The organism is Microbacterium sp. CCNWLW134, assembly GCF_037083565.1.
Classification (GTDB): Bacteria; Actinomycetota; Actinomycetes; order Actinomycetales; family Microbacteriaceae; genus Microbacterium.
This window is the reverse complement of the sequence record NZ_JBAOJU010000001.1, coordinates 594,246-708,533: the sequence shown is the minus strand read 5'-3', so window position 1 is coordinate 708,533 and position 114,288 is coordinate 594,246. Positions and strand designations below refer to the sequence as shown.

General features: G+C 69.1%; 99 protein-coding genes (2 of these 99 running past the window's edge). 46 read left to right on the top strand and 53 right to left on the bottom strand.

What is annotated here, in order from left to right; all coding sequences use genetic code 11:
• The 3 genes in view from aroA to bcp are tightly spaced (at most 7 nt apart) and all read left to right on the top strand, a layout consistent with a single transcriptional unit that may run on beyond the window.
• On the top strand, positions 1-1,083 hold the 3' portion of the coding sequence (gene aroA / locus V6S02_RS03255) for a 3-phosphoshikimate 1-carboxyvinyltransferase (protein WP_336399856.1). The gene continues 261 nt to the left of window position 1, outside the view; the window shows 1,083 of its 1,344 coding nt (coding positions 262-1,344); its start codon lies off the left edge, out of view; its stop codon occupies positions 1,081-1,083.
• Between the two features lie 7 nt (positions 1,084-1,090).
• Positions 1,091-2,182 (top strand): ribosome small subunit-dependent GTPase A, encoded by a 1,092-nt coding sequence (rsgA, locus tag V6S02_RS03250; RefSeq protein ID WP_336399855.1) that lies wholly within the window; start codon positions 1,091-1,093, stop codon positions 2,180-2,182.
• Entirely contained in the window at positions 2,179-2,649 is a 471-nt protein-coding gene (bcp, locus tag V6S02_RS03245) for a thioredoxin-dependent thiol peroxidase (protein ID WP_124292766.1), read from the top strand. Before rsgA ends, bcp begins: the two co-directional genes overlap by 4 nt.
• Positions 2,650-2,661: 12 nt before the next feature.
• On the opposite strand, the gene V6S02_RS03240 is transcribed toward bcp, so the two are convergent.
• Complete coding sequence (locus tag V6S02_RS03240; RefSeq protein WP_336399854.1) at positions 2,662-3,069, bottom strand: histidine kinase; 408 nt, start codon at positions 3,067-3,069, stop codon at positions 2,662-2,664.
• A gap of 210 nt (positions 3,070-3,279) precedes the next feature.
• Here V6S02_RS03240 and V6S02_RS03235 point away from each other — a divergent pair, with 210 nt between their 5' ends.
• Positions 3,280-3,528 carry a WhiB family transcriptional regulator gene (locus V6S02_RS03235; RefSeq protein ID WP_124292764.1) on the top strand — a complete coding sequence of 83 codons (249 nt, stop codon included), beginning with the start codon at positions 3,280-3,282 and terminating at the stop codon, positions 3,526-3,528.
• A 164-nt stretch (positions 3,529-3,692) separates the two neighbouring features.
• Here the strand turns inward: V6S02_RS03235 and V6S02_RS03230 are convergent, their stop codons facing one another.
• Genes V6S02_RS03230 through V6S02_RS03220 form a run of 3 tightly spaced genes read right to left on the bottom strand, consistent with a single transcriptional unit; the run spans position 3,693 to position 7,267 of the window.
• Positions 3,693-5,180, bottom strand: coding sequence for a sensor histidine kinase (locus V6S02_RS03230; RefSeq protein ID WP_124292763.1), 1,488 nt, complete (start codon positions 5,178-5,180; stop codon positions 3,693-3,695).
• A gap of 57 nt (positions 5,181-5,237) precedes the next feature.
• The gene (locus tag V6S02_RS03225; protein ID WP_336399853.1) at positions 5,238-6,632 is read right to left on the bottom strand and encodes an AAA family ATPase; all 1,395 of its coding nucleotides are present in this window, start codon (positions 6,630-6,632) and stop codon (positions 5,238-5,240) included.
• The gene (locus V6S02_RS03220; RefSeq protein ID WP_336399852.1) at positions 6,629-7,267 is read right to left on the bottom strand and encodes a flagella basal body P-ring formation protein FlgA; all 639 of its coding nucleotides are present in this window, start codon (positions 7,265-7,267) and stop codon (positions 6,629-6,631) included. Before V6S02_RS03220 ends, V6S02_RS03225 begins: the two co-directional genes overlap by 4 nt.
• Before the next feature lie 116 nt (positions 7,268-7,383).
• On the opposite strand from V6S02_RS03220, the gene V6S02_RS03215 reads away from it, so the two are divergent.
• Complete coding sequence (locus V6S02_RS03215) at positions 7,384-7,665, top strand: helix-turn-helix domain-containing protein (protein ID WP_200829948.1); 282 nt, start codon at positions 7,384-7,386, stop codon at positions 7,663-7,665.
• Positions 7,666-7,680: 15 nt separating this feature from the next.
• Here the strand turns inward: V6S02_RS03215 and V6S02_RS03210 are convergent, their stop codons facing one another.
• A complete protein-coding gene (locus tag V6S02_RS03210; RefSeq protein WP_336399851.1) occupies positions 7,681-8,286 on the bottom strand; it encodes a hypothetical protein in 606 nt (201 codons plus the stop codon).
• A gap of 129 nt (positions 8,287-8,415) precedes the next feature.
• Here V6S02_RS03210 and V6S02_RS03205 point away from each other — a divergent pair, with 129 nt between their 5' ends.
• Positions 8,416-8,856, top strand: a complete 441-nt coding sequence (locus V6S02_RS03205) for an Rv3235 family protein (RefSeq protein WP_124292759.1) — start codon at positions 8,416-8,418, stop codon at positions 8,854-8,856.
• Between the two features lie 28 nt (positions 8,857-8,884).
• On the opposite strand, the gene V6S02_RS03200 is transcribed toward V6S02_RS03205, so the two are convergent.
• Entirely contained in the window at positions 8,885-10,111 is a 1,227-nt protein-coding gene (locus V6S02_RS03200; RefSeq protein WP_124292758.1) for a pyridoxal phosphate-dependent aminotransferase, read from the bottom strand.
• Positions 10,112-10,192: 81 nt separating this feature from the next.
• Positions 10,193-13,012 (bottom strand): preprotein translocase subunit SecA, encoded by a 2,820-nt coding sequence (gene secA / locus V6S02_RS03195; protein ID WP_336399850.1) that lies wholly within the window; start codon positions 13,010-13,012, stop codon positions 10,193-10,195.
• Between the two features lie 141 nt (positions 13,013-13,153).
• On the opposite strand from secA, the gene V6S02_RS03190 reads away from it, so the two are divergent.
• Complete coding sequence (locus V6S02_RS03190) at positions 13,154-13,732, top strand: PadR family transcriptional regulator (RefSeq protein ID WP_336399849.1); 579 nt, start codon at positions 13,154-13,156, stop codon at positions 13,730-13,732.
• Between the two features lie 101 nt (positions 13,733-13,833).
• Positions 13,834-15,183 carry a hypothetical protein gene (locus tag V6S02_RS03185; RefSeq protein ID WP_336399848.1) on the top strand — a complete coding sequence of 450 codons (1,350 nt, stop codon included), beginning with the start codon at positions 13,834-13,836 and terminating at the stop codon, positions 15,181-15,183.
• 79 nt (positions 15,184-15,262) lie between these two features.
• Here V6S02_RS03185 and hpf read toward each other — a convergent pair whose 3' ends face one another.
• From hpf to mtrA, 5 genes are all read right to left on the bottom strand, one after another.
• Positions 15,263-15,922 carry a ribosome hibernation-promoting factor, HPF/YfiA family gene (hpf, locus tag V6S02_RS03180; RefSeq protein WP_124292754.1) on the bottom strand — a complete coding sequence of 220 codons (660 nt, stop codon included), beginning with the start codon at positions 15,920-15,922 and terminating at the stop codon, positions 15,263-15,265.
• A gap of 130 nt (positions 15,923-16,052) precedes the next feature.
• A complete protein-coding gene (locus tag V6S02_RS03175) occupies positions 16,053-16,721 on the bottom strand; it encodes a ComF family protein (RefSeq protein ID WP_124292753.1) in 669 nt (222 codons plus the stop codon).
• Positions 16,722-16,809: 88 nt separating this feature from the next.
• Positions 16,810-18,510: an LpqB family beta-propeller domain-containing protein gene (locus V6S02_RS03170; protein ID WP_336399847.1), complete on the bottom strand. Its 1,701-nt coding sequence runs from the start codon at positions 18,508-18,510 to the stop codon at positions 16,810-16,812.
• Entirely contained in the window at positions 18,507-20,279 is a 1,773-nt protein-coding gene (gene mtrB / locus V6S02_RS03165) for an MtrAB system histidine kinase MtrB (RefSeq protein WP_442927890.1), read from the bottom strand. Before mtrB ends, V6S02_RS03170 begins: the two co-directional genes overlap by 4 nt.
• Before the next feature lie 20 nt (positions 20,280-20,299).
• Complete coding sequence (gene mtrA, locus V6S02_RS03160; protein ID WP_124292751.1) at positions 20,300-20,980, bottom strand: MtrAB system response regulator MtrA; 681 nt, start codon at positions 20,978-20,980, stop codon at positions 20,300-20,302.
• Between the two features lie 203 nt (positions 20,981-21,183).
• Here mtrA and V6S02_RS03155 point away from each other — a divergent pair, with 203 nt between their 5' ends.
• The 6 genes from V6S02_RS03155 (at position 21,184) to aqpZ (ending at position 27,622) form a co-directional block, all read left to right on the top strand.
• On the top strand, positions 21,184-22,497 hold the full coding sequence (locus V6S02_RS03155) for a glycerophosphoryl diester phosphodiesterase membrane domain-containing protein (protein ID WP_124292750.1): 1,314 nt from the start codon (positions 21,184-21,186) through the stop codon (positions 22,495-22,497).
• Positions 22,494-23,165, top strand: a complete 672-nt coding sequence (locus V6S02_RS03150; RefSeq protein WP_124292749.1) for a DUF4129 domain-containing protein — start codon at positions 22,494-22,496, stop codon at positions 23,163-23,165. The genes V6S02_RS03155 and V6S02_RS03150 overlap by 4 nt, the downstream gene beginning before the upstream one ends.
• Positions 23,162-24,367, top strand: coding sequence for a DUF4350 domain-containing protein (locus tag V6S02_RS03145; RefSeq protein ID WP_240638801.1), 1,206 nt, complete (start codon positions 23,162-23,164; stop codon positions 24,365-24,367). Before V6S02_RS03150 ends, V6S02_RS03145 begins: the two co-directional genes overlap by 4 nt.
• Positions 24,364-25,383, top strand: coding sequence for an AAA family ATPase (locus V6S02_RS03140; RefSeq protein ID WP_124292748.1), 1,020 nt, complete (start codon positions 24,364-24,366; stop codon positions 25,381-25,383). The genes V6S02_RS03145 and V6S02_RS03140 overlap by 4 nt, the downstream gene beginning before the upstream one ends.
• A 2-nt stretch (positions 25,384-25,385) precedes the next feature.
• Entirely contained in the window at positions 25,386-26,687 is a 1,302-nt protein-coding gene (locus V6S02_RS03135) for a DUF58 domain-containing protein (RefSeq protein WP_336399846.1), read from the top strand.
• Positions 26,688-26,803: 116 nt separating this feature from the next.
• Entirely contained in the window at positions 26,804-27,622 is an 819-nt protein-coding gene (aqpZ, locus tag V6S02_RS03130) for an aquaporin Z (protein ID WP_124292746.1), read from the top strand.
• Positions 27,623-27,730: 108 nt separating this feature from the next.
• Here the strand turns inward: aqpZ and katG are convergent, their stop codons facing one another.
• The 3 genes from katG to V6S02_RS03115 form a co-directional block, all read right to left on the bottom strand.
• Complete coding sequence (gene katG, locus V6S02_RS03125; protein WP_336399845.1) at positions 27,731-30,037, bottom strand: catalase/peroxidase HPI; 2,307 nt, start codon at positions 30,035-30,037, stop codon at positions 27,731-27,733.
• 83 nt (positions 30,038-30,120) lie between these two features.
• The gene (locus V6S02_RS03120; RefSeq protein WP_336399844.1) at positions 30,121-30,603 is read right to left on the bottom strand and encodes a Fur family transcriptional regulator; all 483 of its coding nucleotides are present in this window, start codon (positions 30,601-30,603) and stop codon (positions 30,121-30,123) included.
• Positions 30,604-30,735: 132 nt separating this feature from the next.
• A complete protein-coding gene (locus tag V6S02_RS03115; RefSeq protein WP_336399843.1) occupies positions 30,736-31,731 on the bottom strand; it encodes a stage II sporulation protein M in 996 nt (331 codons plus the stop codon).
• Positions 31,732-31,747: 16 nt separating this feature from the next.
• On the opposite strand from V6S02_RS03115, the gene V6S02_RS03110 reads away from it, so the two are divergent.
• Positions 31,748-32,653, top strand: coding sequence for an RDD family protein (locus tag V6S02_RS03110; protein ID WP_124292742.1), 906 nt, complete (start codon positions 31,748-31,750; stop codon positions 32,651-32,653).
• A gap of 24 nt (positions 32,654-32,677) precedes the next feature.
• Here the strand turns inward: V6S02_RS03110 and ahcY are convergent, their stop codons facing one another.
• Both ahcY and V6S02_RS03100 read right to left on the bottom strand, forming a co-directional pair.
• Entirely contained in the window at positions 32,678-34,189 is a 1,512-nt protein-coding gene (gene ahcY / locus V6S02_RS03105) for an adenosylhomocysteinase (RefSeq protein WP_336399842.1), read from the bottom strand.
• A gap of 67 nt (positions 34,190-34,256) precedes the next feature.
• Positions 34,257-34,463, bottom strand: a complete 207-nt coding sequence (locus V6S02_RS03100; protein ID WP_124292740.1) for a DUF3499 family protein — start codon at positions 34,461-34,463, stop codon at positions 34,257-34,259.
• Between the two features lie 61 nt (positions 34,464-34,524).
• On the opposite strand from V6S02_RS03100, the gene V6S02_RS03095 reads away from it, so the two are divergent.
• Positions 34,525-34,962 carry a metallopeptidase family protein gene (locus V6S02_RS03095; protein WP_200829947.1) on the top strand — a complete coding sequence of 146 codons (438 nt, stop codon included), beginning with the start codon at positions 34,525-34,527 and terminating at the stop codon, positions 34,960-34,962.
• 19 nt (positions 34,963-34,981) lie between these two features.
• Here the strand turns inward: V6S02_RS03095 and V6S02_RS03090 are convergent, their stop codons facing one another.
• The 4 genes from V6S02_RS03090 to manA form a co-directional block, all read right to left on the bottom strand.
• Positions 34,982-36,424 (bottom strand): DUF5719 family protein, encoded by a 1,443-nt coding sequence (locus V6S02_RS03090; protein WP_336399841.1) that lies wholly within the window; start codon positions 36,422-36,424, stop codon positions 34,982-34,984.
• Positions 36,421-39,297, bottom strand: coding sequence for a glycosyltransferase (locus tag V6S02_RS03085; protein ID WP_336399840.1), 2,877 nt, complete (start codon positions 39,295-39,297; stop codon positions 36,421-36,423). Before V6S02_RS03085 ends, V6S02_RS03090 begins: the two co-directional genes overlap by 4 nt.
• A gap of 95 nt (positions 39,298-39,392) precedes the next feature.
• Positions 39,393-39,716, bottom strand: a complete 324-nt coding sequence (locus tag V6S02_RS03080) for a WhiB family transcriptional regulator (RefSeq protein ID WP_124294400.1) — start codon at positions 39,714-39,716, stop codon at positions 39,393-39,395.
• Positions 39,717-39,897: 181 nt separating this feature from the next.
• Positions 39,898-41,052, bottom strand: coding sequence for a mannose-6-phosphate isomerase, class I (gene manA / locus V6S02_RS03075; RefSeq protein WP_336399839.1), 1,155 nt, complete (start codon positions 41,050-41,052; stop codon positions 39,898-39,900).
• A 43-nt stretch (positions 41,053-41,095) separates the two neighbouring features.
• On the opposite strand from manA, the gene V6S02_RS03070 reads away from it, so the two are divergent.
• The 3 genes from V6S02_RS03070 to V6S02_RS03060 are packed head-to-tail and all read left to right on the top strand — an operon-like array spanning position 41,096 to position 45,017.
• Complete coding sequence (locus tag V6S02_RS03070; protein ID WP_124292736.1) at positions 41,096-42,640, top strand: O-antigen ligase family protein; 1,545 nt, start codon at positions 41,096-41,098, stop codon at positions 42,638-42,640.
• A complete protein-coding gene (locus V6S02_RS03065; RefSeq protein ID WP_336399838.1) occupies positions 42,637-43,962 on the top strand; it encodes an O-antigen ligase family protein in 1,326 nt (441 codons plus the stop codon). The genes V6S02_RS03070 and V6S02_RS03065 overlap by 4 nt, the downstream gene beginning before the upstream one ends.
• A gap of 50 nt (positions 43,963-44,012) precedes the next feature.
• Entirely contained in the window at positions 44,013-45,017 is a 1,005-nt protein-coding gene (locus V6S02_RS03060) for a glycosyltransferase (protein ID WP_336399837.1), read from the top strand.
• Positions 45,018-45,066: 49 nt separating this feature from the next.
• On the opposite strand, the gene V6S02_RS03055 is transcribed toward V6S02_RS03060, so the two are convergent.
• The 7 genes from V6S02_RS03055 to V6S02_RS03025 all read right to left on the bottom strand — a co-directional run bounded on the left by V6S02_RS03055 (position 45,067) and on the right by V6S02_RS03025 (position 52,406).
• A complete protein-coding gene (locus tag V6S02_RS03055; protein ID WP_336399836.1) occupies positions 45,067-45,804 on the bottom strand; it encodes an ABC transporter ATP-binding protein in 738 nt (245 codons plus the stop codon).
• A complete protein-coding gene (locus V6S02_RS03050) occupies positions 45,804-46,613 on the bottom strand; it encodes an ABC transporter permease (RefSeq protein ID WP_336399835.1) in 810 nt (269 codons plus the stop codon). The genes V6S02_RS03055 and V6S02_RS03050 overlap by 1 nt, the downstream gene beginning before the upstream one ends.
• Positions 46,614-46,660: 47 nt before the next feature.
• On the bottom strand, positions 46,661-47,530 hold the full coding sequence (locus V6S02_RS03045) for a hypothetical protein (protein WP_336399834.1): 870 nt from the start codon (positions 47,528-47,530) through the stop codon (positions 46,661-46,663).
• Between the two features lie 80 nt (positions 47,531-47,610).
• Positions 47,611-48,483, bottom strand: a complete 873-nt coding sequence (locus V6S02_RS03040) for a M23 family metallopeptidase (RefSeq protein ID WP_336399833.1) — start codon at positions 48,481-48,483, stop codon at positions 47,611-47,613.
• A gap of 108 nt (positions 48,484-48,591) precedes the next feature.
• Positions 48,592-50,571 carry an acyltransferase family protein gene (locus V6S02_RS03035; RefSeq protein ID WP_336399832.1) on the bottom strand — a complete coding sequence of 660 codons (1,980 nt, stop codon included), beginning with the start codon at positions 50,569-50,571 and terminating at the stop codon, positions 48,592-48,594.
• A 95-nt stretch (positions 50,572-50,666) separates the two neighbouring features.
• Positions 50,667-51,818: a UDP-galactopyranose mutase gene (glf, locus tag V6S02_RS03030; protein WP_336399831.1), complete on the bottom strand. Its 1,152-nt coding sequence runs from the start codon at positions 51,816-51,818 to the stop codon at positions 50,667-50,669.
• A gap of 66 nt (positions 51,819-51,884) precedes the next feature.
• On the bottom strand, positions 51,885-52,406 hold the full coding sequence (locus tag V6S02_RS03025; protein WP_336399830.1) for a GtrA family protein: 522 nt from the start codon (positions 52,404-52,406) through the stop codon (positions 51,885-51,887).
• A gap of 168 nt (positions 52,407-52,574) precedes the next feature.
• On the opposite strand from V6S02_RS03025, the gene V6S02_RS03020 reads away from it, so the two are divergent.
• The 3 genes from V6S02_RS03020 to V6S02_RS03010 all read left to right on the top strand — a co-directional run bounded on the left by V6S02_RS03020 (position 52,575) and on the right by V6S02_RS03010 (position 55,568).
• A complete protein-coding gene (locus V6S02_RS03020; protein WP_336399829.1) occupies positions 52,575-53,405 on the top strand; it encodes a glycosyltransferase family 2 protein in 831 nt (276 codons plus the stop codon).
• Positions 53,406-53,641: 236 nt separating this feature from the next.
• A complete protein-coding gene (locus V6S02_RS03015; RefSeq protein WP_336399828.1) occupies positions 53,642-54,655 on the top strand; it encodes a glycosyltransferase in 1,014 nt (337 codons plus the stop codon).
• On the top strand, positions 54,612-55,568 hold the full coding sequence (locus V6S02_RS03010; RefSeq protein WP_336399827.1) for an NAD-dependent epimerase/dehydratase family protein: 957 nt from the start codon (positions 54,612-54,614) through the stop codon (positions 55,566-55,568). The genes V6S02_RS03015 and V6S02_RS03010 overlap by 44 nt, the downstream gene beginning before the upstream one ends.
• A gap of 6 nt (positions 55,569-55,574) precedes the next feature.
• On the opposite strand, the gene V6S02_RS03005 is transcribed toward V6S02_RS03010, so the two are convergent.
• Positions 55,575-57,782 (bottom strand): hypothetical protein, encoded by a 2,208-nt coding sequence (locus V6S02_RS03005; RefSeq protein ID WP_336399825.1) that lies wholly within the window; start codon positions 57,780-57,782, stop codon positions 55,575-55,577.
• Positions 57,783-57,905: 123 nt separating this feature from the next.
• On the opposite strand from V6S02_RS03005, the gene V6S02_RS03000 reads away from it, so the two are divergent.
• Positions 57,906-60,131 (top strand): hypothetical protein, encoded by a 2,226-nt coding sequence (locus tag V6S02_RS03000; RefSeq protein ID WP_336399824.1) that lies wholly within the window; start codon positions 57,906-57,908, stop codon positions 60,129-60,131.
• Here V6S02_RS03000 and V6S02_RS02995 read toward each other — a convergent pair.
• The gene (locus V6S02_RS02995) at positions 60,123-62,366 is read right to left on the bottom strand and encodes a hypothetical protein (RefSeq protein ID WP_336399823.1); all 2,244 of its coding nucleotides are present in this window, start codon (positions 62,364-62,366) and stop codon (positions 60,123-60,125) included. The genes V6S02_RS03000 and V6S02_RS02995 overlap by 9 nt on opposite strands.
• 222 nt (positions 62,367-62,588) lie before the next feature.
• Here V6S02_RS02995 and rfbA point away from each other — a divergent pair, with 222 nt between their 5' ends.
• The 3 genes from rfbA to V6S02_RS02980 are packed head-to-tail and all read left to right on the top strand — an operon-like array spanning position 62,589 to position 65,877.
• Positions 62,589-63,458, top strand: a complete 870-nt coding sequence (rfbA, locus tag V6S02_RS02990; RefSeq protein ID WP_336400769.1) for a glucose-1-phosphate thymidylyltransferase RfbA — start codon at positions 62,589-62,591, stop codon at positions 63,456-63,458.
• Complete coding sequence (gene rfbB / locus V6S02_RS02985; protein WP_336399822.1) at positions 63,458-64,462, top strand: dTDP-glucose 4,6-dehydratase; 1,005 nt, start codon at positions 63,458-63,460, stop codon at positions 64,460-64,462. Before rfbA ends, rfbB begins: the two co-directional genes overlap by 1 nt.
• A complete protein-coding gene (locus V6S02_RS02980; protein ID WP_336399821.1) occupies positions 64,459-65,877 on the top strand; it encodes a bifunctional dTDP-4-dehydrorhamnose 3,5-epimerase family protein/NAD(P)-dependent oxidoreductase in 1,419 nt (472 codons plus the stop codon). Before rfbB ends, V6S02_RS02980 begins: the two co-directional genes overlap by 4 nt.
• On the opposite strand, the gene V6S02_RS02975 is transcribed toward V6S02_RS02980, so the two are convergent.
• Positions 65,874-66,806, bottom strand: a complete 933-nt coding sequence (locus V6S02_RS02975; RefSeq protein ID WP_336399820.1) for a glycosyltransferase family 2 protein — start codon at positions 66,804-66,806, stop codon at positions 65,874-65,876. The genes V6S02_RS02980 and V6S02_RS02975 overlap by 4 nt on opposite strands.
• Positions 66,800-68,479 (bottom strand): glycosyltransferase, encoded by a 1,680-nt coding sequence (locus V6S02_RS02970; RefSeq protein ID WP_336400768.1) that lies wholly within the window; start codon positions 68,477-68,479, stop codon positions 66,800-66,802. The genes V6S02_RS02975 and V6S02_RS02970 overlap by 7 nt, the downstream gene beginning before the upstream one ends.
• A gap of 153 nt (positions 68,480-68,632) precedes the next feature.
• Here V6S02_RS02970 and V6S02_RS02965 point away from each other — a divergent pair, with 153 nt between their 5' ends.
• The 3 genes from V6S02_RS02965 to V6S02_RS02955 all read left to right on the top strand — a co-directional run bounded on the left by V6S02_RS02965 (position 68,633) and on the right by V6S02_RS02955 (position 71,537).
• Positions 68,633-69,499, top strand: coding sequence for an ABC transporter permease (locus V6S02_RS02965; RefSeq protein WP_336399819.1), 867 nt, complete (start codon positions 68,633-68,635; stop codon positions 69,497-69,499).
• A gap of 13 nt (positions 69,500-69,512) precedes the next feature.
• Positions 69,513-70,229, top strand: coding sequence for an ABC transporter ATP-binding protein (locus tag V6S02_RS02960; RefSeq protein WP_336399818.1), 717 nt, complete (start codon positions 69,513-69,515; stop codon positions 70,227-70,229).
• Between the two features lie 138 nt (positions 70,230-70,367).
• A complete protein-coding gene (locus V6S02_RS02955; protein WP_336399817.1) occupies positions 70,368-71,537 on the top strand; it encodes an excalibur calcium-binding domain-containing protein in 1,170 nt (389 codons plus the stop codon).
• Positions 71,538-71,601: 64 nt separating this feature from the next.
• Here the strand turns inward: V6S02_RS02955 and V6S02_RS02950 are convergent, their stop codons facing one another.
• The 6 genes from V6S02_RS02950 to V6S02_RS02925 form a co-directional block, all read right to left on the bottom strand.
• A complete protein-coding gene (locus tag V6S02_RS02950) occupies positions 71,602-72,735 on the bottom strand; it encodes a glycosyltransferase (RefSeq protein WP_336399816.1) in 1,134 nt (377 codons plus the stop codon).
• Positions 72,735-74,186 carry an LCP family protein gene (locus V6S02_RS02945; protein WP_336399815.1) on the bottom strand — a complete coding sequence of 484 codons (1,452 nt, stop codon included), beginning with the start codon at positions 74,184-74,186 and terminating at the stop codon, positions 72,735-72,737. Before V6S02_RS02945 ends, V6S02_RS02950 begins: the two co-directional genes overlap by 1 nt.
• Positions 74,183-74,650, bottom strand: coding sequence for a 5-(carboxyamino)imidazole ribonucleotide mutase (gene purE, locus V6S02_RS02940; protein ID WP_336400767.1), 468 nt, complete (start codon positions 74,648-74,650; stop codon positions 74,183-74,185). The genes V6S02_RS02945 and purE overlap by 4 nt, the downstream gene beginning before the upstream one ends.
• Before the next feature lie 160 nt (positions 74,651-74,810).
• Positions 74,811-75,944: a 5-(carboxyamino)imidazole ribonucleotide synthase gene (locus V6S02_RS02935; protein ID WP_336399814.1), complete on the bottom strand. Its 1,134-nt coding sequence runs from the start codon at positions 75,942-75,944 to the stop codon at positions 74,811-74,813.
• A 150-nt stretch (positions 75,945-76,094) separates the two neighbouring features.
• On the bottom strand, positions 76,095-76,679 hold the full coding sequence (locus V6S02_RS02930; RefSeq protein ID WP_336399813.1) for a PH domain-containing protein: 585 nt from the start codon (positions 76,677-76,679) through the stop codon (positions 76,095-76,097).
• A gap of 75 nt (positions 76,680-76,754) precedes the next feature.
• The gene (locus tag V6S02_RS02925) at positions 76,755-77,552 is read right to left on the bottom strand and encodes a biotin--[acetyl-CoA-carboxylase] ligase (protein ID WP_336399812.1); all 798 of its coding nucleotides are present in this window, start codon (positions 77,550-77,552) and stop codon (positions 76,755-76,757) included.
• 271 nt (positions 77,553-77,823) lie between these two features.
• Between V6S02_RS02925 and V6S02_RS02920 the strand changes: the two genes are divergently transcribed.
• Both V6S02_RS02920 and V6S02_RS02915 read left to right on the top strand, forming a co-directional pair.
• Positions 77,824-79,422 (top strand): acyl-CoA carboxylase subunit beta, encoded by a 1,599-nt coding sequence (locus V6S02_RS02920; RefSeq protein ID WP_336399811.1) that lies wholly within the window; start codon positions 77,824-77,826, stop codon positions 79,420-79,422.
• A gap of 50 nt (positions 79,423-79,472) precedes the next feature.
• Positions 79,473-79,682, top strand: coding sequence for an acyl-CoA carboxylase subunit epsilon (locus V6S02_RS02915; RefSeq protein ID WP_124294395.1), 210 nt, complete (start codon positions 79,473-79,475; stop codon positions 79,680-79,682).
• Positions 79,683-79,944: 262 nt separating this feature from the next.
• Here the strand turns inward: V6S02_RS02915 and V6S02_RS02910 are convergent, their stop codons facing one another.
• From V6S02_RS02910 to V6S02_RS02895, 4 genes are read right to left on the bottom strand one after another with little or no spacing between them, the layout of a single operon-like run.
• On the bottom strand, positions 79,945-80,997 hold the full coding sequence (locus tag V6S02_RS02910) for a hypothetical protein (RefSeq protein ID WP_336399809.1): 1,053 nt from the start codon (positions 80,995-80,997) through the stop codon (positions 79,945-79,947).
• Positions 80,994-82,247: a sensor histidine kinase gene (locus tag V6S02_RS02905; protein WP_336399808.1), complete on the bottom strand. Its 1,254-nt coding sequence runs from the start codon at positions 82,245-82,247 to the stop codon at positions 80,994-80,996. Before V6S02_RS02905 ends, V6S02_RS02910 begins: the two co-directional genes overlap by 4 nt.
• Positions 82,231-82,911 carry a response regulator transcription factor gene (locus V6S02_RS02900; RefSeq protein WP_124292706.1) on the bottom strand — a complete coding sequence of 227 codons (681 nt, stop codon included), beginning with the start codon at positions 82,909-82,911 and terminating at the stop codon, positions 82,231-82,233. The genes V6S02_RS02905 and V6S02_RS02900 overlap by 17 nt, the downstream gene beginning before the upstream one ends.
• 9 nt (positions 82,912-82,920) lie before the next feature.
• On the bottom strand, positions 82,921-84,228 hold the full coding sequence (locus V6S02_RS02895) for a class I SAM-dependent RNA methyltransferase (protein ID WP_336399807.1): 1,308 nt from the start codon (positions 84,226-84,228) through the stop codon (positions 82,921-82,923).
• A gap of 51 nt (positions 84,229-84,279) precedes the next feature.
• On the opposite strand from V6S02_RS02895, the gene V6S02_RS02890 reads away from it, so the two are divergent.
• Both V6S02_RS02890 and V6S02_RS02885 read left to right on the top strand, forming a co-directional pair.
• On the top strand, positions 84,280-84,930 hold the full coding sequence (locus tag V6S02_RS02890; protein WP_336399806.1) for a Maf family protein: 651 nt from the start codon (positions 84,280-84,282) through the stop codon (positions 84,928-84,930).
• A gap of 93 nt (positions 84,931-85,023) precedes the next feature.
• Positions 85,024-86,793: an ATP-binding protein gene (locus tag V6S02_RS02885; protein WP_336399805.1), complete on the top strand. Its 1,770-nt coding sequence runs from the start codon at positions 85,024-85,026 to the stop codon at positions 86,791-86,793.
• A gap of 259 nt (positions 86,794-87,052) precedes the next feature.
• Here the strand turns inward: V6S02_RS02885 and V6S02_RS02880 are convergent, their stop codons facing one another.
• Entirely contained in the window at positions 87,053-88,174 is a 1,122-nt protein-coding gene (locus V6S02_RS02880; RefSeq protein ID WP_336399804.1) for an alpha/beta hydrolase, read from the bottom strand.
• A 79-nt stretch (positions 88,175-88,253) separates the two neighbouring features.
• Positions 88,254-89,708 carry an NAD(P)H-quinone dehydrogenase gene (locus V6S02_RS02875; RefSeq protein ID WP_336399803.1) on the bottom strand — a complete coding sequence of 485 codons (1,455 nt, stop codon included), beginning with the start codon at positions 89,706-89,708 and terminating at the stop codon, positions 88,254-88,256.
• An 81-nt stretch (positions 89,709-89,789) separates the two neighbouring features.
• Here V6S02_RS02875 and V6S02_RS02870 point away from each other — a divergent pair, with 81 nt between their 5' ends.
• Genes V6S02_RS02870 through V6S02_RS02855 form a run of 4 tightly spaced genes read left to right on the top strand, consistent with a single transcriptional unit; the run spans position 89,790 to position 94,333 of the window.
• Positions 89,790-90,623, top strand: coding sequence for a purine-nucleoside phosphorylase (locus V6S02_RS02870; protein WP_336399802.1), 834 nt, complete (start codon positions 89,790-89,792; stop codon positions 90,621-90,623).
• Positions 90,624-90,631: 8 nt separating this feature from the next.
• The gene (locus tag V6S02_RS02865) at positions 90,632-92,341 is read left to right on the top strand and encodes a phospho-sugar mutase (protein WP_442927915.1); all 1,710 of its coding nucleotides are present in this window, start codon (positions 90,632-90,634) and stop codon (positions 92,339-92,341) included.
• Complete coding sequence (locus tag V6S02_RS02860; protein ID WP_336399800.1) at positions 92,338-93,738, top strand: MFS transporter; 1,401 nt, start codon at positions 92,338-92,340, stop codon at positions 93,736-93,738. Before V6S02_RS02865 ends, V6S02_RS02860 begins: the two co-directional genes overlap by 4 nt.
• Before the next feature lie 10 nt (positions 93,739-93,748).
• A complete protein-coding gene (locus V6S02_RS02855) occupies positions 93,749-94,333 on the top strand; it encodes a GNAT family N-acetyltransferase (RefSeq protein WP_336399799.1) in 585 nt (194 codons plus the stop codon).
• Positions 94,334-94,466: 133 nt separating this feature from the next.
• Here the strand turns inward: V6S02_RS02855 and V6S02_RS02850 are convergent, their stop codons facing one another.
• A complete protein-coding gene (locus V6S02_RS02850; RefSeq protein ID WP_336399798.1) occupies positions 94,467-96,398 on the bottom strand; it encodes a BglG family transcription antiterminator in 1,932 nt (643 codons plus the stop codon).
• A gap of 169 nt (positions 96,399-96,567) precedes the next feature.
• Here V6S02_RS02850 and V6S02_RS02845 point away from each other — a divergent pair, with 169 nt between their 5' ends.
• From V6S02_RS02845 to V6S02_RS02810, 8 genes are all read left to right on the top strand, one after another.
• A complete protein-coding gene (locus V6S02_RS02845) occupies positions 96,568-96,924 on the top strand; it encodes a PTS sugar transporter subunit IIB (protein ID WP_336399797.1) in 357 nt (118 codons plus the stop codon).
• Positions 96,925-96,970: 46 nt separating this feature from the next.
• Positions 96,971-97,246: an HPr family phosphocarrier protein gene (locus tag V6S02_RS02840; RefSeq protein ID WP_124292697.1), complete on the top strand. Its 276-nt coding sequence runs from the start codon at positions 96,971-96,973 to the stop codon at positions 97,244-97,246.
• 71 nt (positions 97,247-97,317) lie between these two features.
• A complete protein-coding gene (gene ptsP, locus V6S02_RS02835; RefSeq protein WP_442927914.1) occupies positions 97,318-98,964 on the top strand; it encodes a phosphoenolpyruvate--protein phosphotransferase in 1,647 nt (548 codons plus the stop codon).
• Complete coding sequence (locus V6S02_RS02830; RefSeq protein ID WP_240638797.1) at positions 98,961-100,517, top strand: PTS mannitol transporter subunit IICB; 1,557 nt, start codon at positions 98,961-98,963, stop codon at positions 100,515-100,517. The genes ptsP and V6S02_RS02830 overlap by 4 nt, the downstream gene beginning before the upstream one ends.
• Positions 100,518-100,627: 110 nt before the next feature.
• Positions 100,628-101,065, top strand: a complete 438-nt coding sequence (locus tag V6S02_RS02825) for a PTS sugar transporter subunit IIA (protein ID WP_240638796.1) — start codon at positions 100,628-100,630, stop codon at positions 101,063-101,065.
• On the top strand, positions 101,062-102,216 hold the full coding sequence (locus tag V6S02_RS02820) for a mannitol-1-phosphate 5-dehydrogenase (protein WP_336399795.1): 1,155 nt from the start codon (positions 101,062-101,064) through the stop codon (positions 102,214-102,216). Before V6S02_RS02825 ends, V6S02_RS02820 begins: the two co-directional genes overlap by 4 nt.
• Positions 102,217-102,285: 69 nt before the next feature.
• Entirely contained in the window at positions 102,286-103,098 is an 813-nt protein-coding gene (locus V6S02_RS02815; RefSeq protein WP_336399794.1) for an alpha/beta hydrolase, read from the top strand.
• A gap of 220 nt (positions 103,099-103,318) precedes the next feature.
• On the top strand, positions 103,319-104,161 hold the full coding sequence (locus V6S02_RS02810; protein WP_336399793.1) for a type IV toxin-antitoxin system AbiEi family antitoxin domain-containing protein: 843 nt from the start codon (positions 103,319-103,321) through the stop codon (positions 104,159-104,161).
• 114 nt (positions 104,162-104,275) lie between these two features.
• Here V6S02_RS02810 and V6S02_RS02805 read toward each other — a convergent pair whose 3' ends face one another.
• From V6S02_RS02805 to V6S02_RS02770, 8 genes are all read right to left on the bottom strand, one after another.
• Positions 104,276-105,391: an adenosine deaminase gene (locus V6S02_RS02805; protein WP_336399792.1), complete on the bottom strand. Its 1,116-nt coding sequence runs from the start codon at positions 105,389-105,391 to the stop codon at positions 104,276-104,278.
• A gap of 32 nt (positions 105,392-105,423) precedes the next feature.
• Positions 105,424-106,734: a thymidine phosphorylase gene (locus tag V6S02_RS02800; RefSeq protein ID WP_336399791.1), complete on the bottom strand. Its 1,311-nt coding sequence runs from the start codon at positions 106,732-106,734 to the stop codon at positions 105,424-105,426.
• Positions 106,731-107,144 carry a cytidine deaminase gene (locus V6S02_RS02795; RefSeq protein ID WP_240638833.1) on the bottom strand — a complete coding sequence of 138 codons (414 nt, stop codon included), beginning with the start codon at positions 107,142-107,144 and terminating at the stop codon, positions 106,731-106,733. The genes V6S02_RS02800 and V6S02_RS02795 overlap by 4 nt, the downstream gene beginning before the upstream one ends.
• A 71-nt stretch (positions 107,145-107,215) precedes the next feature.
• On the bottom strand, positions 107,216-108,511 hold the full coding sequence (locus V6S02_RS02790; RefSeq protein WP_124292691.1) for an ABC transporter permease: 1,296 nt from the start codon (positions 108,509-108,511) through the stop codon (positions 107,216-107,218).
• Complete coding sequence (locus tag V6S02_RS02785; protein ID WP_336399790.1) at positions 108,508-109,872, bottom strand: ABC transporter permease; 1,365 nt, start codon at positions 109,870-109,872, stop codon at positions 108,508-108,510. Before V6S02_RS02785 ends, V6S02_RS02790 begins: the two co-directional genes overlap by 4 nt.
• Entirely contained in the window at positions 109,869-111,401 is a 1,533-nt protein-coding gene (locus tag V6S02_RS02780) for an ABC transporter ATP-binding protein (protein ID WP_336399789.1), read from the bottom strand. The genes V6S02_RS02785 and V6S02_RS02780 overlap by 4 nt, the downstream gene beginning before the upstream one ends.
• Positions 111,402-111,481: 80 nt before the next feature.
• Positions 111,482-112,594, bottom strand: coding sequence for a BMP family lipoprotein (locus V6S02_RS02775; protein WP_336399788.1), 1,113 nt, complete (start codon positions 112,592-112,594; stop codon positions 111,482-111,484).
• A gap of 180 nt (positions 112,595-112,774) precedes the next feature.
• Entirely contained in the window at positions 112,775-113,890 is a 1,116-nt protein-coding gene (locus tag V6S02_RS02770; RefSeq protein WP_124292687.1) for a mannose-1-phosphate guanylyltransferase, read from the bottom strand.
• 239 nt (positions 113,891-114,129) lie between these two features.
• Between V6S02_RS02770 and sdhC the strand changes: the two genes are divergently transcribed.
• Positions 114,130-114,288, top strand: the start of a protein-coding gene (gene sdhC, locus V6S02_RS02765) for a succinate dehydrogenase, cytochrome b556 subunit (protein ID WP_141937552.1). Its footprint extends 273 nt past the window's final position; the window shows 159 of its 432 coding nt (coding positions 1-159); it begins with the start codon at positions 114,130-114,132; the stop codon falls past the right edge of the window.

Below are 114,288 nucleotides of genomic sequence, written 5' to 3'. Positions count from 1 at the left end.
GACCTGCTCATCACCCCCACCTGGCCCCTGCACGGGGGCGGCGCCGTGGACTGCGGCCAGGCCGGCACCGTGATGCGGTTCATCAGCCCCGTCGCGGGCTTCGCCGACAACGATGTCGAGGTCACCGCCCACGAGACGGCGCTCCACCGCCCCATGGGGGCGATGATCCGGGCCCTCCGCGACGTCGGTGTGGACATCGATGACGGGGGCCACTGGTCGCTCCCCTTCCTCGTGCGGGGTCGCGGGCACGTGCGCGGCGGCGAGGTGACGATGGACGCCAGCGCGTCCAGCCAGTTCGTCTCGGGACTGCTCCTGGCCGCTCCGCGCTTCGACGTGGGCCTGCACCTCATCCACTCCGGGGGTCGGCTCCCGAGCATCCCGCACATCGACATGACGGTCGAGGCCCTCGCCCGCAGAGGCGTCCACGTCGAGCGACCCGCGCCCGGCGAGTGGGTCGTGCCCGCGGGGCCCATCCGGGCGAAGGATGTCGCCATCGAACCCGACCTCTCCAATGCCGCCCCGTTCCTGGCCGCGGCCATGATCGCGGGCGGATCGGTGTCGGTGACCGGCTGGCCGCTGCACTCCACCCAGCCCGGGGCCATGCTCAGCGACATCCTGTCCCTCATGGGTGCGCGCGTGGTGCGCCGAGGCGGCGCGCTGACCGTCACCGCCGGCGACGCCATCGCGGGCGTCGACCTCGACCTCTCCGCCGCGGGCGAGCTGACCCCGACCCTGTTCGCCCTCGCGGCCTTCGCGGATGCGCCGACGACCCTGTACGGCATCGGACACATCCGCGGGCACGAGACCGATCGCATCGCGGCGCTCGTGGACAACCTCCGTGCTCTGGGCGGCGAGGCGCACGAACTCGACGACGGCATCCGCATCGTTCCCCGGCCGCTGCAGGGCGGCCTCTGGCGCGCGCACCACGATCATCGCCTCGCCACGACCGGTGCCCTCATCGGCCTGCGTGTGAAGGGGGTGGCGGTGGACGACATCGGCACGACCGCGAAGACCATGCCCCAGTTCCCGCAGCTGTGGCGGGGGATGCTGTCCGGCGCCCCGGGCGCAGCCGCGGAGGGGTGACCCCGCCGTGAGCTGGCTGGACGACACCGACGATGACGACGACCTCGACTTCGACGAGGCCGATGTGCGCGTCCGGCCGAATCCGAAAGCCAACCGTCCGCGGACCAAGCGCCGCCCGGCGCACGCCGACGCTCAGATCGGTCGCGTTCTCGGTGTCGACCGGGGTCGGTACGCCGTCCTCGTCGATGAGGACGGCGACGACGAGCACGAGATCATCGCGATGCGGGCACGTGAGCTGCGGAAGGTCGCCATCGTCACGGGCGACCGCGCGCGGCTCGTGGGCGACACCTCCGGCGACGAGGGCACCCTCGCCCGGATCGTCGGCATCGAAGAGCGCTCCTCGCTCCTTCGCCGCAGTGCCGACGACACCGATCAGGTCGAGCGGGTCATCGTGGCCAACGCCGACCAGATGCTCGTCGTCGTCGCGGCGGCGGATCCCGAGCCGCGGGAACGGCTGGTCGACCGGTACCTGGTCGCGGCGTTGGACGCCGGGATCCGCCCGCTCCTCGTCGTGACCAAGACCGACCTCGCCGACCCCGCTGACTTCCTCAGCCACTTCGAGGGACTCGACCTCGACGTGTTCACCAGCGCGCGCGGTGAGATGCCGGTCGAGCGCATCGGCGCGTCACTCGCGGGGCACGCCACGGTGTTCGTGGGGCACTCCGGCGTCGGCAAGTCGACCCTGGTGAACGCCCTCGTCCCCGACGCGCGCCGGGCCACCGGACATGTCAACGAGGTCACCGGCCGTGGGCGTCACACCTCCAGCTCGACGGTGTCGCTGCGCTACCGCGGGGCGTCGGGATCGGGGTGGGTGATCGACACCCCCGGCGTCCGCTCCTTCGGTCTCGGTCACGTCGATCCCGCGAACATCCTGCGCGCCTTCACCGAGCTCGCCGAGGTCGCCGAGGACTGCCCGCGGGGATGCACGCACCTGCCCGACGCGCCGGACTGCGCCCTCGTCGAGGCAGCCGCGGAGGGGCGGTTGGGTCCGACCGGACCTGCGCGGCTCGACTCGCTGCAGCGGCTTCTCTCGACCTTCGCCGACCGTGGCGATCGGGCCGCGACGCGGCATCCCGCTCGCCCTAGGCTGGAGTCATGACGCGTCTGGAACCCGGAGACCCCGCCCCCGATTTCACCCTCGACGACCAGGACTCCACGCGGGTCTCGCTCGCCGACTTCCGCGGCACCGGTGTGGTGCTCTTCTTCTACCCCGCCGCGATGACACCCGGCTGCACCACCGAGGCATGCGACTTCCGCGACTCGCTCGCCCCGCTCCAGGCCGCCGGCTACGCCGTGCTCGGCATCTCCCGCGATGACCCGGCGACGCTGCAGAAGTTCCGCGAGCGCGATGGTCTGACCTACCCGCTCCTCAGCGATCCCGATCACGCGGTGCACGACGCCTATGGCGCGTGGGGCGAGAAGACCAACTACGGCAAGACGGTCCAGGGCGTCATCCGCTCGACCTTCGTGATCGACGCCGACGGACGCATCGCGCACGCCCTCTACAACGTCAAGGCCACCGGCCACGTCGCCCGGGTGCGGAGCATCCTGGGCCTCGCCGCCTGAGGTCGCGCCGGGTCAGGCCTCGGTGCCCGCGTCCTCGTCGGAGGCTTCTCGAGGCGCCGAGGTGCGCGTCGCCCAGATGAGGGTGGCGAGGACCACCAGGGCCGGCGCCGCGAGCAGCAGCGCCGAGAACGGCTGCGCGTAGGCGCCCGTCGCCGCCCCCAGCGCGACGGCGAGGATGAGCAGCTGAGTGACGATCCCTCCCGATCGCCCCCACGACACCCGTCGCCAGGTGGCCACGGCGAAGGCGAGGACGATCGCTGCACCGGCGACGGTGAGCACGAGGAGAGCGAGCGCGGTCGTCAGGATGCCGGTGTCGCCGCCCACCAGCGCGACCACCTGCCACCCGACGAGGATCAGCAGCCCGATGCCCTCGAGAGCCAACAGGAATCCGGCGATCCGGTGGGCGATGATGTCGCGCATGAACCTCTCTCGTTCCGGGGGGCGGAAGGAAACCTGGCCGAAACCGAGACGTCGACTCTTGATTCCCTTCATGTGCTATGCGAGCATTGAACAAGCCGTGTGCTCCCACAGCGACGTGGGGCGAGCAACCGCTCGCACTCCCACAGGGTATCGGCCCCGGTTTCGGGACATACCATTTCCCCCCACCATTCTGCATCAAGGAGCACCACCATGGATTGGCGCGACAAGGCCGCCTGCCTCACCGTCGACCCCGAGCTGTTCTTCCCCGTCGGGAACACCGGGCCTGCCGTCGACCAGATCGAGAAGGCGAAGTCGGTCTGCGCCCGGTGCACCGTCACCGAGACGTGCCTGCAGTACGCCCTCGAGAGCGGCCAGGACTCCGGCGTCTGGGGCGGACTGTCCGAAGATGAGCGTCGCGCCCTGAAGCGCCGCGCCGCGCGCGCCCGTCGCGCGAGCTGACGCGCGCCCCTCCGCGGCCGGGTTCGCCCGGGGGCCATGCCGTCCGAGGTGTGCGTTCCCCGCGACCCCTCCGAGGAGTCCATTCCCCGCGACTCGTCAAGAAATGCGCCCGCACGCGCCGGGAAAGGACGTTCCGTGACGGGTCACGGAATGGCCGCGACGACTCAGCCCTGCATCCGCTCGATGTAGCGCAGGGGGATCTCGATCGTGACCTCGGTGCCGCTGCCGACCAGCGTGTGCCAGTCGATCGTGCCCCCGAGTTCGCCCTGGATGAGCGTGCGCACGATCTGCGTCCCGAGCCCGCGCCCGACCAGACCCTCGGGCAGCCCCACGCCGTTGTCGCGGACCCGCACTTCGAGCCGCTCATCGGTGCGGTCGGCGAGGATCTCCACGTCGCCCTCCCGTCCCGCCAGTCCGTGCTCGACCGCGTTGGTGACGAGCTCGGTCAGCGCGAGGGCGAGCGGGGTCGCGTACGCGCTCGGCAGAGTGCCGAACCGACCGGTCGAGCGCGTGCGCGCGCGGGTGTTGGGCGCGGCGGCGGCGACCTCGGCGACGAGCTTCAGCACGCGTGCGAACACGTCGTCGAAGTCCACGCTCTGGGTGAGTCCCTCCGACAGGGTGTCGTGGACGACCGCGATCGCCGACACCCGGCGCATGGCCTGCGTGAGCGCCTCGCGCGCCTCGTCGGAATGCGAGCGCCGCGCCTGGATCCGCAGCAGCGAAGCCACCGTCTGCAGGTTGTTCTTCACCCGGTGGTGGATCTCGCGGATCGTGGCGTCCTTGGTGATGAGCTCCTGCTCCTGATGGCGGAGCTCGGTGACGTCGCGGCACAGCACGATCGCGCCGATGCGCGTGCCGCGATCGCGGAGCGGGATGGTCCGCAGCGACACCGTGACCCCCTGCGCCTCGATGTCGGCGCGCCACGGTGCCCGCCCGGTGACCACCAGGGGCAGCGACTCGTCGAACTCGCGTCGCGTCGTGAGGATGCGGGTGGTGACCTCCACCAGCGACTCGCCCTCGAGCTCGTCGTCGAAGCCCATCCGGTTGAAGGCCGACAGCGCGTTGGGGCTGGCGAAGGTGACGACGCCCGCGGGGTCGATGCGGATGAGCCCGTCCGACGCGCGGGGCGCGCCGCGCCGCGGCGCGGTGGGCGTCGACAGGTCGGGGAACTCGCCCGAGGCGATCATGCCGAACAGATCGTCGGCGCAGTCGTTGAAGGTGATCTGCTGCCTGGACGGTGTGCGTGTCTCGCCGAGGTTGGTGTGGCGGGTGAGCACGCCGACCGTCTCGACCGTCTCTCCGCTTCGACGCACGATCGGTACGGCCCGCACGCGGGTGGGTGTCTCTTCGAACCAGTCCGGTGAGGCGGAGTCGACGATGCGGCCCGAGACGAAGGCATCGCGCACCTGGGTCGCCCACTGGGGGCGGACCCGGTCGCTGACGATGTCGCGGTAGAACAGCGTCGCGGCGCCGCTGGGCCTCGTGTGCGCAACCGCGACGAACGAATCGTCGGCGGTGGGCACCCAGATCACGATGTCGGCGAAGGCCAGGTCGGCCAAGAGCTGCCCGTCGCCCGCGAGGCGGTGGAGCCACTCGACCTCCTCCGACCGGGAGCGGCCCTGCGCGTACACGAGATCACTGAGCGTCGACACGGCTCCCAGCCTATGCGCGGTGGCGGTGCCATCCGGTGCGGGGACGGATGCGCGAGCTCAGCGCGCTTTCGGGACGGCGACGGCTCCGCGGCGCTGCGCCCGGTGGTCAAGCGGCCGCTCGGAAGCCCGGTCGTCTCCGCGCACGGCGCGTTCACGTCTGCCGGGAGCCCGGCGGATGCTCCTCTCGCGCTGCTCGCGCCGCGAAACGCCGGGTGCCGGCGGCGCGAGGGTCTCGCCCACGAACCGTCGCATCGCCGCCGCGAACGGCGAGCGCGGCGCGACCTCGGCGATGGGTCGCCCGGCGAGGAGGGCCGCATCGGCGGAGCGGGCGTCGTAGGGGACGAACCACACGTCGCGGATGCCGGCGAACCGGTCGAGGGTGCGGCGCACCTGGCCCCGCGCGTCGATGCCGAGGGCTCCCGGCCGAAGGCGGTTCGCGAGCACGGCGACGGGAGTCGACCCGACGGTCGCGCGCAGTTCGGTGTAGCCGCGGAGGAAACGGGCGATGCCGACGGGGTCTGCCGCCGCGACCGCGACGACCTGGTCGGCCACGTCGAGCGCCGCAAGCGTCGCGGCATTGCGGCGCGGCCCGTCGAGGTCGCTGACGATCTCTTCGTCGCGTTCGAGCGACGACGAGACGTCGACGACGGTGAACTCCACCCAGCTGCGGCAGGCCTCCAACGCGGCCGCCACGCGGGCGTGCGAGAGCTCGGGCCACCGCGACGGGCGGTTGATGCCGGTGAGAACGCGCACGCCGGTCTGACCCAGCGGGGTGCTGATGCGTTCGAGTTCGGCGGTGGTCAGCTCGCCGCGCCCCGCGTGACGACAGGCCGCGGCGAAGCCGGGTCCTTCGTCGGCGAGACCAAGGGCGAGAGCGAGAGCGGGGGCGTGCGCGTCGGCATCCACGAGGGCGACGCGTCGTCCGCCGCGGGCCAGTTCGAGCGCGAGCTCGACGGCGACCGTGGATCGACCCGGCGACCCGGCGGGACCCCACACGGCGATGACACGGGGCGACGGACGCCCGGGCTCGGCGCCCGGTTCGTCGGCGGCGGCCGGGGCAGAGGCGCTGCCGCGTGTCAGGCCGGCCATGGTGAGCGCCTCGGCGATCCGCCAGCCGGGGTCGGTCAGCGTCAGGGTCGACGACACTCCGTACGCGTCGACGAGGGGCCGGTCGGCGTCCCGCGCACACAACGCCACGATGCGGACGCCCTGACGATCGCAGAGCGCCACCGCGGCAGCGGTCATGGTCCGCCGATCGGCCTGCAGGATGACCGCCTCCACCTCGCGGAGCGCCACCGCGGTGATGCGGGCATCGCTGCCGTAGGCGGCATCCTCCCCGGCGAGGGCCAACGCATCGGCGGCGACGACCGCCACGACCTCGATGTCCTCCGCCGCGAGCTGGTCGGCGAGATCCGCCCCGCGCGGTTCATCGACGGCGACGAGCACCTTCATCGTGCGCCTCCGACGGCCGGCACGACCGAGAGGGCGGACTCGTCGGACATGGCCTCGAGCACGACGGCGACGTCTGCCCGGGGGATGACGATCTCCAGGGCCGCGGCGCCCCCGCCGATCATCGAATCGTCGCGTGCGACGGAGGCCACCGTGGCATCGGCCACGAGGATCCGCGGCACATCGTAGGTGCCCGGTTCCACGAGCGGAGCGGCCCACACCTCCACCACCGATCCCGCCTCGACCGCCGCCGGGACGTCGACGGAGCTGCGGAGGACGACGGTGGTGGTGCGCACCGCGTCGGCGGACTCGACGGCGCTGCGCGGCACCAGTTCGTCGGAGGCGATGGTGCGGGTGGCCACCATCCCCTCCTCCAGCGAGCCTTCCCAGGACGTGGGATCGAGGTACGACCCCTCGATCGCGCCGAGAGCCACCTCTTCGACCCGCACATCATCGGTCGAGACGACCTCGCCCGACACGATCGTGCGGGCGGCGACGACGACGGGTACGGTCTGCCGCGCCGCCGAAACGACGAACCAGACGCCGGCCACGGAGGCCACGATGAGCAGGATGCCGAGGAGGAAGCGTGCGTCGGCCCAGAAGGCGCGGTGGCGGCGGCCGGTATCCACAGCGGTCATGAGGCCATGTTCGCTCAGGCCGAGGAACGGGCCGGCGCGTTATCCACAGCCGGGCGTTATCCACAGCGCCGCGCGGGCTCCTCGGCCCGCGCAGGCCCGCGACGATAATGGGGGTCATGCCCGAATCCCCGTCCGCCGACGTGCGCATGCTGGCGCCCGCCCAGGTCGCCGAAGTGCTGGGCGTCTCGGTGGACGAGGTGATCGCGCTCGTCCATGAGCGCCGACTCCGCGGAGCGCGGGTCGGATCCCCCGCCCGCTGGCGCGTGGAGGAGAAGAGCGTGACCGACTACCTCGACGATCAGGCCGAGGAGGCCCGGCGGATCGCCCTTTGGCATCAGTCCCAGGAAGCCAGCTTCCCGGAGCTGTGGGGTACCGGTTTCGTCCGCAACCCCGACTGACGGCGTCCGAAGGCGTCAGAGGACGCTGACCCCCTCCTCGGCTCGGAGCCATGCCAGCGCAGAGAAGGGCACCATCCGGTACCCCGTCACCTCCCCCGCCCGCCGCGGCGAACCGGGCTCGTGGAGGGCGATGTCGAGGTGGTCGGCTCCGGCCCGGTCGATCGTCCCCGTCAAGCCTCGGCCGGATGACAGCTGGAGCGCCACCGCTGCGCGGCGTCGCACGAGATCACGCACGACGAAGCCGAACGTCATCCGACCGGCGAGGCTCGAGGAGGCGACGGAGTCGGCGCGAGCGGTGCGGAGGAGGTCGGGCTGGCTCATCCGGATCCCCACGATCGCGAAGAGGGGAACGAGGATGACGCCGGCCCGCCGACCTGTCTCGCTCAACGCCACCCAGTCGGCACCGACGCCGGCGAGGTCCGCACGCAAGGTCGAACCGTCGCTCAGCTCCCACGAAGCCGCGACGTCGGACGTCGACGCCTGAAGCGCAGTCAGACGCTGACGCATCTCGAGGCGGGACAGCCGCAGGCGCTCGGCCTCGGTGTCGAGGGCGGCCCGCTCAGCCTCCCATTCGGAGGCGAGCTGGTCTTCGAGGTCGTCGAAGAAGCGGTCCCATCGCACCCCGAGAGAGTAGAGCAGAACGTGAGGAGTCGATGAGAACTTATCCCCAGGGGCTTTCCGGGCTCTTTCTGAGAGTTGCCCGTGTGTTCTACTTTTCGGCAACCGATGTCCTGACGAGATTGGCGAGAGATGGCACCGACGCCGCCGGCACCGGCCCGTGCACCCAAACCACCCACGGGTGCGCGAGAGCTTTCGGAGTACTTCGCACCGCAGCGCACCTCGACCGAAGCGCTTCCGGATCCGCAGGTCTTCATCGAGAACCTCACCCGCGGCGTCCTCGAGGTCTTCGCCGGGGTGCGCGAGGTGGAGCAGCTCGCGCGCTGGCTGACGGAGGATGCGTATCGCAAGCTCCTCACGCGGGCCAACCTCGCCGCCCGCGCCCGGAGCGCCCGCGGGGTGCCGGCCAAGCGGCCGGTGCACCAGATCCTCAGCATCCGGCACTCCTCACCCGCCGACGGCATCATCGAGGGCGTCGTGGTGGTCGCGGGCCCGGCCCGCACCCGGGCCGTGGCAGTGCGACTGGAGGGCATGGACGGTCGCTGGCGCACGACCTCGCTCGCCCTGCTCTGACCCGCAGGTCGGTGAGTGACTCGTGGGTCTACTGGCGGTACGACGCCAGGAAGTTGCCGAGCCGCTCGATCGCCTCGCTGAGCACCCGTGCCTCGGGCAGCGTGACGATGCGCACGTGGTCGGGCGTCGGCCAGTTGAAGCCCGTCCCCTGCACGAGGAGCACGTGCTCGGCGACGAGGAAGTCGTAGACGAGCTTCGCGTCGTCGCGGATCTCGTACACCTCGGGATCGAACCGCGGGAAGGCGTACAGCGCACCCGCCGGCCGAACGCAGGTCACCCCGGGAATGGCCTCCAGCCCCTCCCAGGCCGCATCCCGCTGTTCGTGCAGCCGGCCGGTCGGCGCGATGAGCGCGTCGATCGACTGGATGCCCGAGAGCGCAGCCTGCACGGCGTGCTGTGCGGGGACGTTGGGGCAGAGCCGCGTCGAGGCGAGCAGGGTGATGCCCTCGAGGAAGCCCGCGGCGTGATCCTTCGGCCCGGTGATCACGAGCCATCCTGACCGGTAGCCCGCGACCCGGTAGGTCTTGCTCAGCCCGTTGAAGGTGAGGCACAGCAGGTCGGGGGCGACGGCGGCCATCGGGATGTGCTCGGCGCCGTCGAAGACGATGCGGTCGTAGATCTCGTCGGCCAGGAGCAGCAGCGAGTGCTCTCGGGCGATGTCGGCGATGCCCTCGAGCACCTCGCGGGTGTACACCGCTCCGGTGGGGTTGTTGGGGTTGATCACCACGATCGCCTTCGTACGCTCGGTGATCTTGGAGCGGATGTCTTCGAGGTCGGGTTGCCACCCCGCTGACTCGTCGCAGCGATAGTGCACCGGCGTTCCGCCGCCGAGGCTCGTCATCGCGGTCCACAGCGGGTAGTCGGGCGCAGGGATGAGCACCTCGTCGCCCTCGTCGAGGAGCGACTGCATGGTCATCGTGATGAGCTCGGACACACCGTTGCCGAGGTAGACGTCGTCGGGGTCGACCTGCGGGAACCCGGGCGTCTGTTCGTACCGGTACACCACCGCGAGCCGCGCGGACATGATGCCGCGGCTGTCGCTGTACCCGTGGGCATGGGGCACCGCATCGATCATGTCGCGGACGATCTGATAGGGCGCCTCGAACCCGAACGCCGCGGGGTTGCCGGTGTTCAGCTTCAGGATGTTGTGACCCTCGGCCTCCAGCCGCTGAGCCTCCACCAGTGCCTGACCGCGGATCTCGTAGAGAACGTCGCGGAGCTTGCGCGATTGGTCGAGCGGGCGAAGGAGCGTCATCGGTTCAGGATAGCGGCGGCGGATCGGCCGTCACCGACGGCCGCAGCCGTCCAATCGCCGGCCCGTGGACCGCCGCGGACCTTAGCGCTTCTTACCTGCGGCGCGACGCTCCGCACGATTCTGCGGGGCGGCAGTCTGTCCGCCGCCGGCGTCGGCTCCGGTCCGCTGCCCGAAGGCGCCGCGGGGCGCTTCGGCCTGGGGCGGCTCGGCGACGGCGGTGGCCGCGGCCGCGGCCTGACGGATGCGGTTGGTCGCGGCCTGCTGCACCTGACCGCGGTCGTTGCGCACCTCGACCTCACCGGCGTCGTTGGCCGCGGAGTACTGCAGCCGCTCGCCTTCGACGGGCACCGCGCCCAGGCCCTTGGCCTCGACCTCGGCGGGCTGGTCGCCCTCGCCGGCACGCCGCACCTCGACGTCCAGGTTGTAGAGGTAGCCGACAGACTCCTCCTTGATCTGGCCCATCATCGCCTGGAACATCTGGTAGCCCTCGCGCTGATACTCGATCAGCGGGTCGCGCTGGGCCATCGCCCGCAGGCCGATGCCGTCCTTGAGGTAGTCCATCTCGTAGAGGTGGTCGCGCCAACGGCGGTCGAGCACCTGCAGCACGACGCGGCGCTCGAGTTCACGCATCGCCGGGGATCCGAGCGACTCCTCGCGGTTGTCGTAGGCGATCTTGGCGTCGGAGAGCAGCTCTCGCTTGAGCACCTCGGGAGTGATGCGACCCTTGTTGCCGGCCTCGGCGACGACCTCGTCGATCGTGACGCTCACGGGGTAGAGGGTCTTCAGCTCGGTCCACAGGGCGTCGAAGTCCCAGCTCTCGGTGTGACCCGACGAGGTGTGGTCGTCGATGACGGCGTTGATCGCGTCCTCGATGAAGTGCTGCACCCGGTCGGCGATGTCATCGCCCTGCAGGATGTGGCGGCGGTCGGCGTAGATCGCCTCGCGCTGCCGGTTCAGCACGTCGTCGTACTTGAGCACGTTCTTTCGGATCTCGGCGTTTCGCGCCTCGACCTGCGACTGCGCGCTCTTGATGGCGCGAGAGACCATGCCCGACTCGATCGCGACGTCGTCGGGGAAGTTGGTCCGTGCCATGATCGCCTCGGCCGCCCCCGACTGGAACAGTCGCATGAGGTCGTCGGTGAGCGAGAGGTAGAAGCGGCTCTCGCCCGGGTCGCCCTGGCGGCCCGACCGACCTCGCAGCTGGTTGTCGATGCGCCGGGACTCGTGCCGCTCGGTGCCGAGCACGTACAGGCCACCGGTCTCGACGACCTTCGCCGCCTCTTCCGAGACGCGCTCGCGCACGGCCTCGTAGACGCCGTCCCACTCCGCCTCGTACTCATCGGGGGTCTCGAGCGAGTCCAGGCCCTTGGCCTTCATCTCCTGCACGGCGAGGAACTCCGCGTTCCCGCCGAGCATGATGTCGGTGCCGCGGCCGGCCATGTTCGTCGCGACGGTGACGGCGCCCAGGCGCCCGGCGCGGGCGACGATCTCGGCCTCACGGGCGTGGTTCTTGGCGTTGAGCACCTCGTGCTTGACGCCCTTCTTGGCCAGAAGCCGGGAGAGGTACTCGCTCTTCTCGACGCTGACGGTTCCGACCAGCACCGGCTGACCCTTGGCGTGACGCTCGACGATGTCCTCGACGACCTGCGCGAACTTCGCCTCCTCATTCTTGTAGACGAGGTCGGACTGGTCTTTTCGGACCATCGGCTTGTTCGTGGGGATGGGGACGACGCCGAGCTTGTAGGTCGACATGAACTCGGCGGCCTCGGTCTCGGCGGTGCCGGTCATACCCGAGAGCTTGTCGTAGAGGCGGAAGTAGTTCTGCAGCGTCACCGTGGCGAGGGTCTGGTTCTCCGCCTTGACCGGCACGCCCTCCTTGGCCTCGATCGCCTGGTGGATGCCCTCGTTGTAGCGACGACCGACGAGGATGCGGCCGGTGTGCTCGTCGACGATCATGACCTCGTCGTTCATGACGACGTAATCGGTGTCGCGCTTGAAGAGGGCCAGCGCCTTGATGGAGTTGTTCAGGAACGAGATCAGCGGAGTGTTGGCCGACTCGTAGAGGTTGTCGATGCCGAGGTAGTCCTCGACCTTCTCGATGCCGGGCTCGAGCACGCCGACGGTGCGCTTCTTCTCGTCGATCTCGTAGTCGACGCCGGGTTCGAGCGTCCGTGCGATCTTGGCGAACTCGGTGAACCAGCGGTTGGCCTCGCCGGAGGACGGACCCGAGATGATGAGCGGAGTGCGCGCCTCGTCGATGAGGATCGAGTCGACCTCGTCGACGATGGCGAAGAAGTGCCCGCGCTGGACGAGGTCTTCCTTGCGCCACGCCATGTTGTCGCGCAGGTAGTCGAAGCCGAACTCGTTGTTCGTGCCGTACGTGATGTCGGCGTTGTACTGCTCGCGGCGCACCTGCGGGTTCTGCCCCGAGACGATCGTGCCGGTCGTCATGCCGAGAGCCCGGAAGATGCGGCCCATGAGCTCGGACTGGTAGCTGGCGAGGAAGTCGTTGACGGTGATGACGTGGACGCCCTTGCCGGCGATCGCGTTGAGGTACGCGGGCAGTGTCGCCACGAGCGTCTTGCCCTCACCGGTCTTCATCTCGGCGATGTTGCCGAGGTGCAGGGCGGCGCCGCCCATGATCTGCACGTCGTAGTGCCGCTGACCGAGCGTGCGCTTGGCCGCTTCGCGCACGGCGGCGAAGGCCTCGGGCAGCAGCTGGTCCAGCGTCTCGCCGGCCTCGTGACGGGCGCGCAGTTCGGCGGTCTCGCCGCGCAGCTCCTCGTCGGTGAGCTGCGCGTAGTCCTCTTCGAGGGCGTTCACCGCCTTCACGATCCGCTGCAGCTGCCGCAGGATCCGGCCCTCGCCGGCGCGGAGCAGTTTCTCGAGAGGATTGGCCACGAAATCTCCATACTGTCGGGCGAACCTCCCCATGTTATCCACCCGTGACCTTGGCGTGGGCTGGGCGAGGGCCCGCAGCGGCAAAGATGTTGCCGGGTATGCATATACTCGAGCCGCACCTGCAGCGAAAGCGAGAGACGGATGTCGGCACCGCAGAGTCTGCTCGCGATCCTCGATCAGGGCCCCTGTTACGGCTACCAGCTGCGCGCAGAGCACGAGCGGCGCACCGGCGCGGATCAGCCGATGAATGTCGGCCAGATCTACCGGACCCTCGAGCGGCTCGAGCGCGACGGACTCGTGATGCGGGGAGAACCCGACGCCCAGGGCCACATCTACTGGAGCATCACCCCGGCGGGATCCGATGCCGTCGCGGAGTGGTTCGGCGCCGCCGCCGCGCGCAGGGGCGCCGGGAGAGAGGATGTCGCGGCGAAAGTCGCCCTGGCCGCGAGCCTCCCGGGCGTCGACGTCGACGGTGTGCTGACGACGCAGCACCTGTCTTCCGCTGCGGAGCTGACACGGGTGCGCGAGGAGCTGAGCGCCGCCGAGCGCGCCGGTGCCCTCGGCCGCACGCTCGTCCTCACGGCCCGACGTGACGCGCTCGAGGCCGAGGTGCGCTGGCTCGATCACGCGGCGGCGGTGCTGGCGCAGCATCCGGATCATTCGTTCGGCGTGACGCTGGCGACCGACAGGCCTCGCCGAGGGCGCCCTCCGCGGCCGTGACCGCGGGATCGGTTACGCCGTGGGCGAAGCCTCCCCGTCACCGCGCTGTTCTCCAGCCGTTCTCCAGCGGCCTGCCCGAACGGGAACCGTAGGATCGGTTCATGGCCGGATTCTGGGGCAGTCGCAAGAAAGAACGCGAAGAACTCGCGGCGCAGGACGCCGATCTCGCCCGTCGGGCGCAGTCCTCCCTCGTCGCCACCGACGAGCGCATCCGTTCCACCACCGACGAGCTCGCCTTCGCCGAGGCCGAGCTCGGCACCGGTCCCACCGCCGATCTGCGCGAAGCGCTGGAGTCGGTGCGCACCCACATGAGCGAGGCGTTCCACCTCCACCAGCTCAACCACGACGAGATCCCCGACACCCCCGAGGAGCTGCGCACCCGGAACGCCCGGATCGTGCAGCTGTGCGAGTGGGCCGAGGAACTGCTGGATGACCGCACCGAGGCCCTCGCGGAGCCGATCGCCCGCGCCCGCCGGGCGCCCGAGATCATCGCCGGCGTCCGGCGCGACGCCGATCGGCTGCGCGGACGCCTGCCCCAGGCTCGAGAGACCGTGACCCGACTCGGGGCCCGCTACTCCGACGAAGCCCTTCGCCAGATCGAGGCCAATCCGGCGGAGGCCGAGCAGCTCCTCGGGTTCGCCGAGCACAGCTCAGGCATCGCCGAGCGTCGTCGCGAGGCCGGCCAGCGGGAGCAGGCCAACCTGGCCCTCGAAGCCTGCACCGAGGCGGTGCGCCGCGCAGAGACCCTCATCGACGCCGTCGAGACCTTCGAAGTCGAGGCGCTCCGAGCGGAATCGACCCTCGCCGCCGTCGTGGAGGACTCGCGCGGCGACCTCATCGCGGCGCGCACCGCACCGCAGACCGCGGGTGTGGCCCAGGCGATGGGCGAGCTGCAGGCGGCGCTGGCCGCCCTTCCCGCCGCCGGCGTCAACACCGACCCGTTCGCCCAGCTGACGCGCCTGCGCGCGGCGAACATCGCCCTCGACGATGCCGTCGCCAAGGCGCGCGAACGTGCGGCTCGGCCGATCCCCGACATCGCGCACGTGCGGCACTCCATCGACGACGCCGACCGGCAGCTCGCCGTGGCGCGGGACGTCATCGCCGGCCACCGCGGATGGATCGGCGCGGACGCCCGCACCCGGATCGCCGAGGCCGAGCGGATCCGCGTCGACCTCGACCGCTACCTCGGAACCTCCGCGTCGGCGGCGATCGACATCGACGAGGACCACCGCGAGCAGGCCATGACGATGTCGCGACGCGTCGCGCACCTGGCCAGCGAAGCCCTGCAGCTCGCGCAGCGCGACATCGACTCGTCCCGCCCGCAGAACGGCCCCGACCAGTGGGGCGGAGGCTGGGGAGGCGGCCGCGGCAACAGCGGTGGGAGCGGCCTGATGGGCGGCATCCTCGGCGGCCTCGTGATCGGCAGCCTGCTCGACGGTTTCATCGACTGATGCCGTCCTGAAGGACGCCGAACGAGCGGATGCCCCGGGCTGACCTTCGCCCGGGGCATCCGCTCGTTTCGTCAGGGAGTCAGGAGACCAGCTCCGCCGGCTGCGCCTGCGTGGACAGCGAGATCACGCCGTAGTCCCAGCCCTTGCGGCGGTAGACCACGCTCGGGCGGTCGGTGCGGACGTCGATGAAGAGGAAGAAGTCGTGTCCGACGAGTTCCATCCGGTCCACGGCGTCTTCGACCGTCATCCACTCCGCCCCGAATTCCTTCGTGCGGATGACGACGGGGGTGTAGTCCTCCTCGTCCGACTCGCCGTTGACGATCGGCACCTCGCCGGTGGCGACGGCGCGGAGCACGTCGACGGATGCGGGTTCGACGTCGATCCCCTCGAGTGATCCGGTGCCCTTTTCGAACTTCGGGCCACGCGGGTGATTGCGTGCATCGACCCGCTTGTCCTTCGCGCGGCGCAACTGCTCGCAGAGCTTGTCGACCGCGAGGTCGAGGGCGGTGAACTTGTCGGCGTCGGTCGCCTCCGCCCGCACGATCGGGCCCTTTCCCGTGACGGTGAGTTCCACCGTGTGGTCCTCGACGTGACCGTTGCGGTAGGTGCGGTGCGTGACCTTGACGTCCAGACGCTGGGCTCGCGGCGCGAGGTGTTCGATCCGGGGCGCCTTCTCCTCGACGACCGAGCGGAACCGATCGGTGATACCGACCCCTACGCCGACGATGCTGCTCTCCATGTCAGACCTCCTTGATCCGGTCCGCCCGGACAAGGGCGGACCACCAGTCGCCTCTGTTTACACGGCAGTGTGCGTGTGTCCCCCAACGTAGTGCCGGGGCACACAGCTGTCACGCACGACCACCACCCGATCACCTGTGAGTTGCGGATGAGCGCCGGGGCGTCGCGGCGACCGTGGCCGCGGCGACCACGACGAGGCCCGCCGATCGAAGTGTCCGGGCGGCCTCGAGGAGGGTCGCTCCGGTGGTGAGGACGTCGTCGACGATCACGATCGGGCGATCGCGCACGAGCTCTGCGCGCCGCGCGCGCACGCGCAGGCTCCCCGCCACGTTGCGCGCCCGGGCGTCGCGGTCGAGCCCCCGCTGATCGGCGGTCACGCGCGCCGGCGCGAGCAGGGCGACGGCCCGGAAGCCGGCGCGTCGGATCAGCAGCGGCGCCACCGCGAAGCCGCGCCGACGCAGTGCCGCGCGCGACGACGGCACCGGAACGAGGATGGCGTCCTCGGCCACCCCCGTGGCGAGGACCGCGGCGCGCAGCGCCCGTCCGAGCGGCCGGGTGAGCGCGGTGCGGCCGTCTTCCTTGAGGCCGCGGATGACGCGGGCGGGAACCCCCTCGAAGGCGAGGGCGCTGTAGGCGGAGATCTCGTCGCCGAGCAGACGCTTCGTCGGCCGCGGGGCGAGCGCCCGGCGGCACCCCCCGCAAAGCGCTTGATCCTCGGCGTCGCATCCGGCGCACTCGACCGGGAGAACGAGGGCGAGCGCGTCTGCGAGCGACTCGGACACGGTGGTCAGGAGCGGCATGCCGCCAGCTTGACCCCTCCACGTGCGGACCCTGGCCGCGGCCGCGTGATCTGTGGACAACGTCGCTTCGCGCGCACCTGGGGAGGAGTCAGCGCGGCGACCCCTGCTGGGTCGCGAGCACCGCGATGCCCTCCGCCGTCTGCGTCCAGTTCGCGCCGCGGCGGATGAACAGTCCGCCCTGATCGGTGTGGACCCGGAGCGTCGACGCGGAGTTGCCACCCGCGAGGGTGTCGGCCCCGACGGGCGCCGCGGATTCCGTCCCCTCGCCCCCCACGACCTGCTCCCGCAGGCGCGGCTCGGTGCCGGCATCGACGAGGGCGGCCACCGAGGAGTCGTCGAGCCAGGCCACCGACGACACCGGGCCTTCGAGATCGCCGAGCACAACCGGGTCGCCGAGGCCGCTCGGCACCCCGTCGCCGTCCCTGATGACGCCGGCGACGCTGAGGGTCGTGCGTCCTCCGACGGTCACGGCCGCGGCCAGGCGCGTCCCGTCTCGCGACAGGGCCATCGCCGAGATCGACGCTGCGCCCGGCCACGCGTTCGCGATCTCGATCGGTCCGCTCGGCACCCACGCCCGCACCGCCGACGGCGTCGCTTCGGGCACGGTCCAGACGTAGCCGAACGGATCGATCGTCGGGGCGGTCAGGCCGGGACGCTGATCGAACACCTGCACGTCGCCGTCGGCGTCGACGCGGCCCGTCGACCCGTCCTCGGCGAAGCGTGCGGCCGCGAAGACCCGGTCGGGCGACAGCTGCAGCGCGTCCACCTGAGCGGCCTGCTCCAGGGCATCGGAGAGGCCCGGCACCGGGTCGAGCTCATCGCCCGTGAGGAATCCGAATCCGTCAGCGGTGACCACGAGCGGCTGAGCCGCGACGCGGGTGGAGCGGACCGCGACCGTTCCCGCATCGACGTCGGAGGACCCCACTCGCATCTGCACCTGGGTCACCCCGGCCGATGCCAGGCTCTCATCGAGCTGGGTCTGCATCCGGTCGAGGGTGAGCTGCTCGAGGGTCAGCGCCGCCTCATTGAGACTCACCTGCGCCTCACCCAGCGAGACCGGGACCGCTGTCGGGCTGAGCGCCACACTGTCGGGGAAGGCCGAGACCACTGATCCTGCCAGCCACTCCACCGGCGAACCGTCGACGAGGGCCGCGGCGATGCGTGTCGGGGCATTCGTCGTCGGGAACCACCGCTCGTCGGGAACGAGGTACTCCCAGGTCGGGTCGAAGAACGCGAGCGTGTACCGGTCGAACGCGGTGACGAACGAATCGCGGTCGAGCACGATGCCGTCGGGAGCCTGGCTGATCCGCCACTCGCCATCCGCCTGTTGGAGCAGTTCGAACCGTAGCGGCAGGGTGCCGCCGGTCGCCGGTTCGTAGACCCCGGTCGCGTCCACGGTCGCCGTCGGGGCGACCGCCACCTCGACGGCGTTCTCGCCGACGGCCACGGGGGTGCGGGTCGTGCCGGTGGGCTCGATGATGACCCCGGCCGTCGGATCCCACGTGTCGCGAAGAGCGGGAGCGAGGAACTCGCGCGCCCGGGCCCAGTCGCTGACCGGACCCGCCCCCGCGCGGAGGAATCCGTCGACGATCTCCTCCGGTGTCGCACCCGGCTGCGGCCGGTCGGGAAGACGCAGGAAGTCGGGCCCCGGAAGCTGCTCCCCTGTCGAGCGCCCGCCCTGCACCGTGCCCGTGAGAGGAAGCCCCGCGCACGCGGTGAGCGCCAGAACGGCGACGACGGCGACAGCCAGGGCGCGTATCGCGCGAACGGCCCTCTCCCTGCGCTTCACGATGCCCCCGGCGACCGGCCGCCATCGCCGGAGGATGCCGCGCCCGCGGCACTCTCGGACAGCACCTGGATCGGTTGGGTGAGCCCGAGGGCGTCCAGCGGCGCGGTGTTGTCCTCCCCCGGGACGACGGCGATGGGCGAGGCTCCCTGAAGACCCTGCGCCAGGCGCGGCAGTGTGAGGACGAAGTGCGATCCCCGGCCGAGCTCCGACCAGACCGCGAGTTCCCCGCCGTGCAGGCGTGCATCTCCGAGCGAGATCGACAGGCCGAGACCGGTGCCGCCGATCGTGCGCTTGCGGGACGGGTCGGCACGCCAGAACCGGTCGAACACGTGCTCGACCTCCTCGGGTCGCATCCCGAGCCCGAAGTCGCGCACCCCGAGCGCCACCGCCTGCTGGTCGCTGTCGACGGTGACGACGATCGGACGCCCCTCGCCGTGCTCGATGGCGTTGCCCAGGAGGTTGCGGACGATCCGCCGCACCCGGCGGGGATCCATGTCGACCGGGGAATATCCCCCGGGAGCCACCAGGCGGACATCCGATCCGTGCTGCTCGGCGAGCTGACTCATCGACTCGATGACGTCGCCCGCGAGGTGCGCGAGACTCGTGGGCTCGAGCTCCAACTGGATCGACCCGGCGTCGTAGCGGCTGATCTCCAGCAGATCGGTGAGGAGGGTCTCGAAGCGCTGCACCTGAGCGTTCAGCAGCTCGGCGGCGCGCGCCGTGGCGGGGTCGAACGAGTCGCGCTGATCGTTGATCATGTCGGCGGCGAGCCGGATGGTCGTCAGCGGCGTCCGCAGCTCGTGCGAGACGTCGGAGACGAAGCGCTGCTGGACGAGGGAGAGCTCGGCGAGCTCCTTGATCTGCGACTCGATGCTGTCGGCCATCGCGTTGAAGGACTGGCCGAGGGTCGCCAGCTCGTCCTGTCCCCGCACCGGGAGCCGCACGTTCAGTTCGCCGCGGGCGAGCTTCGCGCTGGTCTCGGCGGCCTCCCCGATCGGCGTGGTGACCGAGCGGAGGACGAACCACGCGATGAGCCCGATGAGGATGACCAGGCCGACCCCGACCACCCAGAGGGTGCCCTGGATGAAGGCGAGGATCTGCGACTCGCCGGCGAGGTCGTAGGCGATGTAGACCTCGTACGCGCCGACGACCGGGAACGACAGCTGCTGGCCCACGACGATGCCGGGCACGGTGCCGCCGTTCTCGGATTCGAGCGCCACCGACTGCCACCACTGCTGCACGTCGCCGTCGGCCCGCACCTTCTGGCGAAGACCCTCGCTCAGCACGTCCTCCGGCAGGCCCGGGGTCACCAGGTCCTGCGGCGCGATACGAGACGCCCGGTCGATCCGGAAGATCGCGATCCGGTCGCTGCCCGACTGCTCGGCGAGATCGGTGCTGAGGGTCGTCATCAGCAGCTGCAGCTGCACGGGGTCGTTCCCCGGCTCGGCCGAGTCGAGGCGCTCCTGCGCAGACTGCGTGGCCCGCAGCGCCCCGCCGGTGGCCTGGTCGCGGCCGGCGGTGAAGAGGTCGTGCTGGATCGCGAGAGCCATCCACACGCAGGCGATGAGGATCGTCAGCGCCGTGAGGGCGAGGGTGATGAGGACGGTGCGGAACCGCAGAGAGCGCCGCCAGAGGTTCGTGAGGCGATCGGGCCACGAGCGCCAGTCTCGCCACGTCGCCATGCGGCGGCCGATCGCGGTGGTCCCGGTGCCCGTCCCGATCGTCGGCGCCGCGCTCGTCACGGTGCGCGGACCCGAGCCGGTCGTCATGGGGCCCTCATGTCAGACCGTCACGCAACGGCGCCCGCGCGATAGCCGACGCCGCGGACGGTGGTCACGATGCGCGGGTTGTCGGGGTCGCGCTCGACCTTGGCACGCAGGCGCTGCACGTGGACGTTCACCAGACGCGTATCGGCCTTGTAGTGGTAGCCCCAGACCTGCTCGAGCAGCATCTCGCGCGAGAACACCTGCTGGGGCTTGGAGGCGAGGGCAACGAGCAGTTCGAACTCCAGCGGGGTGAGGGCGATCGGTTCGTCGCCGCGCCGGACCTCGTGCGCCGAGACATCGACGGTGAGGTCGCCGATGCGCAGCACATCGGGGGTCGTCTGCGAGGCCGGGCGCAGGCGGGTGCGGATGCGCGCGACGAGCTCTTTGGGATTGAAGGGCTTGACGATGTAGTCGTCGGCACCGGATTCGAGCCCCCGCACGACGTCGGCGGTGTCGGTGCGGGCGGTGAGCATGATGATCGGGATGCCGGACTCCGCCCGGATGCGGGTGCATACCTCGATGCCGTCCATGCCGGGGAGCATCAGATCCAGCAGGACGAGGTCGGGCCGCTCCTCGCGCCATGCGTCGACCGCGCGAGCACCGTCTGCGCAGAACGCGGTCTCGAAGCCCTCGGTGCGCAGCACGATCCCGATCATCTCTGCCAGAGCGGTGTCGTCGTCGACAACCAGGATCCGTGATGTCATCGGGTCTTTCGTCCTTCGGGTCCGGTCGGGCTCGGTGAGACGCCACGGGTGTCGAACGCTCTGAGCAACACTAGTCGACGGCGCCTGGGGGCGCACCGAGCATCAGCAGGGAGTCCGGAGGCCGCTGCGCGACGGTATGACACGATGGAATCGGTGCGGCGCGACCGCGACCGCATGGCCGCACACGCGAGGAGGACCGCCCCGTGACGTCGTACCCGGCGTGGACGCCGGCATCCCGGCCCGGCATCATCCCACTGCACCCGCTGACCTTCGGCACGATCCTCGGCAGGTCGTTCACGGCACTGAGGCACAACCCGAAGGTGCTGCTCGGGTTCGCCCTCGGCATCCAGGCCGTCACCTACATCGTGGTGATCGTCGCCATCGGCGCCATCGCCATCGGCGCGTTCTCACGCCTGGACACCCTGCGGCCGGGGTCTGAGGAGTTCGACACGGTGCTCGCCGGGTCGATCGCCCTCGTGGTCGTCGCCGGCATCGTGCTGGGCCTGCTCGCCGGCGCCGTCGGCGTCATCGTCCAGGGTGTCGTGGTGACCGAGGTCGCTCGGGGTGCCGTCGCCGAGAAGCCGACCCTGGGCGCGATCTGGGCCCAGCTGAAGCCCGTGGTCTGGCGACTGATCGGCTACGCGTTCCTGCTCGCGGCGGCCGGCATCGTCGCGGTGACCCTGGTGGTGCTCCTTCTCGTCGCCATCGGCTTCGCGGCGCTCCCCGTCGCCATCGTCCTGAGCGTGCTGGCGGTGCTCGCCGCGATCCCGCTGGTGCTCTGGCTGTCGACGAAGCTGATGCTCGCGCCCGCGGCGATCATCCTCGAGCACGCCACCATCCGCGGCGCCATCGTGCGGTCGTGGGTTCTCATCCGGGGCCGGTTCTGGGTGGGCCTGGGTGTGCTGGTGCTCGTCTCGCTGACCTTCTCGGTGCTCGCGCAGCTGGTGAGCGTGCCGTTCAGCCTCCTCACGAGCGGCGTCACGACGATCATCTCCCCCACCGGCGACCCCGAGCCGGGCGCCATCGTCGCCCTCATCTTCGGGCTGGTCCTGACCCAGGTCGTGACCCTGCTCATCCAGGCCGTGGCCGTCGTGGTGCAGTCCACCGCATCGGCGCTGGTCTACATCGACTGCCGCATGCGTCGAGAGGGCCTCGACCTCGATCTGCAGAGCTACGTCGAGCAGCGCGACGCCGGGCGGACCGACCTCGCCGACCCCTACCGCCTGCACGTCGGCCGTTCGATCGCGCCGCGACCGTCCGTGCCGGCCTCCCCCGCGTACCCGGCTCCGCAGGGCTACGGACCACCGCCGGGGTATCCCGCGCCGCAGGGCTACGGACCGCCGCCTGCGCCTCCGGGCCCACCCGCGCCCCAGGGCTACGGCCCGCCGCCCGGGTACGCCCCGCCGCCGGCTGGGCAGGTCGAAGCCCCCTCGCCGCCCGCAGGCGCGACGCCGACGAGCTGGACGGCACCCGGCGGCGCTCCCGGCGGCGACACCGCCGACCGCGACGCACCGTGATCTCCGGCGTCGCACGGATGCTCGGCGCGACACCCGTCACCCCGGACGGCGACGAGGCGCGGGAATGGGCGGAGCGGGAGCTGTCGGATCCGATCTACGCCGAGGCGGAGCCGACGGCCTTCGACCGCATCGCCCGCGCCATCGGGGAGTTCCTCGGCGGACTCTTCTCCACCGACGTCTCCGGCGGTCTGGGATCGACCTTCGCCCTCATCGCGGCCATCGGCGTGGCCGCCCTGATCATCGTCGCCCTCCTGGTGTGGGGTCTTCCCCGCGCACGACGTCGTGCCGCCGCGCCGGTCGCCGCCCTCTTCGGCGACTCCGACGAACGCGGCGCCGACGATCTTCGCCGCGCCGCGGCATCCGCGGCCGACGCCGGGAAGTGGGACGAGGCCCTCATCCTCCGATTCCGCGCGCTCGCGCGCGGCCTCGCCGAACGCGGCGTCGTCAGCACGCCGCCCGGCGCCACGGTGCACGCGTTCGCCCGGTCCGCCGGGCGCGTCTTCCCCAGTGCCGCAGCGGATCTCGAGGCGGGCGCCTCCGCATTCGACGACGTCCGCTACCTGCGTCGACCGGGTTCCCGCGACGACTACGACCGGCTGAGCCGCCTGGACGAGCAGCTCGCCGCGGCGAGGCCGGCAGCGCTCGCCCGGAGGGGTGCGATCGGATGACCGCGGCCTCTCCCGGCACCGATTCCGGCCCCTCCGTCGCGCCGTCACCCCCCTCGCGGCGACGGCGGATCGGGGGCTGGATCGCACTCGCGGTCGCCCTCCTCGCCGTCGGCAGCCTCGGCGCCCTGCTGTCGGGTCTCGGCGAGTGGGCCCAGCGCGACGCCTTCGACCCCGAGTCGGCCGGCCCGACCGGAACGCGGGCGCTGGTCGAGGTGCTGCGCGATCAGGGCGTCGAGGTCGAGGTCGCGCGCACGCGGGACGCCGTCACGCGCGCGCTCGACGGAGGCGACGCGGGGTCCACGCTGGTGCTTCCCGACACCCCCGCCCTCTCCGACGACGGGCTCGCCGCTCTCGCCGCCCCCGCCGACGACGTCGTCCTCATCGATCCGCGCTCTCGCACGCTCCGTCTCTTCCTCCCGGGCACGACCGTCGGCGGCCGCGCCGACGCACTGCTCGACCCGCAGTGCGACCTCGCCGACGCCGAGCGGTCGGGCCCAGTCGCCCCCGGCGCGGTGTTCGACGCCGGCGACGACGCCCGGGGCTGCTACCTCACCGACGACGGTGCGGCAGGCCTCGTCGTCTCCGACACCGAGGGGCGCCGCGTCGCAGCGATCGACGGCCGCGCGATCCTCGTCAACGAGGTGCTGGCCGAGGACGGAAACGCCGCTCTCGGCGTGAACCTGCTCGCGCGGCATCCGCTCGTGGTCTGGTACGACCCGATGCTCGGCGACACCGACCTGGAGAACACCGACCCCTCGCTCGGCGAGTCGACTCCGCCCTGGGTGAGTCCCGCCATCGCCCTCCTGCTCCTCGCCGCCGCGGCCGCCGCGATCTGGCGCGGCCGCCGGTTCGGTCCGCTCGTGCGCGAGCGCCTCCCGGTCACGGTCCGCGCCGCGGAGACCGCCGAGGGCCGCGCGCGCCTGTACGCCCAGACCCGCGATGCCGCGCACGCCGCCGATGATCTCCGCATCGCGGCCCTGCGCCGAATGGCCCGGCTCGTCGGCCTCGCCCCGAACGCCGCGGCCGATGAGATCTCCGATGCCACGGCCGACCGGCTTTCCGCCGATCGGCGGGTCGTCCGCGGCATCCTCCTCGACGATGTGCCGACCGACGACGCCCAGCTCACCGTCATCGCCTCGCGCCTGCGCGAACTCGAAGCCGCCCTCCGCGACGCCGTCCGTCCCGAAAGGAACCGCCCATGACCGATCAGCCGCCCGCCTCCGCCCCCGGCGGCACTGCCGCCGGCGCGCCCGCACCCACGCTCGACGACCCGGCGCTCCGCGACGCGATGCACCGGGTGCGCACCGAGGTCGGGAAGGCGGTGATCGGCCAGGACGGCACGGTCACCGGCCTCCTCATCGCCCTCCTCGCCCGCGGTCACGTGCTGCTCGAGGGCGTGCCCGGGGTCGCCAAGACCCTCCTGGTGCGCGCGTTCAGCACCGCCCTGGGCCTGGACACCAAGCGCATCCAGTTCACCCCCGACCTGATGCCCGGCGACGTGTCGGGGTCGCTCGTCTACGACGCGCGCACCGGAGAGTTCGAGTTCCGCCCCGGCCCGGTGTTCAGCAACATCGTGCTCGCCGACGAGATCAACCGCACCCCGCCCAAGACCCAGGCGGCGCTGCTGGAGGCGATGGAGGAACGCCAGGTCTCCTCCGACGGCGTGACCCGCGCGCTCCCTTCGCCGTTCCTCGTCGCTGCGACGCAGAACCCGATCGAGCAGGAGGGCACCTACACCCTTCCCGAGGCCCAGCTCGACCGCTTCCTGCTGAAGCTCATCGTCGACCTCCCGCCGCGCGAGGCGGAGCTTGCGGTGCTCCGCCGCCATGCAGAGGGGTTCGACCCGCGCGACCTCGGCGCCGCGGGCCTCCGGCGGGTCATCGACCCCGGAGAGATCGTCGCAGCTCAGCACGCCGCCGCGCGGGTGACGGTCACCGACGATGTACTCGGGTACGTCGTCGACCTCGCCCAGGCGACCCGCCAGAGCCCATCGGTACAGCTGGGGGTGAGCCCCCGGGCGACCACCGCGCTCCTCGCGGCGGCGAAGGCCTGGGCCTGGCTCGGCGGCTACCCCGCGATCACCCCCGACCACGTTCAGACACTGCTCGTGCCCACCTGGCGGCACCGGATCCGGCTGCGGCCCGACGCCGAGCTCGAAGGCGTGTCGGTCGACGCCGTGCTCACCGCGGTGGTGCAGCAGACGCGCGTGCCGGTCTGAGCGTGTACGTCACCGGGCGCCTCCCCCTCTTCGTCGGTCTCGGCGTGGTGCCGGTCGTGCTGCTCTCGATCGCCGGTGTCGACGCGTGGCTGGCGATGCTGGGCTGGGCCGTGCTCTCGATCGCTCTGGCGCTGGCGGATGCAGCGGCGGCGCCCGATCCGCGCCAGCTCGACGTCGTCCGCGACATCCCTCGGCGAAGCCTTCTCGGACAGCAGGTCGAGACCGGCCTGACGCTCCGCAACATCGGCGCGCGGCCGCTGCGGGGGCGGGTTCGCGATGCCTGGCAGCCCACGGCCGGGGCGCCGCCCGAGCGCGCCGCGGTCGACATCCCGCCTGGCGAGTCCCGCCGGGTGCGGGTGCCGCTGCTCCCCCGCCGGCGTGGTGAGCTGCGCACCGACTTCTTCGTGGTGCGCAGCGCCGGTCCGCTGGGGCTCGCCGGCCGGCAGCGGCGCCTCGACGCCCCGGGGTCGCTGCGGGTCCTTCCGCCCTTCACCTCCCGGCGCCACCTCCCCTCGCGCCTGGCACGACTGCGCGAACTCGACGGGAACACGAGCGTCCAGGTGCGGGGGCAGGGCACCGAGTTCGACAGCCTGCGCGAGTACGTCCGCGGCGACGACGTGCGCTCCATCGACTGGCGGGCGACCGCCCGCGCCGGAACGACCATGCTCCGCACCTGGCGGCCCGAGCGCGACCGGCACGTGGTCGTCATCATCGACACCGGCCGCACCGCGGCCGCGCGGGTCGGCGACGGGGTGCGGATGGATGCGGCGATGGAAGCGGCACTTCTGCTGTCGGCCCTCGCATCGCGGGCGGGCGACCACGTGCACCTGGTGATGTTCGATCGCCTCGTGCGTGCCCGGGTGACCGGGGTCGACGGCCCCGGGCTCCTCCCCGCCCTCGTCGACGCGATGGCTCCGGTGGACCCGCAGCTGATCGACACCGACTGGGACGCGGCGATCGCACAGGTGCGACGCCTCACCTCCCGCCCCTCGCTCGTGGTACTACTGACCGCCCAGGACGCCCCCGAGGCTGCTCGCGGGTTCCTCGGGTCGCTCCCGGCGCTCACCGCCCGCACCCGCGTCGTCGTGGCCTCGGTCACCGACGATCCCGTGCCCGCCGACCCGCGACCCGACGCCGACGAGCTCTACCGGCAGGCCGCCTACGCGCGGGCGGCGCGGGACGCCGAACGGGTCGCCGCCGCGGTCCGTCGTGCCGGCGCGGAGCCGATCGCCGCCTCGCCCGACGATCTTCCGCCCGCCGTCGCCGACCGCTACCTCGCCCTGAAGGCGGCCGGACGGCTGTGACCGGCCGCGTGTGCGGCAGACCTCGGGCGGGAAGGCGAGCCCGCGCGTGAGCCGCGTGTGCGGACACAGGCCGCCCCCGTGCGACGCTACGCTCGGCGCGACGAAAGGAATCCGACATGTCGGACGCACCACCCACGGCCGGACACGACCCCGCTGCGCGCGATGCCGTGCCCTCGACGAGCACGAAGCTGGTGGCCGAAGCGCTCGGAACCTTCCTCCTCGTCTTCGGCGCGATCTCGGCAGCCCTCTTCGCCGCCGACGTCGGCGCGAGTGAGAACGGCACCTCGCTCGGCATCGGATTCGTCGGCGTGTCCCTGGCGTTCGGTCTGACCCTCATCGCCGGCATCTACGCCTTCGGCCCGATCTCGGGGGGTCACTTCAACCCCGCCGTCACGCTCGGACTCGCCGCCGCCGGCCGCTTCGCCTGGCGCGACGTGCCCGCCTACCTCATCGCACAGATCGTCGGCGGACTCGTCGGCACGACGCTGATCGTGCTCATCGGCCTCTTCGGCCCCGGCGACTGGCTCGCGCAGGCCCAGGACGGCGGTTTCGCCAGCAACGGCTTCGGAGAGCTCTCCCCCGGCGGTTTCGGCCTCGGCGCCGCGATCATCACCGAGGTGCTCTTCACCGCGATCTTCGTCATCGTGATCCTCGGGGTCACCCACCCGCAGCGCGGCACCGCGGGCTTCGCCGGGCTCGCCATCGGCCTGACCCTCACCCTCATCCACCTCGCGACCATCCCGATCGACAACACCTCCGTCAACCCCGCGCGTTCGATCGCGACCGCCGTCTACGGCGGAGCCGAGCCGTTCCTGCAGCTGTGGGTCTTCATCGTGTTCCCGATCGTCGGGGGTCTCCTCGCGGGATTCCTGCACCGGGCGCTGTTCGAGAAGACGCCTGCGCCGCCGGCGCAGAAGGAGGCCCGGACGCGCTGACGCCGGGCCGCGTCATCCGCTCTTCACGCCCTCCCTTCGACGAGGACGGGCCCGCCCTCCGTGAGGAGAACGGGCCCGATCCCTGCGAGGGATGCTCGGCGGCGACCCTTAGACGAGGTCGAAGCGGTCGAGCTCGGTGACCTTGGTCCAGGCGGCGACGAAGTCGCGCACGAACTTCTCGGTCGCGTCGTCGCTCGCGTACACCTCGGCGAGCGCGCGCAGCTCGGAGTTCGAGCCGAACACCAGGTCGACGCGGGTGCCGATGCCGACCGACTCGCCGCTGCCGTCACGGCGTCCCTGGAAGGCGTGGGAGCCGGGGTCGAGCGGCTTCCAGGTCACCCCGAGGTCGAGCAGGTTCACGAAGAAATCGTTCGTGAGCGCGCCGGGCCGATCGGTGAAGACGCCGTGGTCCGAGCCGTCCCAGTTCGCGCCGAGCACCCGCAGGCCCCCGACGAGCACCGTCATCTCGGGTGCGGTGAGAGTGAGGAGGTTGGCGCGGTCGAGCAGGTGGTACTCGGCCGGGAGGGTCGCGTCGGGCCCGTAGTAGTTGCGGAAGCCGTCGGCGACGGGCTCGAGCCATGCGAACGAGTCGGCGTCGGTCATCTCCTGGGTGGCGTCGGTGCGCCCGGGCCGGAAGGGCACCTCGACGGTGACACCGGCCTCGGCCGCAGCCTTCTCCACACCCGCGTTGCCGGCGAGGACGAGCAGGTCGGCGAGCGAGACGCGCGTGCCGTCGGTCTGCGCCTCGTTGAAGCGCTGCTGGATGCCCTCGAGGACGGGCAGCACCTCCGCCAACTGCGCGGGGTTGTTCACCGCCCAGTCCTTCTGCGGGGCCAGGCGGATGCGTGCGCCGTTGACGCCGCCGCGCTTGTCGCTGCCGCGGAAGGTCGACGCTGCGGCCCAGGTCGTGCCGACGAGCTGCGAGACGGTCAGACCCGAGGCGAGGATCTCGGTCTTCAGAGCCGCCGCGTCGGCAGCGTCGATGAGCTCGTGGTCGACCGCCGGCACGGGGTCCTGCCACAGCAGCACCTCTTCGGGCACCTCGGCACCCAGGTACCGGTCGCGCGGACCCATGTCGCGGTGGGTGAGCTTGAACCAGGCGCGGGCGAAGGCGTCGGCGAAGGCTTCGGGGCTCTCAAGGAACCGGCGCGAGATCTTCTCGTATTCCGGATCCATGCGCAGCGCGAGGTCGGTGGTGAGCATGCGCGGTTCGCGCCGCTTCGAGCCGTCGTGAGCCAGCGGCACCATGTCGGCGCCGGCACCGTTCTTCGGACGCCACTGGTGGGCGCCCGCCGGGCTCTTCATCAGCTCCCACTCGTAGGCGAAGAGGATGTGGAAGAACTCGTTGTCCCAGCGGGTGGGGTGGTAGGTCCAGGTGACCTCCAGGCCCGAGGTGATGGTGTCATCGCCCTTGCCGCTGGCGTGCGAGCTGCGCCACCCGAGCCCCTGCTCCTCCAGCGGAGAGGCTTCGGGGTTGTCGGCGAGCGCCGAGTCCGGCGCGGCACCGTGGGTCTTGCCGAAGGTGTGGCCCCCGGCGATGAGAGCGACGGTCTCCTCGTCGTTCATCGCCATGCGGGCGAAGGTCTGACGGATGTCGTGCGCAGCGGCGACGGGGTCGGGGTTTCCCTCAGGCCCCTCGGGGTTGACGTAGATGAGCCCCATGTGGGTAGCACCCAGCGGCTTGTCGAGCTCTCGCCCCTCTCCCGAGAAACGCTTGTCGCTGCCCATCCACTCGGTCTCGGCGCCCCAGTACACATCGTCGTCGGGCTCCCACACGTCGGCGCGGCCGCCGGCGAATCCGAAGGTCGGGAAGCCCATGTCCTCGAGCGCGACGTTGCCGGCGAGGATCATGAGGTCGGCCCACGAGATGCTCTGGCCGTACTTCTTCTTGACGGGCCAGAGAAGGCGGCGTGCCTTGTCGAGGTTGACGTTGTCGGGCCAGCTGTTCAGGGGCGCGAAGCGCTGCTGTCCGGCGCCGCCGCCGCCGCGCCCGTCGGTGACCCGGTAGGTGCCGGCGCTGTGCCACGCCATGCGGATCATCAGCGGGCCGTAGTGGCCGAAGTCGGCGGGCCACCAGTCCTGCGAGGTGGTGAGCAGTTCGGCGATGTCACGCTTGACGGCGGCCAGGTCGAGGGCTTCGAACGCGGCGCGGTAGTCGAAGTCGGCACCCAGCGGGTCGCGCTCGGCCGGGTTCTTCGCCAGGATGCGCACGTTCAGCTGGTTCGGCCACCACACCCGGTTCGCCGAGCCGGCGGTGGGGTGCGGCATCGCGGTGTGCACCACCGGGCACGAGCCTGCCTGCTGATCGGGCTCGTCGGTGACCGTGACGGCCTGGTCGACCTCGGTCTCGCCGCCGATGCCCGTGGCGGTGTCGGTGCTGTCGGTGGCGGTGGTGACGTCGTCGTGATGCGTCATGTGTTTCCTTCCTCAGGGGGTGGGGATGATGGACGTGGCGGCGCGAGGGACGGGGCGCGGATGCCGGGCCGAAGCCCGTCGCGTCACCGCCGCGTCGTCGGGGGGACGGGCGCCGGGACGCCGGTGTCCGATGTGGCGCCGAGGGGCCGGCAGTCCGCGCACAGGCCCCAGAACGTCACCTCGGCGGTGTGCACGGCGAAGCCGTGCGCCGACGACGGATGCAGACAGGGAGCCTCGCCGACGACGCAGTCGACGTCGGCGACCGCGCCGCACGACGTGCAGACGAGGTGATGGTGGTTGTCGGCGACGCGGCGCTCGTACAACCCCGGGTGACCGGCCGGCTCGATGCGCCGCGCGACCCCTGCAGCGACGAAGTCGGCCAGGGCGTTGTACACCGACTGCAGATTCGTCTGCGGGTTGATCCGCGCGACGCGCCGATACAGCTCGTCGGCGCTGGAATGCGGCGCATCGGTGAGCGCATCGAGCACCGCGCGCCGCGAGTCGGTGACCCGCAGGCCCGCCGCGCGGAGCGCGTCGGCGGAGGTCGGTGCGGCGGGCGAAGTCACGCCTCCACCCTAGTCCGTTCTTTTTAGTCGATCAAAAGAACACGCGGTGTCGGGCGCGTTGCGCGAAGGTGTCGAGAGCAGCCGCGAGTTCCGTCCCGCCAACTGCGCGACCTTCGCGCCCGCGCCGCGCCCTCAGCCGGCGACGAGGGTGGGCGTGCCGGTTTCGAACTCGGTCATGTCGCCGGTCTCGCCGAGTCGGTCGGCGCGGCGGCCGACGATGAGCATGTAGGCGAGGAACGCGCCGAGCGCCAGCGCGCCGATGCCGATCTTGACCGGCCACGGCCACGGCTGCGCCGTGACGAAGCCCTCGATGACACCCGCGACCGCCAGGGCGAGCACGAGGCCGATCGCGACCGTCGCCAGCGAGCGCCCGGCGGCGGCGAGAGCCTCGGCCCGCGGCCTGCGACCCGGCGCCACCCACGCCCAGAAGATGTGGAGTCCCGCCGCCCCGGCGACGAAGATGCACGTCAGCTCGAGCAGACCGTGCGGAAGGATGAACAGGATGAAGACGTCGCCGCGGTCGAACGCGAGCATGATGGCCGCGGCCGTGCCGACGGCGACGGCGTTCTGAACGAGCACCATCACGGGCCAGATCCCGGTGATGCCGAACATGACGCACTGGGCGGCGATCCACGCGTTGTTGGTCCACACCGTGCCGGCGAACGCGGCGGCGGGGTTCTCGCTGTAGTACGAGGTGAACTGCTCCTCGGCGTAGTACTCCAGCTGGGCCTGGGGCCCGAGGGTCGCGACGAGCGCCGGATCGGAGGAGATCCAGAACGCCACGACCGCACCGACGGCGATGAAGGACAGCGCGATCACCAGCGTCGTCCACCGCAGCCGGTACAGGGCCGCGGGCAGTTGCAGCAGGAAGAATCGGGGGATCTGTCGCAGCGGGTTCTCCCGCCCACCGGTCAGCCGCAGCCGCGCGCGGGCGAGGATCGTCGAGACGTGGTCGCCCTCGGGTGTCCGCCCCGCCGTGGTCTTGATCTCGGCGAGATCCGCCGACGCCGCGCGATACCGGTCGACGAGCTCGTCGACCTCGACTCCGGTCAGGCGCCGGCGGCTGCTGAGCTCGTCCAGTCGCGCCCACTCCTCCCGCCGCGCAGCGGTGAGGGCGTCGAGGTCCATGTGTTTCACTGTAGTCATGCCCTCCGACGGCTCGGCGACCACCTCTTCCCCGCGCGCCGGCACGGACCCGCGAAACGCCGGGCCAGCCCGTCCGCAGATCGTGGAGATCGACCAGGACGAGATCCTCACCGGCGAGGCCGTCGCCCTCGACGTGCAGCCGATCGGCTTCTTCCTGCGCGCCCTCGGCACTCTCATCGACGTTCTCATCGGGGCCGCGATCCTCATCCTGTTCGCGATCGCCGCCGGGTGGCTCACCGCCTCCGGCGCCCTCGACCCGGTCGTGACCCCGATCCTCACCATCGCGGTCATCGTGATCGTGCTCGTCGTCCTCCCCACCGTGGTGGAGACCGCCACCCGCGGCCGCAGCGTCGGCAAGCTCGCCGTCGGCGGGCGGATCGTCCGCAGCGACGGCGGCGCCTCCGGCTTCCGGCAGGCGTTCATCCGCGCCCTGGTCGGCGTCCTCGAGATCTGGTTCACGGTGGGGGCCCTCGCCGCCATCGTGGGCGCCTTCACTCCGCGCTCGCAGCGGCTGGGTGACCTGCTGGCCGGCACCTACGCCGAGCGCACCCGCACCCCGCGCCTCCCCGCCCCGGCCCCCGGCATGCCGCCGGCGCTCGAAGGCTGGGCGACGATCGCGGATGTCGCGCGGCTGCCCGACCCGCTCGCCCGGCGCATCGCGCAGTTCGTCCGCAATGCGGTGAACCTCGAGCCGGCCGCTCGCGCCCGGGTGGCGATGTCGCTCGCGAACGAGGTGGCGGCGCACGTCTCGCCGCTGCCCCCCTCCGACCCCGAGACCCTCCTGCGGGCGGTGGCGAGCATCCGCCGCGACCGCGAATATCGCGCGCTCACCCTGGAGGCGCGGCGCGTGGCCGCCCTCACCTCGGGTGAGACCGCAGCACCGCGCGGTTTCCCGGAGCGCTGACTCCGGGTCATCCGCCCTGTCGGCTCAGTACCGGTAGTGATCCAGCTTGTACGGACCCTCCACCGGCACACCGATGTAAGCCGCCTGCGCGGGTGAGAGCTCGGTGAGCTCGACGCCCAGCGCAGCGAGGTGCAGACGCGCGACCTTCTCATCCAGCGCCTTGGGAAGCACGTAGACACCCGTCGGGTACTCCTCGCGGCGCGTGTAGAGCTCCAGCTGGGCGAGCACCTGGTTGGTGAACGACGCGCTCATGACGAAGGACGGGTGCCCCGTGGCGTTCCCCAGGTTCATCAGGCGTCCCTCGCTGAGGACGAGCACGCTCCGACCGTTCGGCAGGCGCCACTCGTGAACCTGCGGCTTGATCTCGACACGCTCCGCACCGGCGAGCGACTCCAGGCCCGCCATGTCGATCTCGTCGTCGAAGTGGCCGACGTTCGCCACGATCGCGAGGTGCTTGAGCCCGAGGAGGTGCTCGACGGTGACCACGCCGGTGTTCCCGGTTCCCGTCACCACGATGTCGACCTGGCCGAGCACCGACTCCAGTCGCGCCACCTGGAAGCCGTCCATCGCGGCCTGCAGCGCGCAGATCGGGTCGATCTCGCCGACGATCACGCGGGCTCCCTGGCCGCGCAGCGCCTCGGCGGCGCCCTTGCCGACATCCCCGTACCCTGCGACGAAGGCGACCTTGCCGCCGATGAGCACGTCGGTGGCGCGGTTCAGCCCGTCAGGCAGCGAGTGGCGGATGCCGTAGACGTTGTCGAACTTCGACTTCGTCACCGAGTCGTTGACGTTGATGGCGGGGAAGAGCAGCGTCCCGGCGGCGGCGAGCTCGTAGAGGCGGTGCACGCCCGTGGTCGTCTCCTCAGTGACGCCGACGAGGTCGGCGGCCATGCGGGTGAAGCGCTGCGGATCGCGGGCGAGGCTCCGGCGAAGCGTCTCGAGCACGATCCGGTACTCCGCCGAAGCCCCCTCGTCGGCATCGGGCACGGCGCCGGCCTTCTCGAACTCGACGCCCTTGTGCACCAGGAGCGTGGCGTCGCCGCCGTCGTCGAGGATGAGGTTCGGCCCCGTTGCGCCCTCGGCCGACCAGTCGAAGATGCGGTCGGTGCACGCCCAGTACTCCTCGAGCGTCTCGCCCTTCCACGCGAACACCGGCACCCCGGCGGGGTGCTCGACCGTGCCGGTCGGGCCGACGACGACCGCGGCGGCGGCCTCATCCTGGGTGGAGAAGATGTTGCAGCTGGCCCAGCGCACCTGGGCGCCGAGAGCCACGAGGGTCTCGATCAGCACCGCGGTCTGCACGGTCATGTGCAGCGATCCGGCGATGCGGGCCCCGCGCAGCGGCTGCGACGGCCCGAATTCCTCTCGAAGCGCCATGAGTCCGGGCATCTCGTTCTCGGCGAGACGGATCTGGTGGCGTCCGGCCGGTGCGAGCGACAGGTCGGCGACGGAGTAGTCGATCGAGCGGGCTTCGTCGACGGTGGTGGCGGAGGAATCGGATGCCGCGGGCGCGACGGCGACAGTGGGAGTGGCCATTGGCCCATTCTCCCACGCCGTCGCTTCTCCCGGCCGGCCGGCAGCTCAAGGCTGCGCGCGGGGGGCGTCAGACGCGCAGCGTCTCGTGCCGGACGACGACCCAGCCCTTCGGGACCGACATTCGCTCGGTGTGGATCGCGCAGAGGTCGTGCGCATGGGGATCGCCGGTCCGCCCGAGCGGCCCCAGGGCCGCCATCTGGTCGCCGTAATCGAAGGTCAGTGTCGACGTCGCCTCACGGGCGCAGCCGACCTTGGAGCAGAGTCTGTCGCGCATCGTCCTTCACGCTAGTCACGACCTCGGACAGCGACCGGATGCCGCGCCGTAGGATGAACGCATGGCCTGGCGTCGAGCACGAAGCGCGCAGGCGTACTCCCGCCCCGACCGTCACGGACGACATGGTCGCGAAGGTCGCAGCCCTGTCGTGCGCCCGCCGCTCCCGCCGCTGGACACCCGGGTGGAGAGGTTCGACCTGGCGGTGGGCTCCGTGGCCGAATTCCTCCGCTCCGCGTGGCCCGAGCTGCGCGAGGTGAGCTTCGAGATGGCCGACATGCCTCCCGCGACCGACGCCGACGGCATCCCCCGCTGGGTCGTCTCCCGCGAGCGCAAGCGCATCATCCTCTACCGGATCCCCATCGAACGCCTCGGCCATCTGCACCGCAACGACGATCTGCACCGCCGCATGATGATCGAGAGCTGCGTGTTCCGCGCCGCTGCCGAGTACCTCGACCGCGATCCGTGGGACCTCGGTCCGGAGCGCTTCCGCTTCCTCTGAGCTGCGCCCGGATGTCGGCTCAGGGGTAGACGACGGTCGGCGGCGCCGCCGCATCCGATGGCCACACCGGGTAGCCGGCGAGAGCGTTGTCACCGGACAGCGACATCCCGACGTGGATGACGCCGCCCGATGTCTCGATGACCGAGACGGTGCGGGGTTCGGCCGGCACGACCGCCGACCCGTCCGCGGGCACCTCGACGGTCTGGATCACGGCCCCCTCGAGCGTCGAGACGGTGACGGTCGCCGGCTCCTCGCCGCTGTTGGCGAGCGTGAGCACCGGCGCAGGGCCCGCGGGAGCGGCGACGAGGGCCGTCTGGCCGAGGGCCGGGGCCGGGGTGAACCAGGCGAAGTCGCTTCCCTGCACGAACCCGCTGGTGTGCCACGCGGCGGCCACCACCGGCGCGTCGGCCTCGACGCGAATCACGTACTCACCCTCGGTGAGACCGGTCACCTCCGCTTCGAGCGGCACACCCGGTTCGAGCGGCACGACGACAGGCGATCCGATGCTCGCCCCGGTCGCGGCGTCTGTGGCGGTGACCGTCGCCGAGACCGGACCGGCGGCGCCGGCAGCGGGCGCCATGACGCGCACGATCGTCTCGGCGCCTTCCCCGGCACCCTCGCCCTGCGTCGCGGCGGGCACCGCCACCCCGGCGATCACCTGCTCGGTCGAGGGCGCGACGATCGGGCCGATCTGGTCGATGCCCGCCGCCTGCAGGGTGCGGGTGACACTGGTCTGCAGTGACGCTTGGATCGGGGCCCCGGTGGCGGTGACCCGGATGACCGGGCTCTGCTCGCCGAGGAGCAGACCCGCCAGCGGGACGATGCGCTGAGCCCCCGCGCGCACCACGATGTCGGCGCCACCGGCGGGCTGCTGCTCCCCCGACGCACCGAAAAGGGTGAGCTGGACGGTCGCGGGGACCGAGCCGGGGTTGGTGAGGATGACGAGGTCGGCGGCCCCGGTCGTTCCCGACCCGCCGACCAGCCACGACTCCGTGAGCGGCGGACGACACGCCGACGCAGCGAACCCGGAGAGATCGGGGTCCGACACGGTCGCCGCGCCGGCGGCGGCGAGCGCCGCGGCTTCTCGACCCGCCGGCTCGGCCGTGTACGCCTCGGGCCCGACGGCCTCGGGCACCTCGGTCTCGAGGATGCGAGGCTCCGCGGCGGCGTCATCGGGTCGTCCTCCGCTCGTCCCTCCGCTTGTCACGGCGGCGACGGCCGCCTGGCTCAGCCCGAGCGCGTCCTCGGCGGTGCGGCCCAGGGCGATCAGGCCGCCGGGGCACGCGAGCGTGACGGTGTCGGGCTGGGGGGTGACCGAGATGGCGAGCGGTGCGCGTTCGACCGTCGGCCAGGGCACGGCCGACAGAGTCACGATGCCCACGACGAATCCGGCCGCGGCAAGGGTGCCCGCCAGCATCCGGGCACTCGTGGCGGCCCAACGGAATCTGCGGCGATCGCTCATCGCTCCTCCAAAGCGCCTGGCCCGCTCGTGCCGAAGCCGACGATGCGGGGTGTCCGCCGCGCCGCGCGGCGCGATGCCCGCGTGGGCACGGCGAGCAGGAGCGCGATCGCGAGCACGGCGAGGTTCGCCCAGAGGATCAGGCGTGAGAGGTCGGCGGCGGACGCCGGCAGATCCGGTCGCTCGGCGACCTCGCCGGTCACGCGCCACAGCTCGCCTTTCGGGGTGGCGCCGGCATTGTCCAGCCCGTCCCGCTGGTCGAGGGCGAGAACGGCGTCCAGCCGGAACGCGCGAGCGGCGTCGGACTCGGGGATCGCGGCCGGCGCGAGCACGACGAAGCCGATCCCGCGATCGGCGAGCTCGGCGACCGAGCCCTCCCCGGTCGTGGAGATGAGGTCCACTGCCAGGGTCGCGACGGTCGAATCGGCGGCCGTGGGGGTGGCGCGCGTGGCCTCCAGGGTGCTCTGCCCGCTGAGCGTCTCGCTCTCACCCCAGATCACCGCCGCGGCCACCCCGCCGCCGTTCTGCGGGGTGAGCACGAGAGTCCCGACGTCGGGGTCGTCGCCACCCTCGGCGGCGATGAAGGCGGGGAGGGTGCTGTCGGGTCCGTTGGTGAGTTCCGACGCGCCCCGGGCGAGCGCGGTGAGCTGCGGCACGGCGAGGACGGCGATGGCAAGACCCGCGGTGAAGGCTGCGGCGACCCGTGCACCGCGCATCCGCGGGGCGAAACCGGCGTCCAGAGCGACGAGAGAACCGCCCACCAGGCCGATCCATGCGAGGCTCAGGCCGGGGCCCGGCCACAGCGGCACGCTCGCCCCTGCCCTCACCGAGACCGAGATGCCCACCGCGACGAAAGCGGTGACGATGCCGAGCGCGGTGATGACGAGCAGGCTGATCCCGGTCGCCCACCGCGGCGTGAGGGGGGCCAGGAGCGCGAGGACCGCGAGCGGAGCGACCAGGAGCGGCACCCACCACACCCAGATCCCGTCGAGCATCGTCGCCCATCCCCCGGCGTCGGGGGAAGGAAGACCGGCGATCAGCAGGCTCCGGCCGACGACGTCGGCACCGACCTGCGAACCCGACCACGGCAGACCCGGATCGGCCACGAGCGCCCACCACTGCCCCGCCATCCCCTGCCACCACACCAGCGGTGCGGCCATGACCACGGTCGGCACGAGCGTCCAGACCAGCTGCGCGGTCCCGCGTCCCGAACGCGCGACGATGCTCAGCAGCAGCGCCAGCACCCACAGGGCGACGAACGCCGGGGCGAGCGACGGCGCGCAGGCGATCACCGCCGCAAGGAGCAGGGAGGCGACCCCGGCTGCGGCCCACGAGCGGTGGGCCACGGCGCCGGTGTAGAACAGCCACGGCAGAAGAAGATGGAGGATGACCGCCGCAGGTCGCCCCTCGGTGAGGGCGGCCAGGAACGCCGGGGCGAGCGCCCACAGCGCGCCGCCCAGCAGGCGCAGGCCCGAGCGCTCGGTGACGCGCGTGGCGGCGAACCAGCCGCCTGCGGCCGCCAGCGGCAGGGCCAGGACCCACAGCAGCACGAGTGCCCGTGACGGGTCACCCGGCCACAGGCTTCCGATGATCGCCAGGAGGGTGGCGAACGGGTCGGCCGGGCCGACGACGTCGAGGCCGAGCTGGCGCCTGCCGAAGGCCGCGTCGGCCCAGAGCTCGGCCAGCGTCGTGCGCAGCGGCAGCAGACCGCCGCCGCCCATCACGGGCCAGGCGAGGAGGGCGGTGAAGGCCGCGACCGAGACCACCAGCGCACCGAGCACCAGCCACGCCCCGCCGCCGGTGAAGAAGTGCAGGTCGCGTCGAACGTAGACGCCCGAGTCGGTGGCCGCTTCGGCGTCGGCCTCGTCGTCGAGACGCTCCCGCAGCTCGCTCTGCGAGATGCGGAGGGCGGCCAGCTGCTGCCACGACGCCTGGCGGGTGCGACGGATGCGACGGCGCGCGCGCACCACAGGGGGGATGCGCACGAGGGTCACCACGGCGGCCCACCATTCGGGGAGCACGCGTTCGGGCTGTTTGGTGACGAGGTGGGCCGCGGTGCGCCACACCGCGATGGGCAGGATCGTCAGCCAGAGGGCGAAGACCGCGGCGGGGTGGGCGTAGACGAGGCGGCGATGAAGCTCTGCGGCGCGCGTCGCGAACGCCCGCCGGCGGCGCCGCCGGGCCGTCGTCGGCGCCGGAAGGCCGGCGACGCCATCGCCCTCGCTGGCGACGAGCGCCGATGGGACGAGCGAGACCCGAGACCCGGCGAGGCGGGCGCGGATGCCGAGGTCGAGCCCCTCGTCGGCACCGCTGAGTGCGGGGTCCAGGCCCTCGAGCGCTCGCCACGCGTCGGCGCGGACGAGAAGACCGCGCACGTCGGCGCCCAGCACATCCTGCCGGGCGTCGTGCTGCCCCTGATCGAGCTCGCCGTCGGCGAGTCCGACCGTGCGACCGAGCCGGGTCAGTGTGACACCCAGCGAGACGATCTCGCTGCGGTCATCCCACCGCACGAGTTTCGGGGCGACGAACGCGACCGACGGCGCGAGCTCCAGGGCGCCGACGAGCTGCCGGAGCGCGTCGGGCTCGGGCGCGGTGTCCTGGGCGAGCAGCCACACCGCGTCGCCGTCGAGCCGGTGGGAGGCCAGCGCCGTCGCCGCGGCGAACCCCGTCGAGGCCGAGGCGGTGATGACCGACTCGGCACCGGACGCGGCCGCGATCTCAGACAGCCCGGCGCTTTCGCCGCAGAGCACGATCGTCAGCGCGTCGACGGGACGGGACTGCTGCCGCAGCGCCGCCAGCGTGCGACGCAGGTGGGGGGCCGCCGTCGTCCGCCCGTCGGGGCGCACGACGAGAAAGGCATGGACTCTCGCGGGCATGACCTGGTCAGCCTAGGCGCGAAGCCGGTGGGGCCGGGGCGCACGCGCCGCGAAGACGACGAAGGGGACGCCGCAGCATCCCCTCGTTGTCGTCGTCAGCCGGCCCGCCGCTTGAGCTTGCGGCGCTCCCGCTCGCTCAATCCGCCCCAGATGCCGAACCGCTCGTCGTTCTGCAGCGCGTACTCCAGGCATTCGGTGCGAACATCGCACGAGGAGCAGATGCGCTTGGCATCACGGGTCGAGCCGCCCTTCTCGGGGAAGAACGCCTCCGGATCGGTCTGCGAGCACAGCGCGTCGGTCTGCCAGCCGAGCTGGGTCTCTTCGTCTTCGACGACAGGGCGACGAACGCCCGGGACCCCCAGCTGAACCGGATCGACGAACCAATTGTCGGGAACGCCGGAACGGTATTGCGCCGCCATCTCGTTCTCCCACCTGTCACCCACGCCCTGCTGCGTGTACGAGTAATTACACCCGTGTAGTTCGCCGTGGTCAAGTCGCGGATCGTAAACCCTCAACCGGCGGGTGAATCTTCACGACGCGCCGTCGGCGTGTCGCGGTTCGATCACGCCGCGGATGATTCCGGCAAAGATGAGAGAAGTCTCACCGGCCGGGTTCGGCGAGGAAGACGCGACCGGTGCCGTGGAGCACGACGGCGCGCTCGTCGGGGGCGACGAGAACCGCATGACCGGGCCGGAGCGGCACCGCATCGCCGCTGCCGCCGGCGACCGTCACGTCGCCCTCGGTGGCCACGACGAGCGCGGTGCCCGACAGCGGCACCTCGACGGCGTTCCCCCGCACCTCAGCCGTGGTCAGCGCGAAGTCGGCGACCGGCACGTCGTAGCGGCCGATGCCCTCGCCGTCGGGGCGCGGCCGCACCACGCGGGCAGGCCCGGGTGCGGTGTCGACGATCGAGAGCAGTTCGTCGACGTCGATGTGCTTGGGCGTCAACCCGCCCCTCAGCACGTTGTCACTCGCGGCCATGATCTCGACGCCGAGACCCCGCACATAGGCGTGGAGCACGCCCGCATCGACGAACAGCCCCTCTCCCCGACGCAGGGTGGCGAGATTCATCAGCAGAGCTACCACGATGCCCGGGTCGCCGGGGTGATCGGCGATCAGCTGCCGGGCGTTGTCCAGTTCTGCGGCGAACTCCTCCGAGCGCGCCGCCTGCACTGCCCCGAGCAGGGCATCGAGATCATCGGAGGTCGCCCCGGAGAGCGCCCACGTCAGAGCCGCGCGCAAACCCGTCGACGGGTCGGCTGCCGCGAGCGCCGCCTCCAGCGGAGCAGCGGCATCGCCCAGCGCCATCAGCAGCCGCCGGGTGGCGGCGACGTCGCGAAGCCCCGCCATCGCGACGAACTCGTCGGAGACGGCGACGATGAGCTCGGGTTTGTGGTTGAGGTCGCGATAGGTGCGGTGCGCGGCATCCACCGGGATGCCCGCCTCGTCTTCACGCGCGAACCCCTCCTGTGCCTGCGCGATCGTCGGATGCGCCTGGATCGACAGGGCGGATGCCGCAGCGAGGAGCTTCAGCAGGTACGGAAGCCTGGCCGGGGCTCCGGCCGCACGGCCCTCCTCGGCCAGCCACTCGTCCAACGACCGCCCCCCGACGACCCGCGCCGGCGACCCCGGGTGGTCGCCGAACCACACCTCCGCCTCGGGGCGGCCCGAGGGCTCGCGTCCTTCGAGCTCGGCCAGAAGGGTGGTCGACCCCCAGGCGTAGTCACGGGGATCGTTCGCGATCGGCACCAGCATGGGTCCAGCCTAGGAGGCCCGCCGCCGGTAGCCTGAATGCACCATGGCCGTCCACACGAAGCATCCGGTCGCGGCACGCCCCGGCCCGCCCGTGCGCGAGAAGACAGGGCACCTGCTCCTGCGCGCATGGTGCATCTTCGTCCTCGCCTCGATGCTGGCCGGTGTCGCCTGGGTCCACGTGCTCGGCGACGCCGGCGCCGGAGTGCTCATGATCTCAGCCGGCGTGCTGTCGCTGACGGCCTGGGTCGCCATCCGCCCGCCGTTCCAGTGGCGGCGGCTGCCCTGGTTCGCCGTGGCGTACGTCGCCTGGGCGGCACTGTCGGTGGCGTGGTCGGCGTGGATCGGCACGACCGTCCTCACCTGGCTCCTGCTTGCGCTCACCACCCTGCAGGGCCTGTTCGTGGGGGCGATGCTGACCTGGCGCGAGATCGTCCGCGCCGTGGCCTCGGCGCTGAAGTGGGTGCTCGGGCTGTCGCTGCTGTTCGAACTCGCGGTGTCGCTCTTCGTGCAGGGGCCTCTTCTTCCCGGCTTCGTCCTCCCTGACCCGAATGTCGACTACGACCCCATCGTCTACTGGTCGCGCGACAACCTCTTCGACGGCGGACGCCTCCAGGGCCTCATGGGCAACGCCAACCTCCTCGGCCCCGTGGCCCTCCTCGGCATCATCGTCTTCGCGATCCGCTTCGCCGCTCGCGCCCCTCGCCGGGTGCTGCTCATCGGCTGGATCGCCCTGGCCGCGTTCCTGTACGTGCGGGCCGCGTCGGCCACGGCGTTCCTCGCCGGCGCGCTGGCCCTCATCGTGCTCGTCACGGTGCTGCTCATGCGCCGCACCCGCCGCCCCGGCGAACGCACGCGCTGGTACATCGCCTACGCCGTCATCGCGATCGGCGGCGCCGTGTCACTGTGGGTCTTCCGCGATGTGCTGTTCCGCGCCGTCGGACGCGAAAGCGACCTCACCGGCCGCCAGGGCATCTGGCAGGCGGTGCTCGAGCGGGCGAACGAGCGCCCCCTCGTCGGGTGGGGTTTCGCCACCCCCTGGCTGCCGTCGGAGCCGCTGTTCGACCGGTGGATCGTCGATCACGGCGAGACCGTGATGCAGGCGCACAACATGTGGCTCGACGTGTATCTCCAGCTCGGCATCATCGGCGTCGTCATCTTCGCCGCGGCTCTGCTGGCCTTCATCTGGCGGGCGTGGTTCTTCGCCGTCGACCGCCCCCGGTGGGACCTGCGCGCAGACCGGCCCTACTCCCCGCTCACGCTCCTCCCCACCCTCGTCGGGGCGATCCTCCTCGTGCAGGGGGTCGCCGAGTCCACGCCGCTGCTCATGTGGGGCTGGATGTTCCTGGTGATGCTCGGCGGCAAGATCAAGCAGGCCCCGCACGTCGGGGTGGGCCCGACAGAGCGCTCGCTCGCCATCGAACGCGGCGAGCTGATGCTCGACACCGTCCGCTCCGACAACCCCCGCCCCCGCGGGCCGGTCTCGGCGCCTGTCGGTGCGGTGCCCACCGATGCGGTGAGCGACTCCGCGGCCAGCACGCCCGCACCCGGCACCGCCGCACCGGACATCGACGCGAAACCGGCACCGTGACGGCAGCGGAGGCGGGCGCGCCCCACCGCGGGTGGGTGTCGCATCTCCTCGACTCGGCCGCGTTCGCCCGGGCCTATTCCCTCTGCGTCCTCGGCGCGGTGTTCTCCGGTTTCCTGATCGAGCGGATGACCGGGCGCGTGACGTACGTCACGGTCCTCACCGTCCTCTGCCTCCTCGGCGGCGCGATGCTCTTCGTCCGCCGCGGGGAGATCTCCCTCCTCAGGCTCGTTCCGACCACCCTCATACTCCTCGCGGGCTGGGCCTTCGTCAGCATCTTCTGGAGCTCCGACCCGGCGGGATCGTTCTGGGGGTGGCTGTCCTTCGTCGCCGTCGCGTTCCTCGCCGTCACGCTCGGCCATGTGCGCGACACCCTGCAGACCGCCCGGGCTCTCGGCGACGTCCTCCGTGTGCTGCTGACGGTGTCACTCGGTGTGGAGATCCTCAGCGGCATCCTTCTGGACACCCCGTTCCGCTTCCTCGGCATCCAGGGCAACATCGCCCAGCTCGGGCCCATCCAGGGCATCTTCGGCACCCGCAACGTGCTGGGGTTCGTCGCTGTGCTCGCCCTCATCACCTTCCTCATCGAGTACCGCACCCAGTCGGTCAGGCCCGGAACGGCGCTCTACTCCGTCATCCTCGCGGGGTCCCTGGCCGCGCTCAGCGACTCCCCCACCGTGCTCGTCCTGGCCGTCGGGGTGGGGCTTGCCACCGCCGCACTGGCACTCGTGCGCCACACCGCCCCGGCCCGCCGCGGTGCGGTGCAGGGGGCGCTCGGCGCCCTCGTCGTCATCGGCATCGGCGTCGGGTACGTCGCCCGGCAGCCGATCGTCACGTTTCTCGGCGCCGGCACGGATTTCTCCATCCGGGTCGAACTGTGGAACCGCATGGTCGACCTGATGCGCTTCCGTCCCGTGCAGGGGCAGGGATGGTACGGACCCTGGGATGTCGACGAGTGGCCCTTCAACGCGCTCAATGCCCTGACGCGCACGAACCACGCCACGGGGCTCAACGCCTACCTCGACGTGCTGCTGCAGGTCGGGTGGGTGGGACTTCTGCTGTTCCTCGCGTTCTGCACCACCGCCCTCGTGCGCGCGTGGCTCGACGCCAGCGAGCGCCGGTCGGTGATCTACGCGTGGACACCCCTGATCCTCGTGGCGTTGCTGATCGACTCGCTGTTCGAGAGCTTCACCCTCTTCGGCATCGGATGGCTCATGCTCGTCCTCTGCGCCGTGCGCGCCGGGCATTCCCGCTCCTGGCGCGAGCGCCTGGGCACCCCCGACGATGTCGGCCCGGCGCTACCGGTCTTCGACGTGCCGCGGTAGCGGAGCGTTCACCCGGTGTTCGGATGCGCCGCTGTTAGAATCCTCGCGCCATGACACTCGCCGACGCACGCCCGGAACAGACCGTGACTGAACAGTTCTCCCCGGCGACGGCGACCATCGCCATCGTGACCTTCAACCGTTCGGGGCTCCTCTCCCGGCTCCTCGAGAGCATCGAGCGGATGGACCCGAAGCCCGGCCACGTCGTGATCGTCGACAACGCTTCGACCGATGACACCGGCGACGTCGTCGAATCCTTCCGCGAGCGCCTCGGCACCCAGCTCGTGTACCGCCGGATGGACACCAACACCGGCGGATCCGGCGGCTTCAGCGAGGGGATGCGGGTCGCCTACGACCTCGGCTCGACCTGGATCTGGCTGATGGACGACGACGTCGAGGTCATCCCCGACGGCCTGGCGAAGATGGGCAAATGGGCTCCGCGATTCAAGAGCATCCAGGGCCGCCGCTACGACTACGACGGCAGCGAGTTCTATTGGCAGTACCGGATCGCCGAGCCGCTCGGCATCCCGATCCCCTTCGCTCCCGCGAGCTTCGACGCTTCCGGATTCAAGGAGATGAACTCGGGATGCTTCGAGGGGATGTTCATCCACCGCGACATCGTCACCGAGATCGGCCTTCCCGACCCCCGCTTCTTCATCTACTGGGACGACCAGGTCTACGGGTGGCTGGCATCGCGGAAGACCACCTCGGTGATCGTCGACGAGTTCGTCCTGCGGCGGACGCGCGAGATCAAGCAGTGGGACATGGGCATCCGCCACATGAACGCCTCGAGCAACGCCTACCGGTACTACATCATGCGCAACCGGGCCCACATCAAGCGCTACTACCGCTCCCTCGGCGTGTACAACCCGGCGCTCTTCGGGCTCGGCACGGCGCTCACCTTCGGCAAGGAGCTGATCCGGCTGCTCTTCGTGGAGCGGACGGTGCGCGGCACCTCGCACCTCTTCCGCGGGCTCCGCGACGGCCGCAAGATCGCGAACGACCGCTCGTGGTCGCCGATGCCGCCGCTGTCTGCACCCGCCGCCCCCGGTCGCTGAGCGAGCGCAGCACGCCGGTCGTTGAGCGAGCGTAGCGAGTCGAAACGCTTCAGCCGCCGTTGTAGTCGGCGTTGTACCGGTCGAGCACCTCGTGGATCGACGCATCCATCGACAGCCGCCCTTTGTCGAGATAGAGCCCCCGCTCACAGAAACGCCGAAGATCGCGTTCGCTGTGCGAGACGAAGAAGAGAGTCCTGCCGTCGGCCAGGAGCTCGTCGATCCGCGTGTAGCACTTCTCGCGGAACGCCTTGTCGCCGACGGCGAGCACCTCGTCGACGAGCAGGATCGGCTCTTCCAGCTGCGAGACCACGCTGAAGGCCAAGCGCACCTTCATCCCGTTGCTCAGGTGCTTGTAGGGGGTGTCGACGAAGTCGTCGAGCTCGGCGAAGTCGATGATGCCGTCGAAGCGGCGCGAGACCTCGGCCCGCGGCATCCCGTGCAGTCCAGAGGTCAGGCGCACGTTTTCGCGAACCGTCAGGTCACCGACGAAACCGCCCGTGATCTCGATCAGCGGGGCGACTCCCCCGTTGACCCGGACGGAACCCTCATCGGGAAGAAGGACTCCTGCGACGAGTTTGAGCAATGTGGACTTCCCCTGCCCGTTTCGGCCCACCACACCGATCGACTCCCCGGGCGCGACGGTGAAGCTGACGTCCCGCAGGGCCCAGAATTCGCCGGGCCGCGAACGCCGGTTCGAATCTGCGAACAAGTCCTTGAAGCTGCGTCGCCCACGGCGGTTCCGACGGAACCGGACCCCGAGATCGTCCACCTCGATCGCGTGCGTCATCACAGCTCCTTCAACACGGGCCGCTCGAGGCTGCGGAACACGAAAAGCCCCAGCGCCAGGAAGCCGACGCTCATCGTCACCCCGACGACGACCGAGAGGGTGTCCCACACCTCGGGGAAGAAGCCGACCCGGTAGAGCGTGAAGATGCCGGACAGCGGGTTGAACGCGGCGAGCTGGGGGAAGATCCCCGGCAGGTCTGAAACCGAGTAGATGATCGGCGAGGCGTAGAAGAGCACGCGGAGGATGAGCTTCGTCGTGCGCTCGAGGTCGGAGTAGAGCACGCACAGGGGCGCGACGATGAGCCCCAGTCCGACGAGGAGCATCGTCTGCAGCAGGATTCCCACAGGGAAAAGGAGAAGGCCCCAGTTCATCTCGACCGGCGTGGCGCTGGTGAACGCTGCGACGACCACGAATCCGACGAGCACCGGAAGTGAGCAGAGGAACTCGACGCCCTTGCTGAGCACGATGCGGTTGACCCAGATCGAGCGCGGGATGGCCGTCGACCGGACCAGCCGCGCGTCTTTGTTGAACGCACGGGTGAAGTCCGACACCGCCGCGTTGAACCACACCCACGGCAGCAGTGCGGTGATGAGGAAGACGATGTACGGCTCATGCCCGACGGTGCGCTGGAAGACCTGCGTGAAGACGAACCAGTAGATGAGGCTCATCACCAGCGGGTCGAGGACCGACCAGAGGTAGCCCAGGGCGCTGGTGGCGTAGCGGACCCTGAGGTCGCGCGCTGAGAGCAGCCACAGCGAGTGGAGGTAGCGGCGCGGGGACCCGGGGGCACCGACGGTCGCTGTGGTCACGGATCGATCCTAGGCGATGAGACTTTCCGCGCTGAGCCCGTCGCGCCTCACGAAAAGGGCGGTGGATCGGAGTTCGAACAGTACCAATTCTCGGGATAGGTGATGTTCGTCACCAGCGGCGGCGGAGATCCCATCGCTCTCCATTCCGGGTAGGTGAGCGCTCGGGCGGGGGCCTCACTCGTGATCTGGCCCGGAGCGTAGCGCCTGACAATCGGGCCGGAGTAGTAGATGGTCGGTGATGCGGAGCCAGCAACTTGGTACAGGAAGTCCGCGGGGGTACGGGTCAACCTTGACGGGGTGGGAGAGCCCAACGCCACCCATTGCTCATACGTCAGCCGACCACCGCGACCGGCTGCGACATCGCACATGTACGCGATGGCTCCCGAACTGTCCCACGTCATTGAAACGAAGCCGCGATTTTCACGCGAAACGAACGAAGGATACGAAGCGGCGCTCCACTGCGCGTAGCTGAGCTTCACCGTGAGCCCCGCGGCATCGGTGGCGAACAGCTCCGGTCCCGTCGACCACCTGTGCACCTCGATTCCGTCGATCCACGGGACGATCGTCGGCCCCGGACTTCCGGCCGCGACAAACTGCGAATAGTTGATGGCCTCCATCAACTCTGACTGAGCCAACTCAAACCAGGTGACGGCATAAACAGTAAGAAAGGGAGCTGCCTTGACATATTCTGTGTTCGCCTGCGAATAGGCCGGATACCCCAGCCCCGACCATTCCTCGTAGGACAATGGGTAGGCTCCCGATGAAGTCACCGACCAGATCCGCCCGTCATAGGAAGTCCTCTCGTAAGCCACGGAGTCCTCGGCGCTTGCGGGTCCGGCTGGGAAGAATACGACAAGCGATAAGGCCGCCACAAATATTCCCGCCACGCGCGCTTGCGCCAACATCCGCTTCGTCATTAAGCCCTCGCCTCGGAAGATCAATGGATTGACGGGATCATTCGGACACGCAAAAAGCCGACGCGAGGCCCGAGCCGCACCTACGGTGCATACGTGCCTCCCCCACCATTCAGGAGGAGGGAGTCGGGCACGTCTGCGGGGATGGAGAGACTGTTGGTCACGGCGCGGAACTGTGCGGGAGTGCGACAGATCACGTAGCGCGAATACACGGTCTGGAGGAACGTTACATCCGCCATCGCCGTTTCATGCCGCATGTATCGGGGACCTACTGTGTAAATGTGACCGCGATCGCTCTGCACTAGAAACGGCATATCATCGTCCTCTCCGCTAGGAATCTTTTCCGGAAACGGCGCATTCTCCACAAGCCATAGCGGGTTCCAGATGACAGGATTGGACCCGGGCTCGGAATAGATGGTGAGGTGAAGGTGCGCCGTCTCCGGGGTCTTGGGAACCACACGACCTGACCAACCCGTCGAGCCGAGCGGGAACCCCCGGGGGATGTTCTGGCCGACCGCAACCCGGGTCGACCCCGGCGTCATGTGTCCGTACGACGAATACATGCCCGACTGATGCCGTAGACGCACATACTGACCAAGGTCCCTTTCCGTATCGAGCGGATTTGAGACTTCGACGACTGTGCCTTCAGCGACGGCGTGGATGGGAGTTCCAACGCGAGGCGTGGTGAAGTAGTCGACCCCACTATGCCCGCTATACGTGTCACCCGGGTATCCGTCGACTCCTAGGTTTCGAGAGGCCCTGGAAGAGAATGGATAACCCCACGACACCGAGAGGTTGCGATGCTGTTGCTCGGTGGCGATCCGGAACGGTGGCGCCGCCGCCGCACGCGGCGTAGGAGTAAGCACGATGCCGGAGAACAGTGCGACTGCTCCCCCGACGAAAAGGCCGCGACGCGAGGTCGATGCTCCGCGAAACTCTCCGTCAGGGCCGATCACGGGTCGATGGTACGGCCAAACCATTCGATTCATCGGATTGAGCCCACGACATACCGCGCCAAGGTGAAAGACAAAGGCGAGCCCGATGCCCAGGCGTTTCGTCCCGAGTCAGTCCCCGTCTATGACGCCTGCTGAAACAAGCTCTTCCTCAAGCATCGGAGCAAGCGTTCGAGCATAGGAACCCGAGAGGTGATTATCGTCTATGTACACCGCGATGTTGCCGATGACGGGCAGACAGGTGTCGCCGGGACACAGAAAGTCTGAGAGGTCCACAAGGTGGGCATCCCCGGCTGCTCCGGCGGCCGGGTTCGTTCTCGCTAATGCGTCGGTTCTGTCCACCCGGCAATCGAGGGATTGAGGACCATTCTCGATGACGCAGGTGAACGGGTCCGTAGCGAACCGAGGATTGTCACGAAAAAGCACCACTTCTGTGCCGCTGCCTCCAAGCCTGTCGACGGTTTCGCGCAGCCCGCGCAGAACACGTTCCTCGCCTCCGGGCGCGGTCTTCGTCGCCATTCCGAAGACGAGATCCGGATTGAGTCGGTCGATGTAGCGGCCGGCGGCATCCCGCCACTGCTCGCAATCTTGGGCGCCCGGAACAGGGGGCTCATCGACGGCAAACGAACATCCGCCTCTGAGAACCGCTACGACATCCCAGTGGCGCGCTTCCGCGAGGGGAACAAGGGCGCCCATCCATTGCTGAGCATGGGAGTCTCCTACGACGACCACCTTCGCCGTGGGAGCGTCGGAAGCTGTGAGCTGGTAGCAGGTGGCACCGACCAGTGGAGAACTGGGTCGATACGGTCCTGCGCACGAGGAATCGAGAGTGACCCACTCCTCCCCAAGAGCCGTCGGGTCCGGCACCAGCGGAATCTCGGCCGTTGCGTAGGGTTCGTGCCCTAGTCGGAGCGCGGCCGCACCGACGTATCCTTCAGAGATCGCACCGGCACGCAGCCGCTCGATCGTCTGCCATGTCGCTGTCGGCAGGGCAACCGCGACGACGCACACGACGGAGATCAGGCGCTTCACCGCCGCTCGCCCGTCCGAGCTGGTGAGCCGGCGGAGCGGCCCTTCCACGCCCCGGGCGATTATGTGGGCAAGCGCGAACGACAAGGCAATGATCACGAGACCCGCGAGCGGATCGACGCTGGTTACGTCGCTGACGACCATCCAGGTGATGAGTATGGGCCAATGCACGAGATACAGGGAATAGGCATCACGCCCCAACCACCTAAGTGGTCTCGAAGACAGGAACGGGGTAGGGCCGCCTGGGGCTGGCGTTCCCCCGGCAAGGATTACAGCGGCAGTGCACCCCACCGGCCACAGCGCGAGATACCCGGGGAAGCCACCCTGAACGTCGATGACGATGCCGCAGGCTACGATGCCCGCAACGCCCACCCACCCGGCGACAGCACGCAAGACGGCCGGGGCGCGGAAGTAGGGCAGGGCGAGCGCGACAAGGGAACCAACCGCGAACTCCCACAGACGTGTTCGTGTGTCGAAGTAGGCGAACTCCTGATTCGAGGCCGTCTCGGAGATCGAGAACGCGAGCGACCCCACGAATATGACGCTGAATATCACCCAGAGCATGACATCGGCGCGCCATGAAGTGCGGCGGATCACCAACCCGACGACGAGGAAGATGAGCGGCCACAACACGAACACCTGGCCTTGAACCGAAAGCGACCAGAAATGCTGTAATGGACTCGGGATGCTGTCGGCGCGGGCGTAATAATCAACCTTTTGGAATGCCAATTCCCAGTTTTGCGCGTAGAAAAGCGATGCCCACGTCTGACGCCATATGGTCATCCAAAGCGTAGGCGGGTAAAGCAGGTAGGCGATGGCCAATACGCCGATCAACGTGACCGCAGCGGCGGGTAAAAGACGTGTTGACTTTCGCAGCCAGTAACTGCGGATACCCAGCGCATTCCCGGTGTTCACCCTGTTGAGAAAGGAAACGGTGAGAAGAAAGGCCGAGATCATCAGGAAAACATCGACGCCACCCGAGACCCGTGAGAACCAGACGTGGTAAACGACGACCAGCAAGATCGCGAGGGCCCGCAGACCGTCGATGTCCGCGCGATACACCGGCCGATGAGTTGATGCCGCCGGCGCTGAACTCCGCTCAACGCGTCGATTTCCGAGCGAAGCGTCGCCGACTGTGTGCGATGCCGTTGCAGCAGTCACAGCTGCGGGGAGGGAGCCAAGTCGTTGTTCCACATTGCAAGGGCTGAACCGATCGCCATGTGCATATCCAGGTACTGGTAGGTGCCGAGCCGACCGCCGAAGTGAACGCCGCTTTCTCCGCGGGCCAGTTGACGATACGCCAAGAGACCCGCTCGGTCGCTCGCCGTATTGACCGGGTAGTACGGCTCATCATCGGATCCCGCGAACCGCGAGAATTCCCGCATGATCACAGTGCGGTCAGCGGGGTATCGCTCTGCTCGCTCCGGGTGGAAATGCTTAAATTCGTGGATCCGGGTATAGGGAACGTCAGCGTCCGCATAATTCATCACGGACGTTCCTTGATAATCCGCGACCGGCAGGACCTCTTTTTCGAAGTCAAGTGTCCGCCACGACAGCGCTCCCTCGGCGTAATCGAAGTACCTGTCGATCGGCCCAGTGAAGACGATCGGTACTTGGCCGACGGTATCCGATTTGTTCAGCGGCTGATCTGGGTCGAAGAAATCAGTCGCCAGCCGGACCTCGATGTTGACGTGATCCGCCATCCGTTCCATCCAGGCGGTGTAACCGTCGCGGGGAAGTCCCTCCCACTTGTCATTGAAGTACCGGTTGTCGTAGGTGTATCGGACAGGTAACCGACTGATGACCTCGGCGGGGAGGTGTTTGGGGTCAGTCTGCCACTGCTTCGCGGTGTAATCGCGGATGAATGCTTCGTAGAGCGGCCGCCCGATAAGGGCGATCGCTTTTTCTTCCAGGTTCGTCGCGTCTCTCGGGTCGAATTCGCCGGAGAGGTTTTGGACCAACTCCCGCGCCTCGGCCGGAGAGTAGGCGGCTCCGAAGAACTGATTGATCGTCCCCAGATTGATCGGCAGCGGATAGACAACACCGTTGTGATTGGTGTAGACGCGGTGAACGTAACTGGTGAAGGTGGTGAACCGGTTGACGTAATCCCACACTGCTGGGTTCGAGGTGTGGAACAGATGAGCCCCGTAGCGGTGAACCTCGATCCCGGTCTCGGCGTCATCCTCGCTGTAGGCGTTACCCCCGATGTGATCTCGCCGATCAATCACTGTCACTTTGCGTCCCGCAGACGCTGCTCGCTCCGCGATCGTGAGCCCGAAAAAGCCCGAACCGACAATCAAGAGATCCATGGAGATTGCTTTCGTTTCGGCGGTCGGGGCTCCGCCGGAGGGGAGGTCAGCGGACGGCTAGACAGTCTACCCGTCGACCATTCGCGTGTCGGAACGCGCCGACTCACCGTCATCCGTCCCGTGCGGGTCCTCCTCGACTGCGACCATCCCCGCCGGCTCGGCGCCAGTCTTCCGGAACGAGAATGATCGATGGAGCACATAGGTGATGACGACCAGCACAACGGTGACGACCAGCTGGCTGACGAGCTTCTCGGTCGCACTGTCGAAGCCCAATACTTCCGCCGAGAACCAACTCAAACCGAGGTTTGCGAGGAAGGATCCGAAGGTGACCGACGTGAACTTGATGAACTCTCTGACCGGCCTCCCTGTTCCTCGGAACACGAAGCGACGTTGCAGCAGAAACGACGTAAGGTTCGAAACCAACCAACTGAAGGTGATCGCAATCGCGTAGTCCCCAGGGACTGACCACGCATGGAGTGCGAGCAGGCAGAGCGAGAAAAGCAGGTAGGAGAAGGCGGTGTTGAGTCCACCGAAAACCAGATAACGCACTTCAGGGCGTTTCGTGACCGCTGCCATCAGGTCTCGCATTGCGCCCAGACTACACCGAGCCCGACTTGGGCTCATCTTCCAGCAACCGGCCAGACCCTGTGCGTTATGGTAACGGCGGTCGCTCAGCCACAAACTCCGAGCCCCGCTGCGTCCGCCCACACGGCGCCGGAGCCGACTGATCTCCTTGCCTCGAAAGGACCCCCGACCGTGACTGCTCCCACGCTCAGCGTCGTGATCCCAGCCTTCAACAACGGCAGGACGATCGCCGAGACCATCGAATCAATCCTCGATCAGCAAGGCGTCGACTTCGAGCTCATCGTGGCTGACCACTCCTCCGGCGATGACACGCGAGACATCGCGGAAGATTACCGACACGACCCCCGTGTCACGATCCTCGAGACTCCCGGAGGGGGTGGCGCCGCGAGGAACTGGAATCGTGTCACCGCCGCGGCGACCGGCGAGTACATCAAGCTGGTTTGCGGCGACGATCTTCTCCGGCCTGGGGTGCTGGCTCGCCAGGTCGAGATCCTTCGTTCCTCAGGAGCCGTCCTAACCGCGTGTAAACGAGACATTATCGACGTCCGCGGAGGCGTGCTGAAGCGCGGGTGGGGGCTTCGCGGAATCGAGCGTTCCCTGCCCGGTTCGATAGCGGTGCGGAAGGCAGTGATCGCGGGGTCGAATCTGTTCGGCGAGCCGGCATCGGTGATGATGAGGCGCGCCCTGCTTGCAGACGTCGGGGGGTGGTTCTCCGAATTCCCCTATCTCATTGATCAAGCAACCTATAGCCGCGTCCTCCTGGAAGGTGACTTCGCGCCGGACCCGCAGATCGGCGCAACGTTTCGGATGTCAACAACGCAGTGGAGCGTGGCCCTTACCAACGATCAGGCGAGACAGGCTCGCGGCTTCCACGAATGGCTACGGAGAGATCGCCCGGATATCATCTCGCGCGCGGATCTCCTAAGAGGAAACGCAAACGCCACGATGATGGCCCACGCGCGGCGAGCGTCCTACTGGCTCTTGAAGAAGCGGATGGGATGATGGTCATCACCCGGTCCGACATCCCCGAGCTCCTACAGCGGTTGCAGCGCTCCGCGTCAGAAGCGCGTCTATCGCGGCGGCCCTGTGGCTGCGGTGTGGGTGGTCGGCGCTGACAGAATGAGAGTCATGCGAGTTGACACCCCTCCAGCAGTCAGCGGCGCATGCCTCGCTGCGACCGACGCCGAGTTCACGATAGATAGCGCGTGCGCTGCTACGCGCGCCATGGAGAGACACGAATGAACGCCTCCGCATCAATCGACTACGTCCATCGGATCAGCGTCGTCATCCCCGTGTACCAAGGAGAGAAAACCCTGCGGGGTGTAATCGCGGAGGTCGCGCCGCTCGTCGAGGGCTTTACAACGCCCGCCGGATACCTCGCGCGTATTGACGAAGTAGTCCTCGCCTATGATCGTGGCCCCGACAGATCAGACGCTGTGATCAGGGAACTTGCCGCGTCGTACGCCTGGATCAAGCCGGTGTGGCTCAGTCGCAACTTCGGGCAGCATGCGGCCACTCTCGCCGGCATCGCGAGTTCCGGCGGCGACTGGGTGGTGACAATGGACGAGGACGGTCAGCACGATCCTCGCTTCATCGCGGATCTCCTCGATGAGGCCTTGGCGCACGCGTCTGACCTTGTGTACGCAGAACCTGTCAACCGCCCACCTCATGGTTTCGTTCGCAATTCCGCGTCGAAAGTTTCAAAGCGAATGCTCGAGTCGGTCTTCGGCGGCGGCAAGGCATCCCACTTCAACAGCTTCCGCTTGATACTCGGCGAGATCGCGCGGAGCGTCGCTGCCTACGCGGGCAACGGCGTGTATCTCGACGTGGCCCTGGGGTGGGTCGCGTCGCACGTGTCGACTGCTCCCGTCACTCTGCGGGAAGAGGGCGACAGGAAGTCGGGCTACTCCTATCGCAGGCTATTCGCTCACTTCTGGCGCATGATCCTTACCTCCGGGACCCGAGGGCTACGGATGGTGACCGGCGTTGGGGTTCTCTTCTTCATCGGCGGCATCCTCTTCGCCCTCTATCTCGTCGTGGTTCGATTCGCTGTCGGCGACATACCTGAAGGTTGGACCTCGCAGATGGTGCTCACTGCTCTCGGTTTCGGCGTCATCCTCGTATCGCTCGGCGTCGTGGCCGAGTATCTTGGCGTTGCCGTGAACGCTGCCCTGGGCAAGCCCGCTTATCTGATCGTTCGGGACCCTGATGCGGGTCCTCTTGGCCGCGCCGCATCAGATGTCGACCGCTAGATGGGTCATCGGCCGAGGCCTGCTGGGCTCAGCGGTGACGAGACAAGGCGGCGATTCGGTCGAGCACCACGTCGTCGATTGGTCATCGGCTGAGAACTCGTTGCGCGACCTCCACTCTGGCCTGTCTCAGTTCGTGGACGCGACCGCGGAGCGGCTTGAGATCTACTGGTGCGCCGGCAAAGGGGTCACGTCCTCTCCTCGGGAACAACTGGACGCCGAGTTAGACGTCTTCCGACGCTTTCTCGATCTGCTGCTGGAACTCCCGCAGTCAGACCGCTCCCGGCTCGGATTTTTTCTGGCTTCCTCGGTGGGAGGCGCCTACGCCGGCTCCGAAAGGCCGCCGTTCACCGAAACCACGCCCGTTTCGCCCGCATCCGCATATGGTGCAACCAAGATCGCTATGGAGACGTCGTTGGAGTGGGCGACCCGCTCCGGCGGATGGCGATCTTTCATCGCGCGGATCACGAACCTGTATGGCCCGGGTCAGGATCTCGAAAAGGGCCAGGGACTCTTGTCGGTCATCGTTGCGAGTTACCTTACGAGACGGCCGGTGTCGATATTCGTCTCTCTGGATACGCTTCGCGACTACATCTTCGAGGACGATTGCGCCCGAGTCGTCGTCGCAGGCATGGATCGGTGCTTTACCCTTGACGCTGGATCGACGACCATCAAGATCGTAGGGGCGATGGCCGCGCAGTCGATAGGCGCAATTCTTGGAGAGAACCGTCGGCTTCGAGGAAGAGCACCGTTGGTCATTCTCGGACAAGGCAACGGGGCAGGACAGGCCTCCGATTTGCGCGTGCGTTCCAAGGTCTGGACAGATCTCGATGCACTCGTCCGGACGACCCTTCCGGAAGGTCTCGACAGTCTTTACCGGGCCCAGCTGTCAAGTCTCGGAGCAGGTAACCCCTGATCGAGGTCATGCCGGTCGCCGGTACCGTCTGCCGATGCTTCGATCCACCTTGCGATACAAGAGAGTCCAGGCGATCGCCAGTAACGCCGCAGAACTTGCCGCGATGACTTCCACGGTCCAACCGGGTGGCCGGAACGTGACCACGATCGTTTCGCCGACGTCCGACTGGTCGACCGCCAACGCGAGCAGGAATCCCCGCTCCGGTGAGTCAAGTCGCCCGCCCGTCGAACTGTAACCTGGCCACGCAAGCCGGCTGAACACGACGCTGCCCCCGGAGGTGGGTGCAGCGTCAATACGTAAAGTGACGCTGGTGTCGTCCCGGGCGATCGTCGTGACGTCGGTACCAGACGTCGCTCGGACGACGCCGCCGGCGGAATCGACCGGCGTGTCGCGACGAAGCGTCCACGTGTATTCGCCTTCCTGAATACTCCAGCCGGTGGGCACGTCGGGGATTGATCTCAGACCTGGTCCCTTGATGACGACGACGGTATTGAGTGCCATATCGTCTGCGAGAGGTTGATCGGAGTCTCGGAACAACTCGTCGAACGCCGCCGGGCACGTGGCGCCGCGAAGGTCAAGGCACAGCGCGTTGGCGAACGTCGTGAAGGGGAGGACGGTGTAGACGCTGGCGGCATCCTTTTCTGTGAGATACCAGAGGTTCGCGATGAGCGACTCCCCGTAGGATTCGGGATTTGACTGCAGCGAGTAGACATCTCCTACCGTCATGATGCCCGGGTCCATGTCCGCTGCGACGTCCCTCATGAGCGCGACCGAAGACGGGACGTTGAAGTTTCCGAGCGGGCTCGAGGGGTATCGATCAACCTGCGGCGCAAGCGCAACCAGCGAGGCGATCAAGAGGAAAGCCGGCACAGCAACCTGTCCGGCGCCGACGCTGGTCAGCCGTCGCCACCGCGTGGCGATGACGATGAGCACAATCTGAAGTGCAGTCGCGACAGCTACCCACCACCATGAATCTGGTTGCGCAGCCCATGCCAACCATCCCGAACCGGCAGTCAGCGCGACCGCCAGCCACAGCCTGCGCGAGCTCACTTCACGCGGCCACCCTCGCGAGGCGATCACAGCGAACACGATGACCACAGCAACCACAACGTACGGCATCATTCGCGCGGGGTATCGCAGCGGTCCGATGACACTGGGCCCGATGATGAAGGCCACGGTCAGAGCGAGCAGCGCCAACGGGATCGCAATCGACCGCAGAGGACGCCATCCGGCGCGGCCGACGATGACGAGGAGCGGAAGCAGCCAGGTCACGTACTGGAGCGGCACGGGAAGAAGGTCTCCCCAGTATCCGCGGACGGAGCTGACGGCCGTCACGATCGGCGAGGTCGCGAGGTCGCCGAGGTCCATGTTCAAGAATTGGTCGTTCTGTATCTCAGAGCCCGAACGCGAGGTCACGGGCGATGTCAGGATCCCGGGCAGGTAAACAAAGACTGTAAGGAGCGCGGCGAAGACGCCGAGGATGAGCACACGTAGGGCCTTGACCGGCGCCCGCCGGATCACCGAATCGACGAGCGTAGCAATGAGGAGCATTGCCAGTTCGATGACGCCGAAGATGTAGCCGAAGGTGACCAGTAGATAGGCGAAGCCAAGGAAGGGAAACGGACTGAGCCCCCTGTCGACGTGCCGCTTCAGTGCCCACCAGCTCATGGCAAACAAGGCGACATTCTGGAGCCCGGTGACCCAGGACGGCGCATCCATGAAAACCGTCTGGCCTCCGACTGTTGAGCTGAAGCCTGCCAGCGCCGCCCACCACCGAGTCGCGCCGTACTCTCGGGCTACCAGGTACACGCCGAGACACAGAACGAGCAGGAATGCGATCTTGATCGCCGTCGCGTAGGCAGTCGCCCCCGGGACAACGTGCGTTCCCAACGCAACGAGCCAGGTGAGGGGGTTCCACAGCCCCCACTGCCCCTCGGCAAGGTAGTTCCCACCCTGCCATGCGCCAGGAGACATGATTGTGAGTTCGCCGGCTAGGATCCGGGAACCCAATCCGTACCACTGCCCGAATGCGCCGAGCTGCGTGTCGTCCCAGAAGAAGAACCGAGGTTCCTTAAAAAGCCTCAGTCCGCAGTAGACGAGGACCGCAAGAGCCGCAGCTGCCGGCGCGGTGAGGGGATGCCTCCACAGAGCGACCGACCTACGATCATCGGTTGGCTCTGCGGAGCTCACGGACTCGACGAGCTGATGCTGCACGGATCGAGGCTACCAAGCGGGATTCGTCGACCGGCACGCAGAGGCGGCATCGCAAAAGTCCACGTGCTAACCTCCCTGGGGCCGTTCGAGCCGGGGACCTGTCCCAGAGCCGGTACCCGCACGATGATCAACGACGGGGAGACCGAGAACGAGGTGAGTGGAAGCCGACTCGTCCCATTGCGGGAGCACCTGTCAGACCGTTTCTGGCTTGCGTCGACGGCCGTCGTGGTTCTCGTGACAGCGCTCGTCCCCCTCGTCTTCAATCGGTTGCACTACTTCGTAGATGACTCCGTCAACGGCGCATTCGGACAGTGGTTCCACCTCGGTTCGAGCCTCCGTGAGGGCCGATTGCCATTGCTCGAGCCGAGTGTATGGTCGAGTGGCAACCTCTTCGCCGAGGGACAGTGGGGCTTCTTCAACCCGCTGATCCTGCTTGTGAGCGTATTCGCAAGTCTCGCGCAAGACGCGGCCGTCTTCACGACTGTCGTGAAAATCGGGGCCATCCTCGTCGGCGCGTGCGGCGTTTATGCGCTGACGCGTGAGTTCGGCGCGCGCCCCGTCTACGCCTTCGGCGCCGGAATCCTTGCCCCGTTCACGGGCTTCACGACGTTCTTCGATGCTCCCTCGTGGGTCACCGGTCTATTCGCGTGGAGCCTACTTCCCTGGGCCTGGGCCTACGTATCGCGCTTATGCAGGGGGGTGTCCGGTCCCATTCCTGCCTTCATCTTCGGCTACCTCCTCATCTCGATCGGGTACGTGCACGGAACGATTGCGCTCGCGCTGGTCATCGGCCTCACTCTCTCTATTCGTGCTGTGTGGCGGGACTGGCGCGCGGTTCGGAATCTGCTGTTGATCGGTGTGGCACTGGGTCTCGTCGCTGTGGCGGTACATATCACGAGCCTTCTCACGGCGCCGGTGACGAACCGCGGTGGAAGCGCCGTCTACATGGATCAGTTCATGACACTGGACCTCTCGGGTATGGCTATGTCGCCGGTCGCGACTGCGCTACCACAGGCTGCAGCCTGGTGGTGGGTGGGGCTCACCGCTCCCGTACCGATCGCGTACCTCGCGTGGGTATTGCCTCTTGCTGCCGTCATCCGCTGGACCCATCTACTGAGGGTGAATCGCCGCCTGGTGGATGTCCTCGTGGGGCTTGGCGTCTTCTCCGCGTTCATTATGCTTCCCACCGTCATCGGCCCATTGCGTTATCCGACGCGGATGCTCCCCTATCTCGCCCTCTGCGGCATCGTTCTCATCGCAGTCGGGCTGGATCGCGCCCTGAAGGTGACCGCGCCCCGCGTCGCCGTCGTCTTCGCCGTCCTCGCGGTATCAGCATTCCTGTCATGGGCGCAGGGGCCGCAATACATTCGCCGAATCGCCGTCGCCGTGTTTCTGGTTTCAGCGGGAACGGCGCTGGTTCTCCGCATCCTGGGGAGTTGGCAGAGGGGGCGAACGAGAACCATTTCGCTCGGAGTGGCCTGGTCACTCATCGGGCTGTCGGTATTCACGCTCCAGCAAGCCGTGTATCCTCGCTCGATCTGGCCGGATCAGGAGATCCCGACTCAGATCTCGCAACTGCAGACACAGCTGAAGGAATCGGTGAACGACACGATCGTCGTCGGTGATCCGCTCGCTCTGCCAGCCTCCGACGCGCTGTGGTCGGAGACTCTTTTCGCCAATTCCTGGTACGTCAACCCCAACTCCGTACTCAACCGCTATCAGCTGCTGGGATTCAACGGATTCAACAGCGCGCTGTGCCTCGGTTACCTCGGTGAGACCTGCCCTGATCTGGCCGCGAGTCTGTTCGAAGTGAGAGAGGCAACCGGCCTCGCCCTCGTTGATCAGCTCTCTGTGGATTCCGTCCAGATCATCAAAACGGAGCAGACGAGTGTCTATCTGGACGACCCACCCGCTGGATGGCACGTCGCCACTGATGGCGAATTCACCCAATTATGGGTGCGCGACGAGCCGCGTGGCAGTGCGGGCGGAATTGTAGCGACGACCGAAGGTGTGGAGATCGCCGATGTCATTCAGTCCCCTGAAGGCGTCAGCTTCGCGGTCACGGAAGCACCCGACGGCGGTGGCAAAGTCGTCTTCAGCAGGCTTGCGTGGCCCGGCTACGCGGTGGATGGAGCCTCGATCGGTGATCCCGCTGACGGTTTTCTTTTGACCGTCGACGTCACCGCCGACTCCATCGTGAACGTTGCCTTTCGACCCGCGGGCATTCAGTTCGCGCTTGTGAGCCTGTCAGCCGCCATTCTCATCGTCGGTTCCTGGGCGGCGAGCGGAGCAGTATCCCGTCGGCGCGCTGCGCACCTTCCCACACCAAGAGGGCAACACTCAGCCTGACGCCCCGACCAGACCGGCGAGTGTTCCGTCAGACACGTTCAGGATCCTCGGGACCTTGCCGCCGCTGGCGTCCAAAAGCTCCTGCCAGGAACCAACCTTCCGCCAGACGCCACCCTCAGCTACGAACACCGCTGGGGAGGAACCCTTCACGAACACTCGACTGAGTGCAGCTCGATCGACGGTCAACCGATCGCAGGTCTCCGAACTGAGTTCAACCGTGCTGAACCCGGCCGCCGCGGCGGGAGCCACAGTCACGATTCGACCGTCCGCAGCGAAACCTGCCGAAGCGTCGCACTGGAGCCACGAACTGAGCGCTGGCGCTACCGTCATCGCCTCGAGCTCGGCGTCCGCCACGCTCAGGAAGGACGGCGGAATGCCTGCATCCCGGGCAATATCGAACGACTGCAACCAGTGTGCATTCGTCCCGCTCGCGAGGGATAGGGATGCGCCGCTCGCCTTCAAAAGGAGTCCGTCGGCGATTGGCGGGCCGTATGGCGCCGCGTTCAAGGTCGACGTTTGGACGGTCAGCACAAGGGGGTTCTGTCCATTGTTTAGAGCAACCAGATGACTCCACGTGGCGACCCGTCTGCGCTCGCCAGCCTGGACAGCGTAAACGGTCGGCGAGTCTGGACTCCGGACGGCCAGGGGACCTGTGACCGGCTGACCGAGGGGATACTGCGCGCAACTTATCTCGGCGGCGGCCACGGATCGAAGTCCAGGAGCGGTCGGGGAGGACAGCCGATGAATCGCTCCGCCAGCCAAGAAGTATGACCCGCTGCTGCACGAAAGGACGGGCGCTACGGCACCGTCCTGTCGGTAACGACTGAGATCATTCGCCGGGACGGTGGCGACGTCGCCCGGCGTCCGACCATACTCGACGACATCCGACCACGTGTTGACCGCCAGGAGCCGGTCGAAATCGACCGTCATGAAAACCCTTGCGTCCGAAGGGGTGCGCACGAGCTGGCCTGGTGCAAACACCATCGCGGACTTGGTCAGTCCGGGATAACGGGCGCTCGGGAGATAAGGCGCGTAGGGCGTCGCTCGCATGTCACCGTTCGCGGCTCGCGCGGCGGCCTCGTTGTAAAGGGGAGTGACCGTCGTCGCACTGTCAAACCGTCCCCATGTGCTTCCGCTCCGCAATCGGAAGTAGATACCGACGTCGGGCCCCTGGGGGATTCTGCTCAGCATGCCATCCGGAACGGTCGTCGGCCTTCCACACGCGGCACCCCACATGGTGGCGATTTCGCACGTCGGAATCCGATGGAGCGCTCCTCCTTCGACGAGGGACATCACACCTGTGCTCGCGTTGTGCAGTACCGCACCGGTGGATCCACGCGCAGCGAATCCCGCCAGGAAGCTGTCGCTTACGGTCGCCGCGGGCCCGAAAACCCGAGCCAGCTCTGAGTAATCATCTGCATCCGCGACGTGCCAGCGCGAGGTGCCTGCGAGGAGGAACACCGCGGGATTGGAAGCCGTACGGGCGAGAGCGAGGCCGCTCGATTGGGTACTTCCGAACCAATCGACGAAGTAGCTGAAGAAGTTGCGGTTCCCGTATGCGGAGCAGGCGTCCCCTTCGCCATATCCGGCTCGGAGCGCCGCGGCGTTGGGCTGGTAGGGCGTGTAGTAGTAGAGATTCGCGGTCGCCTGATTTTCAATGAAGACCGGCGCGGAACCGCACGAGCTGTTGGGATTGAACCTGATGTTCCATGTCTTACCCGGCGCATACCAGGTGAAATAGGCACTTGTTCCTGGCGGATTGGCGTAGCGCTTAAGTTGCCACGCGGCGCCGAACACCTGATTGAAGAACCCGTAATAGCGAGTGTCGCAGGCAGCTGTGTCCGGGCACCCCTGGCCCATCGCAATCGTGTAACGCCAGTCGCTCGGCCAGGTGTGCGTGACCAGCCCCTGTTCCTTCTGCAGGGTAACGAGCAGGACGCGCGGATTGATCCCGCACGACTGTGCAACTTTGAAGATGATCTGCGCCGCGCGTTCGTTCGAAACGCCTGAGTACCCCGCACACATCGCATCGGCAGGGATGGTGCGGGAGCTGTCCGTCCAATCCTTCAGGCATGTATAACCTGCTTGGCACGACGGGACCCGTGCGTTGAGGAAGGACTGAATCTGCGCAGCCGACATTGTCGAGGAGTCGAAGAACGTCGCGTCATTGATGATGTTCCCTGGCTTGAACAAGGCCAGGTCGGCTGCCGGCCGCTGACTCGCTGGCTTGGACACTGGAGCCGACCCAACATGTCCGGCCGCAACAGCGGAAGCATCCCCGACGCTCAGAATGCTGACAGCGAGCAGCAGCACCATCCCGAGTCCAAACAGGCGTTGATGAAGCCGTCGAGTCTTGCGCACTCGCTCATTGTGGCGGATTTATACCCGTGTGGCCAGTGTTACATCTGTACACCGCTGGGAATCACTGCGCGGCGAGGGCTGTGTCAGGATTGTGGGGTGAAAGGCATCATTCTCGCCGGGGGCTCGGGCACCCGACTGCATCCCATCACCCTCGGGACCTCTAAGCAGCTTGTGCCGGTTTATGACAAACCAATGGTCTACTACCCCCTGTCGACGCTGATGCTCGCCGGAATCCGCGAGATCCTGGTCATCACCACCCCGCACGATGCCGCGGCCTTCCGCCGACTTCTGGGGGACGGATCGCAATTTGGGATCTCGATCACATTCGCGGTTCAGCCTTCGCCGGACGGCCTTGCTCAGGCATTCACCATCGGCGCCGACTTCATCGGGAACGACAAGGTCTCCCTGGTGCTCGGTGACAACTTGCTCTACGGACCCGGATTAGGCACTCAACTCAAGCGGTACGCGGACGTAGACGGCGGCGCAGTCTTCGCTTACTGGGTCGCAGAGCCTGAGGCCTACGGTGTCGTGGAGTTCGACGACTCCGGACGGGCAGTCTCCCTTGAGGAGAAACCGATCCTCCCTCGCAGCAACTACGCAGTGCCGGGACTGTACTTCTACGACCACGACGTCGTGCAGATCGCCCGAGACCTGCACCCATCGGCCCGCGGAGAGTACGAGATCACGGACGTCAACCGGGCGTACCTGGAGCGCGGGAAGCTGCACGTCGAGGTGCTGCCGCGCGGCACCGCGTGGCTCGACACCGGGACATTCGATCAGATGACGGATGCCGCGGACTACGTTCGGACGATGGAACGCCGCACCGGCCTGAAGATCGGCGTCCCGGAGGAGATCGCCTGGCGGCAGGGATTCCTCACGGATGACGAGGTGCGCGAGCGAGCCGAAAAGCTCGTGAAATCCGGCTACGGAGCCTACCTGCTCGAGACCCTCGAAAGGGGCCTCTGATGGCTGCTCGCAACTTGCTCGTCACGGGCGGAGCCGGGTTCATCGGATCGAACTTCGTTCACCACGTCGTCGACAACACAGATGACCACGTCACCGTCCTGGACAAGCTGACCTACGCAGGCAACCTGGCATCGCTCGACGGTCTTCCCTCAAATCGCGTTCGATTCGTGCAGGGCGACATCGCCGATGCCGGCCTGGTAGACGAACTCTTCTCCGAGGCCGACGCCGTCGTGCACTACGCCGCGGAGTCTCACAACGACAACTCTCTGCACGACCCGCGTCCCTTCCTCGACACGAACATCGTAGGTACCTACACTCTCCTCGAGGCTGCACGCCGTCATGACCGACGATTGCACCACATCTCCACAGACGAGGTGTACGGGGACCTCGAGCTCGACGACCCGGCTCGGTTTACCGAGGCCACCCCGTACAACCCCTCGTCGCCCTATTCTTCGACGAAAGCGGCTTCGGATCTGCTCGTTCGCGCCTGGGTGCGGTCATTCGGCGTGCGGGCGACGATCTCGAACTGCTCGAATAACTACGGGCCCTATCAGCATGTCGAGAAATTCATCCCGCGCCAGATCACAAACGTTCTTCGCGGGATCCGACCGAAACTTTACGGGAAGGGCGAGAACGTCCGCGACTGGATTCACGCGGATGACCACTCTTCAGCCGTCCTCAGAATCCTGGATGACGGCCGCATCGGCGAGACCTACCTGATCGGCGCTGACGGGGAGAAGGACAACAAAGCGGTCATTGAACTCATCCTCGAACTGATGGGTCTACCAGCGGACGCGTATGACCATGTCACGGACCGCGCTGGTCACGATCTTCGATACGCCATTGACTCGAGCAAGCTGCGAGCCGAGCTCGGGTGGAAACCTCAGTACGGCGATTTTGAGGCTGGCCTTGCTGCGACCATCGACTGGTATCGGAAGAACGAGCCCTGGTGGGCGCCGTCGAAGAACGACGTCGAAGCGTTCTACTCTTCCAAGGGACAATGATCGCCTTCGGCAAGGCGCTGACGCCGCGACCCACCCCCATCCCCGGACTGGTGCTGTGGGACATCCCTGTGCACGGCGATGCTCGAGGCTGGTTCAAGGAGAACTGGCAGCGCGAGAAGATGCGGTCACTGGGGCTGCCTGATTTCGGTCCTGTTCAGAACAACATTTCGTTCAACGACGCCGTCGGGACGACCCGTGGGATACATGCCGAGCCGTGGGACAAGTGGGTATCGGTCGCTGCCGGGCGAGTGTTCGGGGCGTGGGTGGATCTTCGTCCGGGTCCGACCTTCGGGACAACCTTCACTGCCGAGATCGACCCATCCATAGCGATCTTCGTACCTCGCGGAGTGGGCAACTCCTACCAAACGCTTGCGCCCGACACGGCGTACACGTACCTGGTGAACGATCATTGGTCACCCGACGCTGACTACACCTTTCTAAACTTGGGTGACCCTACGGTCGCGATCGAGTGGCCGATTCCGCTCGAAGCCTGCGAGATCTCCTCGAAGGACTTGAATCACCCTGCCCTCGAAGACGTCGTGCCGATGGGGCCGAAAAGAATGCTGGTGCTCGGAGCGCTTGGGCAGCTTGGGAAGGCGTTGCGAGCCGAGATCGGCGAGGTCGACAATGTCGAGTTCGCCGACCGGACCGAACTCGACATCACTGCCCCGGGTCTTGAGCAAGCGAGAGCATGGAGCGAATACGACACCATCATCAACGCGGCCGCCTACACATCCGTCGATCTCGCAGAGACCGCTGCAGGCCGCGTGGACTCGTGGTCAGCCAACGTGGCGGCTGTGTCAGCTCTTACTCGTATTGCCACCTCTCACCGCATCACGCTCGTGCATGTGTCCAGCGACTACGTCTTCGATGGGCTCCTCGGCCGGCCATATACGGAGGACGATCCGGTTGCACCATTGAGCGTGTACGGGCAGACGAAAGCGGCCGGCGACGCCCTTGTCTCGACCGTTCCCCAGCATTACATCTTGCGAACGAGCTGGGTGGTGGGAGACGGACAGAACTTCATCTCCACGATGGCCTCCCTCGCAGCACGGGGTATTGATCCAAGTGTCGTCGATGACCAGGTCGGTCGCTTGACGTTCACCTCCGACATCGCGCGCGGCATCCGCCATCTTCTCGACAATCGGCCTGCATACGGAACCTACAACCTCACGTGCTCGGGCGAACCGAGTAGCTGGGCTGACATCGCTCGCCACGTGTTTGCCGCGGTCGGCCATGACACGAAGCGTATTCACGGCGTGACGACGGAAGAGTATTTCGCAAAGACCAAAGGACCAGTCGCCCCAAGACCGAGATACAGCGTTCTGTCCCTCGAGAAGATCACCGCAACCGGTTTTGCACCGACAGAGATGCTGTCAGCCTTGCGCCACTACCTCGAGCGAGTTGGCGTCTAGACCTTGTTCAAGACCGGCTCGACCTCATCGACGGGGCGAGCGACGGGATATCTCACGGCGGGATTGAAGGCAATTCCTCGCAGCCACTTCCGCAGAAGCCGCGCCCGCAGGCCCAGAGAGACCCGTCCGCGATGCAAGCTCACCGCTAGCCGAGCGCCGAACTCGAGATAGTAGAGAATGCCTCGATGATGAAGCTGATAGGACGCTTCGTTCCTGACGCCGTACTCGAACTTCCAGGCACTCTTCGCATCGACCATCGCGAAGTTCACGCCGCGGTTGTCGCCCATGTCGTGAACGACCACGCTATCGAGCACCTGTACGCCGGGACACCGGCGAGTGAGTCGGAGCGTGTACTCTCGATCGTCGAACCAGATGAAGTACTCCGCGTACGGCAGCCCGTATTCGGCGATGACCCAACGAGGGATGAGCACCGACACGAAGGAACAGGCCGTCACCATGACGTTGCGCTGGCCCTGGACCAGGAGTCGCCCCCAGTCCCACGTCGGCAGAGGGTTGTTCATCTCGCAGATGTTGCCGTCCGTGAAGGTGACGACTGAGCAAGCGAACGGCACGTCCGGTCCCAGGGCATCGACGGCCTCGTCGAAGCCACCCAACAGACGGGCCAACGCCTCGGGCTCCGGGTAGCAGTCGTCATCCATGATCCAGACGTGATCGGCCCCGAGGCTGTACCCGCGCCGCATGCCCTCCGTGAAGCCGCCCGCTCCCCCGGTGTTCTCCGGCATCGTGACCACGACGAGCGGGACAGTCGCGTCGAGGGAGGCGAGATACTGATCGGTGCCGTCGGTGGAGGCATTGTCCACCACGAGCAGGGTGGAGACGGCATGCGACTGGCCCTCGATGGCCGAGATGACCTTTTTCAGCTTCTCGAGTCGGTTGTACGTGACGACCACTGCTGCCACGGTCACCATGCGGCCACCTCGTTCGTGAACCATTCTGTTGCAGACGGGTGTGACAACAACGCGTTCTCTGCCTCTCTCTCACTTCGCCAAAGGTCGTACCGGGCCTGTTCGTCGCGGGCGAGCCAGGTGACTTTTGCGGCGAGCTGCCCCACCGCCCGATGCGCGTTCCGTGACGTCAACGCCCTGGGAGGAACCACATCGGACTGGGCTCCCACGTCGGTTGAAACGACGGGGACCCCGTGGGCGATCGCTTCCAAAGTCGTGAGCGTCAGTCCTTCGTTGTGCGAAGGGATCACAAGTAGGTGCGCATCCGACAGCGTTTCCACGACAGGAACGCCAGATGTGCGGCGCTCGATCGTGCCCTCCAGTCCCAAGGCACGGATGAAATGATCGATGGCCGCGGCCATATCGCCGTCACCGTGCATGATGAAGCGCGCACGTACGCCGGCACGGCGAAGGCGGTGCGCCATCGCCACGAAGACCTCCGGGGCCTTCTGCCGAGCCATGCGGCCAACGAAGGCGACGGTGAACGGGTCAGCCTCATCCCTCCGGCGGAAGTCCTCCGAACGATCGGTGACCGTAAGGCCCACGAGAGGGGCCATGACGACCTTTCCTCCCGCGATGCCCTGGGTCTGCGTCATCCATCGTTCAAGCGCTGGAGATATCACGTGGTGGGTCGTGATCACTTCTTCCACCAGAGCGCTGCTCATGGGGTAGCCACCACCCCGGAACTCCAGGATGTGGGTCGAGTCGACGATCGGGATATCGGGACGGGAGTCCGAGATCCAGTGGAGGCGATCGTAGAGCCACTGATTGTGGTGCACCACCACGCCGCGGACGTCGAAGGATCGGAGAATTCCGCGGAGAAGCTGCTCGACCCCTGGCGTCTGCGATCGCGCCGTCGGCTCCGAGAAGGGGATGAGCAGTGCTCCGTCGAGTTCTGGCCGCGCCAACCAGGGGTGGTGGGATTCTCTGTTGCTGAGCACGATGGGTAGCAACCCCGCCTCGCGAACAAGACGAATGGTTTCGAATGCCCAGCGCTCCGCGCCGCCCATCTCGAACCAGTGAATGCCGATGATGACAGCGCGGGATGCACCGTCGGGGGGCGCCGGTGCGGGAATGATCGAGAATTCTTCGTGGACCCCGCCCGGGTCGAACTCCCGGTGAAACTGTCGCCGGGGGGCACGCCGCATGTGGCTCCTGTGACGCAGCAGTTCCAGGTCGCGCGCCTCGTCGTAAAGAAGCGGTGCGCGAAGACGGACGTCGCGCAGCACACGTCGGATCGGATTGGGCGAGCGGTCTCTCGGTGGATCGTGGGCGAGCACGTCGTCTCGCGAGATGTGAATGTGGCGAACCGGTCGCTCGGCCAAAGACGTCGCGACTGCTTCGCCCGGTTGCGGTTGCCTCTCCTCGGCTTCGATCTCGCTCTTCATCACGAGCGAGAAGAGCCGACGGCGGAAGGCTCGGGACAGGCCGGTGAATGTTGCGTCGTCAGTCGTCCTCGGCAGGGTCTCCCACGACCCGTCGTACGCGTGCACCGTGAGCTCCCTCGAAGGAGCCATCAGGGCATGGAAGTTAAGCGCGCCGACAAGGAGACGACGTTCCCGCAATGACAGATCATCGGGTACATCATCGGCATCGGAAAAGGAGAACAGAGAAGGCTGGCCGAGGACGAGTGGCATGGTCACAACAGGTCGCTCTCTCGGTGAAATCGGTTCGGACGGCCGGGTGGCAGCCTGACGAAGCCTAGCAATGCGCGCTTGGAGCAACCCGACAGCCGCGCGTCACTAAGATGAAACGGCCCGCTTCGGGTCCCCCTATGCCCTGAGGAAACCATGTCTCGCGCCCTGACCGACTCCACTGCGCTCGAGCAGCCCGGACGCAGCGTCGGACTGTTCGATGTGTTCCGACGTCGTTACCTGCTGTCGTTGATCGTGCGCAAGGAGGTCCAGATCCGCTATCGCGGGTCGGTGCTCGGCTGGGCCTGGTCTTATGTCAAGCCGCTCGTGCAGTTCGTCGTCTTCTACGTGGCCATCGGGGTGTTTCTCGGCATGAACGGTCGCGTCGACTTCTTCCCGATCTACCTACTAGCCGGGATCACCGTGGTGACCTTCTTCAATGAGGCCTTCGCCAACGGGACTCGGTCGCTGGTCGATAACGCGGCCTTGATCAAGAAGATCTATCTTCCGCGCGAGATGTTCCCTGTATCCAGCATGTTGATCGCTGCGGTGAACTCCCTTCCGCAGATCCTGGTCATCATCGTCATCGCGCTGTTCTTCGGGTGGGCACCCTCTCTATTGCACATCGCCGCGCTTCTCCTCGCGCTCGTGATCGTGGCCTGCCTCGCAACCGGTCTCGGACTTCTCTTCGGAGCGATCAACGTGACTTTCCGCGACGCGCAGAGCTTCGTGGAGATCATCGTGATGATGTCCGTCTGGGCGTCGCCGGTCATGTACCAGTGGGAGATGGTCGCGGGAGTGCTGCCCGAGTGGATGTTCACCGCCTATCGGCTGAACCCCATCACTCCTGCCGTGGAACTGTTCCACTACGGGATCTGGTCGCCGCTGAATCCGCGGAACGGGCAGTTGCTCCCTGATCTATGGCTGTTCGCCGGTATATCGATGCTCACCGCGCTGATCGTTCTCGTTGCTGGTCAGTTCGTCTTCCGCCGTTTGGAGGGCCGCTTTGCACAAGACCTCTGAGTCGACCGACACCATGTCGAGCATCCTCGTCGAGAACGTGCGGAAGGACTTCAAGCTCAGGCACACCCACTCGATCAAGGAGACCTTTCTCGCTGCTGTGCGGCGAAAGCCGTTGACGACGGACTTCCACGCACTCGACGGCGTATCTTTCGAGATCGAAGAAGGAGAGTCTGTCGCGCTCCTCGGGTTCAACGGTTCTGGTAAGTCGACGATGCTCAAGCTGATCTCCGGTGTCCTGACGCCTGATCACGGATCGATTCGTACGCGCGGCCGAGTTGCTGGCCTGATCGAAGTCGGAGCTGGCTTCCACCCCGACCTTTCCGGGCGAGAGAACATCTACCTGAACGCAGCGATCCTTGGAATGACCAAGAAGGAGACACTGGCGCGGTTCGATGACATTGTCGCCTTCAGCGAGATCGAGCAGTTCATCGACACGGAGGTCAAGCACTACTCCTCTGGGATGTTCCTCCGCTTGGCATTCTCCGTCGCCATCCACACCGAAGTCGACATCCTGCTCATCGATGAGATTCTGTCGGTCGGAGACGAACCCTTCCAGAAGAAGTGTCTGGCACGCATTCGCGAGCTGCACGCCGAGGGCAAGACGATGGTCGTGGTCTCCCACGACCTGGACATGGTTTCGCAGCTCTGTCAGCGGGGCATTCTCCTCCGCTCGGGACGAGTCGAGTTCGATGGGGACAGTAAGCGCGCCGTTCAACTCATGCGAGCCTGACGGCCGACCTGGTTTCTCGATCGAGTGACGCTAGAGTCTTTCCAGCGCGCCAACGGAGGCGATGCTCTCATTGGAGGATGAATGCTGGGGGAACGAGGCCGTTCAGGCGGCAAAGCGTCGCGAGTCGCTCGCACCGGAATGACGGCACTGGTCGTCGGAGCGATGGGCTCGGCGTTGTTAACGAACACCGCAAATGCAGCCGTGGTAGAAGCACCAGTAACGGCCGCAGTCGTGGTCGACTGCGGCGCAGCGCAGAATTTCGTCGTGCAGATCCAGAATGCAGGTTCGGATACTGTCGAGGTGCTGATCGACGTCGATTCAGATCTTGACGGCGCACCTGATTTCGGCGACGGTGTTCTCGCGGAGCCAAACGCATCGACCGAGCTCGGATTCGGATATCGGGCCGACGGGGACTATGGCGTTCGGATCTACTCGACGGGCATCGACATCCTCAACGAGACAGTCGTAGTTGATTGTGAACCTGAAGCCGAGACCCCTGCCTATTTCGTGACGTCGTACGACGGGACAGTCTGGCAAGTGTCGGCTTCGGCGATCGTTCCGCTCTCCTTCGAGGAATGGCAGGAGCTTGGTTTCCCGTCCCCGACCGCGGCCCCGACGGATTACGTCCGCTACGCTTGGTCTCCTTCGATCAGCGCCGTCACGTTCTTCGGGCCCGACCCGAGCCGCTGGGTGTGGAAGCACCTGACACTGGGCGAATGGACGAGAGCGGGAAACCCTGGACCGCGATTGGCGGGATGGATCGAGGGTTCGACCTATTACCAGTGGGCTAGTTCGGACCAGATTTTCGTCCAGGACGTCGGCGGGGTGAAGCATGCCCTCACTTATGAGGAATGGGCAGCTTCGGATTTCAGGCCATTTGACCGACGCGCGGACCAGGGCTTCGTCAAGCTGAGCTGGGATAACAACATCGCCTTCCTCACCGACTTTTCAGCAGGTGCAGGTGCGCCTATCGACTACGCGCGGTGGAGTAACGAAGGATTCCCGAATCCCTCTGTCCAAGCTCGATTCCCCGGAGACCAGGTTTATCGCCAGTACGGCGACGCGACAATCTGGTACGCCGGTCCGACTGTCAATCGTCCGATTAGTCTGGCCGAGTGGACTGCGATGGGCCGACCCGCCCCAGACGTGCGAGGAATACCGCCTCGTCCCGCGGATAAGGACTGTGGCAATTTCGGTTCACAGGCCGAAGCCCAGGCTGAGTTCAACTTCTACTTTCCGGCGTACGGAGACGTCTACGGACTCGATGGCGATGGCGATGGCATAGCCTGCGAGTCCTACTTCGATTAGCTGAAGGGCGGTGGGGGTTCGCGCGCCGAATCCCCACCGCCGTCGCGCTCCGGAACGAAGCCACTCAGAGGTCGGCGTGCAGGTGCCACACCTTGTCGGCCGCTTCCGCCCAGGAGAACGCCCGTCCGCGGTCTGCCGCGAGCACGCCCAGCCGCTCGGCGGCCGACACCGACCCGAGCGTCTCCGCCAGGGTGGCGCCGAGGGCGTCGCCGAGAACGGCGTCGTCCGCTTCGTCGACGAGCCGACCGCCGTCGGAGACGACCTCTGTGTGCGAATCGGATGCCGCGGCCAGCACCGGCACGCCGAGGGTCAGCGCGTCCACGACGCGCCAGGGGAACGCCTCGCGCCGCGACGGCGCGAGAAACGCCAGCGCCGCACCGAAGACTGCAGCGCGGTTCCAGGTCTCCAACGCTCCGCGCACGTGAAGGCGTCGTTCGGGGAGCCCGGCCGCCTCGGCGAGGTCGGCGATCGCGGGCTCCTCCCCCTCCGGCGCGTCGATCACCACGACGGGGAGATCCACACCCGATCGCGCGACCGCGGCCAGCCCGACGGCGAGCCCGTCCGAATTCCGCGACGCCGAACCGGCGAGCAGCACGAACCCCTCGGGCAGGTCGAGCTCTCGCCGCCGGCCGACCTCGTCGTTCGGCACGGCGAAGCCGAGCGGCGCCGCGCCGGGAATGACACGGATCCGCTCCCCCAGGTTCACAACCCCCGCGATCCTTCGTGCGAGGGCGTGGGTCGGCACGACGACAGCGTCGGCGTGCTTCGCGGCGCGCTTGATCATCGCCCGCTGGAACGACAGCGCGCCGCGGGGCAGCTCGCCCGGCGCATCCCACGCCCGGCTGTCCCAGACGGTGACGACCGTCTGGTCGTGATTGTGCACCCGGTCGTGGCGCACGAGCGGCGCCATGAGCGTCGGCGAGTGGATCATGCCCGCACCGATGCCCGTGGGTGCGCCCAGCTGCACGGCCACCGACAGCTCGCGGCGCGGCAGCGCCGCGGGATGTACCCCCGCAAGCCCGGGAACGGCGGCACGCAGCGCCGTGGCATCCGTCTGCGCGGGCACGATCGCTTCGACCTCGGTTCCCGAGGGAGCCCCGGCGACGAGTGCGCGGGCGAGTTCGCGGGATGCCTCGGCGAGGTCGTTGTCGGTCGGCACCGCGACCTGGTCGAGCATGACTCGGAGCGTGGCGGTCATCAGCCCTCCGGCGTCGGCGTCGGGGTGGGCGGATGAAGCGCGGTGCGCACGAGCTCTTGCACGTAGGCGTAGTCGGGGTCGTACTCGTCGATGCCGAACTCGGGGATGAGCTCGATCGTCGTGACCGGCTGCTCCTGCGCCTTCAGCGCCAGCTCGGCGAGGTAGGGCAGCAGCGACTGCGGCAGGTCGGTCTCGACGATGTCGGCACCGGCGGCGGCGATGTCCTGGAACCGGGTCAGCACCGTCTGCGGAGTGAACTGGTTGAGGATCGCCTGCTGCAGGATGCGCTGGCGCTGCATCCGGTCGAAGTCGCTCGTGGTGTATCGCGAACGGGCGTACCACTGCGCGGTGTCGCCGTCCATGCGCTGCAGGCCCGGCTCGATCCATCCGATCGCCCATTCCTCGGCGGGCTGACCGTCGTAGGCCGGACCGCCGCCCTTGGGCAGACGCTCGGCGACCTCGATCTCGACGCCGCCGAGGGCGTCCACGAGCGAGGCGAAGCCGTGCATGTCGATGAAGACGTAGTACGGGATCTCGATCCCGAGTATGCCTTCGGCGGCATCCTTCGTCGCCTCGATGCCGGGAGCCGAGCCGTTGGCCACCGCATCGGGGTAGATGGTGTTGCCGTCCTGGCAGACCTCCACCTCGGTGCGGAGCTGGTTGATCCCGCTCCCCCACCCGCAGCTGGGGTCGGCGAATCCCTGGTGGCCGTCGGGATAGCGGTCCTGCATCGGCCCGGGTGCGAAGGGGAAGTGGGGCATGTCGCGCGGGATGCCGGTGATGGTCGTCGCACCGGTGTCGGCGTTCACCGAGACGACCGAAATGCTGTCGAACCGCATCGAATCGCGGCCCTCTCCGCTGTCGGCACCGAGGAGCAGGATGTTGTAGTACCCGTCCGACGGGGGGACGGAGGGTCCACTCGCACCGAAGATCGCGCCGAGGGTGTCGCGTGCCGTACCGGTGACCTGCGCGGCGTACCCGACGGTGCCGCTGGCGACGACGAGCAGGGCGACGGCGAACGCGGCGATGCCGAAGCGGGCGGCTCGTCCGGTGCGGACCAGCCGGACCAGCCGCAGCGTGTCGATCGTCAGCACGATCCACAGGGCGGCATACGCGATGAGGATCACCTGGACGAGCAAAAGCACGAACCAGTTGGTCGCGAGGGTGAGGAAAAGGGTCTGCGCGAAGGCGGACGTGAGCACGGCGCCGACGGCCAGGAGCCACGACACCAGGGTCGCGGCGATGCCGACCCGGCCGAGGCGGCGATTGCCGGCGACGATCTGCGCCGAGCCCGGGAGCAGGAAGTTGAGTCCCACCAGCCACCAGCCGCGCCTGGTCATCATCGCCGTCGAGCGGGCGTCGGGGAAACGCAGCGGGCGCTCCTCGAGCACGCGGCCGCGCGCACCGGATGATCCGCGTGTCGTCGTCCGCGGCGGGCTCGCCACGCTCACAGCGACTCCTTCAGGCGGCGGTTCTTCTCCTCCACCGCCGTCTCGAGGTCACGGGCGTACGCCTCGACCTGCTCGGCGACGCGGGGGTCGCCCGCCCCGATGATGCGGATGGCGAGGAGCCCGGCGTTCTTGGCCCCGTTGATCGACACGGTCGCGACGGGGATGCCGGCGGGCATCTGGACGATGCTCAGCAGCGAGTCGAGCCCGTCGAGGGTCGCCAGCTGCACCGGCACGCCGACCACAGGTAGGGCGGTGACCGAGGCGAGCATGCCGGGCAGGTGCGCGGCACCGCCGGCGCCGGCGATGATCACACGGATGCCGCGGGCCCGCGCCCCGCGCCCGTACGCCATGAGCTTGTCGGGCGTGCGGTGGGCCGAGACGACCTCGACCTCGTGCGGGATGCCGAAGTCGGTGAGCACCTGGGAGGCGTCGCTCATGACCCGCCAGTCGGAATCAGACCCCATGACCACGCCGACCAGCGGCTCGGAGGCCGCGTGCAGCGGGGAGTCGTGATGCGGAGCGGTGCGCGCGTCGGATTCAGCGCTCGCGAAAGACCCTGTCACCCGATAAGGCTAGGGCGCCGAACTGGAAGAAGCCCGCAACGGCGCGCAGCGCCGGTGCTGCTCAGTGCAGGAACACCGCCGCCGCCGCCCGGGCGGCGTAGGCGACGTCGTCGAGGTCGTCGCCCGAGACGTTGACGTGCCCCACCTTCCGGCCGGGTCGCGGCGCCTTGCCGTACGTGTGCACCTTCGCCTCGGGGTGGCGGGCCATCGCGTCGCTGAATCGTTCGGTGAGGCCGCCTTCGGCGGGACCCCCGAGGATGTTGATCATGACGGTCCACGGTGCCTTGGGTGACGGGTCGCCGAGCGGCAGGTCGAGCACGGCGCGCAGGTGCTGCTCGAACTGACTCGTGACCGCGCCGTCCTGGGTCCAGTGGCCGCTGTTGTGGGGGCGCATCGCGAGCTCGTTCACGAGCACACGGCCGGCGGTCTCGAAGAGTTCGACCGCCAGCATCCCCGATACATCCAGCCCCTCGGCGATACCGACGGCGATCTCACTGGTGACCTGCTGCTCGCGTTCACCGGTGCGCTGGGCCGGAGCGAGCACCTCGGCGCAGACGCCGTCGCGCTGGACCGTCTCGACGAGCGGGAACGCCCGCACCTCGCCCGACGGGCGCCGAGCGACCTGCTGGGCGAGTTCGCGGGTGAAGGGAACGAGTTCCTCGATGAGAAGCTCGCCGCCGCGACCGTCTTCGGCGAGGGCCGTGAACCAGTCGTCGGCGTCGTGTTCGGATGACACCACGCGCACGCCCTTTCCGTCATAGCCACCCCGCGGGGTCTTCACCACGGCACGGCCGCCATGATCGGCGAGGAAGGCCCCGACCCCGGCGGCATCGCTGACGGCTGCCCAGTCGGGCTGGGGCATGCCGAGCTCGGCGAGGCGCCGGCGCATGTGCAGCTTGTCCTGAGCGAACCGCAGCGCGTGGGGCCCGGGGCGCACGGCCACACCTGCATCGACGAGGGCGCCGAGGACGTCCTGGGGCACATGCTCGTGGTCGAAGGTGACGACATCGACATCGCGGGCGAACCGCAGCACGGTGTCGGCGTCGCGGTAGTCGCCGACCGCGGTGGCCGCGAGCGCCGCGGCCATTCCGTCGTCCTCAGCCAGGACCCGCAGTTCGACCCCCAGCTCGACGGCCGGCGCGATCATCATCCGCGCCAGCTGCCCTCCCCCGACGACTCCGACTCGCAACGCCATGGGACATCCTTCCGCTCGACTGCTTCTTTCGCGCCGTGGCCTTTTCGCGCCGTGGCCATCTTCGCGCAGTCGGCGAGTTCACGCAGACGCGAGGCCGGCGCAGACGGCCGCTCCCGCCCCGTCGCCGGCCACCCGCAGGCGCGGACCGCCTCAGCCGAGCTGCGGCAGAGGCGGCGGCGGTCCCGGCGGGTACGGCCCCGACACCGAGGCCTGCGCATCACGATGCGCGAGGATCTGGTTGACCTCGACCTGGTCGACGAGCACCTCGTGCACGAGGACGACGCCGGGGATGTTCTTCATCCGGAGCGGCTCGTCGGCACCGTTGGAGAGGGTGAGGGTTCCCGCTCCCCACATCCGCTGCAGAATGCCTCGACGCACCTGGATCGTGTAGCCCCGCACGTGCGACAGATCGCGGCGACGGGTTGCGAAGATGCCGGAACGCTCGATGACCCTTCGCGTCGTGATCGTGTAGACGCGACTCCACCAGGCCACGAACGGCAGGAGCACGAGGAGGAACACGACGACGGCGGCTGCGGTCAGCAGCATCCAGTTCTCGAACGGCGCCGGAAGATTCCCCCAGAAGAAACCGGCCGCGCCGGCGACCGCGATGAGGATGAGCGCCGACCAGAAGAGCCTCCGGGCATGCGAGCGCACCCGCGCGATCCGCAGCTCGGGCGTCGGCACTCCCGGTGCGGGAGTGGCAGGACGCCCGGCGAAGCTGGTCGGGTGCGTCATGCACCCATTGTCGGGGCAGGGCCCGACATTCGGGCGCACCACACCCGGCGAGCGCCGCTCCCGCCCGGAATCGGATCAGCGCACGTGCACGACGTCTCCGGCCGAGACCGCGGTCTCGAGCCCCGTGGCGTCCTCCACGACCAGCCGCCCGTCGGCGTCGAGCCGGGCGGCGCGGCCGGTGAGGCGGGTGCCGTCGGGCAGGTGCACGGCGACGTCGGCGCCGAGGGTCGAGCACAGGGCGCTCACCTCTCCGGAGACCCCGGATGCCGCGGCATCCCCTCCTCCGGCGACCAGCGCACTGAGCTGCTCATCGAGCGCCGAGAGGAAGTCGGCGACGAGGCGGTCGTCGTCGCAGGTGAGGCCGAGTGCGGCGAAGGAGATGGCGGTGTCGACCGGGAGGTCTGCCCGTGTCATCCGTGTGTTCACCCCGGCACCGACGACGACGGCGTCGGGGGCGCCCGGAACGACCTCGGCGAGGATGCCGCAGACCTTGCCGCCGTCGATGAGCACGTCGTTCGGCCACTTGAGCGTGGCCGAGTGGGGCGTGCCGCGCAGCTGAGCGCCGACGGCGCGGGCCATCGCGGCGCCGGCGACGAGCGGGATCCACCCGCGTGCTCCGACGGGGAGGGCGGGCACGCGGACGACGACCGACATGGCCAGCGCGGTGCCGGGCGGAGTGGTCCAGCTGCGGTCGAGGCGGCCGCGACCGGCGCGCTGGTCGGTGGTGAGGAGCACCGAGAGATGCGGCCAGCCGGCCGGGTCGGCGCCGGCGGCGGCGAGGACGTCGGCGTTGGTGGAGTCGGTGGACTCGGTGATCTGGACGCGGGGGCTGACGGCGGCGGCGCGGGGATACCCGTCGGTGGGGATCGGCATGACCTCACCCTATGCGCGGTCGATCCAGCACGCGGGGGGCTTGCGCGCGGCTCGGTCGCCCCTCGACTCCCGCTTCGCGCGCGGACGATCGGCCGGAACGAGGACTCTCCGCCGCACGGTGTACGCGTCTAGGCCGCGCGGGCACGCGCGCGGGGAGAGGGACGGACGGATGCCGCGGGCGCGCCGCGGGCCGCAGGCGTGCGCCGAGCACAGCGGAATCGCGAACCGCTTGTGCGAACCCTCCAAGGGCTCGCGAGCCCCCGCCGATAGGGTGGAACCCGTGACCGATCAGCCCGACCTCTACACGACCGCAGGCAAGATCGCAGACCTTCGGGCGCGCTATCAGGAGGCCGTTCTCGACGCCGAGGCGACGGCGCAGCAGAAGCAGCACGCCAAGCACAAGCTCACCGCCCGCGAACGGATCGAGCTGCTGGTCGACACCGGCTCGTTCGTCGAGTTCGACGAGTACGTCCGCCACCGCACGACCGCGTTCGGCATGGACAAATCCCGCCCCTACGGCGACTCGGTCGTCACGGGGACCGGCACGATCCACGGCCGGACGGTCGCGGTCTACGCGCAGGACTTCTCCACCTTCGGCGGTTCGCTCGGCGAGGTCGCCGGCGACAAGATCATCAAGATCATGGAGTTCGCCCTCCGCGGCGGCATCCCGATCATCGGAATCCTCGACTCCGGCGGGGCCCGCATCCAGGAGGGCGTGGTGGCCCTGGGCAAGTACGGCGAGATCTTCCGCCTGAACACCGCCGCCTCCGGCGTCATCCCCCAGATCTCGATCATCATGGGGCCCGCCGCCGGTGGCGCGGTGTACTCCCCCGCCCTGACCGACTTCGTCATCATGGTCGACAAGACCAGCCAGATGTTCGTCACCGGGCCCGACGTCATCAAGACCGTCACCGGCGAAGACGTCGGGATGGAGGAGCTCGGCGGCGCGCACACCCACAACACCCGCTCCGGCGTGGCGCACTACCTCGCCGAGGACGAGGACGACGCGATCGACTACGCCCGCACGCTCCTGGGGTTCCTCCCCGACAACAACATGTCGGAGCTGCCGGTCTACGAGACGGCGTTCGAGTTCGAGACGACCGACGCCGATCGAAGCCTCAACACCGTCATCCCCGACTCCGCGAACCAGCCCTACGACATCCACGGCGTCATCGGCCACCTGGTCGACGACGGCGACTTCCTCGAGGTACAGCCCCTCTTCGCCCCCAACATCGTGATCGGCTTCGGCCGGGTCGAGGGGCGCACGGTCGGCGTGATCGCCAATCAGCCCTCGCAGATGGCGGGGACCCTGAATATCGACGCGGGCGAGAAGGCGAGCCGGTTCGTGCGCTTCTGCGATGCGTTCTCCGTGCCGATCCTCACCCTGGTCGACGTGCCCGGGTATCTCCCCGGCACCGATCAGGAGTGGACCGGCGTCATCCGCCGCGGCGCGAAGCTGCTGTACGCCTACGCCGAGGCCACGGTTCCGCTGGTCACCGTCATCCTCCGCAAGGCCTACGGCGGCGCCTACATCGTGATGGGCTCCAAACAGCTCGGCGCCGACGTGAACCTCGCCTGGCCGACCGCCGAGATCGCGGTGATGGGTGGTCAGGGCGCGGTGAACATCCTCTACCGCGGCGAGATCAAGCGCGCTGAGGAAGCGGGTGAGGATGTCGCGGCGGTGCGCACCCGCCTCGCGAACGAATACACCTACAACGTCGCGTCTCCCTTCCTCGCCGCCGAGCGCGGTGAACTCGACGGGATCATCGAGCCTGCCCAGACGCGGGTCGCGGTCGCCAAGGCGCTGCGGTCCCTCCGCGGCAAGCGGGCGAGCCTGCCCCCGAAGAAGCACGGGAACATCCCGCTGTGAGCACGGCGAGCGATCCGCGCGGCGGCGGAGCGGGCGAATCCGGCGAGACCCTGCCGCCCGTCGCGATCGACGTGCGTCGCGGTGCGCCCACCGAGGAGGAGCTCGCCGCCCTCATCGCCGTGGTCAGCGAGGAGTACGCCGCCGAATCGGCCGAGGCCGTCGCCGATGACCGCCCCGCCCGGAGCGCCTGGTCGCTCTCGCAGCGGGGGCTGCGCCAGCCCCTTCGCCGCGACGTCGGATGGGGTCGGTACGCGGGCTGAAAAAATCCGTCGAAATCGACGATTTGTCCCCCAAACTACCTACAGACAGACCGTTTCCGACCTTGCATACTGGAGGAGCTGGAACGCTCTGCGTTCGGCCCGACCGCCCGTCGTCTCTTCGACGGTCCAAGCGGTTTGGCTGTGCGAACGGTTTTCGGGTAACCGTTCGCTCAGGCGAGGGGCGGGCGGCTTCGCCGCCCCTCGCCTCCTCCCCCTCCTGGGGGTGAGGCAGACGGAAGATCCCGCGTGGCGACCGGAGAGGTCACCGACCGGGGTGGTCGATCTCACGCCAGAGGTCGACGGAATCCTCGTCGGACAGGCCGTTCTCGGTGCCCGAGCGCCCCACCACGGTGACGGCCACGCGCGTGTGCGGCGACGTGCGGATGTAGAGCCGGTCGGACGTGGCCGAGCGCAGCGTCTCGGCGAGTTCTGCGCGGATGACCGCGAGCGACCGTTCGTCGATGCCGTCGAGGCCGCCCTCGTCGAGCATCGTCACCGAAGCGCCCCGCCGCCGCAGGCGTTCGACCTCGGTGCGGACGTCGTCGTCCAGCAGGCGCGGCCCCCGCATGTCGTCGCGGAGCCGGCCTTCGGCGAGGCGCGCCTGCAGGCGCTCCTCGGGCGTGAGCCGGCCGCCCGTCGACACAGTGCGGGTCAGGAGCGGACCGGCGATCGCAAGGGCGCGCTGCACCTGGATCCGCCGCTCGCGCTGGCGGGTGAGCTGTGAGGCCTGCCAGGCCGACGACACCCGCTGCAGTTCGGCGAGCTGCGCGGTGTCCCGGGCCGCACGATCAAGCCCGCGAATGAGCAACTGAGCGACGACGACCCACACCACCGACCCGACCAGCCCGAGTGCGAGGGCATTCAGTCCGCCCATCCACCATGCCGACAGTGCGGCGAGGATGGCGGTGCCGATCCAGGCGAACAGGGGTCGCCGTCGCGCCATCACGATCGTCATCAGCGCGCCGATGCCCCCGAGATACCAGGTGGCGAACGGCTCGGTGCGGATATCGGCGGCGACCCCCATCGAGATGGCCGCGGGCACGACGACGGCGTTCGCGATGGCGAGGAGGGAGATCCACACCGGCAGGCGTGTGGGTCCACGCACGCCCGCGGTCACGGACGAGTCGACGGGGTCGTCGGTGGTGAGCCGGGGCTCCCAGAAGATGCAGAGCCAGGTCGTGGGCAGGTACAGCAAAAGCGCGGCGATCACCAGCGAAGGGTTCTGGACGTCCTCCGTCCACCACAGCCCGCGCGCGGCGAGGTAGGCGGTGAAGGCGAAGGCGAGGCCGAGAAGGATGCCGCGGACACTGATCATGCGGTCACCGGCCGCCATTCCAGAGTCACCGTGGTCCCCTGCGGCGTCGGTTCGACGGCGGCGATACCGCCGACGGCGGCGACGCGGGCGACGATGGACGCACGGATCCCCAGCCGATCGTCGGGGATCGCGTGCAGGTCGAAACCGTGGCCGGTGTCGGAGACGACGACGGCGATCCGGTCGGCCCGCCCCGACACGTGGACGGCGAGCCCCTCACCGTGCGCGTGCTCGACCGCGTTGGCGACGGCCTGGGTCGCGGCGAGGGTGAGCGCGCGCGCGACGCGGCCCGGCAGCGGCGGCGTGTCGAGCCCGATGTCGCGACTCCGCACGGGGTCGGCCCCCAGGTTCGCAGCGGCGCGCTCGACGGCGTCGGCGAGTGCCTGGGCGTCGGTGGGCTCGTCGCTTCCTTCCTCCACACCCTGCTCGGTGTTGGCGAAGCGGGTCAGCGCCTCACGGGCCATCGCCACGGCGAGGGTGCGCTCACGCTCGGTGTCGGCACGCTCGCTGGCGATGAGCGCGGCCAGCACGCTGTCGTGCATGAGGGCGGCAACCGCGACCCGCTCCTCCTCCGCGGCGTTGGCCGCGGCGGCACGGGCGTAGCTGGCGACGGCCTTGGTGCGGGCATCATCGACGTCGGCCGCGATCCGCCGGAACACCCGGCCGAGGGTGATGAGCATCATTCCCAGGATGAGGGCGAACGAGACGTCCAGCACCAGAGGGATCCACAGCTGCGGCGCCGCATCGGTCTGGAGGATCCGCACCGAGCCGAAGAACATCGGCACCATCAGCGTCCACGCCACCTGCCACATGAAGGGCACGACGACCACCGAGGCGACCGTGGCGACGTTCACCAGGTACCAGATCCAGGGCTGCGTGGTGGGGTCCGACGGTTGACCGGCGGTCGCTGCCGGCCAGAGGGCAAGCGCGATGACGTAGCAGACGCAGAACAGTGCGGCGAAGACCCGCACGGCGCGCCCGACCGCGCAGGCGATGAGCATGGCCGCCAGCGGTCCGAAGGTGAGGACCATCAGGGGCACGTGCCATCCGGGAGCCTCGTCGCTCGGCCCGAGGGCGGTGACGAAGGCCTGAGCGCCGAGGATGAGGCATCCGATCGCGATCGCGATGGTGAGGATGCGCTCGACCCGGCGCCGGGTGAACGAGCCGAGGGATGCCGCGCTCTCCGGTCCCTGCGGAATGCGCCCGACGGCCTCAGGTGGCGCCGCGCGCTGAGCCTCAGCGCCGACGCTCATGGCCGACCGATCCGTCCGCGGCCGGTGGGGTCAGGATGCCGTCCTCGATCGCGCGGCGCATGAGGTCGAGCTTGGTGGGCGCCGGCCGCCCGACCTCGACGTACTTCACCCGAACGCGCGTGATGTTCTCCTTGGCCGTGGAGTAGGCCACTCCCAGCCGTTCCGCGACCGCGCGCAGCGGCAGGCCCGCCGCATACAGGCGCAGAACATCGCGCTCGCGCGCGGACAGCTGCGCGTCGGCGAACGCGCGGTCGCCTTCGATGGCACTCGCCCACTCGACGTTGTTGAGCGGCTCGCCCCGGGACACCGTGGCGATCGCGGCGGTGACGTCGTCGATGCGGGAGGACTTGCTGACGATCCCCGCTGCTCCCGCCAGCAGCGCTTCGCGCACGGCTTCGGGCCGGTCGGCGACGCTGTGGATGATGACGCTCGAGCCGTCGCGGACGAGCCGGCGGACGTTCTCGGAGACGGTCGTCCCATCGCCGAGCGTGAGGTCGAGCACGACGACATCGGCGGGTGACGAGGCGCTGAAGGCTCGCCAATCGAGATAGGCGGCGACCGAACTGCCCGAGAACACCACGGTCTGAGCGCCGACGCGGGCGCAGGCCGCCTCCAGCCCGAGGCGCACCGACTCGTGATCGTCGATGAGGGCCACGCGGGTCATGTCAGCACTCTATCCACGCGGCCCCTCGCCGGTGAGCACCGCCACCGCTTCAACGTGGTGGGAGTGGGGGAAGAGGTCGATCGCCTCGATGAGGGCGGTGTCGTAGCCGTGGTCGCGGAAGGTGCGGAGGTCGCGCGCGAGCGCGACCGGGTCGCAGGCGACGTAGACCACGGCGGCGGGCGTCAGCGCGGCGACGGCGTCGACGACCTCGCGCCCGGCGCCGGCCCGCGGCGGGTCGAGGAGGATCGTGCCGCGGGCGAGCGCCGCGGCGTCGGCGCGCGTGAGCCCCTGGGCGAAGCGGGGAAGCCAACGGTCGACGCGCCCGGTCTCGGCACTCATGGCCGGCCACGCGGTGAGGTTCTGTGCGGCGTGACCGGTGGCGCGGGGGTCGGACTCGACGCTGATCGCCCGGGTGCGCGGGCCGCCGAGGTCCCCGAGAGCCGCCGCGAAGAGACCGACACCCCCGTAGAGGTCGAGGTGCAGGGCGTCGGGATCGAAGGCGCCCGACCGGCGCACTGCGCCCGTGACGACATCGGTGAGGGTCTCGGCGGCCAGGCGATGCACCTGCCAGAAGCCGCCGGCATCGACGCGGAACGCGCGCTCGCCCACGTGCTCGATGATCACCTCGTGGGCGGTCGGATCGACGGGGTTCGCCGGGCTGCGGCGCGTGCGCTCCGGACGAGGGATGACGCGCACGCGCCCGTCGGCGGGCTGAACGAGGTCCACCCGCCCCGGGCGCAGACGTCCGAGCGACGACGTCGCCTCTTCGATCTCGGCTGTCGCCAGCGGCAGCTCGGTGACCTCCACCACGCGGTGACTGCGCACCGCGTAGGGCCCGACGGCGCCGCGGGCGTCGACGTGGAGGCTGACGCGGGTGCGCCAGCGCGTGGCATCCGGGGTCTCCGTTCCCCCACCCGCGGTGCCTGCCGGCGCCATCGTGACCTCTCGCTCGGCGCCGCCGATGCGGCGGAGCGCGTCGTCGATCACCCGCTTCTTCAGCGCACGCTGCGCACCCAGGGCGATGTGCCCGAAGTCGGCGCCGCCGGGGCGGTTCGCCGGGGGCGTGGTCAGGTCGGCCTGCGGCCAGATGTGGGGGCGTCGATCGGGTGAGACCTCGGTGACCTCGACGACCTCGGCGCGCCAGAACGCCTTCTTCGAGGTGTCGACGAGCCGCGCACGGACCACTTCGCCGGGCAGGGTATCGGGCACGAAGACGACCCGACCCCGCTCCCCGTCTCCGGCACCGTGACGGGCGACGAAGACGCCGCCGTGGGCGACGTCGTCGATGCGGAGATCGAGCAGGTCACCGACATCCATCCCTCAACCCTAATGACCGACCGGGGCCGCTCCCTCGCTAGCGTGGGAGTCATGCGTGTGCTCCTCGCCTCGACGTCGCCCGCCCGTCTCATGCTGCTGCGCAGCGCCGGCATCGAACCCGAGACCCTCGCCCCCGACGTCGACGAGGAAGAGGTCATCGCGGCCGTCGAGGCGGGTGAAGGGCGCACCCTCAGTCCTCAGGAGCACGTCCTGCTGCTCGCGCGGCGGAAGGCGGCGGATGTCGCGGCGCGCGTGGTCGCGGAGGATCCGGCCTTCGACGGTGTCGTGATCGGCGGCGACTCGATGTTCGAGCTCGGCGGCGAGATCCTCGGGAAGCCGTATGAACCCGACGTGGCGGTCGCGCGGTGGCGCGAGATGCGCGGCCGCACCGGCGTGCTGCACTCGGGCCACAGCGTGTTCCGCATCTCCCCCGGTGCGCCCGCGCACGAGGAGCACGCCGTGGCCGAGGCGTCGGTGAGCTTCTGCGCCGACGTCACCGACGACGAGATCGACGCGTACGTGGCCACCGGCGAGCCGCTGCAGGTCGCGGGCGCCTTCACCGTCGACAGCCTGGGCGGACCCTTCATCGAGCGGGTCGAGGGCGATCCGTCGACGGTGGTCGGGATGTCGCTGTCGACCCTTCGACGCCTGATCACGCGTCACGGGGTCGCCTGGACCTCGCTCTGGGGGACTTCCGACTGAGGCGGCGAGTTGTGGTTGGACGCCCACGTTTCTTCCCGGTTCTTGTACGAACCAGTCAAATGACCGAGCATCCGCGTGGGTAGGCTGGCCTCCATGCCTCGAATCGCCAAGGTGCTCATCGCGAATCGCGGCGAGATCGCCGTCCGCGTCATCCGTGCCGCCCGCGACGCCGGGAAGGCGTCCGTCGCCGTCTACGCCGACCAGGATCGCGACGCCCTCCACGCCCGTCTCGCCGACGAGGCGTACGCCCTCGAGGGCTCCACGAGCGCCGAGACGTACCTCTCGATCGAGAAGATCCTCTCGATCGCCCGCCGCTCGGGCGCCGACGCGGTGCACCCCGGCTACGGCTTCCTCGCCGAGAACGCCGACTTCGCCCGGGCCGTCATCGCCGCGGGCCTGGTGTGGATCGGTCCCTCGCCCGAGGCGATCGAGGCGCTAGGCGACAAGGTCACCGCGCGCGCCGTCGCCGAGAAGGTCGGCGCTCCCCTGGCTCCCGGCACGCCGGGGCCGGTCGCGGGCGCGGACGAAGTCGTGGCCTTCGCCGAGTCGGTGGGGCTCCCCATCGCGATCAAGGCCGCCTACGGCGGCGGCGGGCGGGGCCTGAAGGTCGCGCGCACCCTCGACGAGGTGCCCGAGATGTTCGAGTCGGCGACCCGCGAGGCGATCGCGGCCTTCGGCCGGGGCGAGTGCTTCGTGGAGAAGTACCTCGACAAGCCCCGACACGTCGAGACCCAGTGCCTCGCCGACAGCGCGGGCAACGTCGTGGTCGTCTCCACGCGCGACTGCTCGCTCCAGCGCCGCCACCAGAAGCTCGTCGAAGAGGCCCCCGCACCGTTCCTCACCGAGGAGCAGAACCGCATCCTCTACGACGCCTCGAAGGCCATCCTCCGTGAGGTGGGCTACCTCGGCGCGGGAACGTGCGAGTTCCTGATCGGCGCCGACGGCACCATCTCCTTCCTCGAGGTGAACACCCGCCTCCAGGTGGAGCACCCCGTCTCCGAGGAGGTGACCGGGCTCGACCTCGTGCGCGAGCAGTTCCGCCTCGCCGAGGGCGAAGAGCTCGGCTACGACGACCCGGCGCCGGTGGGCCACTCGATCGAGTTCCGCATCAACGGCGAAGACCCCGGTCGCGGCTTCCTCCCTCAGCCCGGCCCGATCCACGTCTTCAAGACGTTCGGCGGCCCGGGCCTGCGTCTGGACTCCGGCGTGACCGCCGGCGACAGCGTGTCGGGGGCGTTCGACTCGCTGCTGGCCAAGATCATCGTGACCGGCCGCGACCGCGCGGAGGCGCTCGAGCGCGCGCGAAGGGCTCTGGACGAGTTCGAGGTGGCGGGACTCCCCACCGTTCTGCCGTTCCATCGCAAGGTCGTCCGTGACCCCGCTTTCACCGCCGAGGACGGCGTGTTCGGCGTGTACACCAGGTGGATCGAGACGGAGTTCGACAATGACATCCCGCCGTGGGACGGCGAGCTCGACGCTCCCGCCGCCGGCGAAGGCCGCCACACCGTCGTCGTCGAGGTCGCCGGCAAGCGCCTCGAGGTCAGCCTCCCCGACCGGGTCGCCACCACCGCCTCGCACACGGCCGGTCGTCCGGCAGCCGTGCCGCCGTCGCGGCGCTCCCACACCGCCTCCGCCGTCGCGGGCGCATCGGGCGACGCGGTGAAGGCGCCGATGCAGGCGACGATCGTCAAGGTCGCGGTGGCGGAGGGGCAGCAGGTCGTCAAGGGCGACCTGGTCGTGGTGCTCGAGGCCATGAAGATGGAGCAGCCCATCCAGGCGCACAAGGACGGCACCGTCGGCGCCATCAACGCCGATCCCGGCACGACTGTCGCGGCGGGTCACCAGCTCCTGACGATCGCGTAGCGCGCCCGCACGCGGGCGGAGAGCGCGGCAGGCGATCGTGCGGGCGTGACGCGCGGAGCGGTCGCGCGGAGCCCTGCTGGCGCGGGCGCGCGCGGGCGGCGTTGTGCGCCCGCTCCGGAGCATTCCTCCGCCCCGCGCTCATCGCTGCGCACGCGCCCGGTGTCCCCCGACCCGTCAGAATCTGCGGCCTGACGCCGCACCAGGCCGCCGTTCTTGACGGGTCGCGGACAGGAGGCGATCGGAGGCGACGCGCGACCCGCTATCCCGCGCGGAGCTTCGCGAGAAAGGCTGCGGTGCGCTCGAAGGCGATGTCGCCCTCGGGCACCTGGACGTCCGGGAAGAAGTAGAACCCGTGCGGCATCCCCTCGGGGAAGTAGCCGTCGACGGCGACGCCTTCGGCGGCGAGCGCCTGGGCGAACGCCCTGGCCGAATCCACGATCGGGTCGTGGGTCCCGGTGGCGAGGAAGGTGGGCGGGTAACCGGCGAGGTCGCCGTAGATGGGGCTCGCGAGGGGATCGGTCCAGGGCGTCGTCGGCAGGTAGGCCCCCCGGATGAACCCGAAGAACGCGCTGTCGTAGACGATCCCCCGCGGCGCCTGCGCCTGGAACGACGGCCACCGCTCCTGTGCGAAGTCGACGAACGCGCCGTACATCAGCACCGCGTCGGGGGCGGGAAGCCCGCGCGTGCGCGCGAGAAGGGGAAGCGCCGCGGCGAAGTTCGACCCCGCCGAGTCGCCCGCCACCGCCACCCACGCCGGGTCGCCGCCGAGCCGGTGCGCATCGGTGCGCAGCCACGCGTAAAGGTCGGCGACGTCGTCGAGCGGGGTCGGGAACGGGTACTCGGGCGCCAGCCGGTAGTTGGCCGACACGACGATGACCCCGTTCTCCTTGGCCAGGCGACGCGTGATGTAGTCGGTGTCGGCGGCCGAGCCGACGGTGAACCCGCCGCCGTGGACATACAGGATGACGCCGAGCGCGTCATCGGCGGCGACGCCCTGAGGGCGGTAGACCAGGGCGGAGGCGACCCCGTCTCGGACGGGAAGGTACACGGTGTCGACGTCGACGTCGGGCACCGCCTCCGCGCCGGTCGGAGGCACCAGAGCAGGGTCGGGCTTGATCCGGTCCTGCCCGATGTAGCCCGTGCGGACCGGGAGGATCATCATGTCGCGCAGGGCCACGGGCTGGCGGTTGTTGGCGATCACCCGGTAAGAGGGCATGGCCGGGTCGTCCGGATCGATGTAGCTCAGGCCGTCGATCTCGCGGACGACGGTGACATCGACCGCGCCGTCGGGGATCGTCAGCAGCGCGGGATCGATCGGGCGGGATGCTGCGGGGGCGGCGTCGGCGCCGGGCGCCGAGCGCGCCGCGGGATTGATCGGCACGGGGGAATTCTAGAGGTGGGCGGGGGCGTGTCGTCTCGCTGCGCTCGCTCGACGACGGGGTGCCTCGCACGCGGGCGGGTCAGACCTGGGCGGCGTCCATCGGCCGATCGACGATGTGCATGGCGCGCGCGGCATCGGTGATGCTGCCCGACAGCGAGGGATAGACGGCGAACACCCGCGAGACCTGATCGACGGTGAGGCGGCGCTCCACGGCGATCGCGATCGGGTAGATCAGCTCCGACGCCCGCGGGGCGACGATGACCCCGCCGATGACGGTGCCGCTGCCGCGACGGGCGATGAGCTTGACGAACCCGTCGCGCACACCCATCATCTTCGCCCGCGGATTGGCCGAGAGAGGAAGCTTCAGCACCTGTCCGTCGATGGCGCCGGAGGTGACATCCTTCTCCTGGAAGCCGATGGTGGCGATCTCGGGAGCGGTGAAGATGTTCGAGGTGATGCGGCGCTGCTCGAGCGGGATCACCACGTCTCCGAGGGCGTGGAAGACGGCGGTGCGGCCCTGCATCGAGGCGACCGAAGCCAGCGGCACGAAGGTGGTGCAGTCGCCCGCCGCGTAGATGTTCGGCACGCTCGTGCGTGCGACCCGGTTGACCTGGATGTGACCGGAGTCGGTCATCTGCACCCCGGCCTCCTCCAGGCCGATGCCGGCGGTGTTCGGGATGGCGCCGACCGCCATGAGGCAGTGGCTCCCCTCGACGACGCGTCCGTCGCCCAGGGTCACCTGGACGCCGTCGCCGGTGTTGACGACGCTCTCGGCGCGGCACCGCGACAGCACCGTCATGCCGCCGCGCTTGAACACCTTCTCGAGCACGGTCGCGGCGTCGGCATCCTCGCCCGGGAGCACCTGGTCGCGGCTGGAGATGAGCGTGACCTGGGCTCCGAGGTTCATGTACGCCGAGGCGAACTCGGCCCCGGTGACCCCCGATCCCACGACGATGAGGTGCGAGGGGAGGGCGTTCATCGTGTAGAGCTGCGTCCAGGTGAGGATGCGCTGCCCGTCGGGCTTGGCGCTCGGCAGCTGACGGGGCGAGGCGCCGACCGAGACGACGAGGGTGTCGGCCTCCACCCGATCGAAATCGGTACCGCCGATGTCGGTGGAGACGATGACCTCGTTGCGCCCCTCGAGACGCCCGTGGCCCGAGATGATGCGCACCCCGGCTTCGACCAGCGACGCCCGCATGTCGTCGGACTGCTGGCGCGCGAGCGAGAGCACGCGCTTGTTCACCGCCGCGAGGTTGATCGCGATCTCGGGCTTGAGGGGCTTTCCCGTCTCGCCTCGGGCGAACAGCTGCACGCCCAGGTCGCTCGCCTCCGAGATCGCCACGGCGGCGTCGGCCGTGGCGATGAGCGTCTTGGAGGGGACGACATCGGTGATGACGGCCGACCCGCCGACGCCGGCACGCTCGACGAGGGTGACCTCGGCGCCCAGCTGAGCGGCTGCCAGGGCCGCCTCGTACCCGCCGGGACCGCCGCCCAGGATCGCCACGCTCTGGGTCCGCTCGAAGCTCAACGACATGCCTCCATTCAAACAGCCGCGGGGGGTCGCTCGGGGTCGGTGCAGTGGCAGGGCGTCGGATCTGGTCCGTATCGTGATCTCATGCATCATTCCCCTGCCCATCCGCTCGACGACCCGAACGCCGATCCGTTCGCCGTCGCCGCCCAGGCGGCCGACGACATCGCCCGCCTCACGGGCGTGGACCACCACGACATCGCCCTCACCCTCGGAAGCGGGTGGGGGAAGGCCGCCGACCTGATCGGCGAGACCGTCGCGACGGTTCCCGCCACCGAGGTGACCGGTTTCAGCCGCCCGGCGCTCGAGGGTCACGTGGGCACGATCCGCAGCATCCTCACCCCTGCCGGCCGCCGGGTGCTCGTCATCGGCGCGCGCACGCATTTCTACGAGGGCCACGGGGTGCGCCGTGTCGTGCACAGCGTCCGGACCGCCGCCGCGACCGGGGCCCGGATCATGGTCCTCACCAACGGCGCGGGCGGCATCCGCCGCACGTGGCATCCGGGGCAGCCGGTGCTCATCAGCGACCACATCAACCTCACGGCCGCCTCACCGCTCGAAGGCGCGACCTTCATCGACCTCACCGACCTGTACTCGGAGCGCCTGCGCGAGATCGCGCGCTCGGTCGACCCGACGCTCGACGAGGGCGTGTACTGCCAGTTCCGCGGGCCGCACTACGAGACCCCGGCAGAAGTCCGGATGGCCGAGCGCATCGGCGGCGACATCGTCGGCATGTCCACCGCCCTCGAGGCGATCGCGGCCCGACAGGCCGGGATGGAGATCCTCGGGTTCTCGCTCATCACCAACCTCGCGGCGGGCATCCAGACCACGCCTCTCAGCCACGAGGAGGTTCTCGAGGCCGGACGCGACGCCGAGCCGGTGATCTCCTCCCTCCTCGCCCGGGTGGTGGAGAAGCTGTGACCGCACCGGTGGGGTCGCACGCGATCGCGCAGGCGCGCGCCTGGCGCGATCAGGATCCCGATGACGAGACCCGCGCCGAGCTCGATGACCTGATCGCGCGCACGGAGGCCGGAGACGAGGCCGCGGCCACCGAGCTGACCGACCGCTTCGCCGCGCGCCTGGCCTTCGGCACCGCGGGCCTGCGCGGTGAGCTGGGAGCGGGCAGCAATCGGATGAACCGGGTGCTGGTCTCGCAGGCCGCGGCCGGGCTCGGGGCCTATGTGCTGGCGCAGGCCGACGAGATCGGACCGGGAGCCGGAGACGAGGCCCCTCTCGTCGTGATCGGTTACGACGGGCGTCGCAACTCCGACGTCTTCGCCCGCGACTCCGCCGAGATCATGGCGGGCATGGGACTGCGCGTGACCGTCCTCCCCCGTCTTCTCCCGACTCCTGTGCTCGCCTTCGCCGTACGCCACCTCGGCGCCCACGCGGGCGTCATGGTGACGGCGAGCCACAATCCGCCGAACGACAACGGCTACAAGGTGTATCTCGGAGGGGTGCACGGCGGGTCGCAGATCGTCGCGCCCGCCGACGCGCACATCGCCTCCGAGATCCAGCGCGTGGCCGACACCCTGCGGGTCGACGAGCTGCCGCGGTCGGACGCGTGGGAGCTCGCCGACGAGGCCGTCGTCGACGCCTACGTCGCCGCGACCGCGCGGGTCGCACCGGCCGGGCCGGGTGCGGCCGGGCTCCGCTGGGTCTACACCGCGATGCACGGCGTGGGCTGGGAGACACTGTCGAAGATCGTCGCTGCGGCGGGTTACCCCGAGCCGATCCTCGTCGAGCAGCAGACCGCCCCCGACGGGCGCTTCCCCACCGTCGCCTTCCCCAACCCCGAAGAGCCCGGGGCGATGGTTCTGGCCTTCGAGACCGCACGCGCCTCAGGTGCGGAACTCGTCGTGGCGAACGACCCCGACGCCGATCGGCTCGCGGTCGCTGTGCCCGACCCGGCCGCCGAGGGCGGCTGGCGCCGGCTCACCGGCAACCAGGTCGGACTGCTCCTCGGATGGCGTGCCGCCCGTGCGGCCGCGGCTGATGCGGGGCGCGGGCCCGCGGCATCCCTTGCGTGTTCTCTCGTCTCCTCCCCCGGGCTGGAAGCCGTCGCGCACCACTACGGCCTCGACTTCCACGCGACCCTCACAGGTTTCAAGTGGATCTCGCGCGCGCCGGGCATCGTCTACGGCTTCGAGGAGGCCCTCGGCTACCTCGTCAACCCCGAGACGGTGCGCGACAAGGACGGGATCTCCGCCGCCATCGCCCTGCTCGGCATCGTCACCGACGCGCGTGCCGAGGGGCGCACACTGGCCGACGTGCTGCGCGAGTTCGATGAGACCTTCGGGTTCTTCGCCAGCGACCAGATCTCGGTGCGGGTCGATGACCTCTCGGCGATCGACCGGGTGATGGCGGCGCTGCGCGCCGACCCTCCTGTCCGCATCGGCACGGTCGCCGTCGAGCGGTTCGAAGACCTCAGCCAGGGCGTCGGCGACCTGCCGCCCGGCGATGTGCTGAGACTGTGGCTCGCCCAGGGCGCCCGGGTCATCGTGCGCCCGAGCGGGACGGAACCGAAGCTGAAGCTCTATCTGGATGTGCGCGGGTCATCGGCCGCCGACGCCGCCGCGCAGGTCGCCGACATCGCCGCCGGTGCGCGCGCCCTCCTCGCGCAGATCGAGGGGAGATGACCTCCGACGCGGCCCCGGTCGACACCGCAGAGGCCCCGGGCTGGCTGCGGAACGTCGTCTTCTTCCTCAGCGGTCAGACCGCGAGCCTCCTCGGCTCGATGCTCGTGCAGTACGCCGTCTTCTGGTATCTCACGATCACGTACGAGTCGGGGCTGATCATGACCCTGGCGGCCGTCTTCGGGTTCCTGCCGCAGGCGATCGTGTCGATCTTCGGCGGTGTGTGGGCCGACCGGCACAACCGCAAGTTCCTGATCATGGGGGCCGATGCCGCCATCGCGGCCACCACGCTCGGCCTCGCGCTGATCATGCTGACCGGCTACGACGATCTGTGGCTGGTCTTCCTGGCCCTCGCGATCCGTTCGGCCGGAGCGGGCATCCAGATGCCGGCGGTCTCGGCGCTCATCCCGCAGATCACCCCGACGCGCCACCTGATGCGGATCAACGGCCTCAACGGGTCGATCCAGTCGGCGATGGCGCTGCTTGCCCCGGCCGCGGCCGGCGCGATCTACGCCTGGGCGTCCGCCGCGACCGGCGGCACCGCGGCATCCCTCGTCCCGATCTTCTTCATCGACGTCGTCACCGCCGTCATCGGGATCGGCCTGCTGGCGCTCATCCCGGTGCGGGCGGTGCGCCGGGCGGAGGGTGCACCGACGGCGTACTTCGCCGATCTCGTCGACGGTGTGCGATACATCGCCCACCACGCCTTCGTGCGGTGGCTGCTGATCGTGTTCGCGATCATCTTCCTCCTCACCGTCGCCCCCTCGAACCTGACCCCGCTGATGCTGGTGCGCTCGTTCGACGCGGGTGAGCAGCAGAACGTCGTCAACCTCGCGGTGCTAGAGGTCGCCTTCAGTATCGGGATGACGCTGGGCGGCGTCGTGGTCGCGACCTTCTTCGCACGGCGAAGCCGTATCGGTCTCATCGTGGTGTCGTCGCTGGTGTTCGGCGGGCTCTCGGTAGGCCTTGGACTGTCACCGAACGTGTGGGTGTTCTTCGGCTTCATGTTCCTCGTCGGGCTGGCGGTGCCGTTCTTCTCGACGCCGTCGATGACGCTCCTGCAGGAGACGGTCGAACCCGAACGGCAGGGTCGCGTGTTCGGCTTCGTCGGGATCGTCATGGCCGTGGCGATGCCGATCGGGATGGTGTTCTTCGGGCCGCTCGCCGACAGAGTGCCGATCGAGACCCTCCTGGTGGCGGCGGGTGTGCTGACATTCATCGTCATCGGGTTGGCGGTCACCGTGCCGGCCGGGCGCCGGGCGATCGTCGCCGCGCGGGCGGCGTCGCGCGCACCGGATCCCGCGACCGGGGCGGTGGTGGTCCAGGCCGCGATGGGTGAGACATCGGGAGCCGACGACCGCGGCGGTGACCGGGCCGGCGACAGCGGCGAGCGCGCGTAGGCTGACGGGCGTGCTGCTGACCGACCCCGTCATCCTCGAAAACGCTCACGTCCGGCTCGAGCCCCTGGCGGCTGGGCACGCCGCCGACCTGCGCGAGGCTGCCGCGGGTCTCGAGCATGCGTGGTACACCTCCGTGCCGACCCCCGCCGACGTGGATGCCGAGATCGCACGGCGGCGGGCGTGGGGGGAGCGCGGCGAGATGAACCCGTGGGCGGTCGTGCGCGCCGACACCGGCGCGGCCGTCGGCATGACGACCTTCTGCAACATCGACCAGGCGAATCGGCACGTCGAGATCGGTTACACCTGGCTGGGCGTGGCGTCGCAGCGCACGGCGGTGAACACGGCCGCGAAGCTTCTCCTGCTCGGGCACGCCTTCGAGGCGTGCGACGCGATCGCGGTGGAATTCCGCACCCACTTCCACAACCGGCAGTCGCGCGCGGCGATCGAGCGCCTCGGCGCGAAGCTCGACGGGATTCTGCGCAACCATCGCCTGGGCCCCGACGGGGCGCTGCGCGACACCGCGGTGTACTCGCTCCTCCCCCACGAGTGGCCCGCCGCACGGCTGGGCCTCCAGGCGCGGCTTCGCCGCGGCTGACCGCGGGCTCCCAGCGCCGGGTTCGCTCCGCCGGGTGTCCGCAACTCCTGCAGAACGGGGCCGACGCCGCCCGAAGCGCCGTCGAGGCCGGGCACGCGGCGATTCTGCAGGAGTTCAGGACGCGCGAGCGACGCTAGCCGTCGATGACGGCGACGAGCTCGTCGAGGAAGGCGGGGAAGTCGGTACCCCGCCGGACGATGCGCGACACGCTCTCGCGCTCGGAGAAGACCTCGACCAGCTGCTCGAAGACCGTCTGGAAGGCTTCCCGGTCGCCCTCGGAGAACGCCACCAGCGCGACGACCTGCACCCGCGAGTCCCCCCACGGAATCGACCCCTCGGCGACCCCCACCGCGATGGCGGTGCGCGTCGCGGTCATCCCGATCGCATGAGGCACGGCCAGCGCGTCGGTGAATGCCGTCGACGACATCCGCTCCCGCTGGATCGACCGCTCGACGTAGTCGTCGTCGATGACGCCCTGGGCGACGAGCATGCCGCCGAGGCGGCGGATGATCCCCTCCTCGCCGGTGTCGTCGACGTCGAGTCCGCGCACGAAGGCATCGGCGGGGAAGTAGCGCTCGAGCTCGGTGCGCAGCCGTGCGAGGCGCCGCGCGCGGCGCACCCGGCCCGCCGCGGCCTGCACCCGCTCGACGTCGGCGTCGGTGAGGAACGGCTGGATCCGCACGATCCGCTCCCCCGTCACCGGCGCGTCGATCGTCGTGAGCACGAGGTCGGTGCCGAGGTTCTCCCAGTCGGGGTCGACGCGCGTCTCCACGCCGACGACCTCGATCGCCTGGCCGAGCGAGCGGTCCACGCTCGAGCGCAGCAGCTCGTGGAGCTCGTAGTATCCCGGGCACACGATCGTGGCTGTGAGCAGCTGAGCGTTCTGGCGGCTCCGCTCGAGCCGGCCCCCGACGTGCATCGCGATGTAGGCGATCTCGTCGTCGGGCAGGGGGAAGCCGAGCTCGGCGTCGAGCTCACCGGCGATGTACACCGCCAGCTCGAAGATCATCGGATACGTCGACTTCAACGACCGGGTGAGTGGGTTGCGCGACCATGCCTGGTCCTGCGCACGGTGGCGGAGGTTCTGGACGTGAAGCGCCAGACGGGTGATGAAGTCCTCATCGTCGATGTCGACGAGGAACTCCCGCGCCGCGCGGCCGACGGCCGTCCGCACCGCCGCCTCCACCCGAGGGTCGAGCGACGGCCGCGCCCGCGCCTGCACGCCCTCGCCGCCCGGCGCGATCACACGGGTGAGCACGAGCGCGGCGAGATGCTGCACGTCGCCCTCTCCCAGCCGCACGCCGAAGTGCTGCTGCACGAGGCGTTCGATCACGGCCGCGACGTCGGCCCCGGCGGCGCTGCCCGACGCGGGGTCGTGAGAGAGCGGATGCCGGTGGGCGACCCGGTCGGCGGCGATGGCGATATGCATGACGACGTCGGCGATCCCGAGCTCATTGACGTAGTAGCCGAGTCCGCCGAGCTCGGTGACGAGATCGGACTTGAACGCGCCGAACGCGTCGGCGTCGACGGCGGTGCCGGCGAGGCTCCGCCGGAGCGCCCCGAGGTCGAACGCCCCGGCATCCATCTCGTCGTGCGCGAGCCTGCTGAGAAGGCGCCGCCGGGCCATCTCGCCGCCGCGCAGTCGCGCCGTGGACGCCGAACGCTCCAGGGTCAGGTCGGTGCCGCTGAGAAGGCCCCGGACGCGCGCGAGGTCGGCCTCGAGCGTGGCGGGACTGACGTGCAGCTCCATCGCGGTGTCGAACAGGTCGATCCCGGTGTCGGTGTCGAGGAGACCCCGGATGACGGTGTGCAGCCGGTCACGCGGGGTCCCGGCATCCGTCCCCCCGGCGGCCCGCAGAGCGACGGCACCCTCGGGCCCCGCCCGATAGCCCAGCGGACCCGACTCGATCGCGACGCCGGGAGCGACGCGCGCGTTGATGGAGGTGACGTACGAGCGGATGCTGCGGGGGGTGACCCCGAGCGCATCGGCCAGGGTCGAGGCCGTCGCCCAGGTGCCGTCCCGCAGCAGCAGCGTCAGCAGGCGATCCTGCCTGGCTTTGGTCACGGGCACCCCTCCGCCGGGCCGCCGTGCCGCGGTCCGGATCGAGCACCAGTCAACCACGCCGGGGCCCGCGGAGCCCGGGGCAGGCAGGGGTTTCCGCCCGGGCGGAAGAATGCGTGACTTGTCGGCCCTCAGCGAGTTCACAAGAATCGCTCACGAGGAGGGCGGATCGATGCGGATCCTTGTCGTGTGTGGAGCGGGTGCGTCCAGCACCTTCGTGGCGCAGCGTGTGCGCCGCGCCGCACAGGATGCGGGACTGCCCTGGACCGCCATCGCCGGGACCGAGCAGTCGCTCCCGATCGACCTCGATGCCACCGACGTGATCCTCGTCGGTCCGCACCTTGCCGATGCGCTCCCGCACATCGAGGAGGCAGCGGCCCTGCGGATGACGACGGTGGTGCTGCTGCCCGATGACGTCTTCGCCGACCTCGACGGCACCCGCACGCTGGAACTCGTGCGTCGCGCGGTCGCCGTCGCGGCACCGGAGACCACGACGGATGCCGGGGCCGAGAACCCCGCGCACACCTGACTCCCCGCGAGTCAGCCCCCACTGAGAACCGAGGAGAGGAATCACCATGGCCCCCCTGACCCGCACGGTGCGCATCGGATCGTCGCACGGGCTGCACGCCCGCCCCGCAAAGCTCTTCGCGCAGGCGGCGAAGGAAGCCGGCATCCCGATCACGGTGGCCAAGGGCTCGGGTGAGCCGGTGAACGCCGCGAGCATCCTCGGCGTGATCTCGCTGGGCGTCGACCAGGGCGACTACGTCACGCTCACCGCCGACGGCGAGAACGCCGAGAACGTGCTCGACGCTCTCAGCGAGCTGCTGACCACCGACCACGACGCGGCGTGAGCACCGTGACACGTTCCGAGATCCGCGGCGTCGGGATCGGTCTTGGCGTCGCGCAGGGCCCGGTGGCCCGCATGGCCGAGCCGCTGCCCGCCCCCGCCGACGAGCCGAGCACGATCGGCGAGGCCGCCGAACGGGAGCGCGTCGACGAGGCGGTGGCCGCGGTCGCCCGCGAGCTCGAGGAACGCGCCGAGCAGGCCGGCGGCGCGGCGCAGGACGTGCTCGAGGCGCAGGCCATGATGGCCGAGGACCCGACGCTGTCCGACGAGATCGGCACGCGACTGGCCGACGGAAAGACCGGCGAGCGCGCGGTGTTCGAGGCGTTCGCCGCGTTCCGCGAGCAGCTCACCGCCGTCGGCGGCTACCTCGGCGAGCGCGCCGCCGACCTCGACGACGTCGCCCAGCGTGTCATCGCGCGGCTGCGAGGCGTGGCGGCTCCGGGTGTGCCCGAACCGGGTCATCCGTTCGTCCTCGTCGCGAAGGACCTCGCCCCTGCCGACACCGCTCTGCTCGATCTCGACCAGGTGCTCGCGCTCGTGACCACCGAGGGCGGACCCACCTCGCACACCGCCATCCTCGCCCGCGAGAAGGGGATCGTCGCCATCGTCGGCGCCGCCGGCGCCGCCGCGCTCACCGAGGGGCAGAGCGTGATCGTCGACGCCGCCGCCGGCGTCGTCACCGCCGACCCGACCGACGACGAGCTGCAGCGCGCACGCGTGCGCGCCGACGCCCGCGCGAACGCGGCGTCCGCGCCGATCACCAACGGCGCCCTGGCCGACGGCACACCCGTGCCGCTCCTGGCGAACCTCGGCAAGCCCGAGGGTGCCGCCGAGGCCGTGGCGCTCGGCGCAGAGGGGGTGGGACTGTTCCGCACCGAGTTCCTCTTCCTCAGCGCCTCCTCGGCGCCGACGGTCGAGCAGCAGCGGACGTCGTACGAGCAGCTCCTCCGGGCGTTCCCCGGAAAGAAGGTCGTCGTGCGCGTGCTCGACGCCGGAGCCGACAAACCCCTGCCGTTCCTCAACGACGCGCACGAGGAGAACCCCGCCCTCGGGCTCCGGGGTCTGCGCGCGCTCCGCGCGAGCGAGGACATCCTGCGCGAGCAGCTCACGGCGCTGGCAGAGGCGGATGCCGCGACGAGGCGCTCCCCCGAGGGCCCGGCCGATCTGTGGGTCATGGCGCCCATGGTCGCCACCGTCGAGGAGACGGCGTACTTCACGGCGCTGGCGAAGGAGTACGGCATCCGCACCGCGGGGGTGATGGTGGAGGTGCCCTCCTCGGCGCTCCTCGCCGACCGCGTGCTCGCCCACGCCGACTTCGCCTCGATCGGCACGAACGACCTCACCCAGTACACCCTCGCCGCCGACCGTCTGCTCGGTTCGGTCGCGGGGTTCCAGGACCCGTGGCATCCGGCCGTCCTCCGCCTCATCCGTGAGGTGGGCGACGCCGGCCGCGCACACGGCAAGCCTGTGGGGATCTGCGGCGAAGCCGCTGCCGACCCCCTGCTGGCGGTCGTGCTGGTCGGGCTCGGCGCGACGAGCCTGTCGATGGCGCCGAGCGCCCTCGCGGACGTGCGCGCCACCCTCCTGCAGTACACCCTCGACGACGCACGCGCGATCGCCGAGGCAGCCCTCGCCGCGGATGATGCCGCGGCAGCCCGAGATGCGGCCCTCCTCGCCACCCAACGCGGGGCCGCGACCACAACGAAGGAGACACAGCAATGACAACGACGTCTGCACCGGCGCGAAAGTCCGGAGGGGTGCGGGTCGGCGTTCAGCGTTTCGGAACGTTCCTGTCCGGCATGATCATGCCGAACATTCCGGCGCTGATCGCCTGGGGCATCTTCACGGCGTTCTTCATCGAGGTGGGCTGGACGCCCAACGCCGACCTCGCGACGATCGTCGGACCCTTCATCCACTACCTGTTGCCGATCATCATCGCCTACACCGGCGGCACCATCGTCTACGGCGTGCGCGGCGGCGTGGTCGCCTCGATCGCCGTGATGGGCGCCATCGCCGGGTCGGACAAGCTGATCGCCGACATCAACGCGACCCTCCCCGCCGACAACCAGCTCGGCCAGGTGCACATGTTCATCGGCGCGATGATCATGGCGCCGCTGGCGGCCTACACCATGAAGTGGCTCGACAGCCTGTGGGACGGAAAGATCCGCGCCGGCTTCGAGATGCTCGTGAACATGTTCTCGGCCGGCATCTGGGGCTTCGTCATGGCCGTCGTCGGGTTCTACCCCATCGCGTGGCTGGTCAACGGCCTCATGACCACGCTCAGCAACGCCGTGGACTTCCTCGTCGAAGCGAACCTCCTGCCACTGACGAGCATCATCATCGAGCCGGCGAAGGTGCTCTTCCTCAACAACGCCATCAACCACGGCGTGCTGACACCGCTCGGCATCCAGCAGGCCGACGAGCAGGGCTCGTCGATCCTGTTCCTCCTCGAGGCCAACCCCGGCCCGGGCCTCGGCCTGCTGCTGGCGTTCGCGATCTTCGGACTCGGCGCCGCCCGCGCGTCGGCCCCGGGCGCCGCGATCATCCAGTTCTTCGGCGGCATCCACGAGGTCTACTTCCCCTACGCGCTGATGAAGCCGGCCGTCATCCTGGCCCTCATCGCGGGGGGTATGACCGGTGTCACCACCAACATGCTCCTCGGTGGGGCGCTTCGGGCGCCGGCTGCGCCCGGAAGCATCATCGCGGTGATGCTGCAGACCGCGAACGGCGCCTACTTCGCGGTCATCCTCTCGGTCATCCTCTCGGCGGGAGTGACATTCCTCATCGCCGCCGTCATCCTCCGAGCTTCGCGCAAGCGCGACCTCGAGGCCCTCGCGGCGACCGACGACGCCTTCGGCGCGGCGATCACCCAGACCGAGGCGGCCAAGGGCAAGTCCTCCGACGCGCTGTCCAACCTGCGCGGCGGGGCGGCCACCCAGGCCGGCGGCGGCGTGGAGCCGGCGGTCATGACCGAGCGCGAAGTGAAGAGCATCGTGTTCGCCTGCGACGCCGGCATGGGCTCCTCGGCCATGGGCGCCAGCGTCCTGCGCAACAAGATCAAGAAGGCCGGCATCGAAGACGTGACCGTGGTCAACAAGGCCATCGCCGCGCTCGACGATTCGGCCGACCTCGTGATCACGCAGAACCAGCTCACCGACCGCGCGCGGCGCCAGACACCGGGCGCGATCCACGTGTCGGTGGACAACTTCATGAACTCGCCGCGGTACGACGAGGTCGTGGAATTGGTGCGCGATCAGCACAAGGATGGTGCGTGAGCATCTGATCGACCCGGATGCCGGGGGCCGGCGCGTGGACGCGCGGCTCCCGGCATCCGTCATCCACACCGCGACAACGACGTACGACGAGACGAGCGAAAGGCGAAATCATGGCACGTGAGGTCCTCACCCCCGGGCAGGTCCGCATCCACTCCGGCAGCGCGACCCGCGAGGAGGCGATGCGCGAGGCCGCCGAGATCCTCGAGTCGGTCGGCGCCGTCACCGGCGCCTACTTCGATGCGATGCAGCAGCGCGAGCAGACGGTCTCGACCTACATGGGCAACGAGCTGGCGATCCCGCACGGCACCAACGAGACGAAGGACACCATCCTCGAGTCGGGCCTCTCGGTCGTGCGCTACGACGGCGGCGTCGACTGGGGCGGCGAGCAGGTGACCTTCGTCATCGGCATCGCCGGCAAGGGCGACGAGCACCTCGAGATCCTCTCGCGGATCGCGCTGCTGTTCTCGGAGGAGGATGACGTGGCGCGACTGAAGGCGACCTCGACCGCGCAGGAGCTCTACGACGCCGTCGCGGCGGGCGTGGAATGAAGGCGGTCCACTTCGGCGCCGGGAACATCGGGCGGGGCTTCGTCGGACTGCTGCTGCACGAGGGCGGCTACGAGGTGGTGTTCTCCGATGTCGCGGGGCCGCTCGTCGACGCCATCAACGCCGTGTCGGAGTACACCGTGCACGAGGTCGGTGAGGGCGGGCGCGACCACGTCGTCACGGGGTTCCGGGCGATCAACAGCGCCGAGCATCCCGACCAGGTGATCGAGGAGGTCGCGGGCGCGAACGTCGTGACGACGGCGGTGGGTCCGACCATCCTGCGCTTCGTCGCGCCGCACCTCGTGGCGGGTCTCGCGCTGCGCGATCCGTCGTCGCCGCCGCTGCAGATCATGGCCTGCGAGAACGCGATCAACGCCACCGACCTGCTCCGCGACGAGATGGTCGAAGCGGCGGGTGAGGCGTGGGCGGCGCTGGAGCAGCGCGCGGTGTTCGCCAATACCGCCGTCGACAGGATCGTGCCCGAGCAGCCCGCGGGCGCGGGGGTCGATGTCACCGTCGAGCCGTTCTTCGAATGGGCGATCGAGCGGCATCCCTTCGGTGACGACCCGCCCGCGATCCCCGGGGCGCACTTCGTCGACGACCTCGCCCCGTACATCGAGCGGAAGCTGTTCACTGTCAACACCGGGCATGCCGCGACGGCGTACTTCGGCGCGCAGGCGGGTGTCGAGCGGATCGCCGACGCCCTCGCCGACCCGGCGACCGCCGCGCGGGTGGCGGCGGCGCTCGAGGAGACCTCGGCGGTGCTGATCGCCAAGCACGAGTTCGCCCCCGAGGAGCTGGCGGAGTACCGCGCGACGATCCTCGCGCGCTTCGCCAACCCCGCACTGCCCGATCACGTGCGCCGGGTCGCGCGGCAGCCGCTGCGGAAGCTCTCGCGCAACGAGCGGTTCGTCGGGCCGGCGGCCGAAGCGGCCGAGCGGGGGCTCTCAGTGGAGGCGCTCGTCGCGGCCATGGGGGCGGCGCTCGCGTTCGACGACCCCGACGACCCCCAGGCGGTGGAACTACAGGCGATGCTGCGGGAGCAGGACGCCGACGCGGTGACGGCTGCGGTGACCGGGCTCGAGCGGAGTCATCCTCTGTACGCGCGCGTGCGCGACGCGGTCGCCGCGCGGCAGGCGGCGCTCGCGGGCTGACCTGCGGCGCCGTGCGGCTGCGGGCGTCGGGCGTGGGCCGGGGGGCACGGGCGGCGGTACGCTCGGGGGGTGTCATCCGGGTCTTCCGACAGGGCTGCAGACGAGTCGTCCGAATCGTCTGATGCGGCGCCCCGCCCGCGGCGCCGGTGGCGGCGCGTGCTGGCGTGGGTGCTCGGCTCGATCGGCGTGCTGCTCCTCCTCGCCGTCGGCGGCCTCGTCGTCTGGAGCCAGGTCGGGGTGATGCAGGCCGAGGCCGGTCCGCTCGCCGAGGTGCAGAGCGATCCCGGCATCCGGTTCACCGACACCTCGACGGCCGTCATCCTCGAGCCGTCCGACGGGCCGGGAGAGGTCGGCCTCGTCTACATCCCCGGGGCGAAGGTCGAGGCTGCGGCGTATGCGGCGACGATGGCGGACGTCGTGGCCGAAGACGGAGTGACGGTCGTCATCACCAAGCCCTGGCTGAACCTGGCGTTCTTCGATCTGCGGCCGCTGTCGAGCTTCACCGACCTGGTGCCCGGCGTCGACGAGTGGATCGTCGGCGGGCACTCGCTCGGCGGCGTGCGGGCGTGCCAGCTCGCCGGCGACGCCGACGCGCTCGCACTGTTCGCGTCCTACTGCGCGGGCGACGTCTCTGACTCGGATCTGCCCGTCATCAGCATCGCGGGCAGTGAGGACGGGCTCTCCACCCCCGAGAAGATCGCAGAGGCGCGGCCGCTGCTGCCCGAGGACGCGCTGATGACCGAGATCGAGGGTGCCAACCACGCCGCCTTCGGCGCCTACGGCCCGCAGGCGGGCGACAACGAGGCGTCGATCACGCTGCCGGAGATGCGCGCGGAGCTCGCGGGGCTGCTGGCCCCCTTCGTCGACGCCCTCCCCCGCTGACCGCCCGCCCGCCGCGGCCGGGGTGTCCCGAACTCCTGCACAACGTCACTGGCGGGCCCCGAATGACTCTCCCGTCACCGTACGAGGTCGATTCTGCAGGAGTGAGGGACACGGGCCGGGTCGCACCCACCCCTCCTGCACAGCGAAGTGAACCGCGCACCCTGTCCACGGATCGCCCGCGCGACGACCCGCAACGGGTCCGCGCCCGTGGAATGGACGTGTGGTCGACTCCTACCTCGCCTCGTCGCAGGTTCTTTCCGCGACCTTCCTCAGTACGCAGGGACTCGCCCAGCGCGGGCTCGACAAGCGGATGATCCGGCGGTTGGTGACAGAGGGACGGCTCATCCGGCTGCGCAGGGGCCGGTACGCCGATCCGCGCTGCCACCCGCACATCCTCGACGCCGGACGCGCCGGACGCCGCCTCGATTGCGTCTCGCTTCTCGCCACCCTCGGCGTCTTCGTACGGGAGCGCCCAGAGTTGCACATCCAGTTCGACCGCGCAGCCAGCCGCATCCCTCCGCGCCGGCACGACGTCACCGCTCACTGGCGAAACGGCGGAAAGCCCTCCGACGAGCTCTGCGCCGACCTGATCGGGGCGCTGGCCCAAGCGGTGAAGTGCCAGTCTCCACGGGACGCGATCGCCACCCTCGACAGCGCGTGGCACCTCGGCGTGGTGGATGAAGCGGGGATAGCCGAGGTGTTCCGACGGCTCCCCCGTCGCTACCAGGCGCTCCGACGACTCCTCGATCGTCGTATGGAGTCGGGGCCCGAGACGCTGGTCCGCCTGATTCTGCGAGGGCTCGGGTGCAAGGTCGACGTCCAGGTGCAGATCCCCGGCGTGGGCCGGGTCGACTTCGTCGTCGACGGATGGCTCATCATCGAGTGCGACAGCAAGGCTCACCACGACGGGTGGGATGCTCAGCGGCGAGACCGGCGCCGCGATATCGCTGCTGCCGCACTCGGTTACACGACCATTCGCCCCATGGCCGAAGACCTTCTCTACGCCTACGACGCCACGGCGACCGCCCTCCGAGCCATCGTTCTCACGCGCCGGACGCGGTGACGCATGTCCCTCACTCCTGCTTATGGCGTCCCGACAGGCCGAAATCCGGGGTTTCGGGCCCCGGCCGGGGATTCTGCAGGAGTTGGGACACCGGCACGCGGCCCGCCGCCGCGCCTAGCGGTCGAAGCCGTCGGAGATGAGGTCGATCAGCTCCTCGCGCTGCTCCACGGGGAGGAACGCGCCCGCGGCGGCGTTCATCTGGAACGCCTCGAGGTCGTCGAGTCCGTAGTCGAAGGCCTCGGCAAGGAGCGCGAGCTCGCGGGTGAGCGAGGTGCGGCTCATGAGCCGGTTGTCGACGTTGACCGTCACCGCGAAACCCAGCTGGTAGAGCAGGTCGAACGGGTGGTCTTCGAGGTCGGTGCCCCACCGCTGGATCGCACCGGTCTGCAGGTTCGACGACGGCGACAGCTCCAGCGGGATCTCGCGGTCGCGCACCCACCGGGCGAGGTCGCCGAACTCCACGAGCACCTCTTCGCCCGACCGCTGCACGATGTCGAGGTCTTCGGCGATGCGCACGCCGTGCCCGAGACGCAGGGCGCGGCCGTCGATGAGCGCCGACCGGATGGACTCGAGCCCCGCCGCCTCGCCGGCGTGGACGGTGACGGGGAAGAACTGGCCGGCGAGGTAGTCGAACGCCTTGCGGTGCCGCGACGGGAGGAAGCCGTCCTCGGGGCCGGCGATGTCGAACCCGACGGCGCCGCGCCCGCGCCACTCCACCGCGAGCCGCGCGATCTCGTGCGAGCGGTCGGTGTGGCGCATGGCGGTGATGAGCTGCCCGACACGGATGTCGCGTCCGGCGTCGGCGGCGAGATCTTCGCCCTCTTCGATGCCGTCCTGCACCGCCTCCACGACCTCGTCGAGGGTGAGGCCGCCGCCGAGGTGCTGCTCAGGCGCCCACCGCACCTCGCCGTAGATCACGCCGTCGGCGGCGAGGTCCTCGACGAACTCACGGGCGACGCGCGTGAGGCCCTCGCGGGACTGCAGCACCGACAGGGTGACGTCGAAGGTCTTGAGGTACTCCACGAGCGACCCCGAGTCGCTCTTCTCGGCGAACCACTCCCCGAGCGCCTCGGCGTCGTCCTCGGGCAGGTCGACGTCGGCGTCGTCGGCGAGCTCCACGATCGTGGCGGGGCGCAGACCGCCGTCGAGGTGGTCGTGCAGGGAGATCTTGGGCAGGCTCCGCAGAGACACACCCTCCAGCTGGGCGTCACCGTGCTGATCGATGGCCATCGTGTTCCTCCGGGGGTTGGGCGGGCGGCGAATCAGATCGAGTCGGCGGTGATGCGTTCGCGAACGAGGGATGACGCGGCGGGCGCGTCTTCGCCAATGTCCCACGCCCCCTCGATGGCGTCCAGTGCCCGGGCGAAACGGGCCGGATCATCGGCCGAGAGGGTGAAGACGGGTGCGCCTTCGGCGACCTCGTCGCCGGGCTTGACGTGCAGGTCGATACCGGCCGCGTGGATGACGGCGTCCTCGGCCCGGGCGCGGCCCGCTCCCAGGCGCCAGGCGGCGATGCCGAAGGGCAGCGCCTCCATGCGGGTGACGATGCCCCCGCGCGGCGCGGTGACGGTGTGCGTCTCGCGTGCCGTGGGGAGTGCGGCGTCGGGGTCGCCGTCCTGGGCGCGGATCATCGCCCTCCAGACGTCCATCGCCCGACCGTCCTGCAGGGCGGCCGCCACGTCGGCATCCGGCTGACCGGCGAGGGCGAGCATCTCGCGCGCCAGCGCGACGGTCAGTTCGACGACGTCGGCAGGGCCCCCACCGGCGAGCACCTCGACAGACTCGCGCACCTCGTTGGCGTTGCCGATCGCAAGACCCAGCGGCGTGTTCATGTCGGTGAGGAGTGCCGTGGTCGCCACGCCCGAATCGGTGCCGAGTCCGACCATCGTGCTCGCGAGCTCGCGGGCTCGGTCGATGTCCTGCATGAACGCGCCCGAGCCGAACTTCACGTCCAGCACCAGCGCGGCCGTCCCCTCCGCGATCTTCTTGGACATGATGCTCGATGCGATGAGCGGGATGGCCTCGACGGTCCCGGTGACATCACGCAGTGCGTAGAGGCGCTTGTCCGCCGGCGCCAGGCCCGAGCCCGCGGCGCAGATGACCGCTCCGACGTCGCGCAGCTGCGCGTGGAGTTCGTCGTTCGACAGCGCGGCGCGCCAACCGGGGATCGACTCCAGCTTGTCGAGCGTGCCACCGGTGTGCCCGAGCCCGCGGCCCGAGAGCTGCGGAACAGCCACGCCGAAGGCCGCGACGAGCGGCGCGAGGGGGAGGGTGATCTTGTCACCGACGCCGCCGGTGGAGTGCTTGTCGACGGTGGTCTTGCCGAGACCCTCGAAGCTCATCCGCTCGCCGGAGGCGATCATCGCGTCGGTCATCACGCGGATCTCGTCCCGCGACATGCCGTTGAGCAGCACCGCCATCGTGAACGCCGACATCTGCGCGTCCATGACGTAGCCGCGGGTGTACGCATCGATCATCCATCGCAGCGCGTCCTCGGAGACCGGCTTGCCGTCGCGCTTGGCGCGGATGACATCGACGGCGTCGAAGGGCTCGGGTGCGGCAGCACCGCTCATCGCGCCGACTCCGACTCGCGGTTCGGCCGCGCCTCGAGATCGCGCGGACCGAAGGCATCGGGCAGTACCTCGTCGATGGTACGGATGCCCGAGACGGTCTCCAGCAGCATCCCGGGGATCGCGTGCTCGAACAGCAGCTGCCGGCAGCGACCGCACGGCATGATCGTCTCACCCTCGCCGTTGACGCACAGGAAGGCGACGAGCTGACCGCCGCCGGACATGTGCAGCTCCGACACCAGCCCGCATTCCGCGCAGAGGGTGACGCCGTAGGAGGCGTTCTCGACGTTGCACCCCGCCACCACGCGCCCGTCGGAGACGAGCGCCGCCGCGCCCACGCGATAGCGCGAGTACGGTGCGTAAGCCCGCGATGCCGCCTCGTTGGCGACGGTCCTCAGGTGGTCCCAGTCGATATCGACCGGGACCTGATCGTCATGGTCGTCGGATGACGCGTCCCAGCCGCGTCCGGATCGTCGTGCCACACTCACCCCTTGATGTACGGCTTGCCCGCCGCCGCAGGTCCGCGCACCTGGCCGGCGAAGCCGACCACCGCCAGGACCGTCACGACGTACGGCAGCATCGCCATGAATTCCGACGGGATCGGCGATCCCAGGTTGGTCAGCAGCGTCCGCAGGTTCGTGGCGAACCCGAACAGCAGCGCCGCCAGAGAGGCCTTCACCGGATCCCAGCCGCCGAAGATGACGGCGGCCAGCGCGATGAATCCGAGACCTCCGGTCATCTCCTTGTCGAAGGACCCCACCGAGCCGAGCGTGAAGTACGCGCCGCCGATGCCGGCCACAGCGCCGGCGAGGAGGACGTTCCAGAAGCGGGTCGGGTTCACCCGGATGCCGACGGTGTCGGCGGCCTGCGGATGCTCGCCGACCGCGCGAAGGCGCAGACCCCAGCGGGTCTTGTACAGGCCCCACGCCACGAGCGGGACGGCGATGTACATGATGTAGACGATCAGCGTCTGATTGAAAACGACCGGTCCGATGACGGGGATGTCGGAGAGGAACGGGATCGCCCAGCGCGGGAAGCGCGGCGGGGAGTTCAGCGCCTCGGAGTTGGGGGTCAGCAGCGCCCCGTGGAGGAAGCTCGTGAGGCCCGTGATGAGGACGTTGAGCACCACACCGACGATCACCTGATCGACGAGGTACTTGATCGAGAACGCCGCGAGCACCGAGGCCACGAGCGCGCCGGCCAGCATCGCCGCGACGAGCCCGAGGAGGAACGAGCCGGTGATCGACGCGACGATCGCCGAGGAGAACGCCGCGAAGAGGAACTGGGCCTCGATCGCGACGTTGACCACACCCGCGCGCTCGCCGATGACACCGCCGAGCGCGCCGAACACCAGCGGTACCGACAGCGAGACCGCCCCGAAGAGCAGACCCGTCACCGGGACCAGTCCGTCGGCGGCCGACCACGTGAGGAAGGCGAACACGGCCACGAACGCGAACACGATCGGGAGCCAGAGCCCCGGGCGCCGGTAGGTGTAGGCCGCCCACACCGCGTACGCGGTCATGATGACCATCAGGACGACGCAGACGGCGACGGTGGCGAACGTCGGCAGTCCGATGTCCCCGAGGTCGACCGACGAGGTGCGGTCGCCCAGTCGATACGTGCTCACCCCGTCGCGCGGGAACGCGAAGGCCATGATGCCGATGAGGACGGTGGCGACGGCGAGCGAGATCGCGAGCTTCCAACGCCGCTGGCGCACGGTCTGACGGGTGATGACCTCGTCGGCCTCGGCGGGGGCGGGGTTCACGGTCGCGGTGCTCATGCGCTCACCTCCTCCTTGCGTGCGGGTGCGGACGTGTTCTTCGCAGCGGCCTTCGCGGCTCGGCGCGCTCGCCGGCCGGCCGAGAGCTCACCGGGGTCCTTCGGGAGGAAGAAGATCGTCCTCACCAGGGGCGGTGCGGCGATGAAGAGCACGATGAGCGCCTGGACGACCACGACGATGTCGACGGGAATCCCCTCGGAGACCTGCATCGTGAAGCTGCCGGCCTTCAGGGCTCCGAACAGGATGCCGGCGGCGAAGACGCCCCACGCCCTGCTGCGACCGAGCAGGGCGACGGTGATCGCGTCGAAGCCGATGCCCGCATCGATGCCGTTGCCGAAGCCGCTGGTGATCGTCCCCGAGATCTGATTGACCCCGGCGAGCCCGGCCAGTCCGCCGGCGAAGGCCATCGCGTAGATGATGATGCGCTCGACGTTGATGCCGGCCGCGCGCGCAGCGAACGGGTTCTCTCCGACCGCGCGCATGCGGAAGCCGAGGCTCGACCGCTCGACGAGCCACCAGACGAAGACCGTCGCGGCGATCGCGACGATGAATCCCCAGTTCACCGTCAGCGGCGCGCCGAACAGGCTCGGGAACTGCGCCGAGGCGGGGGTGGGCGATGAGATCGGCTGCGACCCGCCGGGACGCTGCAGCAGACCCGGGGTGTTCAGCAGCCAGGAGAGGAAGTAGAACGCCACGAAGTTCAACATGATCGTGAGGATCACTTCGTTCGCCCCGGTGCGCGCTTTGAGGAGACCCACGAGGCCACCCCAGATCATGCCGCCCACGATGCCGGCCGCGATCGTCAGCGGCAGGTGGATGAACAGCGGGGCGCTGATGCCGGTGGCCACGAACGCGGCGGTCGTCACGCCGATGAGCATCTGACCGCGGGCGCCGATGTTGAACAGGCCGACGCGGAAGGCCAGTCCCACGCCGAGGCCTGCGGCGATCAGCGGCGTGGCGAAGTTCAGGGTGTCGGTGATCGGCTTGATCGCGCGGACGAACGTCTCCGCCTCGTAATTCCAGATCGCGCCCCGGAACAGCGCGGCGTAGGCGCCCGCGACCGCATCCCAGATGGCGACGAGGGTGTCCTGGGGGCGAGCGAAGAAGTAGCCCGACGTCCGCTGCACCTCGGGGTTGGTGAAGGCCACGAGCACGCCGCCGATGAGCATCGCCAGCACGATCGCCAGCACCGTCGCGACGGCGTTGCTGCGCAGGATCTCGCGGATGATCTGGTTCTGCCGTGGGGGCGGCGGGATCTCGGCGACCGGCGTCTGCACGCCCGGTTCGCCCTGCGCCGTGCGGGTGATCCCGGGATCGACGCCGGGACCGAGGTTCGTGCCCTCGGGGGGAAGACCGCTCATGCCGACACCCCCTGGGCGGGAACGGCCTCGGCGGGCAGCTCGCCCGCCATCATCAGGCCGAGGGTCTCACGCGGGGCGTCGCCGGGCACGATCCCGACGATCTTGCCGCGGTACATCACCGCGATGCGGTCGGCGAGGGCGGAGACCTCGTCGAGTTCGGTGGAGACCACGATCACCGGCACCCCCGCGTCGCGGGTGGCGACGATGCGCTTGTGGACGAACTCGATCGATCCCACGTCGATGCCGCGGGTCGGCTGCGAGGCGACGAAGAGGCTCAGGTCGCGACTGAGCTCGCGGGCGAGCACCACCTTCTGCTGGTTTCCCCCCGAGAGCCGCCCGGCGGCGAGGTCGGGACCCTGGGTGCGGATGTCGAACTCCGCGATCCGTTCCTCGGCGAATGCGCGCAGCACGCCGCGACGAAGGGTCGCCGCGGAGAAGAAGGGAGCGCCGCTGGAACGGTTGAGGATGAGGTTGGCGGCGACGCTGAACTCGCCCACCAGGCCCTCCACCTTGCGGTCCTCCGGGACGAAACCGACGCCTTCGTCGATGATGTGCTTGACCGACTTGCCGGTGAGCTCGCGGTCGTTCAGGCGGATGGAGCCCGAGACCTTGCGCTGAAGGCCGATGATCGCCTCGGTGAGCTCGGTCTGACCGTTGCCCTGCACCCCGGCGATCGCGAGGATCTCGCCGGGCCGCACCTCGAAGCTGACCCCGTCGACGACGATCTGGTCGTGATCGTCGAGCACGCGGAGGTTGTCGACGACCAGTCCGCCGGGAGCGGGCTGAGCCGGCTCCTTGTGAACGGTGAGCTCGACGGCGCGACCGACCATGAGGTTCGCGAGGTCGGCGTTGGTGGCGGTGGGCTCGGCCTCCCCCACGATCTTCCCGAGACGCATGACCGTGATGCGGTCGGCGACCTCGCGGACCTCACGGAGCTTGTGGGTGATGAAGACGATCGCCGTGCCGTCATCGCGCAGCTGGCGCATGATCGCCATGAGCTCGTCGGTCTCCTGCGGCGTCAGCACCGCGGTCGGCTCGTCGAAGACGAGCACCTTCGCGTCGCGCGAGAGCGCCTTGATGATCTCCACACGCTGCTGCGCGCCGACCGGAAGGTCGCCGACCAGCGCGTCGGGGTCGATCTGGAAACCGAACCGTGCCGCCACTTCGCGGACGTGGGCGCGGGCCTTGTCGAGATCGAGGGCGCCGGCGAACCGGGTGTCTTCATGGCCGAGCATGACGTTCTCGGCGACGGTGAAGACGGGGATGAGCATGAAGTGCTGGTGCACCATGCCGATTCCTGCGGTCATCGCGTCACCGGGTCCGGTGAAGTGCTGCACCTCGTCGTCGAGGAGGATCTCACCTTCATCGGCGGTGTAGAGGCCGTAGAGGACATTCATGAGAGTCGATTTGCCGGCGCCGTTCTCGCCGAGCAGGCAATGGATCTCTCCGGGCTTGACCACCAGGTCGATGTGGTCGTTCGCCACGAGGGCGCCGAACCGCTTGGTGATGCCCCGAAGTTCGAGCGTCATAGCCGCCAATCTAATCGAGTCGTGAGGCGGCCGGACAGATGCACGCATCTGTCCGGCCGCCGGTGTGTTTCGAAGAGGTGTTACGGCGATGCAGGCGAACGGGCGTCGATCGACCCGTCGATGATGCCCGCGCGGATCTCCTCCAGCTCGTCCGCGAGCGCCGGGTCGACGAGCGACTCGAAGTCGTGGAACGAGGAGATGCCGACGCCGTCGTTCTCGAGCGTGCCGATGAACGGGGTCGGGTCGAACTCGCCGTTCGCCGCCTCGGTCGCGGCTTCGCTCACGGCGACGTCCATGCCCTTGAGCACGGACACCAGCAGCAGGTCGGCGACGCTCGGGTCGGTCTCGTACACGTCGGCGTCGACACCGAGCAGCGCGATGTTGCCGCCCGAGTCACGGATCGCCTCAGCGGCCGACTGGTAGATCGGGCCACCGACCGGCAGCAGCACGTCGGCGCCCTGGTCGATCAGACCCTGCGCGACCTGCTTGGCGGTGTCGTTCGCGAGGAACTCCTCGGTGAACTGGCCCTCCTGGGTCTCCATGTCCCAGCCGACGACCTGGACGTCCTCGCCCTTCTGCTCGTTCCAGTACTCGACGCCCATCTGGAAGCCGTCCATGAAGATGGTCACCGGCGGGATCTTGGCGCCACCGAAGGTGCCGACGATGCCGGACTCGCTGTACGACGCCGACGCGTAGCCGGCGAGGAACGCGGCCTGCGCGGTGTCGAAGACGAGCGGCTTGATGTTCGGGGCATCGGTCTCGCCGTCGAAGTCGTTGTCGGCGTAGTCGTCGATGATCGCGTACTCGATGTCGGGGTTGGCCAGAGCCGCCTCGACGGTGGGAGCCGAGAGCAGGAAGCCGACCGAGACGATGAAGTTGCAGCCCTCGGCGGCGAGGTTGTCGAGGTTGGCGGCGTAGTCGCTCTCGGACTGCGACTCGGTCGTCGCGATCTCGAAGCCGAGCTCCTCGGATGCGGCGGTCAGGCCTTCGAGGCCCAGCTGGTTGAACGACTTGTCGTCGAACCCGCCCGCGTCGGAGACCATGCAGGCCTTGAAGTCGGACGTCGCCTCGCCCCCACCGGATGCTTCTCCGGACGGCGCTGCTTCGGGTGCGGCGCCGCAGCCCGCCAGGGCCACGAGCAGGCCCGCGGCGGCGGCAGCGCCAGCGAGCTTCTTGGTGCGTGAGATGGTCAACTCAGCCTCCACATCGATGCCCCGCGTCCTTCACGGGGACTGCACAAAGTTACCTACTGTGACAGCGCACGGGTAGACGTGCTGAGCCCGGCGTACCCAAAGGTTACAAAGACGCAATCTGCGCGTGACCAAAAGGCCGGATGCCACGCTTCCGCGCCCGTCGGGCGGCCCCTCATCGGGTCAGAGGACGTCGCCGCGTCCGGTGAGCTTCAGGGCGTCGACGACGCCCTTCACGCGCTGCGCGTTCTCGCTGGTGGTGACCAGCAGCGCGTCGTCGGTGTCGACGATGACGATGTCCTTGACGCCGATGACGCTGATGATCCGTTGGGTCTGCGAGACGACGATGCCGCTGGAGGTATCGGCGAGGATCCGGGCGTTCTCACCGAGGATCGCGAGGTCGTTGCCGCGTCCGTGCGAGTTGAGCTTGGTGAGGCTGGCGAAATCGCCCACGTCGTCCCAGTCGAAGTGACCGGGGATGACGGCCAGGCGCCCCGCCGCCGCCGCGGGCTCGGCGACGCTGTAGTCGATGGCGATCTTCTCCAGCGTCGGCCACACCCGGTCGACGACGGGCCCCCGGCGTTCCCGGTCGTCCCACGCTTCGGCGAGTTCGATCAGCCCGGCGTGGAGCTCCGGACGGTTCTCCTCGATCGCGGCGAGAAGCACATCGGCGCGCGAGATGAACATGCCGGCGTTCCACAGGTAGGAGCGGTCGGCGAAATACTCCCGCGCGGTGTCGAGGTCGGGCTTCTCCACGAAGCGCTCGACGAGGGCTGCCTCGGGCGCCCCCTCGACGATGAGCTCGGAACCCTTCTTGATGTAGCCGAATCCGATCGACGGCTCCGTCGGCTGGATGCCGAGGGTGCAGATGTATCCCTCGCGCGCGACGGCGATCGCCTGCCGGACCCCCCAGTCGAACAGGTGGGTGGGGCGGATGACGTGGTCGGCGGCGAACGAGCCGATGATGACGTCGGGTTCGCGGCGGACGAGGATGGCGGCGGCGAGGCCGATCGCCGCCGTGGAGTCGCGGGGTTCGGACTCGAGGAAGACGTTCTTGTCGGGAATGCCCGGGAGCTCGCGCTCGACGGCGGCGCGGTGAGCGCGCCCCGTGACCACCGCGATGCGGTCGGATCCGCTCAGCGGCTCGAGCCGGTCCCAGGTGTCGCGCAGCAGCGTCTGCCCCGATCCGGTGAGATCGTGGAGGAACTTGGGGGCGTCGGCCCGCGACAGCGGCCACAGCCGGCTGCCGATGCCGCCGGCGGGGATCACGGCGTAGAAGTCGGCGATGGGTTCAGGCATGGCGACAGGGTATCCGGCCCGTGTTTCCGATGCGGTCTCGCAGCGCCACGGCGAGCCGGTCCGGAGGGCCCGAGGCGGCATCCTCTTGTCTCGATATCGAGACAGTTAGGTTCGCCTCATCGCCGCCCGAAGACCTCCCGCCATAGGATTGCGGTGCGCCCGTGTGACGCCGTGAGGGCCCCGTGTCCCGCGAGGGGCAATGCCTGCCCCGCACCGTGTTCGACCCAGGGAGGACGACCGTGTCAGCACCAGCACGCGTCACACCGACGGTTTCGGAGACCACCTCGACCGTGCCACGCGGAACGCTCTACCGCGGCCGTGAGGGCATGTGGTCATGGGTGCTTCACCGCATCACCGGCGTGGCCATCTTCTTCTTCCTGCTGGTGCATATCCTCGAC

What these genes read in the sequence shown, in the direction of transcription:
- mtrA (WP_124292751.1), bottom strand. Translation starts at nt 20,980, where the DNA reads ATGACATCACGGATCCTGGTTGTCGACGACGACACCGCTCTGGCAGAG.
- V6S02_RS02885 (WP_336399805.1), top strand. Translation starts at nt 85,024, where the DNA reads ATGCCTCGAATCGCCAAGGTGCTCATCGCGAATCGCGGCGAGATCGCC.
- V6S02_RS02770 (WP_124292687.1), bottom strand. Translation starts at nt 113,890, where the DNA reads ATGCCTGAACCCATCGCCGACTTCTACGCCGTGATCCCCGCCGGCGGC.
- V6S02_RS03080 (WP_124294400.1), bottom strand. Translation starts at nt 39,716, where the DNA reads ATGGCGGCGCAATACCGTTCCGGCGTTCCCGACAATTGGTTCGTCGAT.
- V6S02_RS02840 (WP_124292697.1), top strand. Translation starts at nt 96,971, where the DNA reads ATGGCCCCCCTGACCCGCACGGTGCGCATCGGATCGTCGCACGGGCTG.
- V6S02_RS02935 (WP_336399814.1), bottom strand. Translation starts at nt 75,944, where the DNA reads ATGGCGTTGCGAGTCGGAGTCGTCGGGGGAGGGCAGCTGGCGCGGATG.
- V6S02_RS03070 (WP_124292736.1), top strand. Translation starts at nt 41,096, where the DNA reads ATGGCCGTCCACACGAAGCATCCGGTCGCGGCACGCCCCGGCCCGCCC.
- V6S02_RS03145 (WP_240638801.1), top strand. Translation starts at nt 23,162, where the DNA reads ATGACCGCGGCCTCTCCCGGCACCGATTCCGGCCCCTCCGTCGCGCCG.
- V6S02_RS03235 (WP_124292764.1), top strand. Translation starts at nt 3,280, where the DNA reads ATGGATTGGCGCGACAAGGCCGCCTGCCTCACCGTCGACCCCGAGCTG.
- V6S02_RS03015 (WP_336399828.1), top strand. Translation starts at nt 53,642, where the DNA reads ATGAACGCCTCCGCATCAATCGACTACGTCCATCGGATCAGCGTCGTC.
- V6S02_RS03045 (WP_336399834.1), bottom strand. Translation starts at nt 47,530, where the DNA reads ATGACGAAGCGGATGTTGGCGCAAGCGCGCGTGGCGGGAATATTTGTG.
- V6S02_RS03185 (WP_336399848.1), top strand. Translation starts at nt 13,834, where the DNA reads ATGGCCGGATTCTGGGGCAGTCGCAAGAAAGAACGCGAAGAACTCGCG.
- V6S02_RS03140 (WP_124292748.1), top strand. Translation starts at nt 24,364, where the DNA reads ATGACCGATCAGCCGCCCGCCTCCGCCCCCGGCGGCACTGCCGCCGGC.
- V6S02_RS03240 (WP_336399854.1), bottom strand. Translation starts at nt 3,069, where the DNA reads ATGCGCGACATCATCGCCCACCGGATCGCCGGATTCCTGTTGGCTCTC.
- V6S02_RS03115 (WP_336399843.1), bottom strand. Translation starts at nt 31,731, where the DNA reads ATGGACCTCGACGCCCTCACCGCTGCGCGGCGGGAGGAGTGGGCGCGA.
- V6S02_RS03190 (WP_336399849.1), top strand. Translation starts at nt 13,154, where the DNA reads ATGTCGGCACCGCAGAGTCTGCTCGCGATCCTCGATCAGGGCCCCTGT.
- V6S02_RS02870 (WP_336399802.1), top strand. Translation starts at nt 89,790, where the DNA reads ATGCATCATTCCCCTGCCCATCCGCTCGACGACCCGAACGCCGATCCG.
- glf (WP_336399831.1), bottom strand. Translation starts at nt 51,818, where the DNA reads ATGGATCTCTTGATTGTCGGTTCGGGCTTTTTCGGGCTCACGATCGCG.
- V6S02_RS02955 (WP_336399817.1), top strand. Translation starts at nt 70,368, where the DNA reads ATGACGGCACTGGTCGTCGGAGCGATGGGCTCGGCGTTGTTAACGAAC.
- V6S02_RS03200 (WP_124292758.1), bottom strand. Translation starts at nt 10,111, where the DNA reads ATGACGCTCCTTCGCCCGCTCGACCAATCGCGCAAGCTCCGCGACGTT.
- V6S02_RS03060 (WP_336399837.1), top strand. Translation starts at nt 44,013, where the DNA reads ATGACACTCGCCGACGCACGCCCGGAACAGACCGTGACTGAACAGTTC.
- V6S02_RS03100 (WP_124292740.1), bottom strand. Translation starts at nt 34,463, where the DNA reads ATGCGCGACAGACTCTGCTCCAAGGTCGGCTGCGCCCGTGAGGCGACG.
- V6S02_RS03085 (WP_336399840.1), bottom strand. Translation starts at nt 39,297, where the DNA reads ATGCCCGCGAGAGTCCATGCCTTTCTCGTCGTGCGCCCCGACGGGCGG.
- purE (WP_336400767.1), bottom strand. Translation starts at nt 74,650, where the DNA reads ATGGGGTCTGATTCCGACTGGCGGGTCATGAGCGACGCCTCCCAGGTG.
- V6S02_RS02785 (WP_336399790.1), bottom strand. Translation starts at nt 109,872, where the DNA reads ATGAGCGGTCTTCCCCCCGAGGGCACGAACCTCGGTCCCGGCGTCGAT.
- V6S02_RS02930 (WP_336399813.1), bottom strand. Translation starts at nt 76,679, where the DNA reads ATGACGCACCCGACCAGCTTCGCCGGGCGTCCTGCCACTCCCGCACCG.
- V6S02_RS02820 (WP_336399795.1), top strand. Translation starts at nt 101,062, where the DNA reads ATGAAGGCGGTCCACTTCGGCGCCGGGAACATCGGGCGGGGCTTCGTC.
- V6S02_RS03010 (WP_336399827.1), top strand. Translation starts at nt 54,612, where the DNA reads ATGCGGGTCCTCTTGGCCGCGCCGCATCAGATGTCGACCGCTAGATGG.
- V6S02_RS02845 (WP_336399797.1), top strand. Translation starts at nt 96,568, where the DNA reads ATGCGGATCCTTGTCGTGTGTGGAGCGGGTGCGTCCAGCACCTTCGTG.
- V6S02_RS02800 (WP_336399791.1), bottom strand. Translation starts at nt 106,734, where the DNA reads ATGAGCGGTGCTGCCGCACCCGAGCCCTTCGACGCCGTCGATGTCATC.
- V6S02_RS03225 (WP_336399853.1), bottom strand. Translation starts at nt 6,632, where the DNA reads ATGAAGGTGCTCGTCGCCGTCGATGAACCGCGCGGGGCGGATCTCGCC.
- V6S02_RS02825 (WP_240638796.1), top strand. Translation starts at nt 100,628, where the DNA reads ATGGCACGTGAGGTCCTCACCCCCGGGCAGGTCCGCATCCACTCCGGC.
- ptsP (WP_442927914.1), top strand. Translation starts at nt 97,318, where the DNA reads ATGGCCGAGCCGCTGCCCGCCCCCGCCGACGAGCCGAGCACGATCGGC.
- V6S02_RS03095 (WP_200829947.1), top strand. Translation starts at nt 34,525, where the DNA reads ATGGCCTGGCGTCGAGCACGAAGCGCGCAGGCGTACTCCCGCCCCGAC.
- V6S02_RS02890 (WP_336399806.1), top strand. Translation starts at nt 84,280, where the DNA reads ATGCGTGTGCTCCTCGCCTCGACGTCGCCCGCCCGTCTCATGCTGCTG.
- V6S02_RS02805 (WP_336399792.1), bottom strand. Translation starts at nt 105,391, where the DNA reads ATGGCCATCGATCAGCACGGTGACGCCCAGCTGGAGGGTGTGTCTCTG.
- V6S02_RS02975 (WP_336399820.1), bottom strand. Translation starts at nt 66,806, where the DNA reads ATGGTGACCGTGGCAGCAGTGGTCGTCACGTACAACCGACTCGAGAAG.
- V6S02_RS02860 (WP_336399800.1), top strand. Translation starts at nt 92,338, where the DNA reads ATGACCTCCGACGCGGCCCCGGTCGACACCGCAGAGGCCCCGGGCTGG.
- V6S02_RS03215 (WP_200829948.1), top strand. Translation starts at nt 7,384, where the DNA reads ATGCCCGAATCCCCGTCCGCCGACGTGCGCATGCTGGCGCCCGCCCAG.
- V6S02_RS03220 (WP_336399852.1), bottom strand. Translation starts at nt 7,267, where the DNA reads ATGACCGCTGTGGATACCGGCCGCCGCCACCGCGCCTTCTGGGCCGAC.
- V6S02_RS02960 (WP_336399818.1), top strand. Translation starts at nt 69,513, where the DNA reads ATGTCGAGCATCCTCGTCGAGAACGTGCGGAAGGACTTCAAGCTCAGG.
- V6S02_RS02780 (WP_336399789.1), bottom strand. Translation starts at nt 111,401, where the DNA reads ATGACGCTCGAACTTCGGGGCATCACCAAGCGGTTCGGCGCCCTCGTG.
- V6S02_RS02965 (WP_336399819.1), top strand. Translation starts at nt 68,633, where the DNA reads ATGTCTCGCGCCCTGACCGACTCCACTGCGCTCGAGCAGCCCGGACGC.
- aqpZ (WP_124292746.1), top strand. Translation starts at nt 26,804, where the DNA reads ATGTCGGACGCACCACCCACGGCCGGACACGACCCCGCTGCGCGCGAT.
- V6S02_RS02980 (WP_336399821.1), top strand. Translation starts at nt 64,459, where the DNA reads ATGATCGCCTTCGGCAAGGCGCTGACGCCGCGACCCACCCCCATCCCC.
- V6S02_RS03110 (WP_124292742.1), top strand. Translation starts at nt 31,748, where the DNA reads ATGCCCTCCGACGGCTCGGCGACCACCTCTTCCCCGCGCGCCGGCACG.
- katG (WP_336399845.1), bottom strand. Translation starts at nt 30,037, where the DNA reads ATGACGCATCACGACGACGTCACCACCGCCACCGACAGCACCGACACC.
- ahcY (WP_336399842.1), bottom strand. Translation starts at nt 34,189, where the DNA reads ATGGCCACTCCCACTGTCGCCGTCGCGCCCGCGGCATCCGATTCCTCC.
- V6S02_RS03055 (WP_336399836.1), bottom strand. Translation starts at nt 45,804, where the DNA reads ATGACGCACGCGATCGAGGTGGACGATCTCGGGGTCCGGTTCCGTCGG.
- V6S02_RS02970 (WP_336400768.1), bottom strand. Translation starts at nt 68,479, where the DNA reads ATGCCACTCGTCCTCGGCCAGCCTTCTCTGTTCTCCTTTTCCGATGCC.
- V6S02_RS02950 (WP_336399816.1), bottom strand. Translation starts at nt 72,735, where the DNA reads ATGACCGCCACGCTCCGAGTCATGCTCGACCAGGTCGCGGTGCCGACC.
- V6S02_RS02895 (WP_336399807.1), bottom strand. Translation starts at nt 84,228, where the DNA reads ATGGATGTCGGTGACCTGCTCGATCTCCGCATCGACGACGTCGCCCAC.
- mtrB (WP_442927890.1), bottom strand. Translation starts at nt 20,279, where the DNA reads ATGACGACCGGCTCGGGTCCGCGCACCGTGACGAGCGCGGCGCCGACG.
- V6S02_RS03205 (WP_124292759.1), top strand. Translation starts at nt 8,416, where the DNA reads ATGGCACCGACGCCGCCGGCACCGGCCCGTGCACCCAAACCACCCACG.
- V6S02_RS03025 (WP_336399830.1), bottom strand. Translation starts at nt 52,406, where the DNA reads ATGCGAGACCTGATGGCAGCGGTCACGAAACGCCCTGAAGTGCGTTAT.
- V6S02_RS03175 (WP_124292753.1), bottom strand. Translation starts at nt 16,721, where the DNA reads ATGCCGCTCCTGACCACCGTGTCCGAGTCGCTCGCAGACGCGCTCGCC.
- hpf (WP_124292754.1), bottom strand. Translation starts at nt 15,922, where the DNA reads ATGGAGAGCAGCATCGTCGGCGTAGGGGTCGGTATCACCGATCGGTTC.
- V6S02_RS03090 (WP_336399841.1), bottom strand. Translation starts at nt 36,424, where the DNA reads ATGAGCGATCGCCGCAGATTCCGTTGGGCCGCCACGAGTGCCCGGATG.
- V6S02_RS02830 (WP_240638797.1), top strand. Translation starts at nt 98,961, where the DNA reads ATGACAACGACGTCTGCACCGGCGCGAAAGTCCGGAGGGGTGCGGGTC.
- V6S02_RS02925 (WP_336399812.1), bottom strand. Translation starts at nt 77,552, where the DNA reads ATGCCGATCCCCACCGACGGGTATCCCCGCGCCGCCGCCGTCAGCCCC.
- V6S02_RS02900 (WP_124292706.1), bottom strand. Translation starts at nt 82,911, where the DNA reads ATGACCCGCGTGGCCCTCATCGACGATCACGAGTCGGTGCGCCTCGGG.
- V6S02_RS02910 (WP_336399809.1), bottom strand. Translation starts at nt 80,997, where the DNA reads ATGATCAGTGTCCGCGGCATCCTTCTCGGCCTCGCCTTCGCCTTCACC.
- V6S02_RS02875 (WP_336399803.1), bottom strand. Translation starts at nt 89,708, where the DNA reads ATGTCGTTGAGCTTCGAGCGGACCCAGAGCGTGGCGATCCTGGGCGGC.
- rfbB (WP_336399822.1), top strand. Translation starts at nt 63,458, where the DNA reads ATGGCTGCTCGCAACTTGCTCGTCACGGGCGGAGCCGGGTTCATCGGA.
- V6S02_RS03000 (WP_336399824.1), top strand. Translation starts at nt 57,906, where the DNA reads ATGATCAACGACGGGGAGACCGAGAACGAGGTGAGTGGAAGCCGACTC.
- manA (WP_336399839.1), bottom strand. Translation starts at nt 41,052, where the DNA reads ATGCTGGTGCCGATCGCGAACGATCCCCGTGACTACGCCTGGGGGTCG.
- V6S02_RS02790 (WP_124292691.1), bottom strand. Translation starts at nt 108,511, where the DNA reads ATGAGCACCGCGACCGTGAACCCCGCCCCCGCCGAGGCCGACGAGGTC.
- bcp (WP_124292766.1), top strand. Translation starts at nt 2,179, where the DNA reads ATGACGCGTCTGGAACCCGGAGACCCCGCCCCCGATTTCACCCTCGAC.
- V6S02_RS02905 (WP_336399808.1), bottom strand. Translation starts at nt 82,247, where the DNA reads ATGAGCGTCGGCGCTGAGGCTCAGCGCGCGGCGCCACCTGAGGCCGTC.